General features: G+C 50.3%; 79 protein-coding genes and 1 pseudogene (1 of these 80 running past the window's edge). 40 read left to right on the top strand and 40 right to left on the bottom strand.

Annotation, left to right across the window (positions count from 1 at the left end; translation table 11 throughout):
* From AC1RVX_RS25235 to AC1RVX_RS25210, 6 genes are all read right to left on the bottom strand, one after another.
* Positions 1-1,116, bottom strand: partial view of a glycoside hydrolase family 28 protein gene (locus AC1RVX_RS25235; RefSeq protein ID WP_493219332.1) — the 5' portion only. It extends 771 nt beyond the left edge of the window; 1,116 of the gene's 1,887 nt are visible here — the first part of the coding sequence; the start codon lies at positions 1,114-1,116; its stop codon lies beyond the left edge, outside the window.
* Between the two features lie 58 nt (positions 1,117-1,174).
* The gene (locus AC1RVX_RS25230) at positions 1,175-3,886 is read right to left on the bottom strand and encodes a pectinesterase family protein (RefSeq protein WP_493219331.1); all 2,712 of its coding nucleotides are present in this window, start codon (positions 3,884-3,886) and stop codon (positions 1,175-1,177) included.
* Entirely contained in the window at positions 3,883-4,749 is an 867-nt protein-coding gene (locus AC1RVX_RS25225; protein ID WP_493219330.1) for a rhamnogalacturonan acetylesterase, read from the bottom strand. The genes AC1RVX_RS25230 and AC1RVX_RS25225 overlap by 4 nt, the downstream gene beginning before the upstream one ends.
* Before the next feature lie 66 nt (positions 4,750-4,815).
* A complete protein-coding gene (locus AC1RVX_RS25220) occupies positions 4,816-5,076 on the bottom strand; it encodes a hypothetical protein (protein WP_493219329.1) in 261 nt (86 codons plus the stop codon).
* Positions 5,077-5,118: 42 nt separating this feature from the next.
* Positions 5,119-7,812 (bottom strand): TonB-dependent receptor plug domain-containing protein, encoded by a 2,694-nt coding sequence (locus AC1RVX_RS25215; protein ID WP_493219328.1) that lies wholly within the window; start codon positions 7,810-7,812, stop codon positions 5,119-5,121.
* A 190-nt stretch (positions 7,813-8,002) separates the two neighbouring features.
* On the bottom strand, positions 8,003-8,701 hold the full coding sequence (locus tag AC1RVX_RS25210) for a FadR/GntR family transcriptional regulator (protein ID WP_493219327.1): 699 nt from the start codon (positions 8,699-8,701) through the stop codon (positions 8,003-8,005).
* Between the two features lie 486 nt (positions 8,702-9,187).
* Here AC1RVX_RS25210 and garD point away from each other — a divergent pair, with 486 nt between their 5' ends.
* Together garD and AC1RVX_RS25200 are read left to right on the top strand one after the other, a co-directional pair.
* Entirely contained in the window at positions 9,188-10,750 is a 1,563-nt protein-coding gene (gene garD / locus AC1RVX_RS25205) for a galactarate dehydratase (RefSeq protein WP_493219326.1), read from the top strand.
* A 101-nt stretch (positions 10,751-10,851) separates the two neighbouring features.
* Complete coding sequence (locus AC1RVX_RS25200) at positions 10,852-11,673, top strand: NAD-dependent epimerase/dehydratase family protein (protein ID WP_422984247.1); 822 nt, start codon at positions 10,852-10,854, stop codon at positions 11,671-11,673.
* A gap of 56 nt (positions 11,674-11,729) precedes the next feature.
* On the opposite strand, the gene AC1RVX_RS25195 is transcribed toward AC1RVX_RS25200, so the two are convergent.
* The 5 genes from AC1RVX_RS25195 to AC1RVX_RS25175 form a co-directional block, all read right to left on the bottom strand.
* Complete coding sequence (locus AC1RVX_RS25195) at positions 11,730-12,776, bottom strand: bifunctional nicotinamide-nucleotide adenylyltransferase/Nudix hydroxylase (protein WP_493219325.1); 1,047 nt, start codon at positions 12,774-12,776, stop codon at positions 11,730-11,732.
* A gap of 138 nt (positions 12,777-12,914) precedes the next feature.
* Positions 12,915-14,618: an NAD+ synthase gene (locus AC1RVX_RS25190; RefSeq protein WP_493219324.1), complete on the bottom strand. Its 1,704-nt coding sequence runs from the start codon at positions 14,616-14,618 to the stop codon at positions 12,915-12,917.
* 26 nt (positions 14,619-14,644) lie between these two features.
* Complete coding sequence (pncB, locus tag AC1RVX_RS25185) at positions 14,645-15,835, bottom strand: nicotinate phosphoribosyltransferase (protein ID WP_493219323.1); 1,191 nt, start codon at positions 15,833-15,835, stop codon at positions 14,645-14,647.
* Between the two features lie 69 nt (positions 15,836-15,904).
* Positions 15,905-16,774, bottom strand: coding sequence for a cysteine hydrolase family protein (locus AC1RVX_RS25180; protein WP_493219322.1), 870 nt, complete (start codon positions 16,772-16,774; stop codon positions 15,905-15,907).
* Between the two features lie 193 nt (positions 16,775-16,967).
* Positions 16,968-17,711, bottom strand: coding sequence for an NUDIX hydrolase (locus AC1RVX_RS25175; protein WP_493219321.1), 744 nt, complete (start codon positions 17,709-17,711; stop codon positions 16,968-16,970).
* A gap of 162 nt (positions 17,712-17,873) precedes the next feature.
* On the opposite strand from AC1RVX_RS25175, the gene AC1RVX_RS25170 reads away from it, so the two are divergent.
* The 6 genes from AC1RVX_RS25170 to AC1RVX_RS25145 all read left to right on the top strand — a co-directional run bounded on the left by AC1RVX_RS25170 (position 17,874) and on the right by AC1RVX_RS25145 (position 21,793).
* A complete protein-coding gene (locus tag AC1RVX_RS25170) occupies positions 17,874-18,428 on the top strand; it encodes an RNA 2'-phosphotransferase (protein ID WP_493219320.1) in 555 nt (184 codons plus the stop codon).
* Positions 18,421-18,951, top strand: coding sequence for a protein-tyrosine phosphatase family protein (locus tag AC1RVX_RS25165; RefSeq protein ID WP_493219319.1), 531 nt, complete (start codon positions 18,421-18,423; stop codon positions 18,949-18,951). Before AC1RVX_RS25170 ends, AC1RVX_RS25165 begins: the two co-directional genes overlap by 8 nt.
* A gap of 3 nt (positions 18,952-18,954) precedes the next feature.
* Positions 18,955-19,527, top strand: a complete 573-nt coding sequence (gene ybiA / locus AC1RVX_RS25160) for a riboflavin biosynthesis intermediates N-glycosidase (protein ID WP_493219318.1) — start codon at positions 18,955-18,957, stop codon at positions 19,525-19,527.
* Between the two features lie 59 nt (positions 19,528-19,586).
* The gene (locus AC1RVX_RS25155; protein ID WP_493219317.1) at positions 19,587-20,117 is read left to right on the top strand and encodes a DUF4291 domain-containing protein; all 531 of its coding nucleotides are present in this window, start codon (positions 19,587-19,589) and stop codon (positions 20,115-20,117) included.
* Positions 20,118-20,271: 154 nt separating this feature from the next.
* On the top strand, positions 20,272-21,153 hold the full coding sequence (locus tag AC1RVX_RS25150) for a CmcJ/NvfI family oxidoreductase (protein WP_493219316.1): 882 nt from the start codon (positions 20,272-20,274) through the stop codon (positions 21,151-21,153).
* Positions 21,154-21,163: 10 nt separating this feature from the next.
* Positions 21,164-21,793, top strand: coding sequence for a 2-hydroxychromene-2-carboxylate isomerase (locus AC1RVX_RS25145; protein WP_493219315.1), 630 nt, complete (start codon positions 21,164-21,166; stop codon positions 21,791-21,793).
* Here the strand turns inward: AC1RVX_RS25145 and AC1RVX_RS25140 are convergent.
* Both AC1RVX_RS25140 and AC1RVX_RS25135 read right to left on the bottom strand, forming a co-directional pair.
* Positions 21,790-22,719 (bottom strand): LysR substrate-binding domain-containing protein, encoded by a 930-nt coding sequence (locus AC1RVX_RS25140; RefSeq protein ID WP_493219314.1) that lies wholly within the window; start codon positions 22,717-22,719, stop codon positions 21,790-21,792. The genes AC1RVX_RS25145 and AC1RVX_RS25140 overlap by 4 nt on opposite strands.
* Positions 22,720-22,811: 92 nt before the next feature.
* Positions 22,812-23,678: an alpha/beta hydrolase gene (locus AC1RVX_RS25135; RefSeq protein ID WP_493219313.1), complete on the bottom strand. Its 867-nt coding sequence runs from the start codon at positions 23,676-23,678 to the stop codon at positions 22,812-22,814.
* A gap of 147 nt (positions 23,679-23,825) precedes the next feature.
* Here AC1RVX_RS25135 and AC1RVX_RS25130 point away from each other — a divergent pair, with 147 nt between their 5' ends.
* A complete protein-coding gene (locus AC1RVX_RS25130; RefSeq protein ID WP_493219312.1) occupies positions 23,826-24,401 on the top strand; it encodes a TetR/AcrR family transcriptional regulator in 576 nt (191 codons plus the stop codon).
* Between the two features lie 156 nt (positions 24,402-24,557).
* Here AC1RVX_RS25130 and AC1RVX_RS25125 read toward each other — a convergent pair whose 3' ends face one another.
* The 3 genes from AC1RVX_RS25125 to AC1RVX_RS25115 form a co-directional block, all read right to left on the bottom strand.
* Positions 24,558-27,431 carry a glycoside hydrolase family 31 protein gene (locus AC1RVX_RS25125; protein ID WP_493219311.1) on the bottom strand — a complete coding sequence of 958 codons (2,874 nt, stop codon included), beginning with the start codon at positions 27,429-27,431 and terminating at the stop codon, positions 24,558-24,560.
* A gap of 200 nt (positions 27,432-27,631) precedes the next feature.
* Positions 27,632-29,302, bottom strand: coding sequence for a GH35 family beta-galactosidase (locus tag AC1RVX_RS25120; protein WP_493219310.1), 1,671 nt, complete (start codon positions 29,300-29,302; stop codon positions 27,632-27,634).
* Between the two features lie 164 nt (positions 29,303-29,466).
* Positions 29,467-32,511 (bottom strand): TonB-dependent receptor, encoded by a 3,045-nt coding sequence (locus AC1RVX_RS25115; protein WP_493219309.1) that lies wholly within the window; start codon positions 32,509-32,511, stop codon positions 29,467-29,469.
* Positions 32,512-33,900: 1,389 nt separating this feature from the next.
* Here AC1RVX_RS25115 and AC1RVX_RS25110 point away from each other — a divergent pair.
* The 3 genes from AC1RVX_RS25110 (at position 33,901) to AC1RVX_RS25100 (ending at position 41,188) form a co-directional block, all read left to right on the top strand.
* Positions 33,901-36,054, top strand: a complete 2,154-nt coding sequence (locus tag AC1RVX_RS25110; RefSeq protein WP_493219308.1) for an exo-alpha-sialidase — start codon at positions 33,901-33,903, stop codon at positions 36,052-36,054.
* A 240-nt stretch (positions 36,055-36,294) separates the two neighbouring features.
* Entirely contained in the window at positions 36,295-38,688 is a 2,394-nt protein-coding gene (locus AC1RVX_RS25105) for a glycoside hydrolase family 95 protein (protein WP_493219307.1), read from the top strand.
* A 241-nt stretch (positions 38,689-38,929) separates the two neighbouring features.
* The gene (locus tag AC1RVX_RS25100) at positions 38,930-41,188 is read left to right on the top strand and encodes a beta-glucosidase family protein (protein ID WP_493219306.1); all 2,259 of its coding nucleotides are present in this window, start codon (positions 38,930-38,932) and stop codon (positions 41,186-41,188) included.
* A gap of 74 nt (positions 41,189-41,262) precedes the next feature.
* Here AC1RVX_RS25100 and AC1RVX_RS25095 read toward each other — a convergent pair whose 3' ends face one another.
* From AC1RVX_RS25095 to AC1RVX_RS25065, 7 genes are all read right to left on the bottom strand, one after another.
* Complete coding sequence (locus AC1RVX_RS25095) at positions 41,263-43,113, bottom strand: family 2A encapsulin nanocompartment cargo protein cysteine desulfurase (protein WP_493219305.1); 1,851 nt, start codon at positions 43,111-43,113, stop codon at positions 41,263-41,265.
* On the bottom strand, positions 43,088-44,017 hold the full coding sequence (locus AC1RVX_RS25090) for a family 2A encapsulin nanocompartment shell protein (protein WP_493219304.1): 930 nt from the start codon (positions 44,015-44,017) through the stop codon (positions 43,088-43,090). Before AC1RVX_RS25090 ends, AC1RVX_RS25095 begins: the two co-directional genes overlap by 26 nt.
* 102 nt (positions 44,018-44,119) lie before the next feature.
* Entirely contained in the window at positions 44,120-45,103 is a 984-nt protein-coding gene (gene epsC / locus AC1RVX_RS25085; RefSeq protein ID WP_493219303.1) for a serine O-acetyltransferase EpsC, read from the bottom strand.
* 48 nt (positions 45,104-45,151) lie between these two features.
* Positions 45,152-45,670, bottom strand: coding sequence for a rhodanese-like domain-containing protein (locus AC1RVX_RS25080; RefSeq protein WP_493219302.1), 519 nt, complete (start codon positions 45,668-45,670; stop codon positions 45,152-45,154).
* 389 nt (positions 45,671-46,059) lie between these two features.
* On the bottom strand, positions 46,060-47,331 hold the full coding sequence (locus AC1RVX_RS25075; protein ID WP_493219301.1) for an O-acetylhomoserine aminocarboxypropyltransferase/cysteine synthase family protein: 1,272 nt from the start codon (positions 47,329-47,331) through the stop codon (positions 46,060-46,062).
* Between the two features lie 264 nt (positions 47,332-47,595).
* A complete protein-coding gene (locus AC1RVX_RS25070) occupies positions 47,596-49,101 on the bottom strand; it encodes an SEL1-like repeat protein (protein ID WP_493219300.1) in 1,506 nt (501 codons plus the stop codon).
* A gap of 158 nt (positions 49,102-49,259) precedes the next feature.
* On the bottom strand, positions 49,260-53,054 hold the full coding sequence (locus AC1RVX_RS25065; protein ID WP_493219299.1) for a TonB-dependent receptor: 3,795 nt from the start codon (positions 53,052-53,054) through the stop codon (positions 49,260-49,262).
* 1,156 nt (positions 53,055-54,210) lie between these two features.
* Here AC1RVX_RS25065 and galA point away from each other — a divergent pair.
* Positions 54,211-57,084, top strand: coding sequence for a beta-galactosidase GalA (gene galA, locus AC1RVX_RS25060; protein WP_493219298.1), 2,874 nt, complete (start codon positions 54,211-54,213; stop codon positions 57,082-57,084).
* Between the two features lie 103 nt (positions 57,085-57,187).
* On the opposite strand, the gene AC1RVX_RS25055 is transcribed toward galA, so the two are convergent.
* Entirely contained in the window at positions 57,188-58,549 is a 1,362-nt protein-coding gene (locus tag AC1RVX_RS25055; RefSeq protein WP_493219297.1) for a BNR repeat-containing protein, read from the bottom strand.
* A gap of 408 nt (positions 58,550-58,957) precedes the next feature.
* On the opposite strand from AC1RVX_RS25055, the gene AC1RVX_RS25050 reads away from it, so the two are divergent.
* The 6 genes from AC1RVX_RS25050 (at position 58,958) to AC1RVX_RS25025 (ending at position 64,501) form a co-directional block, all read left to right on the top strand.
* Positions 58,958-59,446, top strand: a complete 489-nt coding sequence (locus AC1RVX_RS25050; RefSeq protein ID WP_493219296.1) for a MerR family transcriptional regulator — start codon at positions 58,958-58,960, stop codon at positions 59,444-59,446.
* Complete coding sequence (locus AC1RVX_RS25045; RefSeq protein ID WP_493219295.1) at positions 59,379-60,410, top strand: aldo/keto reductase; 1,032 nt, start codon at positions 59,379-59,381, stop codon at positions 60,408-60,410. The genes AC1RVX_RS25050 and AC1RVX_RS25045 overlap by 68 nt, the downstream gene beginning before the upstream one ends.
* A gap of 331 nt (positions 60,411-60,741) precedes the next feature.
* A complete protein-coding gene (locus AC1RVX_RS25040; protein ID WP_493219294.1) occupies positions 60,742-61,911 on the top strand; it encodes an FIST signal transduction protein in 1,170 nt (389 codons plus the stop codon).
* Between the two features lie 3 nt (positions 61,912-61,914).
* Positions 61,915-63,741, top strand: a complete 1,827-nt coding sequence (locus AC1RVX_RS25035; RefSeq protein WP_493219293.1) for an EAL domain-containing protein — start codon at positions 61,915-61,917, stop codon at positions 63,739-63,741.
* 5 nt (positions 63,742-63,746) lie between these two features.
* Positions 63,747-63,977, top strand: coding sequence for a response regulator (locus AC1RVX_RS25030; RefSeq protein ID WP_493219292.1), 231 nt, complete (start codon positions 63,747-63,749; stop codon positions 63,975-63,977).
* A gap of 164 nt (positions 63,978-64,141) precedes the next feature.
* The gene (locus AC1RVX_RS25025) at positions 64,142-64,501 is read left to right on the top strand and encodes a cupin domain-containing protein (RefSeq protein ID WP_493219291.1); all 360 of its coding nucleotides are present in this window, start codon (positions 64,142-64,144) and stop codon (positions 64,499-64,501) included.
* 15 nt (positions 64,502-64,516) lie between these two features.
* Here the strand turns inward: AC1RVX_RS25025 and AC1RVX_RS25020 are convergent, their stop codons facing one another.
* The 3 genes from AC1RVX_RS25020 to AC1RVX_RS25010 are packed head-to-tail and all read right to left on the bottom strand — an operon-like array spanning position 64,517 to position 67,600.
* A complete protein-coding gene (locus AC1RVX_RS25020; RefSeq protein WP_493219392.1) occupies positions 64,517-65,149 on the bottom strand; it encodes an ABC transporter ATP-binding protein in 633 nt (210 codons plus the stop codon).
* Entirely contained in the window at positions 65,149-66,549 is a 1,401-nt protein-coding gene (locus AC1RVX_RS25015) for an MFS transporter (RefSeq protein WP_493219290.1), read from the bottom strand. The genes AC1RVX_RS25020 and AC1RVX_RS25015 overlap by 1 nt, the downstream gene beginning before the upstream one ends.
* Positions 66,550-66,565: 16 nt before the next feature.
* The gene (locus AC1RVX_RS25010) at positions 66,566-67,600 is read right to left on the bottom strand and encodes a LacI family DNA-binding transcriptional regulator (protein ID WP_493219289.1); all 1,035 of its coding nucleotides are present in this window, start codon (positions 67,598-67,600) and stop codon (positions 66,566-66,568) included.
* 574 nt (positions 67,601-68,174) lie between these two features.
* Here AC1RVX_RS25010 and AC1RVX_RS25005 point away from each other — a divergent pair.
* The 4 genes from AC1RVX_RS25005 to AC1RVX_RS24990 all read left to right on the top strand — a co-directional run bounded on the left by AC1RVX_RS25005 (position 68,175) and on the right by AC1RVX_RS24990 (position 76,209).
* Positions 68,175-71,045: a TonB-dependent receptor gene (locus AC1RVX_RS25005; RefSeq protein WP_493219288.1), complete on the top strand. Its 2,871-nt coding sequence runs from the start codon at positions 68,175-68,177 to the stop codon at positions 71,043-71,045.
* A gap of 126 nt (positions 71,046-71,171) precedes the next feature.
* Positions 71,172-72,332 carry a glycoside hydrolase family 88/105 protein gene (locus AC1RVX_RS25000; protein WP_493219287.1) on the top strand — a complete coding sequence of 387 codons (1,161 nt, stop codon included), beginning with the start codon at positions 71,172-71,174 and terminating at the stop codon, positions 72,330-72,332.
* 239 nt (positions 72,333-72,571) lie between these two features.
* Positions 72,572-74,887, top strand: a complete 2,316-nt coding sequence (locus AC1RVX_RS24995; protein ID WP_493219286.1) for a beta-galactosidase — start codon at positions 72,572-72,574, stop codon at positions 74,885-74,887.
* A 53-nt stretch (positions 74,888-74,940) separates the two neighbouring features.
* Entirely contained in the window at positions 74,941-76,209 is a 1,269-nt protein-coding gene (locus tag AC1RVX_RS24990; RefSeq protein WP_493219285.1) for a DUF2264 domain-containing protein, read from the top strand.
* An 82-nt stretch (positions 76,210-76,291) separates the two neighbouring features.
* Here AC1RVX_RS24990 and AC1RVX_RS24985 read toward each other — a convergent pair whose 3' ends face one another.
* The 4 genes from AC1RVX_RS24985 to AC1RVX_RS24970 form a co-directional block, all read right to left on the bottom strand.
* The gene (locus AC1RVX_RS24985; protein WP_493219284.1) at positions 76,292-77,794 is read right to left on the bottom strand and encodes an efflux transporter outer membrane subunit; all 1,503 of its coding nucleotides are present in this window, start codon (positions 77,792-77,794) and stop codon (positions 76,292-76,294) included.
* Positions 77,795-77,800: 6 nt separating this feature from the next.
* Positions 77,801-81,004, bottom strand: coding sequence for an efflux RND transporter permease subunit (locus tag AC1RVX_RS24980; protein ID WP_493219283.1), 3,204 nt, complete (start codon positions 81,002-81,004; stop codon positions 77,801-77,803).
* Positions 81,005-81,031: 27 nt separating this feature from the next.
* Positions 81,032-82,282, bottom strand: a complete 1,251-nt coding sequence (locus tag AC1RVX_RS24975) for an efflux RND transporter periplasmic adaptor subunit (RefSeq protein WP_493219282.1) — start codon at positions 82,280-82,282, stop codon at positions 81,032-81,034.
* Positions 82,283-82,347: 65 nt separating this feature from the next.
* Positions 82,348-83,238 (bottom strand): alpha/beta hydrolase, encoded by an 891-nt coding sequence (locus tag AC1RVX_RS24970; RefSeq protein ID WP_493219391.1) that lies wholly within the window; start codon positions 83,236-83,238, stop codon positions 82,348-82,350.
* A 228-nt stretch (positions 83,239-83,466) separates the two neighbouring features.
* On the opposite strand from AC1RVX_RS24970, the gene AC1RVX_RS24965 reads away from it, so the two are divergent.
* The 4 genes from AC1RVX_RS24965 (at position 83,467) to AC1RVX_RS24950 (ending at position 88,565) form a co-directional block, all read left to right on the top strand.
* On the top strand, positions 83,467-84,498 hold the full coding sequence (locus tag AC1RVX_RS24965) for a LysR family transcriptional regulator (RefSeq protein ID WP_493219281.1): 1,032 nt from the start codon (positions 83,467-83,469) through the stop codon (positions 84,496-84,498).
* 426 nt (positions 84,499-84,924) lie between these two features.
* Entirely contained in the window at positions 84,925-86,178 is a 1,254-nt protein-coding gene (locus tag AC1RVX_RS24960) for a glycosyl hydrolase family 28 protein (RefSeq protein ID WP_493219280.1), read from the top strand.
* A 139-nt stretch (positions 86,179-86,317) separates the two neighbouring features.
* On the top strand, positions 86,318-87,367 hold the full coding sequence (locus AC1RVX_RS24955; protein WP_493219279.1) for a pectinesterase family protein: 1,050 nt from the start codon (positions 86,318-86,320) through the stop codon (positions 87,365-87,367).
* 373 nt (positions 87,368-87,740) lie between these two features.
* Positions 87,741-88,565 carry a hypothetical protein gene (locus tag AC1RVX_RS24950; protein ID WP_493219278.1) on the top strand — a complete coding sequence of 275 codons (825 nt, stop codon included), beginning with the start codon at positions 87,741-87,743 and terminating at the stop codon, positions 88,563-88,565.
* Positions 88,566-88,723: 158 nt separating this feature from the next.
* Here AC1RVX_RS24950 and AC1RVX_RS24945 read toward each other — a convergent pair whose 3' ends face one another.
* Entirely contained in the window at positions 88,724-89,209 is a 486-nt protein-coding gene (locus AC1RVX_RS24945; protein ID WP_493219277.1) for a MarR family winged helix-turn-helix transcriptional regulator, read from the bottom strand.
* 179 nt (positions 89,210-89,388) lie between these two features.
* On the opposite strand from AC1RVX_RS24945, the gene AC1RVX_RS24940 reads away from it, so the two are divergent.
* From AC1RVX_RS24940 to AC1RVX_RS24920, 5 genes are all read left to right on the top strand, one after another.
* Positions 89,389-90,447, top strand: coding sequence for an alpha/beta fold hydrolase (locus AC1RVX_RS24940; RefSeq protein WP_493219276.1), 1,059 nt, complete (start codon positions 89,389-89,391; stop codon positions 90,445-90,447).
* 121 nt (positions 90,448-90,568) lie between these two features.
* Entirely contained in the window at positions 90,569-90,985 is a 417-nt protein-coding gene (locus AC1RVX_RS24935; RefSeq protein ID WP_493219275.1) for an organic hydroperoxide resistance protein, read from the top strand.
* A 68-nt stretch (positions 90,986-91,053) separates the two neighbouring features.
* Complete coding sequence (locus tag AC1RVX_RS24930; RefSeq protein WP_493219274.1) at positions 91,054-91,866, top strand: alpha/beta fold hydrolase; 813 nt, start codon at positions 91,054-91,056, stop codon at positions 91,864-91,866.
* 237 nt (positions 91,867-92,103) lie between these two features.
* Complete coding sequence (locus AC1RVX_RS24925; protein ID WP_493219273.1) at positions 92,104-93,135, top strand: thioredoxin family protein; 1,032 nt, start codon at positions 92,104-92,106, stop codon at positions 93,133-93,135.
* Between the two features lie 515 nt (positions 93,136-93,650).
* Positions 93,651-95,234 carry a glycoside hydrolase family 28 protein gene (locus AC1RVX_RS24920; protein WP_493219272.1) on the top strand — a complete coding sequence of 528 codons (1,584 nt, stop codon included), beginning with the start codon at positions 93,651-93,653 and terminating at the stop codon, positions 95,232-95,234.
* 295 nt (positions 95,235-95,529) lie between these two features.
* Here the strand turns inward: AC1RVX_RS24920 and AC1RVX_RS24915 are convergent, their stop codons facing one another.
* From AC1RVX_RS24915 to AC1RVX_RS24895, 5 genes are all read right to left on the bottom strand, one after another.
* Positions 95,530-96,147, bottom strand: coding sequence for a DJ-1/PfpI family protein (locus AC1RVX_RS24915; RefSeq protein WP_493219271.1), 618 nt, complete (start codon positions 96,145-96,147; stop codon positions 95,530-95,532).
* Positions 96,148-96,197: 50 nt separating this feature from the next.
* Positions 96,198-96,641 carry a cyanase gene (cynS, locus tag AC1RVX_RS24910; protein ID WP_493219390.1) on the bottom strand — a complete coding sequence of 148 codons (444 nt, stop codon included), beginning with the start codon at positions 96,639-96,641 and terminating at the stop codon, positions 96,198-96,200.
* Between the two features lie 232 nt (positions 96,642-96,873).
* Positions 96,874-100,053: a di-heme oxidoredictase family protein gene (locus tag AC1RVX_RS24905; protein WP_493219389.1), complete on the bottom strand. Its 3,180-nt coding sequence runs from the start codon at positions 100,051-100,053 to the stop codon at positions 96,874-96,876.
* Between the two features lie 1,292 nt (positions 100,054-101,345).
* On the bottom strand, positions 101,346-103,562 hold the full coding sequence (locus tag AC1RVX_RS24900; RefSeq protein WP_493219270.1) for an OsmC domain/YcaO domain-containing protein: 2,217 nt from the start codon (positions 103,560-103,562) through the stop codon (positions 101,346-101,348).
* A gap of 133 nt (positions 103,563-103,695) precedes the next feature.
* Complete coding sequence (locus AC1RVX_RS24895; RefSeq protein ID WP_493219269.1) at positions 103,696-104,616, bottom strand: LysR family transcriptional regulator; 921 nt, start codon at positions 104,614-104,616, stop codon at positions 103,696-103,698.
* Between the two features lie 114 nt (positions 104,617-104,730).
* On the opposite strand from AC1RVX_RS24895, the gene leuC reads away from it, so the two are divergent.
* From leuC to AC1RVX_RS24860, 7 genes are all read left to right on the top strand, one after another.
* On the top strand, positions 104,731-106,161 hold the full coding sequence (gene leuC, locus AC1RVX_RS24890; RefSeq protein WP_493219268.1) for a 3-isopropylmalate dehydratase large subunit: 1,431 nt from the start codon (positions 104,731-104,733) through the stop codon (positions 106,159-106,161).
* Complete coding sequence (gene leuD, locus AC1RVX_RS24885) at positions 106,158-106,796, top strand: 3-isopropylmalate dehydratase small subunit (protein ID WP_493219267.1); 639 nt, start codon at positions 106,158-106,160, stop codon at positions 106,794-106,796. Before leuC ends, leuD begins: the two co-directional genes overlap by 4 nt.
* Positions 106,797-106,872: 76 nt before the next feature.
* On the top strand, positions 106,873-108,195 hold the full coding sequence (locus AC1RVX_RS24880) for a 2-hydroxycarboxylate transporter family protein (protein WP_493219266.1): 1,323 nt from the start codon (positions 106,873-106,875) through the stop codon (positions 108,193-108,195).
* 29 nt (positions 108,196-108,224) lie between these two features.
* Positions 108,225-109,313, top strand: a complete 1,089-nt coding sequence (locus tag AC1RVX_RS24875; protein WP_493219265.1) for an alpha/beta fold hydrolase — start codon at positions 108,225-108,227, stop codon at positions 109,311-109,313.
* Positions 109,314-109,819: 506 nt separating this feature from the next.
* Complete coding sequence (locus AC1RVX_RS24870; RefSeq protein ID WP_493219264.1) at positions 109,820-110,419, top strand: helix-turn-helix domain-containing protein; 600 nt, start codon at positions 109,820-109,822, stop codon at positions 110,417-110,419.
* A gap of 9 nt (positions 110,420-110,428) precedes the next feature.
* Positions 110,429-110,893 carry a GNAT family N-acetyltransferase gene (locus AC1RVX_RS24865; protein WP_493219263.1) on the top strand — a complete coding sequence of 155 codons (465 nt, stop codon included), beginning with the start codon at positions 110,429-110,431 and terminating at the stop codon, positions 110,891-110,893.
* A gap of 176 nt (positions 110,894-111,069) precedes the next feature.
* Positions 111,070-111,702 (top strand): LysE family translocator, encoded by a 633-nt coding sequence (locus tag AC1RVX_RS24860; RefSeq protein WP_493219262.1) that lies wholly within the window; start codon positions 111,070-111,072, stop codon positions 111,700-111,702.
* Positions 111,703-112,224: 522 nt separating this feature from the next.
* Here AC1RVX_RS24860 and AC1RVX_RS24855 read toward each other — a convergent pair.
* The 3 genes and pseudogenes from AC1RVX_RS24855 to AC1RVX_RS24845 all read right to left on the bottom strand — a co-directional run.
* Entirely contained in the window at positions 112,225-112,662 is a 438-nt protein-coding gene (locus AC1RVX_RS24855; RefSeq protein ID WP_493219261.1) for a GNAT family acetyltransferase, read from the bottom strand.
* 335 nt (positions 112,663-112,997) lie between these two features.
* A complete protein-coding gene (locus tag AC1RVX_RS24850; RefSeq protein WP_493219260.1) occupies positions 112,998-113,696 on the bottom strand; it encodes a hypothetical protein in 699 nt (232 codons plus the stop codon).
* Between the two features lie 417 nt (positions 113,697-114,113).
* Positions 114,114-114,563: pseudogene (locus tag AC1RVX_RS24845) on the bottom strand (OsmC family protein); the annotation flags it as partial.
* Between the two features lie 536 nt (positions 114,564-115,099).
* On the opposite strand from AC1RVX_RS24845, the gene AC1RVX_RS24840 reads away from it, so the two are divergent.
* Positions 115,100-115,343, top strand: a 244-nt coding sequence (locus AC1RVX_RS24840) for a hypothetical protein (protein WP_493219259.1), incomplete at its 3' end; no start/stop codon positions are given.

The following is a 115,343-nucleotide window of genomic DNA, read 5'->3' as shown; positions in this document are numbered from 1 at the left end:
AAAGCCATCACTGTTGGGGCCGTGGCTTTTTGCCATGACATTTCGGATAACCACATTGCGGCAATGCACAGGATGGTGTTGCCAAAACGGCGTATTGTTGACCTGGTAACCCTGCATCAACACATTGGTGCAACCGATGAACTGTATCATCGGTGGCCGCAAATTATGGCCCATGCCAAAAATACGCTTGCCGACAGGTACACCAGCTTCGGACAATGCAGGCAGGAAATTCGAGTCAGCGCGCCATCTATCGCCTTCCCCCTGGATATGTAATCTCTGTTTCTCATCGAGTTGTGGAGCAATTTTTTCCAATGAGGTCGCATTGAGTTCATTGGCTGTATTTTCCGAGCGCTTGCCAGCCTTGTAGTTAGGTGTAGAACTTTGCGCCACTGCATTGATGGTCTTGAGCCGACCTTTCCAGGTCCACCAGCAATCCCCACTATCATCAAACGGGACCCCCCCCTGGCCATCGAGTATGCTGGTCCAGTCGTCGCCAGTCAGTGCGATATGATCTTGTGCATAGGCATACACCATAGGGGAAAAGTTCAGACAGTCGTTGCTTTGCCAGCGTGAAATCGTCAACTTGCCGTTCTGGCCGCAATCAAAATTGCCATATTTGGCATAGTCTTCCGGCCTATTGCTGAAGTAGATATGTGCGCCCGACAGCAAATGCACATTCACATTCGACAACAAAACGATGGGGCCAGCACAAAACCAGTTACCAGCAGGTACAAGGACACGGCCCCCACCAGCCTTATGGCAAGTGGCAATTGCTTCGGTGATGGCAGGGTAAATATCTTTGGCATTTGCGACCGGGGTCGGCAGATTGTCCTGTTCTTCAAATGAGATCCAGGCCTTGACGGTTTTTACGTCACAGGGCACGGCACCAAAATCGGTAATCCGGAAATCTGCCTGGCGAAATTTTAAGGGTACGGACAGACGGTCAACAATCGCCTGGGCTTTCAACCAAGGATCTTCTATCAAGGTCGCAGCCAACGCTTGCTCAACTGGCAAAGCGCTACCAGCGCCAAGCGACAATCCTGTCAACGATATTTTTTTCATAAAATCCCGACGTGGATGCTGGTGATCATGTGTCTGCGAATTGTGTTTTTTCATTATAGTGTCTCAGTTCATTAGGGTGTTTTATTGGTGCGGCCTGCCGGATTCACCAGACTCATTCTTCAGTGTTATTAAATTCCGCAAGAAAAACACGCGTCGGCGTGATCGGTCCGGGGTAGCCCAATTGTTTAACCGGGTCAATCCTGCTGGCCTTCAAATTGGCCCAATAGTCGTCGGATGAATATTGCGCAGGGCGATATGGCAAGGTGCCATATTTATTCCAGTCGGACCAGGGTTGCAGTTTATTGATATGGCTACCGATGACGGAATTCATCACGACCATTTTCCCCACGGTTTCCAGTGTTTTTTTGGTGATCGTACCGGTTGGTGATGCATATACATCGACTTGACCAAGTTGGCAGTCATAACCCGGAACAGGTACTACACCGTAAGGTGTGCAGCGTTCGTTATGGAACCACTGGCGAGCCAGGTGAAATTTACCGGCAAGGGCATTGCTGCTGCCGTCATGGGTAAAACGGCAATGATCAAAGACAAAACCATACTTGCTGTTGATATTGGTGTTGGGTGCTGCCATATAGGCTGTACCACGATCGCCCAAAGCTTTGATTTCGGACTGGTAAAAATACGCGGTTGCGTCACCAAAAATGAAATCGACATCACCTTCCACATAGGCATGATTGAAGAAATACCTGGCCGTCTCTCCTCCCGCACCAGACTTCATATACAAGGTATCCTGGAAACCTAGCATGCGTACGCCATCAAATTGCGTTTTATCGGCACCGTCCAGCATCACTGCCAATGCTTGATGATGCACTATCTGCGTTTGCGCATAGACACCGGCATCTGGACAATGTCCGGAAGGACAGTCAGCTCGCGCATTCCCTGCTTCCTTGTTGTAGGCATTTTCAATAGTCAGATTCTTTGCTTCGAAACCCCGGCTTTTAACCCACAACACGGCGGTACCAAAGGTACCCAACTCTGGCCGGTTTTTCAGGCTTTCATACATGGCCGTGATGCTGGCATGGGTTTTGTTGAACTGGCTTGCAAAGCGTGTCTGATAAACAGCACCAGTCAACGCCGCATCCAGATTAGCGCTGATTTTTGTTTTCTCAGCATCAGTTCCATAAATCGTGACAGGGCTGTCTACCGCGGGAACGTAGACCAGTTCACGATAGATGCCTGGCTTGACCAGGATATAAATGCGCCTGTTCTTATCTGTTTTTTTTTCCGCGTCAGCAACAGCGCGACTTACCGCATCTTGTACACGATTGAATGTGTACACATCGTCAGCTTTGGCACCGGCATCAACGATATAGTCAGGGATCAAGTCAGGGCTGGCAGCAATTGGTGCCGACAAGGGATCCCATGGCGACACCTGTTCGTTACCAGGCGTGCCTGCGTATTTCAATACTTCACTATAAGAAAAATGCTGCGCTGTGCTTGCGTCAAGCTGTGGTCGTTTCTCCGTCACCACATTTTCTGGAAAAGCAGCAAATGCCAGCTCACATTGTTTGGGATTGACTGATTCTGTATTGAAACCAGATTGCGCTGCATCTACCGTATGGTCGCTCAATAACTGTACGTGTTCTCGCTGTATGGTACTGTGGATATCAATCACCACATCCTGCAAGCGCAACATCATGGGATGAGCAGCATCATAGCCTTGCAGGATGATACGTCCGGGTGTCAATACCTGTACATGTTCCAGTTTGATGTCCTTGTACTGGGGTATCTGCGATCCTTTGGCATTTTTTCCGTAATGGGTATCGAAATCTATCGGCGCTTTGACATTGCGAATGCAAACATTGCGATAGCTGACATTCTGCACTAGCCCACCGCGTGAAACATCGCTCTTGATACGCAGGCCAGAAGTCGTGCCATCCATGCTCAGATTATCCACCAGCACGTTGTTGACGCCACCATTGGTCTCACTGCCAATTGACATGCCGTGACCAGAGTAAAAATGACTATTGCGTATTGTGATGTTTTCTGTCGGACCATTATTACCGGCCTTGATAGCGACATTGTCGTCGCCAGTACGGATAAAACTATTGGCGATGGTGATGTTACGCGAAGAAATGGGATCAATACCATCCGTATTTCTTGCGGTAGCAGGCGTATCAATACGCACGCCCCAGGCAGTAAAGCCATTGACCTGATTCAATGTCACATGAAAATTAGGTGAATTTCTGAGAGTGATACGGTGCAGTGTAAAGTTGTCTGACTGGTTAACCTCCAGCAATCGGGGGACATTCTGGCGATTATCTTCTTTCTGGGCGCGCCGGGCAATCTGCCACCAGGACTCTTCCTTGCCTGATATACGTTCCCCACCCTGACCATCAATCACGCCATCACCGTAAATACCGCTACCCTTTGTGTGATCAGCGGTAATGAAAGGTTTGCATCCCCTGCCCTTGTCATCATTGATGCCACAAGTGCCGTTACCCCGGTCAAAATCCTGTGGATTGGTCGACGTAAATAAAGTGACACCTGCATCCAACGACAGGGAAACTCCATTTCTCAGTTGCAAGGCACCAGACAGAAAAGCAGCTTTGCCATTAAGGCTGGTCAGCCTCACCGCCTGACCGGGCAGACAGGCGTCGATAGCTGCCTGCAGGCGACGGGTATCCGGTGCCCTGGCTTCAATAGATTCCGCTTTGCCGGATTCAAGCTGTGCTGGCAGTACGCTGCAAATCGCAGGCGTTTGTGGTTCCCTGACTTGTCTGCTGTCCTGGGCGCTTGCAGGTAACATGTTCAACGCCAGCACAGCAGTCGACACTACTGGCAAGGTGCTTAAGAATTTCATGGACGCTCATCCTTGCTGACTACGGCATCCAGTGCTGGCACCGCCTGCAACAATTCGGATAAAACTATGGCGGAGAAATGCTTTGCACCTTTGCTACCCAAGTGAGTACGGTCAAATGCAGAACGGGCAGCACCTGCACGTTCTGTTTTGGCGAGGTCAGTGCTGGTTGCACCTGGAGATGCTGATGCGGTCGCCTGCGATGCAACCGGCGCAACCGGAACAGATACTGACGGTGGTGGCTCCATTGCCAGGGTGTCAGCCTCGGCTTGCCCCATGGCTTGTACGGAGCGGTAACTGTCTGCATTCAAGTCCAGCAGCGGTACATGCTTGTTGGCTGCAACCGCCATACTGGCCTCTGCCCATGGCCTGAGGTCATTTTGTAATTGTGTGCCTTTGAAACTGCGGCGTGTCAGTGGTGTCACCAGAATGGCTTGCGCACCAGCGGCCTGCAAGTCATCCACATAGTGCGCTATATTCACCGGAAACTCTGTCGCCAGATCGGTAGAACGACCAGGCTTACCGGGTTGGTCATTGTGGCCAAACTGTATCAACACGAACGTCTGGCTGAACTGTTCGTGGTTTTTCAATAAATTCTGCACGACATCCCATGATCCTTCTGCCCGGTAACTGCTGGAACTGCGACCACCTTTGGCAAGATTCAGGCAAGTGACTTCGGGTTTGAAGCGCTTGCAAAAAGCATCGCCATAGCCGCTTTTGGGTGCCATGGTGGAGTCACCGACCAGGATGATACGGGTCGGTTTACCAGCGCTGCCGGCAGCGTCCACAGTTGCGGCAGTACTGCACGCGCCCAATACCAGAGTGCTGATCGCGGTCACAATGATAGAACGGGGAAATAATTTCATGTCATTCTCTATGTCGGTAAAATCAAAAATCGGGGACTGCAAGTATTGCTCGTCATCATTAAGGGATCAGTTGAACGAACGGTAACTGACAATGGCCAGTGTGCTGGGTATCGTTTTCTTAACAAACGGGGTGTGCGAGAATTCGTGCTTGCGGAATCGCAAAGGATGGACAAACGGTTTGCTCAAGCGCAGGTCGAATTTGCTGCTCATTGCTACGGCACTGTAGTCCTGACCATCAACCGTTAATACAGCGAACACAGGCACTGCCGCTAAAACCTGCTTGCGCTTGACATAAAGCATATAGTTCAAAAGGGGGATTTGCATCATCACTCCACACCCCCCACGCGCTAACGTGGGGGGGAACCTTTTTTAGAAGTTATAAGTCATGCGTGCATTGAACGCGCGGCCTATTGGGCTAGCAGCACTGCTCAGATAACCAAAGGTGTAACCGCTATGGTTAGTGATAGGCGGTCTTGCATTGGCCAGATTGGTGATGCCCGCAGACAATACCAGGTTTTTGAAACCACGATAGCTACCTGTCCAGTTCCATACCTGATACGGCTCGATATCACGGAAATACTGCGCTGCCACCAGGTTCTGGTCATGATAACCAGTGTTGTAGTTCTGGGTCAGTTGTGACGCCCAGTTACCTTGGCTCCAGGACATGGTCAAAGTGTGTTTCCAGCGGAAAGTAATGATAGGCAAGCTGCTGGTTGTACCGTTGCTGGCCACACCAAAACGACCTACATTGGAAATGTATTCGCCATCTTTTTCCAATTGGTTATCGAATTGGGTCAGGTAAGTGCCGTTCAGTTCAAACTTGAAATTACCTACAGCTGTTTTAGGAATCGAATAAGCCAGACCTACGTCGATACCCGAAGCTTTTTGCCCACCAAGGTTCATGGTGATGTTTTTGATGTAAGCCAGGGAACCATCTGGATTACGTACAAACAGATCAGCATATTTGGTTGGATTCAGGAAATACACTTGCTCTGGCAAGTTCGCCAGCATGTCTGTCATTTCGATATGCCAGTAATCAGCAGAAACGGTTAAATTTTGTACCGGCTCTGTTACAACACCCAGTGTGAAACCACGGGATTTTTCCGGGATCAGATCAGGGTTGCTACCAGTCTGACGTGGCAAGGCCACATTACACACTGCAGAAGCTACCAGACCTGGCAATGCCTTACCTGTGCCAGCTACGCCGGGCGTGCCGCCAGGACATTGTACTGGGTCATCCCATTTTGCAGCGGTAGTGGCATTGGCTCCCGCTACACGATAGCCATAACGGTCAAACAAGGTCGGTGCACGGAAACCGGTATTGGCAGAACCGCGGAACATCAGTGACTTCATAGGCTGATAGCGGAAGCTGGCCTTAGGATTGATGGTGTTACCAAAATCACTGAAATGATCGTCACGCACCGCTACGTTGAAGTTCAATTCCTTGGTAACTGGCATTTCCATTTCAGCATACGCCGCTGCTACATTACGCGCCCCCTGACCGTGAGAAGGACCAGACGCAGCGTAAGTGACGATAGATGTGATGTCAGTTTTGGTATCTTCTGTCGTATCGCGATGTACATCGGTACCCAGGGCCAGTGTCAGTGGACCACCGGCGAGTGTCATCAATTCTCTCGTGGCAGTCAAGTCCACACCTGTGTAGGTACTGATGGAATGACGATTCAATGCACCGTCAACCGAAATGCTCTTCAGGTATGCTTTACCGGCAGCATCTTGCAAACCGAAAGGATTCAGTGAACCATTGGCAATACCTGTCAACAAACCTGGACCACTGACATAACCGGAATCATAGTAACCGTCACGCTGGCTATTACCGTAGACAAAGCCAAGCTTGTAATCCCAGTTACCAAAGCGACCTTCATCATTGACGCTGACACGCTGATTGACTTGTATGTCTTTGGTAAGGGCTTCGGCCAGATCAGCGACGCTCCAGGTAACAGTCAATGGCTCGCCTTTCAACCCAGCAACTGCAGGTACGCCACCGCTACCACCTGGATACCATTTACTGGTGGACGGCAACAGGGCGTTAACACCGTTGGCAGCCAGGCTGGTTGTTGGGTTTTTTGTACCCAGGATATATTCTTGGCCGCGCATGTAATCAACGGTCAGGAAATGGTCATCATCAAATTTCTTGGTGCCCTTGGCATAGAAAGTAACCTGCTCATTGCCGTAAAGTGCTGTACCGTAAGCAGCAGCATTCAAGATACAAGTATTTTTTGCACCCTGGATGCTATAAGGACCTTGGCAACCACTTGCGTAATAAGGATTGACAGCAGTTTTGTTGGTAGCTGTAGTGAAGTTAGCGGGCATGGCAAAGCCACCGCTACCCAGTGTGGGTGCACGACCTATGCTGGTCAAAATGTCAGTCGTACTGAGATCGGCCCGGTCTGCGGCTAACAAGCGGCTGCGGCGATGGGCATCGATAGTTGCGTACAAATTCCAGCCATCTTTTTGCAGATCACCGACACCGACAGTGGCGCTCACACGTTGCTCATCACCACCGCCACTTTGCTGCGGTTTGACATATTGTGCAGAAACAGAATTGCCAACAACAGAACGCTTGGTGATAAAGTTAACCACGCCACCGATCGCATCAGAACCATAAATGGAAGAGGCACCGTCACGCAAAATCTCTACCCTGGCGATCGCACTCATCGGGATCACGTCCAGGTTGGCGTAACCATCCGCAATCGCTTCATTGGCGAGGCGACGACCATTCAACAGTACCAGCGTACGATTGACACCGAGGCCGCGCAGATTGATATTGGTACCGGAACCTGCATTCGAAGGTGCCAACGAAGCAGATTCTGGCAAAGACATCATCAAATCTGCCAATGTGGTCATACCACGTTTTTCTAATTCTTCCCCGGTCACCATAGTGACAGGCAGGGATGCTTCTGATGCGAGGCGCTTAATGGATGAACCTGTTACTTCCACCCTTTGTACATCTTCTGCCTGCGCCTGGCCAACCATCGTCAACACCGCCATGGCGATAGATGACAAAACAAATACTGGCCTGTGATTTTTCTTTGTGTCTTTCATTATTCAGTCTCCTCCGGATTTTTACATAAAATTCTTGCCCCCACGTCATACGTGGGCTCATACATGGAGCACCTCGCGTGCTCTGTGCCACTGCAACGAAGATGAATGCAAAGCATCATCGAGGTCGCAGCCGGTCAAAAATTTTTCTTACTTTGGTAACAGTCGCAAATGTTGGTCTTTGCTTTAGCTGCTATCCACGCGAGAAAGTTCTTGTCACTCTCTCTAAATGTGCCCGCATCGCCTTTCTGGCCGCTGCAGGATCATGCGAAGCAATTGCTTCCAGAATATTTCTGTGATCTGTCAGCGTTTGCTGGCGTAATTCTTCAGTTTGAAAATGCTCCTTTAATTTGTGCCACAGCCGGCCCCGTTGACTCCACAGGTATTCGATCGTCCCGACCAGCGCACTATTGCCGGTCGCCCTGGCGATGGACAGGTGAAAGTTCCTGTCCGCGTTTTCATTGCTCGAATAGTTGGCGTGGTGCCTTTCCATTTCCAGCACTGCCTTCAAAATATCGTCTATCGCTGCATCTGTTGCGACTCTTGCCGCAATGGCTGCTATTTCGGCTTCGATCAGTCTGCGCGCTGACAGCACTTCAAACGGACCTGGACCTACTTCTGGTAAATCTGGCAGCTCCTCAGGCAACTCACTGACATACACACCTGAGCCGCCACGTACTTCTATTACCCCACCCAGTTCCAGCGCAATCAAAGCTTCACGCAAAGAGGCACGGCTGACACTTAGTTTTGTTGCCAGATCACGCTCGGATGGCAGGCGTTCTCCAGGCAAAATATTTTCCTCGGCAATCAAAACCTGGATCCGGTCCGCCACAACGCGATACAGACGCGGTTCGTGAGATACAGATTCGCCGTGCGAATAATTTTTTTTCATCTCGTGTCTACATCAGGGAAATATGAAAAGCCTGTAAAAAAGCATTTCGGTCAGGCCATTCTAATGTGGTCAGACCAAATATGCAATGTGGACTAGCCAAAATTTTCATTTGGTGGCATACTCGCCACAGTTGCCAGTGTAAGAACTGCACCTGCATCGTATTTCGTCATCTTGATAAAGATTGCATAGCTCCTGCATTTTCATAGGTAAAATGCAGTTTTTAGACGATGCGTAAAGCGATATGGGCTTGCAGGAAACAAAATGAAAAAAAGATCGTGATTGTCGTATTTTGGTTAGACCAAATGTTGCAAAAATGATTTTCGAACAAAGAAGATGTGCATAAATAAGATGGGGCTCAGGTAAAAATTGTCCTGGCAAGGCGCAGCGACGAAGGCAGTACTAATAGTACGAACAAGAATTGCAACGCAGCTGGCGCATTTTCACCTAAGCCCTATAAAGACTAAAAGCAAGTAAGAAGGGAAAAAAATGAGTACTTCCAGCCCCAAGCCACCGCTATATATACGCATGCATGTCAACGATAACGTTGCCATAGTTGCCAATGACGGCGGACTACTTGCCAATACAGTTTTTCCCGATGGTTTAGCGCTCCTTGAAAATGTGCCGCAAGGCCATAAAGTGGCGCTGACAGATATTGCGGAAGGCCAGGCCATCCTGCGTTATAACGTGACGATCGGTTTTGCCGTCAGAGCAATTCCCAAGGGTAGTTGGGTTGAAGAATCACTGATACGGATGCCAGACGCCAGACAGTTGGTGGACCTGCCCATTGCCAACCGTCCGGCCCCCAAAACCGAACCACTGGAAGGTTATACCTTTCTTGGCTACAAAAATGCCGACGGCAGCGTGGGTACACGCAATATTCTGGCAATTACCACGACAGTGCAATGCGTAGCCGGTGTCGTTGAGCATGCTGTCAAACGTATCAAAGAAGAGCTGTTACCCAAATTTCCCAACGTTGATGACGTCGTTGGTCTCGAACATACCTATGGCTGCGGTGTGGCAATTGACGCGCCGAATGCTGCCATTCCCATTCGTACTGTACGCAATATCAGTCTGAACCCGAATTTTGGTGGACAGGCCATGGTGGTCAGCCTGGGTTGCGAAAAATTGCAACCTGGCAGGCTTTTCCCCAAGGGTAGTATCCCTATACAGAGCAACAATAATGGCGGCGAACCTGCGCTGGTCTGCCTGCAGGATCAGGTACATGTAGGTTTTCAGAGCATGATCGCGTCGATCATGACAACTGCGGAAAAGCAACTGACAGAATTGAATCAACGTCGTCGCGAACCCTGCCCTGCTTCCGATTTGGTGGTGGGTGTGCAATGTGGCGGCAGTGACGCATTTTCGGGTGTGACAGCAAATCCAGCGGTAGGGTTTGCGACTGACTTGCTGGTCAGAGCGGGGGCTAGTGTGATGTTTTCTGAAGTCACCGAAGTACGTGATGGTATTGATCAACTGACTTCGCGTGCAGCCAACGCTGACGTGGCAGCAGCCATGATCAGGGAAATGGAATGGTATGACGAATACCTGAAACGTGGTGGCGTCGATCGTAGCGCCAACACCACACCTGGTAATAAAAAAGGCGGTTTGTCGAACATCGTTGAAAAAGCCATGGGTTCCATCGTCAAATCTGGTACCGCCCCCATATCCGGCGTTTTGTCACCTGGCGAAAAGCTCAAGCAAAAAGGCCTGATTTATGCCGCAACACCTGCCAGCGATTTCATTTGCGGCACCTTGCAATTGGCTGCAGGCATGAACCTGCACGTATTCACGACGGGCCGCGGCACACCCTATGGTTTGGCCGCTGTCCCGGTCATCAAGGTAGCCACCCGGGATGATCTGGCACGACGCTGGCATGATCTGATGGACATCAACGCCGGCAAGATTGCCAGCGGCGAAGCCACCATAGAACAGATAGGCTGGGAATTATTTCAAATGATGCTCGATGTTGCCAGTGGCAAAAAAACCTGGGCAGAACACTGGAAACTGCATAATGCGCTAGTCCTGTTTAATCCGGCACCGATTACCTGATTGCACACACATCCCCTGTATACTTAATGAAGTCTCGCAATAGAGATTTGCAACACAGCTTCGCATCACAGATTATTTTTTGAAAATTTGAAGGAAGTTTCATGAATTCTACATCCTCGGAAAAACCATTTAACCGCATCTTGCTGACTGGTGCAGCAGGTGGCCTGGGGCAGGTATTGCGAGACAGGATCAAGGCTTGGGCCAATGTGGTACGTCTTAGCGATATCAGCGACATGGGCGAAGCCAGGGAAGGCGAGGAAATCGTCCGCTGCGACCTGGCAGACAAGGCTGCCGTGCTGGCACTGATGCAGGATGTGGATGTGGTATTGCATTTCGGCGGTATTTCCACTGAAGCCGATTTCGAATCCATCATGCATGCCAATATCCAGGGCACCTACAATATTTACGAAGCCGTGCACAAGTGCAAGGTCAAGCGCGTGATTTTCGCCAGTTCCAATCATGCCGTCGGTTTTTATCGCACCACTGACCATATTGATGCCGACATGCCTACCAGGCCGGATGGCATGTATGGCATCAGCAAATGCTTTGGCGAATCCCTGTCACGTTATTACTATGACCGCTTTGGCATAGAAACTGTCTGCATACGCATAGGTTCATCTTTCCCGGTACCGACCACACGCCGCATGCTGGTGACTTACTTCAGCTACGATGACTTGTTTGAAATGCTGCGCTGCTCAGTATTTGCGCAAAGAGTGGGCCACACCATCAGTTTTGGCGTATCGGATAATCCGGGCAAATGGTGGGACAATAGAAAAGCCGCCCATCTCGGCTATAAAGCCAAAGACAATTCAACCCAGTTCAATCACCTGTTCCCTGAAACTGGTGAATATCCGCCTGCAGATGACATCACTACCATTTACCAGGGTGGTGGATTTTTGCTGACTGGTCCGCAATACAAATAAGCCAGGCATACTGGGCATGCCCGTTAAACAATTCAGGCAGGTTTATCCTGCCTTTTTTATCTGGAACTCGTTTCATCATCCGTCAACAGTAAAAACTGATCCAGAATATGGAAGTGATCATCAAAAAATAATTCTTCCATACTTTCCAGTTTATCAATGGCGACCCAGGCAGCCTGTGCGGCATCGTCGGCAGCGCGGATATCGGGCAGGTGTTCAGTATGCAAATCAAAGAAATGTGCATGCGTAATAGTACGGCCACGCAGACTACGACCAGGGTGATCAAACACTTTGACATCTACCAGAGAATGCTCCAGCGTGGATGCCAGTACAGCCAGATTGGTTTCTTCAAACAATTCCCGTATCGCTCCCTGGAACAGACGTTCATTCTGGTCGAGGAAGCCACCTGGCAAAGCCCACAAACCTTTACCAGGAAAACCGCCACGTTGTACCAGTAAAACATAGTCATCGGCTTTGACAACCGCATCCACGGTGACAAAAATAGGTGCATAAGGAGCTGCTTTCCATGTCGCCTGATACGCCAGTAACTGCGCATACTCTTTCACCAGCACGGCATAGTGTGGCAGGATGCTCCAGGCTTTCAGGTACTGACGTACGCTCAGTGGCAGGTAATGAGCGATCACATCAAGAGAGACGCGCATGTCTTCTGCTTCAAACAAAACACTCCGGATGACAGTGGCATCGATAGCCAGTAACTGCTCCGCCGCAACCAGTTGCCATTGCGGGAAACGATTCAGATAATAACTGGAGGCATCCTTGAAGTGGCCAATCAATGCCACCCGTTTTGCGTAAGGGTAACGCTGCCCCACCTTGCCCCTGACTGCTTCAGCCCAACGCGTATCGTCATAATAGTCGCGCACTGCTATGTACGAGACCCTGTCGCGCTCGGATGGTGACAGGGTGGCAGCGATCATGTCAGCCCTTTCCTGCCAGGTGAAAGGGTTTTTGGTACTGCGCGCATGAAAGGATGAGCCAAGTACGATCACCACTTCTTCTGCGGTTTCCAGCGCCAGTTGCAAGAGTGTGGCATGCCCACTGTGGAATGGTTGAAAGCGTCCTATTAATACCGCAACGTCGATTTGCATGGTTAAGTTCTTCAAATACTGTTCTGGTTGATCTTAGAGGCCGTTGTGAAATTAACCTGGCGTTGTTGCGTCGCCTTGCCGTACTGAAATACTGTCTTCGGCGACGGCGCCCGGCCATCTTAATTTTGCAACAACCTCCTAATTACTATACTTCGCTGCGATAGGCATCTGGCGGCCACTACCAAATGCCCTGGCGCGCACACGTATGATGGGCGGCGCCTGCCTGCGCTTATATTCATTGCGTGCCACCATACCCAGTATGCGGTTCAGGCTCTTAACACCGGCTTCTGTCTTCTGCAATTGTTCTACAAAAGTCCTGGCCCTGGCAAATTCATGTGCAGGCAGACGTTTGCCTTCTATGTGCCATTTCAACATTTCATCCAGTTCTTCGTAGGGTGGCAAGCTATCGGTATCAAGCTGATCGGGTGCCAGTTCGGCTGAAGGTGGCTTTGTCAATACATCCTGTGGAATGATTTCACGCCCTGCTGCCTGATTGATATGCTGCGACAAGGCATACACCTCCGTCTTGTACAAGTCACCGATCAAACCCAGTCCACCATTGGTATCGCCATACAGGGTACAGTAACCGACCGATATCTCACTCTTGTTGCCGGTAGTAAGCAAGAGCGCACCAAAGGCATTGGAATATTCCATCAGTATGGTGCCACGTATGCGTGCCTGCAAATTTTCTTGTGTCAGACCTTTCAATGGCGCAGCAAATGCCTGCTCGAAGCCTTGGGCATATTGTTCGACCAGACTCAGTATCGGATGTGTCAGTAATTTGACTTGCAGGTTGTCGCATAGCTTGACAGAATCAGATACCGAACCCGTGCTTGAATAGGCCGAAGGCATGGTAATGGCAATCACGTTTTCTGCCCCCAATGCCTGCACAGCCAAAGCAATAGTCAGCGCAGAATCGATACCGCCGGATGAACCTACCACGACCTGCTTGAAACCACAGCGACGCGCATAGTCTTGCAGACCCAGGACGATCTGGCGACGTGTGAACTCCGGCACGGACAAGCCAGTACTATCTGGCTTGTCCAGGGCACTGCCATCGATACGGGTGAATTGATTAGTTTCAAATCCCAGCAACTGAAAATCTTCTTCAAAGCGTGCTGCTTCAAAAACCAGTCCCTGTGCCGGGGTAACCGCAAATGAGGCCCCGTCAAATACCAATTGATCTTGTCCGCCTATCTGATTCACATACAGCAAAGGCAGGGCATGATGCGCTGCTGCCTTGGCAAACATCGCATGTCTTTGCTGGCGTTTTCCTATGTCAGACGGGCTGGCATTGATACTGATCACCAGATCGACCCTGGCTGCCGTCAGAGCATTGAAGGGGTTAACCTGGTAATCCTGCTCTTCATCATTCCAACCATCCTCACAGACCATGAAGCCCAGCTTGTGGCCTGCGATATCCAGCGTACAGGCGACTTCCTGCCCCGGTTCAAAATGACGGCGCTCGTCAAAAATGCCGTAAGTGGGCAGCAATTGCTTATAGTATTCCGCAAGAATTTCGCCATTGCGTATCGCCAGCAAGGCATTGTGCAAGGTTTTGCCCTGACCTTTGTTTTTTCGCACTGTGCCTATCACGCTGACCAGGGTGGGATAATCTTTGGAAGCCTGCATAATGCTGGCCAATGCCTGCTCGGCCCTGAGTAAAAAAGCACTGTCTTCCAGCAAGTCGCCCGGGTAATAACCACAAACACAGAGTTCGCTGAATACAGCGACATCGGCATTGCCTGCCGTTGCTTGTTGCATGTGGTTGATGATAGCCCTGGTATTGCCTGAGAAATCGCCCACCGTATAATTCAATTGTGCAATTGCCAGTTTCAACATGATGATAATCCTGAACTTAACTTCGTTCAAATAAGGGGATGATGAAAAACCTGACGCAGATAAGCGAGGAAGGTTTCATCCGTACATAGTGTCTTGCCAGCCGAATCGGATAGCTTGGCGACCGGCTGTCCATTGCAGGACTTCAGCTTCATGACAATATTCAGCGCCTTGATTCCTGTATCATTCGTCAGATTGGTGCCTATACCAAAACCTGTCATGGTGCGGTCTGCGAAGTGTCTGTACAGCTTAAATGCGGTTGCCAGATCCAGTCCGTCGGAAAACACCAGGCGCTTGGTATGCGCGTCGATACGCAATTTTGCATAGTGCGCCAACGCCTTTTCACCCCATACAACCGGATCGCCAGAGTCGTGGCGCAAACCATCAAACAATTTGGCAAAGTACAAGTCAAAATCTGCCAGGAAGGCATCCATACCGACTACGTCCGTCAGGGCGGTACCGAGATCACCACGGTATTCCTGCACCCAGTCTTCCAGCGCAGCTTTCTGGAAGTCACGCAGGCGCACGCCAAAGGATTGATAGGATTGCAGGTATTCATGCGCCATTGTCCCTATCGGTACCAGCTTGTATTTTTTTGCCAGATAAACATTCGATGTGCCTTTAAAAAATTCGGGTACTTCACGCGCCAGCGTCGCTACCACTTCATCATGCCATTCGCCAGAAAAACGTCTGCGCAGGCCAAAATCAAAAAATTCAAAGGGATGGGTCTTAACGGTTTCCTGACCAAAGACGCGCAATTGTTCTATCTTCGCTGTTAGCCTGCTTCTGGCTTCCGTCAGGGTCTGTTCAGTTTGCAAACGACGGAAATACAATTCATTGACAATATGCAGCACATAAATTTCAAAGCCCATGACATGCACTTGCGGACCTGTGGCAATAATTTCCAGCGCATCACCCTGAATGCTGACGCGTATGAATTTTCGCTGGAAATGAAATACCGTCAAAAAGTCTGTGAAATCACTTTTGATGAAACGCAACGAACGCAGATAATCGAGTTCGTCTTCGCTAAAATTCAGCGCACACAAATGATCCAGCTCGCGCTCTACGTCCTGCTTTAATTCTGCCAGCGGATACGCTGGTGTATTGCGACAGACGAAAGCATATTCTGTCTGCGCATTTGGATGGCTATGCAATAAAGCCTGCCACATGGTGAATTTATACAAGTCCGTTTCAAGCAAGCTTTGTACTACGGGTTTCATATTTGTCTCTATCTCAATAACGTCTCTGGCAACGCGGTTGTGTAGCTTGTCAAAGGTAATTCCCGGGAATCATGCAGAGGCATTCGCCAACAGTTCGGGCAATACATCTGCCATTTTAGCGATCTGCACACCTTTGATGGCCATGTCGCGAACAAAACCTTCAAACTGCGCATCAAAACCGCTGACGGCACTCATGCAATCTGTCAGCAAGACCAGTTTATGCAAATCGGCTGCTGCAAAATTTTCTACCAGATGTTCAGTGGTTGCCTTCACACAATGGCTGCCAGCTTCACCAGTGATATACACACGATCGGCCTTGCTCAAGTCACGGATCAGTGTCTGGTTCAATTGCGTATCCGGATCACTGGCATCCGGTACTTCTGCCCTGACGGCTGAGTAATGCTCGGTCCATGGATTGGAGCCCTTGCTGATCTTGTTCACTACCGACAATGTTTTTTCTTCCCAGGCATTATAGGCCGCACGCACATCGGTATGTACGTTCTGCCCCCATGAGCCAATTTCACAGTGTACGGGCCAGATCATCAACTGATAGCGTCCTTCTGCTTCCAGTGCGTCCAGATAGGCAAGTGCGCGTGGCAATGCGGTGGGCTGACGTGGTTGAAATTCAGCAGCGCGTACCGCAGCCGCAGAGATGGAAGTAAATGGAGTCACATCCCCTCCCTGCGCTGTCCTCCAGAACGTAGGGTGTGCAATGTCATACCGATGATGCGCATCCATGGTAATGCTGATACCGGTCAGACCGGCAGCGCCTGCACGTATCAATTCCGCGACGCGCAACATGTCGGCATGGGCGCCAGGTACAGGCAAGGCAGGTACAAGCCTTGCACCGCTTTGTGCATCGGAAGGCAGATAGGCGGGTGGCAAATCACAGAAATCGTTTTGTGGATCAATGATCAAAAGTTGCAAATTGCGTTTCATGATAGATTCCTTTCTTCTGAAACTGAGTTCATTGTAGAACACTTATTTTCATTTTACAACTAAGTAAAATTACCATGGGAAACCCTTGCTGACGTGCATGATATGTCCGGCACAGGATGCCATTAAATACGTTTTTTTGTAAAAAGGAATTCAGCTGAATTCATGAGACTGTGCAGACGGGCGCGTTGTCAGTTCAAACTCTGCTCAAAGGATTAAAACTGGCAGATGCCAGCCCGGCACGTACGGCAAACAGTTGCGCAGGCCGGTTGCTGCCCAGCCTTTGCCGGCCACGCAATTCATCCAGGAAATCACCTTCCTTGATGCGTTTTCTGAAGGAACTTTTATCCAGCGGACGGCCAAGAATGATTTCGTATACTTGTTGCAATTCAGAAAGCGTAAATTCAGCTGGTAGCAGATAGGCTGGAAGGGAAGTATATTCGACCTTACTACGCAGGCGCTGCAAGGCGAGTTCCAGGATGGCCGAGTGATCAAACGCCAGTTTCACTGCAGGTTTCTTGTCGTCCAGCGGATACCAGACCGCCTCGTCCGCACCAGCACCATGACGCAACACGACGGTGTCAGACGAGATCAGGGCAAAATACACAAAGGTGCTGGACCAGCCGCGCGGATCACGGTCTTTGCTGCCAAATCCTTGCAACTGTTCCAGATAAGGTGCTTCTACGCCCGTCTTTTCCCGGAGTTTTCTTAAGGCAGTCGCATCCAGATTGGCATCACGCTGCACATCGATGAAACCACCTGGTAAGGCCCATTTGCCTTTATACGGATGATCACCACGCTTGACCAGCAGCACCTGCAATACATTATCCTTGATCGTAAAAATGACCAGATCCACACTCGTCAAGGGAATGTCGTAATCATGGATATTGTATTGACGAAGGAATTCCTGCTCTTCACTATCTTTTTTTGATGCGGCCATTTTTTTGCCTACTCTGGTGTTATAGGCTTTTATTATAGCTTGGAAAGATTCTTAGTGCATATTTACAACTTTCTTAGTTGCATAATACAACTAAGTGTTTTATAGTGACGGCTATTCAATGACAGTTGGATATACAAATCTAAAACAAGATAGACAATAAAAATGAAAACTACAAAAAAAGATATCAGTAAATTTCTCAGCTTCATTTTGCGCCATCAGCCTGAGACTATAGGTATAGAACTGGACGAACAGGGCTGGACAAGTATCAGCAAACTGATTGAGCAGGCTGGTCTGCATGGAAAGCCCATCAAGCTGGAAGATATACAGGAAGCCGTGAAAACATCGGACAAACAACGCTTTGCCATCAGCGCAGATGGGCTGAAGATTCGTGCAAATCAAGGGCATTCAGTCGAGGTTGATTTGGCCTTGCCTGAAGTGACACCGCCAGAGATTCTATTTCATGGCACCGCCAGTCGCTTTATAGCTTCCATCATGAAAGCTGGTCTGCGCCCGGGTTCAAGGCATCATGTGCATTTGTCGGCGAAGCAGGAAACGGCAAAGGCAGTAGGCGCACGCCATGGTGTGCCAGTCATACTTACAGTAAGAGCAAAAGACATGCATGATGCCGGGCATGCATTTTTCTTGTCAGCTAACGGTGTGTGGCTCTGCGATGCGGTACCGCCACAGTATCTGATCAGGGCCACAGAGCATGCATAATCGACCAAACGGGAATACTTACTGGGTACAAGCTGGACACTTGCTTGCAGGTGAATATCCGGGCGCTGCAGACTCCACGATAAGTGCATGCAAGCTGGAACGTTTCCTGGATTGTGGCATCAGGCACTTCATCGATCTGACAGAACCAGGGGAATTGAACCCTTATCTTGATCAACTGATGGCATTGGCAGATCTACGTGGTTTGGAAGTAACACATGAACGTTTTCCCATTCCAGACAAAAGCATCCCCTCATCACCACAACAGATGTTCACCATATTGCGCGGTCTGAACAAGGTACTGGAAAAACGGGGAGCAGTCTATGTCCATTGCTATGGTGGAATAGGTCGTACCGGCATGGTCATCGCCTGCTATCTTGCACAAGCAATGACAGACACCCGTGCCGCCCTGAAAGAACTGGATTTATTATGGCAACAGATGGAAAAGAAAGACCGCTGGCCAAGAACGCCAGAAACCTCAGAACAACTGGCCTGGGTAATGAACTGGAATACACATCAGGAATAAAAAATGAACATCAATAGCCTGGAAGAATTATTACTACAGCTGAAAGATGGTAAAAAATTTGATTACCTTTATTTTTGGGGGCACAGGAAAAAAGGTGCAAGGCCAGATAAATCCTGTTTTAGCCAATGGTTTCCGGCCAGTTTTCATATAGACGGCATTCAGTATGCGACAGCCGAGCATTACATGATGGCGAGTAAGGCGAGACTGTTCAATGACCACGCCATTCTGGAAAAAATACTGGCCGCAGATGAGCCGGATGTAGCTAAACATCTGGGCAGGAAAATTGCTGCGTATGACGAAGACATCTGGGTGCGACACCGCTTCCAGATTGTTGTGGAGGCAAATTATGCAAAGTTTTCTCAACATCCTGCCCTGGCAAAATTTCTGCTAGGTACTGGCAACAGTATTCTTGTGGAAGCCAGTCCGGTAGACAGTATTTGGGGAATTGGCCTGGCCTATGATCATGCCGACAGCAAAGACCCACACCTGTGGCAAGGACTTAATTTACTGGGCTTTGCTTTGATGGAAGCCAGGCAAAAGCTGCTCATCGAAAAACAAAAAAATATATCTCAATAATGAAATTAAAAAATTACCTTGAACAAATTTCCTCGTGGCCAAACGCAGGCAAACATGTGATGGCACAATTCGATGACGCATCCATCATTGTCTATCAGGCTTACTCGCATGAAATTGCAAACTTCGCAGTTCAACATCAGTACTTTGGCGGTGCATTCAGTTACAACCGTATGAGTTGGATCAAGCCGAATTTTTTATGGATGATGTTTCGTTCTGGCTGGGCACAGAAACCGGGGCAGGAACGCATACTGGCTTTGCGCATCAGACGTGCGTTTTTTGATGAGCTGCTGAAGAATGCGGTCAGTTCAAGCCATGACATGAACACTTACCCTACACAAGCAGCCTGGCAACAAGCCGTACAGGATTCGGACGTGCGCCTGCAGTGGGACCCTGATCATGACCCTGCCGGTTTGTGCGTAGAGCGTCGTGCTGTGCAACTCGGTTTACGGGGCAACGCCCTGCGCAGATATGGCAGCGAAGAAATGCTCGAAATTACAGATATCACTGCCTTTGTTGAACAACAACGGCCGCATGTGCAGCAGCTTGAAAGGCTCGTCATTCCCTATGAGGCGGTTTACACCTCAGTCTGATCACCAATTGTATTTCACATTCCTTGTCCGAATACGTGAGATGCAAAAATGTCGTTTGTGCACACCCCCGGCATGGGATTCAATAGTTACTGAAGAAGTACAACGCCACATCCGGCTTATGTATTTCATTCCTGATCTTACTATTGGAGCTTCCATGCCTATCCCGACAGAACAAGACTTATATCAGTTTCACGGTGAGCGATCATCAGATGATGGTCTGGTCGTCGCCAGCATGAGTTATGTCATGCCTTCTGTGACTCGCCCCTGTAGTTATACCTTCCAGCCACCACCAGGCATCCCGTGGGAAAGTGCTGACTACGATTTACGTCCCATCAGCATCCATGATGCCAGGCAGGCGGATAGCGCACCACAGCTGGAACGCGAAGGTTTTGAGTTATGGGATGCCGCCACTTCTGTGAAGGACTTCATGAATCTCGATGAAATCCGCTCTGTGTATTATCAGGAAGCGCGGGAACTGGCACTAGCGGCGACTGGAGCCAGGAAAGCGTATGTGTTCGACCACCTGCTCCGCAAGCGGGAGGCAACAAACACCCCTCTATCCTTTGGAAAAAGAGCAGCGAATGGCATGGCTGCCGCCAATGGCCGTATTCACAATGACTATACCGAAGCCTCTGGCAAGAAGCGCCTGGGTATGGTGATACAGGATAGGGAAGAGCTGGCGCAGGTGCGACGCTACAGTATCGTCAATATCTGGCGGCCCACGCGCAGCACAGTGCTGGATGCGCCGCTGGCGGTGTGTGATGCCCGGACAATAGAGCAAAAAGACCTGGTGTCCTGTGATGTCCGGTATCCCAACCGCACAGGGGAAATCTATCTGCTCAATTTCGCTGCCCGTCACCGCTGGTCTTATTTCTCGCGTATGGAGCCGCATGAGGCACTGGTCTTCAAACAATATGACTCGCAATTCAGCGGTTGTAGCCGCTTCACCCCGCATGCTGCATTTGACCATCCACATACTCCAACCCATGCCAGACCACGCGAAAGCATAGAGCTGCGCTGCCTGGTCACTTACTGAGAGGTGTGTCATGGATATAGCGATTACCCCTTTGCCTGTCATTGACTTCTGGTTTGAATTTGGTAGCAATTACAGTTACCTGAGCGTCATGCGGATAGAGCAGGAAGCAGCAAAAGCAGGTGTCAGAGTTCGCTGGCGACCCTTTCTGCTTGGCCCTGTATTTCAATCATTTGGCTGGATGACCTCGCCTTTCATATTGCAAAAAACCAAGGGTGAATATGTGTGGCGTGACATGGAAAGGTTATGCCTGAAATACGACTTGCCGTGGAAGAGGCCCGCTAACTTTCCACGTTCAGCTATATTACCTTTGCGTGTAGCTGTGCTGGGTGCAGAAGAACCATGGATAGCAGAGTACTGTCGGCGCATGATGCAAATGAATTTTGTCCGCGACCGTGATATCGATAATACAGAAATGGTGAAGGAGGTACTTGCCGCCATGAAGCTGCCAGCAGTTGATATTCTGAAGCAGGCAGTCTCGGACGAAAACAAACTGAAGTTACGCCGACAGACAGAAACTGCCATGACCAAAGGCATATTCGGTGCACCAACTTTCTTTGTTGGCGATGAGATGTTTTGGGGCAATGACAGGATGGATGACGCCCTGCTGTTCTGTAAGGCGCAACATGGCGAAATCAATTAATCGGCAGGCAATATCCACTCTCGGGTCTTGCTGGCCTCGGCCATTAACCAGTGCATGACCTGTTGGCATTCGTTCGTTGGTGTTTGCTGCGCTTGCAATAACCAATAAGCATGTCCGGCCTGTCCTTGCGTTCTGGCCGGCATCAACTGCACCAGTCTGCCATCATCCAGCAGATTTTGTATCAGTTCCAAGCGGCCCAGCGCAATGCCTTGCCCTGCCAACGCTGCCTGTATCACCTGATCGTATTGATTAAAACGCAGAATGCCATGAGTTTTGGCATTCTGCATCTCATCTCTGTCCAGCCAGTCATTCCAGGATAGCCAGGATTTCTGGCTTTCATCAAATTCCAGCAAAGGCCATTTGACGATCAGCTTACCGGATTTTTTGGGTTTGATTGACAAGGACGGGTGAGCAACCGGGGCAATGGATTCCTCAAACAGACGCACGGCATTGTCTGGCGCCAGTCTAGCATTGGTGTAGCGTATCGCCAGATCAATGCCGTCTTTATTCAGGTCACCTACCCTGTTGCTGGCACTGAGCCGTATATCTATTCCCTGATGCAGTTTTTGAAATGCATTTAACCGGGGTAACAACCACAGTCCGGTCACACCAATACTAGCGCTGATGGTCACGGCTCTGGATTGAGTGCCGTTGCTTATTTCACCCATGATGTCCTGCAACTGACGGATGGCGGCGTCGGCAGTATGGAACAGACGTTCGCCTTCGGCAGTGAAGGCGATGGAACGATGCCCTCGCGTCAACAGCTTCACGCCCAGATGCTGTTCCAGTGTCAATACCTGGCGACTAACCGCCGATTGTGTAAGACACAGGTCGCTTGCTGCATGCGTGATACTCATGCGTCTTCCCACTGCAACAAAGCCTTTTAACTGATCCAGAAAGGCCAGTTGAACCAGAGGTAGTGACATTCCCATCATGCATGCCTGTTTTGGAAGTTGAAACTCATCCAAGCATAGTCAGCCACCGCTGGCTATGCAAGCTATCTGCCAGAAAAATGCAATTACGCCCTGCCTGCACAGTGCCTCACAATGAAACTGCTGGCAGCATCCACAACGGTCTGTGAACGCAAGATGCGTCTGTGCCCAGTTCCCACCACTGGATGTAATTGTGCCTGAGGCCAGGCGGCGGCCAACGCCAGACTTTCTTCATAGGGCATTTCACGGTCTTCAGGGTCATGCAGAATCAACGCCGGGTGTTGAAAGCCAGATTGCAGACGTGACAGGTCCATACTGCTTAACGGTGCACCTATATGCATCGCCATTTGCTGTTCCAGTATCTGCGCCTCTTGCGCATCCAGACCTGCCATGCTGGCAGTACGTTGCACTACCCGGCTTAGCGAAGCCGGACCACATAATTGCACGCTGACGGCTACCTGCAAGCCATTGGCATAGGCGTACAGGCCAGCAGCTGAGCCGGCAGAATGGCCGATGACCGCCGCCAACGGTCCGACCTGAGCCGCCAGAGCCAATACAGCCTTGCCATAATCAACGACATGGGTGAGTTCTCCCTGCGACTCGCCATGTGCCGGAGCATCCAGTGCGATGACACCAAGGCCAGCCTGTAACAATGGGGCGACAAAGCTTGCCATATGACTGGCACGACTTTCCCAACCATGCAGCAACAATACGGCAGGGGCAGCCTCCTGTCCCCAACGCCAGGCCACCAGATCCTGCCCTGCATGGTCAACGTGGAAACGTCTGGCGGACGACAACGCCATTCTGTCATCATCACTGGTAAGCTGCCTGCGTGGCGTGACCAAGGCTTGTAACACTGTCGCCGCAGTCGGCCTGGAGGTGGGTGCTGATAACGGTGCAGACGCAGGCATTGCCAGTAAAACATTGTTTTGTTGCGTTTCCAGCTTATTCATACCGGCCCCCTCAAATTAGATGATAAACATAATCTCATAGATGCTGATTATCATCTAAAATAGAAAGATGTGTCAAATACAGCGAAAACATGCCTGGCCAGGTTTATTCCTGATTCATGGGCTGGATCGCTAAACCGGAATAAAGCCATGAGAACTTCACGTGAACAAGCTGCGCAAACCAGAGAGCGCATCGTCGAGACTGCTGCACGCCTGTATCGCGAACGCGGTATCAACGGCATCGGGGTGGCCGATCTGATGAATGAAGCAGGCCTGACCCACGGTGGCTTTTACAAACATTTTGAATCCAAGGAAGCACTGATCGCCGAAGCCTGCACAGCAGCGCTGGAAGTTACCAAGGCAGAACTGCAACGTAAAATTGCCGCCGCCCCCGACCATGAAGCATTGAGCACTCTGGTACACACCTATTTGAGCAAGGCACACAGCGATAACCCGGGAATGGGCTGTACCATCGCAGCGCTGGGTCCGGAGGCAATGCGTAACGATGGTATAGGTAAGGAAACCATACAGCAAGGCGTCAACAATCTGCTGTCTCTGATCAGTACTCAATTGCAGCGTGAAGGTGTGGATGATGTCGAAGCCAAAGCACATGCGGTGCTGGCATCAATGATAGGCGGCCTGCTATTGTCACGCATGATGGACAGCCCGGCAAAAACCAAAGCTGTATTGCGCGACACCAGCAATTTTATATTGAAAGCGGTGTAGGTCTGTAACTGACTTATTGTATAGCCATGCCTTGTTCCAGATTGGCACCGGAAGTTAAACAAAGAAACCTGCCTGATAAGTCACAAATTGACTTGTCATTTACCTGAAAAAATATCTACGTAGCAGGTTTCAATTGAAAAAACGCGTTACAAAAGTTTATCTCTTTATGGTGATCGCCTTACCTTCGTAGGCCACCATTTTATCAGCATTGTCGAGACTTTCTGAACTGGAGATTCCGGCTTTGATGAAATGTATCTTGAACTGCCGCTTGCTGATCATTCCCTTATATTGCCCGCTACGGTTGCCGATAGTGACTGTGCCACTCTTGTCATCATAACTAAAAGGGATACGACTGAACTCGCCACGTGTATAAGCCTTGGTGACACCGTCATCTTCATACAGGCTGAACTGACCGTTGGCACCCGTATAAATATTCAGTGTTATGGGCGCGTCCGGGTGTTCATCGACATACTGCGTAACCGGCCCCATAGGCAAGATGGCACCAGCCTTAACCAGCAAGGGGATGCGTGTGACAGGTGCCTTGACAGTAACACTGGTGCCGCCTTTATAAATATCACCGGTATAAAAGTCGTACCACGTGGCCCCTGCAGGCATATAGACCTTGCGTTCGCGTGCGCCATATGCATAGACAGGAGCAACCATCAGGTCATGACCAAAGAGGTATTGATCCTTGATGTCCTTGACGCGATCGTCCTTGGGGAAATCCATTACCAGCCCACGCATGACCGTACCAGAACTATAATAAATGTCTGAGGCTGCAGTATAAATATAGGGCATCAAACGATAGCGAAGCTTGTCGTACCAAACCATAGAGTCGCGCATGTCGGAACCTTCTGGCGAAATATTGTAGATTTCGCGCTTGACGACTTCGCCGTGCGAACGGAACAGCGGCGTAAAGGCTCCAAACTGGAACCATCGCAAGTTCAATTCCTGCCACTCTTTGACATCGTCAGCATTGATCTTATTGGTACCTGCGCTGCGATTTTCTTGCGCAGAACCTATATCACCTGCCTGGAAACGGTTTTCCTGTGCATACCCACCAATGTCGTGTGTCCAGTTGGGAATACCTGACATGGAAAAACTCACACCTGCTGAAATTTGATCATAAAGATTATTCCAGCGCGCCACTGTGTCACCACTCCAGACCGCAACAGCGTTGCGCTGGATGCCGGCAAAACCTGAGCGTGAAAGAATGAATTGCCGCGTATCTGGCTGATCACGGTTCAGACCATCAATCAGTGCCTTGGTATGCATCAGACTATAAGAATTAAAAGTGACTTCCCCTGCACCATAAACGGTCGGTCCTATCAATTTCTTAAAATCTTCCGGACGTGTATTGGACAGAACATCAGGTTCACTATTGTCCATCCACCATGCGTCGAACCCCAAATCGACCAGTTTGTTCTTTATCTGGCGATAATATATGTCACGAGCTTCCTTAGTATAAGGGTCATAGTGACTGTTCTTATAGCCTGGTCCAACCCAATCCAGATCACCATTTTCGACGTTCTTGGTCCACATGTATCCTTTGGATTCGAACTCTTTATAGTTATCGGTATTGGAATAAAATTTGCCCCAGATAGAAAGCATGACTCGTGCGTGGTTTTTGTGGATTTCATCAACCATGCCTTTAGGATCAGGGAAACGGGCCTTGTCGAAATCATGTGAGCCCCAGCCATTCTCTGGCCAATAAAACCAGTCTTGAACAATATTGTCCAGCGGCCAGCCGCGCTTGCGGTATTCATGAACCGTGTCTAATATCTGTGCTTGCGTTTCATAACGCTGACGTGATTGCCAGTAACCGTAAGCCCATTTCGGCATCATCGGTGCCTGTCCAGTCAAGTGACGATAACCAGCTATCACATTGTCTATCTTGTCGGCATTGATCACATAGTAGTTGATACTTTGGGCGATCTCGGACGAGAGGGTCAGGGAGTGGCGCTCGGCTTCAGGCAAGGGATCATTGTGTGTAATAGCAACCATGCCGCCAGAAGGTTTCCATTCCAGATGCAGTTTAACTGGCTTACCCTTGGTAAACTTAACTTCAAAATTATGGTACCAGGGATTCCATCCCTGCCGCCAGACATCCAGAACCTGCTTGCCATCGAGACTTAAAGTCGCGTAGTCGGACGCGTACAACTGCATCTTATGAACACCGGATTTTTCAGAAGTCAGACTGGCGTCCCAAACAACCTTGACATCTTTAAGGTCCTTCAGCGAGCCGGCTTCTTTCGGCCAGTTTTCGGCCACGTCTTTGAGGAACTTATAGGCAATGTCATCTTCATGACGGGTCAACACCAACTTGCCTTCGACGTAGTAACGTGCGGTCAGGCCACCGATTTTACCTTCATCGTCCTGCAGTTTCAGATCGCGTGCCATAGGACCGTAAGCCTTGGGATCACCAAAACGGGATATGGAATTATTGTCCCATAAGATGCCATAATTTTTGTCCGACACGACAAAAGGAACAGCCACATCCATATTGTGCTGCGCCAGAAGTACATCTTCACCATTCAGGTTCATCTGCCCGTTCTGGTGTTGCCCAAGGCCATAAAAAGCATCTTTGGTACCGGGATTGAACGCCTCTTTGATGGCCAGAAATGGCTGTCCGCCTACGTTAACAGGGACCAGGCTTTCGGATGACTGATTTAAGAAAATCTCACCTTTCGCATTGTAAAACTGCACCTGCCCTGTTTTGAGTGATACCTTAACCGATATCTTGCCAGCGTCCAATTTGACCGACGGTCCGTCGCTGCCCTGGTCTGATTTGGTAACGGTAAAATTGCAGGAACAAGGTGTAGCCACAGTCATCATTGAAGGCGTAAGTTGTTTACCTGACTGATCAAGCTTAATGACATGAATAATATTGTCGCGCATGACCTCCAGCCTGACTTCTTTCACTGCACCCGGATCCGGCTTTATCACGATGCCAGTGGCATTTCTTTCAAAGCTGCCAGCCATGGCATGACCTGATACTATCAGCGCCACACATGAGGCTAAGGTTGTCATAGGTATAGTTCGCATTGTGTTTTTCTCCTCTTTATTTCTTTTTAGGACTTACGCAAAACCGCCCCAGCTGCGTTGCAGCTCCTGGTCGTACTGTTCGTACTGTCTTCGTCGCTACGCCCTGCTGGAACAATTTTGCGTAAGTCCTACTTTTATGACAGCGCTGATATTCAGAGATGCATGTTATAGGTTTTCATAATGCGCTAATACCTGCCCATTTTGACTTTAAGAACCACTGGTGTGCCCGTCAGATTGAGCCCATAGTCTGTTTGATCACCGTTCCAATTGCGTTCCATGACCCATTTTCCTGATGCGTCATAGTGCCCTTCTTCCACGCGCCCCCACATGGCGCTCTTGCCGTCGCTAGCTCCTGCCCAGTCAATTTTCACCCGTGCATGCTGCCCGACGATGATAAATTCATTGTCACTGATTTGTGCAATTGAAACCCCACCATTGGGTATGTCCGTATTTTCTGGCAGATCCTTTATGCCGGCGAAATTTGCCTTGTCACCAAATTGCCATTCCCGAAAAGAGACCGTGGCTTTCCAATTTTTAAGTGTGATGGTTTGTTCCGTGCGGGCATCAGTTTCTGCAACACCATAGGTGCGCCCTTCAAAAGCCCATTGTGCCCACTGACGTTCCATGGGCCGGAAAGCTGCGTAAATTTTCCCAAACGGCTCGGCCATAGGTTTGCCAGTCATCTTGGAACCCAAAGGGAAGTTACTATAGTCAGTATAGTCGATGCCAAATGGAGAGAATCCCACAGAGCCCCGCCCCAGAACCAGATAGGCGTAACGAACATACTCAGCAGCATTGCCCATTTCCGGCAGCATCAGTGCATTGTCCTGACGCTGGAAGCCATCAAGGGTTGCCTTGAATTTATTTGAATCAGGGCTATAGATATCAGGTGCAGCGATATCAATATGCGGTGCAGCTGCTTTGTAGATGTCGATCACGTCATAGGTCGGGCCACCACTAGCGAAATTACTTTTCCACGGAGCCATGGGCTCCACAGGGTCACGCAAGGCATTGTTGACATACATGGGAAGGTCATACACTGCGCGTCCAGCCTTGGCGATTTCTTCAATATAGCTGGCTATCGCGTAGGTATGAAAATATTGATCGGCATAATCGCCATATACTTCTGACCATGTACCTTTTGCGGCTAACGCAACTGGGGATTTTTTATGATCCAATACCGACTGAGGCACATTTTGATTGAATTTGGCTTGTGCCTGAGGACTGAAATCACGTACCAGGCCATATGTTCCGACTTCATTTTCCACCTGCATCATGATGACCGTATGGTGTACCTGATCAACGGCTTTGATGTGATTCATCAGTGCAACAAAGGCTTTCTTGTCAGCCTTCAGTGTTTCGTCACCAAAAGGTGACAGGCAATAGCTTACTTTGCCATTCTTATCCACCATGCGCGGGAAACGCTGATTGTTAAACTTGACCCATTCAGGAGTATATTGTGGCCCTGTATTTTTCCAGGTTCCAAACCACAATAACACCAAGTGCACTTTGTTTTGACGTGCTTGTTCCAGTAGCGTATCTACATAGCTGAAGTCAAATTTACCTTCTACTGTTTCAATCTGCTCCCAAGCAACGGGAATTTCGACCGTATTTGCATGCATATCCTTAATAGCAGGCCAGACTTTCTTTAGCGCCTCTGGATAATTGCTCGAATTATGTACTTGTGCACCTAACATCACAAAAGGAGCGCCATCAACCATCATGGTGTAGCGTCCGTATTTTTGGATCAACTGAGGTTGAGTTGCAGCACGCACAGTTGGCTCAGCCGCCAGACTGGTGGCAGCCAAGGTCAACATACCAATGAAAGTCAGAAGACGACCCTTAGCCTTATACATGCGCATATCCATTTGTCTTTATAAATTTCGTGTGATATCAATTGACAATGCTTGCTAAAAATTGTGACCTATTTTTAGCAAGCTTGCATGGGAAGAAAAAACCGTACGCCATAGCAGATTTGCCGATCCCAAAAAAGACCGGCAAACCGCCAACCGCCACCTTTTTAGAAGGTGTAACGCATTTGTGCCGTATAGCGCGGACCTGATACGAACCAAGCCCTGCCCTTAGTACCAGAATGCTGATCCATCAACTGCTTGAACTGGGCATCGTTGATGTTCTGCGCTTCCAGCCCAAACGACCATTGCTCATTGATTTTGTAGAAGATGGACGCATCCAGTTGACCATAAGCGTCAGCCCAGGTCGGCAAACCCCAGGTTACGTTATGCTGACCGTAAGTCGGGCTAGCCGGATTGGTATCTGTACCGTCACTACCCTGTGTACCATTGACGTTAACCGCCTGCAGGCTCTTGGAACGCCAGTTGTAGGCCAGGCGAGCTGATATCGGCCCTTTGTCATACATGAGAGCGAGGTTGTAAGACTGACGCGACAAATTGATCAGCGGCAGATTGCCAAAAGTTTGCCCGTTTGTATCACAACCATTGAGATTGAGATTCAGGTTATCCGCTGTGTTACTTCCTGTGCAGTAAGCCTGGCTAACTGGTTTATACAAATCCTGATGGCTGTCTACGTAGGTGAAATTGGCTTGTATCCCGAACCCTGACATCCAGCCAGGCAGCTTATCAAAATACTGCTGATAAGCCACTTCAATACCGCGTGCCGTGCCCTTGGCAGCGTTAATCGGCCCGGTAACGGTAAAGTTCTGCATCGTCCCTGTCACGTCCGGTACCTGGTAGTTATAAAGACTATTGACGACAATGTCTTTAAGACTCTTGTTAAACAAGGCAACAGTCAATGAACCGGCCGGCGCAAAGTACCATTCGCCAGTGAGGTCAATCTGATTGGAAGTCGTAGGTTTCAAGTTAGGATTACCGGATGATGTACCGGTAAAACTAATCTTGTTGACTTTCACGGTGCTGGCGTTTCCTACAGTTGTAGTGGTTGTATCAACACTTTCCGAAAGCGCGGTGTACCCCTGCAATTGACTAAAGTCAGGACGCGACATGGCAGAAGCAGCCGCGAAACGGAACTGCAGCTTGTCGTTAACCTTCAACCGCAGGTTCAGGCTGGGAAGAACATTGCTGTACGAATTAGTGTAGTCTTGACTCTTAGCAAAAACGGGGATGTTTGGTATGGTACTACCTACTACATTGGCACCTGCAGGTATGGTCGGCAAAGTGGATGTAAAGACTGTGTAACCGTGGGCCGTCGCATCCGTACTTACATATCTCACACCAATATTGCCATCGATCGGGAACTTCAGGTCATCAAAGCCAAAGCGAAGCTGGCTGTAAAAAGCTTTAGTCCTTTCACCCTGACTGTTGGTGCCGGAGGGATCGGTGCCAAAGGTTGCTGGTGTCCATGGATCACAACTACCCCAACCCTGCGCCTTGACTTGCTCTGCACACAAAATGTCATGGTACTTGTGCAAGGCGGCATAACTATCCGGGTAGCCCGTAGCCAGTGCCACATTAGGGAAAATCAGTGACGGCACAGAGACATTGCCATTAAAGAAGTTGTCAAAGACATGAAGGTTGGTATTGCCACTGAAGCGCGGATCACCAAGTGAGGCAAGCTTGCTGATATTCCAGCCAAGTTGCCAAGGTTGCGAAATGGGAGACCAGTTAAAACTCGGATTGGAATTCTGCGTCAAAGAATCACGATCAGTGAGTCGGACGCCAAAGCGAAGGTCGCGCAATACCGGGTGATCAAATTCATATTTGGCATCGCCCTTCCATGCCTTCTCATGAGCGACGCTCTTGTCCTGATGCTCCATGGTAAACGCCCAGTAATAATTATTGGGATCCGCCATATAGGCTCTGTCCGCAGCGTCAAACATCAAGTTAGGAATATTGCCAGACAAATCCAGCTTTTCTTTCGGCAGCTGTATACCTGTGGCAACAGTGGAATCGAAACTCTGTGTGGTTGCGCGGATGACTTGGAAATCGGATGTCAATGTCCAGCTATTTGTTGGCCTCCAGCGCAGGTTCCAGGATACATCTTGTGTGTCAGATTGACGATTTGCAGACCTTGTATCGCCACCAAAATTGATACCACCATCTTTAGGATCAGTGATTGTACCGGTGAGCAAATTGCCGGCGGCATCATAGGTCGCATCTTTGCTGACGTTAATGTTATAAGGGCTGGACTGCGCAAAAATCGCATTCTCATTCCACTGCATCTTATAACGCGATTTGAAGAGCGTCAGCGAAGACTGGAGATCACCATTCTTCCATTGCAGCGCACCGTATGCCCCTTCACGTTTGCGATCAAAATCCAGCGTCCGCCACTGGGCTCCCTTTGGAACCCAGACGGTTTTTCCATCCACTACGTCCGTGCGTGGATAATACGGTTCAACTTGGAACGCGTCGGTGCGGGTTGCACTTTCTGAATACGCCAGATCAACCAAAACGCCGATTTGTCCGATGCCGGTATCCCAGCGGTTAGAGAACATGCCTGAAATAGAAGGCGAAGTCTTGCCACCTTTAAGTGTGGAGTAAGTTCCCTGTGTGGAAATTGCCGCCTTCATGCCTTTGTAATCGAACGGCAGTGCAGTACGCAGGTTAACTAAACCGCCGACCGCACCTTCAGTCTGTTCTGCGGAGGGATTTTTATAGATGTCAACACCGGCCATCAGCTCAGGTGGGACATCTTCAAAATTCAAAGAGCGACCACCATTCGCAGAAAATGAATCACGTCCATTCAACTCTGAACGTACGTAGCTCAAACCGCGAATGGAGACGCCAGAACCTTCAACCGAAAAATGCTCGGGGTCACCTTTGTTCATTGTCCGGTCTATCGTTACACCCACAACGCGCTGCAAGACTTCTGTCACTGAGCGGTCAGGCAGTTTGCCAATATCGTCAGCAACGATAGAGTCAACGATTTCGTCAGAATTCTGTTTGATTTTCTGGGCTGAATTCAACGCTGCGCGCTGCCCAGTGACAGTAACAACTGCGGGTTCACTAGTCGCAGGTCCTGTGCCCGCACCAGTTGCTGGTGGAACCGCTTGCGCCATTACTGCACTACTCGACATCAATGCTATCTGTGCCACTGCCAGCGCTATAGCGGTTTTGTTATATTGTTTCATCTTGTCTTCCCCCGTTCACTCGGTTTTCGATTTTTTTATCTATTAGATTTTGTACGCTCTTCACATGCCTCACTTATTACGGATTTAAAATTACCAAATCAATACCTCCCTAATTAGATCGTGCTGGTTGACAAGGTGAAACTGGATGATTCATCTACAAAAAAACTGACTGCATAAATTGGCAACGTTTCCATTTTTTGGCGAAAATTTCTGGATGCGTTATGCGTCCAAAATTTGTACCGCCGTCAGAATTCGCAGCTTTTATCGGCAGGACACACTACGCCGAACATTTTTCAGGCAATACAAGCATTCAATAACAAGGGACAAAAATCGCAGACCCATCCTGCTCAAATGCAGCGCATGGAACGACTGTAGTAGTGGAAAAGATGGCCCAATCGCCGATACCGACGACGGGGCCAAATAACGCGTGCTCTTAATCTTCATTGAATTGTCTCGTTAGTTTTATCGCGTTCCAGCTGATGCTGGCAGCATGGCAGACCACACTACGCATTTCGTTTGTCATAAATTACAAGCTAGGCTACAACGTAGCAATTGTGAAAACCACCAACTCAAGGAATGATATTCGGCAAGGAAAATGATTTGATAAGTAAAACCACGCCTAATTCTCGCAATGTCGCCTCCTCTTTCAGACTGAATTCATACGTGTATCGCAGCGATTTATATTATTCATCAATCGAACTGAATCTTGAACCAGTGAGGCTTTAAATACAGGCGCGAATGTTTAAAAACCACACTAATTTTGTCAAAACTGACATTCGCCTGAAATGGCAAGCATAAAGAATACAGCGCCACATACCATCAGCAATATCTTTGTGTCGTCAGGCGCTTGTCGCTCACACAACGTTTAAAATGCTCAAAGAACAGAAATGCGTCGAAAACAAAACCTGACCTCTGCATTAATCATGCCCTGAATATCATTCGCCCGATTGGTGGTTTTCACAATTGCAGTGAATTAAGGTCAATTTTAAAATTGATCCAAAGCGCTAATACAGCCTACGCGAACTGAAAGGCTGTATAGGTCCAACAATAAATACTGAGACAAAATCATTGAACGTCAAATGCATATACCAGTGTGTGGTGCAGAAATGACAAATTTCTTGGCATGATCAGGGCCAGTTAAACATCCAAAAAATTTCGTTGGCAAGTTGTCTCAAATTATCACACGTGAAAAAGTCATTTCATAAGAGATAAGTGTTGATTACGGACAGCAGCTTTGTACATATGGAAATGCACGTCTCTTGAACGTGAAAATCTATTTATATCTACGGAATTTTTTAAAAATACATCGCGCAATGTCCGATGTATTTTCCTTAAAAATGGCCAATATTTTTTGGCATATTCAGCGAATGAAAATATCAGCGGGTAAGCATGAAAACTGTCTTGGTTTATATCAATTGTTGTATAGGCTTATTGTTTTTTACAGCTACATTTAATCTCGCCTGCGCCGGAGTTTACGACTGGAACAATGTCGCCATTGGCGGCGGTGGATTTGTATCAGGAATTATTACCAGCAAAACTGAGCAGGGATTAATTTATGCACGCACTGACGTTGGAGGTGCTTATCGCTGGGACAAAGCGAGATCAAGCTGGATTCCATTAACCGACTGGGTCACTGACCATGAAACAGGTTTATTGGGTATAGAATCCATTGCGATTGATCCTGCTGCGACCAACAACGTGTACCTGTTGGCTGGCATCAGCTATCTTAACGACGGCAACACTGCCATTTTAAAATCCAGTGACTATGGCCGGACATTTAAAAAAATTAATGTAAGCACGCAGTTCAAGGCAGATGGCAATGGCATGGGACGCAACACCGGTGAAAAACTGCAAGTTGACCCTGCCAACGGCAATATCTTGTATGCCGGTACGCGTGGCAATGGATTGTTTAAAAGTGTCGATGCTGGCCTGTCCTGGGATCATCTCGACAATCTGGATGTAACTACGACATCAAACCGTAATGGCGTTAGTTTTGTCGTACTGGATCCGCATAGTATTTCGGACAAGGCAACGCAAAGGCTATTCCTGGGGGTATCCCGTTACGGCCCTGCCGGCGACAATCTGTACATGTCGGCAGATGCTGGGCACACATTTACTGCCATCACTGGCGGACCAACTACGTTAATGCCACACCGTGCAGTAATTGCTGGCGACGACCTCATCATTACCTATGCCAACGGTGCCGGTCCCTGGGGGAATAGTACCAGCGGCGAAGGCATGGATCAGGGCCAGGTCTGGAAATATAAAATATCTACCGGCAACTGGATCAATATCACACCCAAGCTAAATCGCGCTTATGCAGGCATTTCTGTTGATCCGAATAATAGTAGCCGCATTATTGTCTCCACCATTAATTACTTCCAATCCAGCGGCCACGGTGACAAGATTTTCTTGACGACTGATGGCGGCAAAACCTGGGTTGACATCTACGCCCGCGGATTTGCATTAAAAACCAATGGCATAGAGTGGATAAAAGCAAATTCTATCCATTGGGCTGGCAGCATCGAGTTCGATCCCTTTGACACCAAAACCGTGATGGTGGTCTCTGGCAATGGTGTTTTTAAAACATCAGATATCGACGCCACGCCAGCGATATGGAAATTTAATGTGGCCAACCTTGAAGAAACCGTGCCATTAAATTTGGTCAGTATTCCTGGCGGCCCGGTCATTTCTGCGATTGGGGACTATGACGGTTTCCGTCATAGCGATGTGGCACAGTACGCAACAATCAATTCACCTACAATGGGCACAACAACCGGTTTGGCCTTTGCAATGCAAGCCACAAATGTTATAGCCCGTGCAGGCAGCGCCATGTATATATCAAAGGATATGGGACTTAGCTGGACAAAAACCGCAAGCATGATTGGCAAGAATGGACAGGTCGCCATCAATGCAGATGGAAAAGTTATTTTGCACAGTCCTGAAGGATCAGTGACCAGTTATTACTCAACTGATTCAGGCGCAAGCTGGACAGCCATTGCAGGACTCGATGTCAGCAATGCGCGGCCAATTGCCGACGCCGTCAATGCCAATAAATTCTATGCGTTAAATGGCAACAGTCTTTTGGTCAGCACAAATGCGGGCATCAGTTTCGCTGAAGCGGGAAAATTTTCGTCGGGCAGAAGTTCAAAGTTAATGCGTGCTGCACCTGGGTATGAGGGTGATATATGGGTGCCTTTGTATGATGGTGGCCTGGCACGCTCTACTGATTCAGGAGCAACAATTTCCTACTTGAGCAACGTAAGTTACGCGGCAGCAGTCGGATTTGGCAAAGCTGCGGCGGGATCAAATTATCCAACAGTCTACTTATGGGGTACTGTTGCGGGTGTTCGCGGTTTATTCTGCTCGAAAGATACTGGAACAAACTGGGTACGCATTAACGACGACGCGCATCAATATGGTGGACCAGGAGATGGTCAATTTGTGGTGGGCGACATGAATACATTTGGCGTTGTTTACATGAGTACCGCAGGTCGCGGGATTGTGTATGGCAAACCAGCGAATGGACACGATGCTTGCTAAATTGTTCGAATCGCAGATTTGAGCATTCATTCTGGTCAATTGATTGATTTATCTGTAGGCCGATATTCCCCGAGTAGTCAATTTACTGAATAGAGTCGCAATACCTTGCTATAGTCGTGCCAGATGAGATCAAAAATGCAATGGTACGGTACCCTGATTGCGCATAGTGCGCAATGTCAGCAAACCTTGAGCAGTAACGAATCGGAAGTATTTTGCAATTTTTCGGAGCATTTACCACATATGAAAATCCTGTCGCGCTCTGCCTTGTTGCTCACACTTGTCCTTGTCACCATCATAGCAACGGCGCATGCTACAGCTGCCAACGATCTGACATTGCGCTACCTTGCACCAGCACCCGACACACCACAAGGATGGGAACGCGAGGCGCTTCCCATTGGTAACGGTCGGTTGGGTGCCATGATTTTCGGCCAACTCGCGCGTGAGCGTATTCAGTTCAATGACATTACGCTCTGGACCGGAGACAGTAAGCTCATGGGTGCCTATCAGGCATTTGGCGATGTGTACATTAATCTGCCGGATCATGACAAGGCAAGCAGTAACTATGTGCGTGAACTCAATCTCAAACAGGCGTTGCACAGCGTCACCTACACACACGACGGAGTCAGGTTTCACCGCGAAGCTTTTGCCAGTTATCCGGCACAGGTAATCGTCATGCGGCTCACTGCTGACAAGCCGGGTCAATACACGGGCTCAATAGGCGTCACGGACATGCATGGCGCGCATATTACTGCCTCGGGCAACCGCATCTATGCCACCGGATCGCTCGCTGGCTATGTGCTGCCTCAACGAAGCAACAACAAGCAATCGGCACCGCCACCGTCCAGCAACGTCATGGACTATGCAAGTCAGGTTCAGGTCGTGAATGAAGGTGGCACTATCACCATCAATGACAATCAAATCAACTTCACCAACTGCGATTCGCTCACCCTTATCCTTGGTGCTGGCACAAGTTACGTCATTGATCCGGCAAAGAATTTCCAAGGCGAGCATCCATTGCCGCGCGTGACAGCCCAGGTGAGTATGGCTGCAGCCCGTACGCTACCTGCACTCCGTACCGAGCACCAAAAAGATTTTCATGCGCTGTTTGATCGCGTCAGCATAAATTTTGGTGAAACATCACCATCGCGCCGCGCGCTGCCGACTGACAAACGCATCGAAGCATATACTGCCGAAGGCGCTGATCCCGGACTCGAAGCACAGTTTTTTCAATTTGGCCGCTACCTGCTCATCTCTAGCTCACGCGATTCTCTGCCCGCCAATCTCCAGGGGTTATGGAACAATAGTTTGACTCCGCCATGGAACTCGGATTACCACACCAATATAAATATTCAAATGAATTACTGGCCAGCGGAACCAGCCAACCTGCACGAACTGGCGCAGCCTTTCTTTTCTTTCGTCCAGGGAGTTACTCCCATTTACCGTCAACTTGTCTCAACGACCGCTGCGCAAGCTATTGCTCACCCTGCCGCATCGAAACAAGCTGAAGCCGGTGGAAAATCCCACCCTCCTGAAGAAACATTTCTTACCAAAGACAAAAAACCTGTGCGCGGCTGGGCCGTACGCACAGAGTCAAACCCGTTTGGTGCTACCGGCTACATCTGGAATAAAACTGGCAATGCCTGGTACGCCCAACATTTCTGGGAACACTATGCCTTCACGCAAGACTTAAATTTCCTGCGTACTGTCGCCTACCCCGTGATGAAAGAAGTTTGCACATTCTGGCAAGACCATTTGAAAACCTTGCCAGATGGACGTCTGGTCGCGCCGCTTGGCTGGTCACCAGAACACGGTCCCATCGAAGATGGTGTCACTTACGACCAGGAGATCATCTGGGATCTGTTCACCAACACCATCGAAGCAGCTGATGTACTAGGCGACGACCAGACGTTTCGTAATGAATTGGCAGCCATGCGCGACCGGCTCGCTACGCCACGCATTGGCAGCTGGGGGCAACTCCTGGAATGGTTAAATGAGAAAAAGGACCCGGTGCTCGATACGGCTGCTGATACCCACCGCCATGTTTCCCATTTGTTTGCCTTATTCCCGGGGCGTCAGATTTCTCCCACAAAAACGCCAGAACTTGCCAACGCAGCGCGCAAATCGCTTGAAGGCCGCGGTGATGCCGGCACAGGCTGGTCTATGGCGTGGAAAACTGCTTATTGGGCAAGACTGCTAGATGGTGACCATGCTTATAAGATGTTGCGCGGCCTGCTCGCCAAACCTGGTGCGCGGGCAGCCCAACAAGCAGGAATCGGTAGTGAGGGCAACAATGCAGGCGGTACCTACCCTAATATGTTTGACGCCCATCCCCCCTTTCAGATCGATGGTAATTTCGGTGCTACCGCAGCCATTTGTGAAATGCTGGTACAGTCGCAGACTGGCGAGATCCACCTGCTACCGGCATTGCCATCTTCATGGCCAACCGGTTCAGTCAAGGGCTTACGAGCACGCGGTGGTTTTGAAGTCGACGTTACCTGGGCAAACGGCAAACTCACTGCAGCAACGATACGCTCTGTCGCGGGGCCTGGCGGCGGAAAAATCCGCTATGCCGACAAAGTGATTGATCTGCACCTCAAACCCGGCGAAACGATCAATCTTGGAGGAAATCTTTGATACACACTTTAAAGCAAACTAATACCCTGCCTCCAATATCATTTTCTGGGTTGCTGGCTTTCTCATTTGCTATACCAGGGGCGGGTTGACAATTGATTTCACAAAAATGCACTGCATTATTGGAAAGCTTCCCATTTAAATAATTATTAATTTAGAATAGTTTTCGTTTTACTCGTTGTGTCAGGTACTGGCACGCTATAAACAACTATTTAACGACTATTTCCCAACTTAGGTAGAAACCATGTTTAAGCTGAAAATTTCAGTACTTGCCGTCATCGGTATCTTGTGCACTGCAACCGCATATGCAAATTCTGCAGAACAACACCCAACACCCCCGGTAGTGACATCCATGCCCTGGATGAATACCTCTCTCACTGCCGATCAGCGTGCGGATTTGGTATTGAAAGAAATGACGCAGGATGAAAAATTAAAGCTCGTATTCGGTCATTTCGGGTCAGAACTTGCCTGGAAAAACTTGAAGATGCATCCAGCCGCCATCCCACATTCGGCGGGTTATGTAGAAGGCGTGCCACGCCTGGGAATTCCCGCACAATATGAAACTGATGCCGGGGTCGGTGTGGCGACACAGGCAAGCGGGCCAACAGCACGCGAACGTACGTCATTGCCTTCGGGCATTTCGACTGCCGCAAGCTGGAACCAGAAACTTGCCTTTAAAAGCGGTGCCATGATAGGTGCGGAAGCACGCGCATCCGGTTTTAACGTCATGCTTGCAGGTGGCGTCAATCTGATGCGTGAACCACGCAATGGCCGCAATTTTGAATATGCGGGTGAAGATCCTTTACTTGCCGGAACAATTGTTGCAGCGCAAATCAATGGCATTCAATCCAATCATGTTATTTCCACTTTAAAGCACTATGCCGTCAATAGTCAGGAAACCGGGCGATTTACACTGAATGCAAAGATTGATGACACCAGCGCCCGCATGTCAGACTTATTGGCAATGCAAATCGCAATTGAAAAGTCTGATCCCGGCTCTGTCATGTGTTCCTATAATCGTTTGAACGGTGCTTACGCCTGCGAAAATGATTACTTGCTCAATCAGGTATTAAAAACTGATTGGGGATATCGTGGATATGTCATGTCCGACTGGGGTGCAACCCATAGCACAGTGGCAGCAGCCAACAATGGCCTGGATCAGGAATCAGGTTGGGAATTTGACGTAACCCCCTATTTTTCGGGTGCCTTGAAAGAGGCGGTAACAAGTGGCACGGTGCCACAGGCACGTCTCAACAATATGCTCAAACGCATCCTGCGTACCATGTTTGACAAAGGCTTGTTCGACTACCCGATTTCAAAAGACAACACAATTGATTATGCTGCACACGCATTGATCAGCCAAAACGGCGCAGAAGAAGGTATGGTCTTGTTAAAAAATGACCAGAATTTACTGCCCCTGAGTAAGGACCTGAAAAAGATCGCCATTATTGGCTCTCATGCAGATGTTGGTGTGCTTTCGGGCGGTGGTTCGTCACAGGTATATCCAATTGGCGGCAGCGCAGTGAAAGGCCTGGAGCCGGCTGCCTGGCCGGGACCAGTTGTTTATCACCCCTCGTCGCCATTAAAGGCAATACAGCGTTACATGCCGCATGCGCAAGTCACATATGATGCCGGCACAGACATCAAGGCAGCAACAGCCCTCGCCGCACAATCCGATATCGTTCTTGTCTTTGCGACGCAATGGATAGGTGAAGCCAATGATGCCGTCTCACTTTCACTTCCATCCAATCAAGATGCCTTGATTGCAGCACTTGCCGCTGCCAATAAAAAAACCGTGGTCGTACTGGAGACTGGTGGGCCTGTCACGATGCCATGGGTTAATCAGGTTGCTTCTGTGCTGGAAGCGTGGTATCCCGGAACCGGTGGTGGTGAAGCAATTGCACGCGTACTGGTAGGCGAAGTCAACCCGTCTGGACATCTGCCGGTAAGCTTCGCTGCGTCAGAAAGCCAATTACCCCGGCCAGTTTTAGATGGTGACCCAGCAATAAAAGACCAGCGTTTTGATGTCAACTATCATGAAGGTGCAACGATAGGCTATAAATGGTTTGATGCAAAAGGCCTGAAACCTCTATTCTCGTTTGGTCACGGTTTATCGTACACAAAGTTTGCTTATTCTGGCCTGAGCAGCAAGTACGTCAACAATACTATGCAAGTGAGTTTTACAGTTACCAATACTGGCAAAGTCACTGGCAAGAATGTACCGCAAGTATATGTCGCACCAACGTCCGGCAAGTGGGAGGCGCCAAAACGTCTGGTTGGATGGGATAAAGTTGAATTGCTTCCTGGTGAGAGCAAGTCAGTCAGTTTGACCGTTGATCCACGCTTGCTGGGAATGTACGACAGCAAGACGAAAACCTGGCGCGTCAACGCAGCAGCATATAAAGTGATACTCGCACGTAGCGCTGGTGACGCTGATGCTGTCAGTACGACGGTCAATTTACCTGCCGGTAGCTTAAACGTGTCGGGAAAAAAAATTAAATAACATTTAAACCAAAAAAACGCTGGCATGCCAAGGCTTGTAGACCCGGCATGACCAGCGTGTCAAATTGCCTTGCTTCAATTCCTTTTTTGATTTGCCAGACGGCGTACCACTGCAAGCAGGCGATCAATTTCTTCGCAAGTATTGTAGAACGCAAAAGAAGGCCGTACGGTAGCCTCGACACCAAACCGCCGCAAGATAGGTTGCGCACAGTGATGGCCAGAACGAACGGCAATGCCCTCGTCATTGAGTGCCTTGCCAACTTCCTCGGTCTGATACCCTTCCAGAACAAAGGATGCGACACTGGCCTTTTCATGGGCCGTGCCTATCAGGCGGACGCCGGATATGCTCTTCAGTCCATGTGTTGCATATTCCAGCAAGGCATGTTCATACAGAGCGATATTTTCCAGCCCCAGGCGTTCGACATAATCAATCGCCTCCCCCAACCCCACTGCGTCTGCAATATTGCCGGTACCTGCTTCAAAGCGTGCCGGTGCCGGTTGATATTGAGTACGCTCAAAAGTCACGTCAGCAATCATGTTGCCACCGCCCTGCCATGGCGGCAACTGATCCAGCAAGGCCTTCTTGCCATACACCACACCTATGCCGGTAGGGCCGAATACCTTGTGTCCTGAAAACACGTAAAAATCGGCATCCAGTGCCTGCACGTTCACACGCAGATGCGACACAGCCTGCGCGCCATCGATTAGCACCCGGGCACCAGCACTATGCGCCAGTGCAATAATTTCCTGCACCGGTGTAATCGTACCCAAGGCATTCGAGACCTGAGTCACTGCGACCAGTCGCGTTTTGCTATTGAGCAGCTTGCGATATTCATCCAGAATGATCTGCCCACTGTCATCTACGGGAATGACGCGAATGACTGCACCCTTTTCTGCGGCCAGTTGCTGCCAGGGCACAATATTGGCATGGTGTTCCAGCTGCGACACGATGATTTCATCACCGGCGCCGATAAACTTTTTGCCAAAGGTATTGGCAACCAGATTGATCGCTTCTGTTGCACCGCGCACGAAGATGATTTCATCTACCGATGCCGCTCCCAGAAACTTCGCAACCTTACTTCGTGCACCTTCATAGGCATCGGTAGCCCGTGCTGCCAGTTCATGCGCAGCGCGGTGAATGTTGGAATTTTCATGCGCATAAAAATAGCTGAGTCTGTCAATCACCGACTGCGGTTTCTGGGTTGTCGCTGCATTATCGAACCAGACCAGTTGCTTGCCATTCACCCGTTCCGCCAGGATAGGAAAGTCCCTGCGCACCGCATTGATATCGAACGGTGCTGCCAGTGCAGGGTTGGCCGCCCTCGGTGCTGTATCCCAATAATCCTGCTCGCCTTGCTGAAAATAGTACGCCGGGCGTGCATCTGTCCCTGTACCTGCGTGGGCTGGCTGGGTGTGGGCTGACTGGGTGTTGGCTGGATACAACTCCCCCAACAATCGCTGTAACTGATCTTGCCCCGGCAAACCAAAAGAACGCGCCAGTGTCTGATCCGCCTGCTGACCTGTGCCCTGTGCGGCAAGACTATCCAGACTACCATCGGCTACCGGATAGCCATTGTCTGCACCAATAAAATAATAGGGTGTAGCAAGGGATGCACCACCTGTCTGTGGACGTGACGGTGCAATACTGCTGCCACCATTCTGTGGCACGGCGCTGGCATAAACGGATGGTTGCGTGTGCGCCGTACCAGCATTACTACTGGATTCGCTGACAGAAGATACACGGCCAGGCGCAACGGATGCAGGTGCATTGCCCGTTTCTGAAAAACCCGGCAAGAACTGTGCCGCAGCTTGCGCCGCCCCCGGCACCAGTGCAAAAAACTCTGATGCCATGCGATTCAGCAGCGCTTCATCCGGCAAGCCCGCATTGGCCGCGCCAGTATTACTTGTAGGTGTCAGGATAGTCATGGTACTTACCGATCTCTACGTCATCCAGAACTGCAACCGCATCATCCGTCAATACCGCCAGCGAGCAGTACAGGGAAATCAGATACGACGCAATGGCATTGCGGTTGATACCCATGAAGCGCACTGACAGACCGGGGCTTTGTTCGCCAGCCAGGCCAGGCTGGAACAGGCCAACCACACCCTGACGCTTTTCACCGACGCGCAACAGGATGATCTTGGTCTTGCCATCTTCAATAGGCAATTTGTCGGAAGGCACCAGCGGTACGCCGCGCCAGGTCAGGAATTGGGAACCGAACAAGCTCACCGTTGGCGGTGGTACGCCACGGCGTGTGCATTCACGACCAAAGGCAGCAATCGCCAATGGATGGGCCAGGAAGAAGCCTGGTTCTTTCCAGACTTTGGTCAACAAATCATCCAGATCATCTGGGGTAGGTGCACCGGTCAGTGTGGAAATGCGCTGATCATCAAGTACATTCGCCAACAGGCCGTAATCAGGATTATTGATCAGTTCGCTTTCCTGACGTTCCTTGATGGTTTCCACCGTCAGGCGCAATTGTTCCTTGATCTGGTCATGCGGGCTGCTGTACAGATCAGAAATACGGGTATGTACGTCCAGCACGGTTGCTACCGCATTGAGGAAGTATTCACGCGGCTGTTCATCATAATCCACAAAGGTTTGTGGCAGCTCGGATTCATCACGCTGGGAACAGGCTACACGAACATCTTTAGGGTTTTTGACCTTGTTCAGGCGATAAATACCTGCCTCTACCGGCAGCCATTGCAGCAAATGCACCAGCCAGCGTGGTGAAATGGTGGATAACTGGGGAACGGTTTTTGTTGCATTCGCTAACTGCCTGGCGGCGTTATCACTGAGTGCGAAATTACTGGAAGACACATCGGTCATTGCTTACTCCATAAAAAATTGCGGTGAATCGAAACAAATGAAAATTTCAAGTACATAAAAAAACAGGCAACTGCCTGTAGTAAAAAAACTGTTCACACCTGCCTACAGCGCAGGAGAAGGAAGTACCCCGTGTTCATGGCGCAGATTTGCCTGGCTGACATGGGAACCGGCGGCCACATCATTCGTCACCCAGACATTGCCACCTATGATGGCGCCACGCCCCAGCGTCACCCGCCCCAGTACAGTGGCACCGGCATAAATGACCACGTCATCTTCCACTACCGGATGCCGTGGCAAGCCTTTTTGCAATTTGCCTTCATCATCGGTAGGAAAGCGTTTGGCACCCAGAGTCACGGCTTGATAAATACGTACCCGCTGGCCGATAATGGCGGTTTCACCTATCACCACACCGGTGCCATGGTCGATGAAAAACCCTGCCCCTATGCTGGCCCCCGGGTGAATGTCGATACCAGTTTGTGCATGCGCAATTTCTGCCACGATGCGTGCCAGCAAAGGTACGCCTGACTGGTATAACTGATGGGCGATGCGATGGTGGATCATGGCCAGAATGCCGGGATAGCAGAGCAGCACCTCATCCACGGTGCGTGCAGCCGGGTCGCCCTGGTAAGCCGAGATCACGTCACTATCCAGCAGCGAACGAATCCCGGGCAGTGCACGCGAAAATTCACGCACAATATGCAGGGCGCGGTCTTCGATATGTAAATCTTCCTGTTCGTAATAACGTGAGGTATAACTGAGTTCCAGCCTGACCTGACCCAACAACGAATGCAGCACCGTGTCAAGCGTGTGGCCGACATAAAAATCTTCACTTTCCTGACGCAACTCAGGTGGCCCCAAACGCATGGGGAACAGTGCGCCACGCAGATCTGAAATGATTCTTGCCAATGCATCACGAGATGGCAATTCACGCCCGCCCGGTTCGGATGAACGCTGTTGACGACGGCGCCACGCATGTCTGACGGCTGCCAGTTCACTGACAACCTGCTCTATGCCAAACAGTGACGCGCGCTGGTCTCTGACCGGAGTGACTGGCGATGCTAGTGTCTCTTCTGTAAAGCTGACCATCTGCCTTTACCTTTCTTTTCTTGTAACAACAAAGCGGATGACATCGCTTTAATCCTGTATCCACGGCAATTGGTGAAAGCGCCAGCCGCCAAGCTGGCCACGCTGCTGCGCTGGATTCAAGTCGCCTTCAAAGCCCTCTGCCACATTGAATATATTGCTGAAGCCTGCTTTGGCTGCGGCCTCGGCCGCTGCAGTCGAGCGTTTTCCGCTACGACACAGCAACAGGATGACTTTGGACTTGTCTTTGACTTTGGTTTCCAGTTCTTTGACGAATCTTGGATTACGGGTCAGTGCTGTCCCTGTGGCCCAGGGGACGTGAACGGCGTCGGCAACATAACCAACAAACTTGCGTTCTTCCGCCGTTCGTACATCGACCAGGACGGCCTGGGAATTCTGCACCAGACGCCAGGCATCGACCGGCGCAAGACTGCCAGAAAACACCAGGCCTTCTGCTTGGGCAAGTGATCTGGCATTTATCAGTGCCTGGTCTTCGTGAATCAATGGTTGTGCATCGTCTGACTGGATAGCGTTGAATGAGTCGGCAGATGAAAACGTAAAATCGGTCATGGGATGCTCTGGTTAATAACAAAAACAAATTTGCTTTGGAACAGAGTTTCAATGTACCGAATTTATCTAAGGCGCAAAACGAATAAAAATGTAGTTATTTATCTGAAAAACAGATATCAAATAGGACTTACGCAAAATTGTCCCAACAAGGCTATCGCTTTAGGAAACCGCCCTTGCAAGGGCGGTTCGTTACGTTGGCAGACAACATGTTGTCTGAAACCCCAACTACACCTATCGCTTCAGGAAACCTCCCTTGCAGGGGAGCAGACAACATGTTTGTCTAAAACCCCGACTACACCGTCAGCGACGAAGACAGTACTTTAGTACGCGGCTCCCAGGAGAGGAGCCGCAACGCTTTGGGGCGGTTTTGCGTAAAGTATTCGCGTTACTCAGGCAGCATGTAAAGCCTGCTCCAGATCAGCAATCAGGTCGTCCACATGTTCGATACCGATAGACAGACGAACGGTATCTTCGGTCACCCCTGCCCTGGCTAGTTCTTCTGGATTCAATTGTCTGTGCGTGGTACTGGCGGGATGGCAAGCCAGCGATTTGGCGTCACCAATATTGACCAGACGGGTAAACAATTTCAGCGCATCCTGGAAACGACCGCCAGCTTCACGTCCACCGTCAAGACCAAAGGTCAGGATGCCGGATGGCTTTCCGCCCAGATATTTTTGTGCAAGCGCATGATCCCGATGTTCGGGCAAACCTGCATAGTTGACCCATTTCACTTTGGCGTGCTTATCAAGATAGTGGGCAATCTTCAGCGCGTTGTCAGTGATCCTGTCCAGGCGCAGGGCAAGGGTTTCTATACCTTGCAAAATCAGGAAAGCGTTAAAAGGCGACAGCGCAGCGCCGGTATTGCGCAAGGGCACTACACGGGCACGTCCAATATAAGCTGCCGGACCTAGTGCTTCTGTGTAGACAACACCGTGGTAAGACACATCGGGTTCGTTCAAACGCTTGAAACGTTGCTTATGTTCAGCCCACGGAAACTTGCCAGAATCAACAATGATGCCGCCGAGGGAATTACCATGCCCGCCCAGATATTTGGTCAGGGAATGCACGACGATATCAGCGCCAAACTCGATAGGGCGCAATAGGTAAGGGGATGGAACCGTATTGTCTACGATCAAGGGAACACCATGACGGTGTGCCACCGCGGCGATAGCTTCAATGTCGGTGATATTACCCAGAGGGTTGCCGATGGATTCAACAAATACCGCCTTGGTTTTTTCATCAATCAGACTGGCAAATGATTCCGGATCACGGTAATCAGCAAAACGGGTTTCTATACCAAATTGCGGGAAAGTATGGGCAAACAGATTATAGGTACCGCCATACAGTGTGGAAGCAGAAACGATATTGTCACCCGCTTCGGCTATCGTCTGTATCGCATAAGTAATGGCCGCCTGACCTGATGCCAGCGCCAGACCGGCAATCCCGCCTTCCAGTTCAGCTACTCTCTTCTCCAGCACATCATTGGTGGGATTCATGATGCGCGAATAGATATTTCCCTGTACCTTCAAGTCAAACAAGTCTGCACCGTGCTGAGTGTTATCGAAAGCGTAGGCTACCGTCTGGTAGATGGGTACGGCGACGGCTCGTGTAGTCGGGTCAGGCGTGTAGCCGCCATGAACGGCTATGGTTTCCAGTCTCATCTATCTATCCTTGTTGTGATGGTTCGTGCACTGATCATAAAAACTGCACTGGCAAATCACAAGGAAGTTTTTCAGTTTTAGATAGTTGGAAAATGCGGTATTGCCCGACATCAATCCAGACACGGGCGACTGGAAGACATCCGTATCAATATCAATGAAATACATAAAAAAACGGCTTGTAAATAACAAGCCGTGGATACACGATAAAGAGGGAGGATATCTCCATACCGCATAAAAATCGAGATTCTTTCAAGCAAACAAATATCAGGGTTTCAGAATGCGCCGAGCTTGTGCTTTCTGTCCGTCTGACAAATGCGGCTCCAGCTTGTCAGCCGCTACTGCTGCCGGTGCGTGGCCAAGTTTCGCGGCCAGCTTCAACCAGACATAAGCTTTGACGGTGTCTTCGTCGCTGTTGCGGGCTTTATCCACCGCCGCGCCTTCACCTTTGAGTAACATCGCTGCCAGATTCACCATGGCATCCGGCTGGCTCTGCATGGCGGCACTTTGAAACAGTTTGCGCGCTATCTGCAAATCTTTGTTAACGATCTGGCCAGTATAAAAATAGGTTGCCAGGGAATTTTGTGCACCTGGATGTCCGGCGATGGCGGCTTCCTTGTAAAAGGCCAGAGCTTTAGCCGGATCAGCAGCAACGCCCTGCCCCTGGTCATATATGAGCGCCATTGCATACAGTGCTTGTGGATTCTTGTGTTTGGCGGCTTGCTGATACCAGGCAAATGCTCTCGGCAAATCCTGCTTTACTTCGTCACCATAGTAATAAAGATTGGCGAGGGATAATTGTGCCGGTACGTAGGCATATTCTGCCGCATTGGTGTAGAGCTTCACTGCTTCCTGTATATCTTTGCTGCCACCGTAACCGGTCTGATAAAAACGTGCCAGTACGTAACGGGCAGGGACAAAATTCAAATCAGCCGCAGCCTGATACCAATGTCTGGCCCTGGCTGGATCTTTAGGTACCTCATAAGCCGCCATGTAAATGCGAGCCAGCCGCAACTGGGCCTGTACGCGTAGCGATGCACGTTCCGGGTCTTTCGGATCGAACGGGCTATAGTGAAATGGATTCAGACGCGCATCGGCCAGTTTGTCGTACCAAGTGATGGCCTGTTGTGTATCACGCGGCACACCTTGTCCGTAGAAATACATATTCCCTAGCATCAGAGCTGCTTCGTCATAGCCGATCACAGAATACGAAGTTTTGAAAGCTTCCAGCGCCTTGGCGTAATCGCCAGCATCATATGCTGCAAATGCCTGGTCCAGGGTCTTGTCCTTACGGGCAATGTAATTACGACCGGCAGCAAAGTTTCTGTCCGCCTGGGAACAGCCAGCGCTGGTCTGCGAGCTGTCTTCTGCGGGAGTGATCAGCCGCTCACCACCTGCGGCAGTTCCATATGGGCTACTGTCAAGAAAACCCTCGGTACGGTCCCCCAGACCTGGTGGGGCATCCATCCCCATATTGGTATTGTCGGTGCTGCGGCCCCTGCCTTCAAAATGATCGAGATAATCATCAATGATCTGGTCTTGATAAGACGTAAAACTGAAAGCACAAGAGCCTGCCGAATTACGATCCAGACGCCGCACCGTGGTGCCAGGGCGCTTGGGCAGACTCCCAAATATGGTGACCGCAGTAATCGGGGTGTCTGGAACAAAAGTTGGTTCTGTTTGTTGCGCCTGAACCTGCAATGCAGGTAAACCCAGCAAGCCCAACAAACCAAGTATAGCCGCACTCAAGCACAAGTTGATCTTGATTTTCATATGATCCCGAATGTCCAATCTGACGATCGTGTTTTTTTACAAGTGTTTCAATGAAACTGTGACGTATCACAACTGACGAAATGTGCTACCTCCGTAATGGCTATTGCAAGCCGGCTGACATCTTGCAAAGTGCCAGCCGACCCAAGCATGATACGGAATTAATTTCTCATATTGAGACCCACCATGATTCTGCGCCCCGCATAGGCATAATCATTCAGATTAGGGATACCATTGGCAAATGAGGCATATTGCCCCTGGCTGCTGGTGGTGGTCGCCAGCCCCAGATTACGGGCTTCGGCAAACAATTCCAGGCCGTTCTTGAAACGATACGAGACTTTAGCGTCGATGAATGCGGTGGCATCCTTGAAGTTAGGTGCACCCGGATTATACGGTGTGCGATAAAAACCACCACCATCATTCGGATAAGTATAAGTCGACGCAATATTATTGCCACAGCCTGCGATACAGGTGAAGTAGCTGGCACGTGCCTGGTAGGCAATACGTGCGCTCAAGGCCCCATCGTCATACCAGAGAGACAGATTGGTGGTATAGCTTGATTCCAGCGTGGGCGGTAGTGAATCACCACTGATCAGGTCCCGTACAGTAATCGAATCAGAAGATTTCAGTTTGGAATAATTGAAATCGACACCGGTGTACTTGAAATACCATGGCAAGAAAGTAAAGGCCAGTTTGCCACCTATTTCTATCCCTTTGCGTGTCGTCGCCGGACCATTTTCCCAAGTGGAATAACCAAACTCATAATCAGACAATTTCTTGCCGGTGACAGGATCGACATCGTTGGTGCCGGAGAACAGAGCAACATTTGACTTGCCAACCGCAATCGCAGGACCGACCTTGCCAGTTTGCCTGAAGGTGGCAATACTCAGCATCGTATCCTTGTTGGGATACCATTCTGCACTCAGATTTTGATTGATATTCGATTGTGCCTTCAGATTGGGATTGCCTATAGTGCCGGTACAACCCATGTCTGCCCCCGTACCGTCAGGATCAACTGCGCCTACGCGACGTTCGTCATATGTACAGGTGCCGGATGGTAAAAGACGGGAGATAGGTGGCCGGGCAACTGTTTTTGCATGGTTGTAACGCACAACAAACTTGTTCGGGATAACCCACAGAGACAGGTTGGAAATCGGTAAGATATCCGTGGTGTTGCTATCAAGTGCCGTATTTTTCATCAGGGTACTGCTCTGTATACCCGTCGAAACATTCGGATTAGCGGGATCAAAAGAGGCTGTCTTGGTGATGGATGTAAAGAACATTTGTCCGGTTGCATGAATTTCAGTATTCACATAACGGACACCAAAATTGGCCGCGAATTCCATGCCAAAAGGCAGTTCATCCTTTTCAAAGTCGAGCATGAAGTAACCAGCCTTGGTTTTTTCGCTGTTTTGACTCACAGGCTGTGCATACACCTTGCCGTCGCTGCCCTTACAGGTCTTCATACAATCGAAGTTCAGGTTAGGCACACCAAGAAGGTTGAAAGCCTTGGCGACATCAATCTGGCTCCAGCCATTGATCAGATTAGCTGGCCGGTCTGGTAAGCCCGCCATAAATTGCGAAGACGCCGGCATCATGGACTGGGCAATCACATTCTGGAATTGTGCCTGGGTCAGTGTCGTAGTTCCATACAGAACATTCGACAAATTGGTATTGGGAACATAGCCATAATTACATGGCGCGCCACCTGCACCTAAAGATCCCGGTGTATTTTCACAACCAACAAAACTGCCACGCAGATTATTGGTTGGCAGTACGACAGGCGCCACGTAGCCAGCGGTGCCATAAGTGCCTATTGCAGACTGAATCGTCGCACCACCGCCGCCCCAACTGGAAGCACTGCTGTCACGTCCATTGAAACCTGTCTTGATCTGAGTAAGCCAGGGCAACCAGGAGAATTTGTCGGTCGTGTTATAGGTCAGATCCAGCTTCGCTGTTTTCTCGCCCGTTTCTATCAATTTTGGCGAATACGATATTTGCGGTGCCTGCGTCAGCAAAGGCTGTTGTGCTATTGTGTACGCGGGTATGGCCGGATTATTGATTGACGCTGCCACTGCTGCACGTGCTGAGGTAGCCGCGTTCAGATTGGAATATTGCGCCGGATTAGCCTGATCAAAAGTCGATGTCGCCGGAAAAGCATAAGTCCAAAGGCCGTTCGGAAGAACACTCAGTGTTGCCTCACCATATGGCGTGCTCCAACTGGTGCGCTTGTCTGCGCGGAAAAAATCTGATCTGGCATCCGCGATGAAAAATTCTGCTTTCAGCCGGTCTTTCTTGTAGAGGCCACCTGCCTGCAGGTAGGTAGACTTGGTTTCCATCGAGTTTTGTATCTGATCGGTACCCGCCGATCCATCCGTGATAGTGAATTTTGTCACATGATGATTGGCATCTACAACCACAGAACCAGGTATCACATTCGCCACAGCTCCAGTCGCCGGTGCAAGACCGGCGCGGCTACTGATATTGTCATACACATAGTAACCAGAGCCTGGTACAGCTGTACGAATGCCTGTAGCAGAATCAACAAAGCTGGTGCCTTGATAAGTCGGTGACAGCACACTGGCATTATTGATGTTCAGGCCACCCAAGCCATAAGTCAGAAAATTGTCTTCCACCTTGCGGCTATTACCACTGCCCTTGACATACACTGACAGGTTGTTATCGACCTTGAAATCGAAACGCAGGTCAAAAGATTTCCGTTCTTCTTTCTGACGTTTTTCTATGAAACGGACCAGTGAAGGCGTGTAATCATTCCACTGATTCAGACAGGTTTCCAGTTCGGAACTACGCTGTGAAATAGCGGCGTTTCTTGCCGTTGCACCGTTAACCGCAGCTGACTGTGCACTGGTCAGAGCAGGAAAAGCGGCATAACAATCCGCCTTGGTCTTGGCGGCAGCAGACTTGCTGACCAGACTCATCGGCGTTTCCGAATTGAAAATGCCTCCCCCTGTCAACGGTGACGATACGATGGGAGTGGTAGCCGCCAGATCAGTGGTCGATACCGTACTGGGGTTAAAAGAAAAAGTCTTATTGGGTGAGTTATCAAAATCCAGCGAACGCGCATACCCTGCGATACCCGTCGTAGATATCTGGGAAGAATGTCCATCATTGGTGATTCTTGATCCGGATACATTCAATAATACGCCCAGACGCCCATCCAGATATTTGTCCGCCAACACCAGATTCATATCTGGCGTCCATTCTTTGTTGATGGAACTTTGGGTGCCCGCCAAACGCAGGGAAATATAGGGTTTCTTGAAATCGAGGCCAGTGCGCGTGGTAATGATGATGCCACCACCCAAGGCACCTTCAGTCATGTCTGCGGTTGAACCTTTTACGACATCAACACTCTTGATCAAATCGGATGACAATTGACGAAACTCTACCGCACGGCCAAAGCCACCACCGTTCATGTCTGAACCACCGGCAGACTGTACAGCCTGTCCATCAATTTCCACCCGGGTCAGGTCAGGTCCATTGCCACGCACGGTAACGCTGACACCTTCACCAAAATCACCGCGATCGAGTGAGATGCCGGAGATGCGTGAAATGGCTTCGCCTATATTCCGGTCAGGAAAAGCACCAACATCTTCAGCAACAATGGAATCCTGTGCAGTGGTCGCATGCTTTTTTCTGTCGATGGCAGATTGTTGTGATGCCCGCGTACCCACCACCACGATGGTGGATACTTCATTTTCTGCAGATTTTTCAGCAGACTTGGCTGATGCACCAGGTTCTGCAGCTTTACTGTTCTGGGTTGTTGCAGGCCTGTTGTCCTGTGCTGTCGCAAGATCAGTCGCCATCATCGAAGTCAAAGCAAGCGCGATGGCATAACTCAGACGTTTCAATTTCAAACCTTCATTTGCTGCAGTTCCAATCGCGTCCGACTCACGCGACAAGTCTTGCCCTATACCCTTCTTGTATACGGTTTTCATGCTATCTCCTGGATTATTTTAAATATGCAGTTTGTTAATCGCTGCTTTTTTTGCGCCCGATATTGGGCGCTTGCGATGATGTTATTTGATTTGAAAATTTCACTTCTATAGATTTTCTCGTTTTACGTATGTTGTTTTCATATAGCTTGAATGAAGTCATTTTCATTCAAAAAATTAGATCATTTAAACGAGTAAAAGCAACTCCATTCCCGGCTATTTTCATAGAGGAATCCTGTGCATTTATAACTTGAAATTTTTGATTTTTCGTCTGCTAAGCAACTGTCATTCTATGCATTGTCGTTGCAAAGTCCGTCAGAAATTTTTAACTAAGGAAGATGTTTTATCACCCATGAAAAATTCATTTTGTCTCCTTCATTTTTTATAAAATCGCCGCAAAGTTTTGTTGTTTATTTGTGCGCCTATTTTTTCTTTGTTTTTTATTTCTACTGCATGACTTTATATGAACCGACTTCAACAAACGTGTGGAAGACTTGACAAGCTTCAATCAGCATTGATCGCGTCATATGAACCAATGGTGAACCACATAAAAAAGTCCGGTAAGCCTGCATTTGAAGCGCACGGTCACAGTATTTTCATGACTTCACCTTGTCGAAATATCGCGAATCGCTATAAGCTTTTCCCAGTCGATGAAGTGTGCAGACTCTTGAGCGCGGACCATATTGCTTATACATGCCATCGCCAGAGAACCAGAACTCATTCCATAAAAAGGGATGAGTTCCAATAAGATGCCTTACTATTACGTCAAAATGGTAGCGTCATCATTTAAAAGCGTCAATCTGGCTAAAAACCTCTGTATTTCATTGAATTCGTTTAGCTTCCACTATGAAATTCGCTTTTGTTCTATCGGAAAATATTCCATTTTTCAATCACGCAGAAAAATGATTATTTAGTCAGCATTGCACAAATGCCACGAATGAAAAAATAAATGATATATCTGATATCTGAGATATACACCTGACCTAAGCAGCAAACGATAATGATCATTAATTTGATTGTTTCTCCGCGCAAGTTCAGTTCCAGGTACACCAGCATAAAAGCGACTGTTATCGTTTCATTCCGTAAGAAAGAGCGTCAATCAAAGCACGGCTTCACGACATCACTTCCGTCCAAACCAATAAGCCTCAGAGCAGGAAATATGACATCAATCATCACATCATCCCAAGCAGGATGTAGGCTATTTGCCCTCAGTATCCTGGTCCTGTGTTCATCACTGTTTTCATCCCTTGCGCTTGCCGATTCAGGGCGTGAACGTCTGTCACTGGATAGAGGCTGGCTGTTTCATTTGGGTGATATCCCTGCTCCGGAAATCAAAGGCCATGGCGCAACCTATGGCAATGCCAAGGCAGGCAATGCGCCGGGTGCGGCGGGAACCAACTATAACGATAGTGACTGGCGTAAGTTGAACCTGCCACATGACTGGGCAGTTGAAGGACCATTCGATCCCAACGCCAATATCTCACAAGGTTACCGTCCGCGCGGCATATCGTGGTATCGCCGTTATCTGCGGGTGGATGAAAGTGAACGCGGTCGCTATTTTGAATTGCAGTTTGACGGCATTGCCACTCATGCCAGTATCTGGGTGAATGGCAACATCGTGCACCGCAACTGGTCTGGCTATAACGCCAGCTATATCGATATCACCCCTTATCTGCGGTATGGTGATGCCAGCAATACCATCGCCATTCGTGTCGATGCAGATCAGATGGAGGGCTGGTGGTATGAAGGTGCTGGCATTTACCGCCACGCATGGTTACTGAAATCTAATCCTGTGCATATCATTACCGACGGTGTGCACGCGACACCCAAACAGCTGAATGACAAGCAATGGCAGATCCCGATGGAAGTAACGCTGGATAACAGCGGCAAGCAGGCAGTTGATGCCAGAGTAGAAGTCACTGTCTTTAGTCCGGACAATAAAATCATCGCCAGCAAAACACACACCGTCAGAGTTCCCTTGCTGGGTCAAACTACTGCCAGCCTGCCACTAAGCATCAAACAGCCAGAACGCTGGACTCTGGACAAGCCTGTGTTGTATAGCGTGAAGACAGTTGTGACGCAAGATAACAAGGTGATTGACGAAGTCAATCTGAAGACTGGTTTTCGCAGTATACGCTTCGATGCGCAGCAAGGTTTTTTTCTCAACAACCAGCATGTCAAGTTACAGGGCGTATGCCTGCATCAGGACCATGCTGGCGTGGGGGTGGCTGTACCGGATTCCATCTGGGAATACCGTCTGCGCCGCCTGAAAGAACTGGGCGTCAATGCCATACGCTTTTCCCATAATGCACCAGCGCCTGAGGTTCTGGACATGGTAGATCGCATGGGCTTCCTGGTCATGGATGAAAACCGTAATTTCAATCCATCACCAGACTATATGAAGCAACTGGAATGGATGGTAAGGCGAGACCGTCATCACCCGGGTGTGATCCTATGGTCGGTATTTAATGAAGAACCTGTGCAAGGCACTGAGGTAGGTTATGAAATGGCACGTCGCATGACGGCTGCCGTCAAGTCCCTGGACGATACCCGCCCGGTAACAGCTGCAATGAATGGAGGCTTCTTTAGCCCACTGAATGTGTCACATGCTGTCGATGTACTGGGTGCAAATTACCAGGTGCCTGACTATGATCGCTATCACAAAGCCAATCCCAATAAACCCTTCACCAGTTCAGAAGATACTTCGGCCTTTATGACACGTGGTGAATTCACCACGGATAACAGCAAGAATCTCATCGCCAGTTATGACGATGACTTTGCAAAATGGGGGAACAGTCACCGTGATGCCTGGCAAGCCATAGACAGTCGCCCTTACGTCGCAGGTGGCTTTGTCTGGACCGGCTTTGATTACCGAGGCGAGCCAACACCGAATGAATGGCCATCCGTCAGTTCAGTATTTGGCATCATGGATTTGAACGGTTTTCCCAAGACAGCCTACTACATGCACCAGGTTCAGTGGATCAAAGATCGCCCCCTGATCCACATCGCCCCACACTGGAACTGGCAAGGACAGGAAGGTAAAGAAATCCGCGTCATGGTCATGGCGAATGTGGAACGCATCAAACTCTTGCTGAATGGCCACGAGCTGGGTGAGCAACAGGTTGCCCCTTACCGCATGAATACTTTTAAAGTCGCCTATGAGCCAGGCAAACTGGAAGCATTGGGCTACAGAGGCGACAAAGAAGTCGTACGCACCAGCGTCGAAACCACCGGCAAGGCCGTCGCGCTGGAGCTACTGTCAGACCGCACATCACTGGCAGGTGATGGCCGTGATGCCATGCCAATTACAGTGCGCGCTCTGGATGCACAAGGCCGTGCTGTACCAGTCGACAATAGTCAGGTCAGTTTTGAAGTATCCGGTGCCGGTCAATCCATAGGTCACGGTAACGGTGACCCCAATTCGCATGAAGATGAAAAAGGCAAGACACGCAAGTTGTTTAACGGCCTGGCGCAACTCATCGTGCAAAGTCATTTTGACAGTAGCGGAGAGTTGCTGGTCACAGCGACAGCGCCCGGCTTGCGAGCAGCAAGTGTGCATATTCCCGTACAAAAAACTGCGGGCGTACCATTTGTAGCCGTAAGTGATGCGCCCTTGCTGTATTTGCAAAGCTGGCGCATATCACCCCCCTATACAACAAAGCCTGACCCCAACCAGGCGCTGGCAGATAATGATATGAATACCTGGAACTGGGGTCAACCACCGATGCTGGAAGCAGCAGTCAAAGAAGACAATGGCAAGGGTGCTCACTTCCATCTGTTCCGCAGCAACTTCACCCTGGATAAGAAACTGGGTAGTGGCAAGGCGCGCCTGCTATTTTCACGTATCAGTGGCAAGGCAGAAATCTGGCTGAACGGTAAATTGCTGGGCACCAAAACCTCACTAACTACTGCGGATTTCAGCATTGACTTACCACTGGGTGAGGGTCCAGCTCAACTGACTGTTTTGTTGGAGGCAGAGCCAGGAAAAAAAGCTGGGCTGGAAGGAAATGTTGTAGCAGAGCTAAAAAAATAAGTTTTGCATAAATTTCACCTGAGGTGCCGGCTTCAAAAACAAGCCGGCTACCACATTTGCAAACAACAAAAAACTGTCCCATCAACATCTTGTCCTGTTTTTCTCAAGGTTTTTCGGGATTAAAAACAAATAGCTTCAGATCAGTGGCAGGTGCAATCTCTGCCAACGGCAAGTCACGGTGCGGTGCCTGCACTGTCCACGCCAGCCGGTATATCCAGCCCTTGCTGTCCGTCGTTTCAATCGCATTGACTTGCATGTCATGCGCTGGCTTTAAATACTTACCAAACATTTCGGTGACACCTGGGACAGAGGTTGCTCTTACCCGTTCCAACGTTTTGGAATCCAGAGTAAATTCCAGTCTTTGTCCAAGACGTATCACCGCAACCAGTAGTTGTCCTGATTTTCCAGGGCGAGCGCCTTCAACGAAGATTTCTGAATTCAGCGAACCATTCCCTTTAAAGTCCCAACGGTAATTGTTCCATGCGCTGATTTGCTTCAATTTCCAGCCAACAGCTTCACGACGCGCCAGCCAGATTTGCGTATTTCCGGCAGCATCATATTTATGGTAAGTGATAGTGACCCGTCCATCTTCATCAAAGCCAACTACCGTATTATTATTGATCATGCCACCGCTCACGGGTACTGGATCGACAATCTCTGCCTGACCTAAACGTATCGGTAATGTGAGGGCGCTGCCGTCAGCACGTTCCCAATGCACCAGGTCACGGCTTTTTGCGTAAGACAGGTCATGATTGGTTTCCGCCCTCGGTGATTCGCGCCATACCCAGGCGATATGGAAATAACCGTCGGGTCCCTTGGTCGGCCCCATGAAGTAAGCATTGCGCCGCCCTTCACCATCTGTCAGCGGGCTATCAGTCAAGGCTTTCCAGCTTTGTGATTTATCATCATAGATAGTGTAAATTTCATCGCCACGACCACTGCTGCCATCCCTGTACTTGAAAAGCAATTGTCCCTGGTGGTTTTTCAAGAACACCGGATAAGTCATGGTCTTTTCACGATTGACATCGACCATTTGTGCTACCCGTCGCAAGGTTCTGACATCACCTGTGGCGTCCGAACGAAACATGGTCAAAGGGTCCACATGCATATTGGCTGCGATGTGTACGGCACCAGAGGTATCCAATGCCATTGCGATTAAATTGTGGCTATCCCATCCCAGCCAGGTATCAAGCTTGTGATATACCCAGTGACTGGGTGCATCCAATGGCCGCTGCGCCACTGTCAATTGACGATTGGCATCATAGTAAGCCAGATACAGGTGATCTTTGCTGGTAGTCATGGCAAAGGGCACCGAATGCCCTGACCACACGTGGTCTATGGCTTCTATTGATACTGGGGCTGGCATCGACTCTGAAACTGATACCGGTGTAGACGTATCTGCGATTGCCAGACGACTGGATACCAGTGCCAGCATGAATACCAACGGACGACCGATCTTCAGCATAGGTAATCTCCTTGTTTTTATGAGACAGCAACACAATTTGTTGATCTGACTGTCATAACTCTACTAGGACTTACGCAAAACGGTCCCAGCAAGGCGTAGCGACGAAGACAGTACGAATAGTACGGCTAGGAGCTGCAACGCAGCTGGGGCAGTTTTGCGTAAGTCCTATCTACCAGTCAGATGACTCACGATTATAGGTTTAAGGATGAAGACCCTGGCCATGATCGCAGTATTCAGACGAATATGCGCAAAACTTTGATTGGAATGAAATATTAGATATGCAGGCAACTAGGGGTGGACATATAAGTAGCCAACTATATCGCCAGAAAACCCGCGCACGCAGAAAGTCAAAATAAGTTCTAATATGGCCTTGACTTAGAGCGCACTCTAACTTCTACACTTCCCGCCATGACAACTTCTCTGACCATACAGCAAGCTGCTGCAGCAACCGGCTTAACTGTTCACACTTTGCGTTATTACGAACGCATAGGCTTGCTGGACCCGGTGACGCGGCAGGACAACAAGCACAGACTATATCGCGAGGAAGATATCCTCTGGATACAGTTTTTGCTAAAGCTGCGCACGACCGGCCTGCCTATACGCGACATGTTGCGGTATGCCGAATTGCGCAGGTTGGGTAACACACCAGAAAGTCTGTCAGCACGGAAAGATTTGCTGCAACAGCATACCTGTACCGTGGAAAAGACGCTCGCTGAACTGCAAAGCAATCTGAAGGTCTTGCACCAGAAGCTCATCATGTATGATGCAATGGAAGCAGCCTTGCCAGCGAACGTCGTCACTCAACCATCGTTTTCCGAGGACGTTTCCAATGAGCACAACAAACAAAGTATCAGCCAATATTCCAGCCCAAATGCCAACGCGCCGATTGGGCGCTGACGGTCCGCTGGTTTCTGCCATCGGCCTGGGTTGCATGGGCATGAGCGAATTTTATGCCAATCGCGATGATGCCGAGTCGATAGCCACGATACACCACGCACTTGAACTGGGTATCAACTTCCTGGATACGGCAGACGTGTATGGCCCGTACACCAATGAAGAACTGGTCGGCAAGGCAATCAAGGGCAAACGTGAGCAATGTTTTATCGCCACCAAGTTCGGTATTGTACGCAACCCGGCCAATATCCATGAACGCGGCGTTAGTGGTCGCCCGGACTATATACGGACATGCGTAGAAGCCAGCCTGAAACGCCTGGGGATAGAAACCATAGACCTGTATTACCAGCATCGTATTGACCCGAATACGCCGATAGAAGAAACCGTTGGTGCACTGGCAGAACTGGTGAAGGCGGGCAAGATTCGTTACATAGGCTTGTCCGAGGCGTCACCTGAAACCCTTGAGCGCGCACATAAAGTACATGTAATCACCGCCCTGCAAAGTGAATATTCACTCTGGACCCGCGACCCGGAACAAGGTGTGCTGGCAATGTGCCGCAAGCTGGGCGTGGGTTTTGTGCCTTACAGCCCTTTGGGCCGCGGCTTTCTGACAGGTGCCATTACCCGGCCAGATCAATTTACTGAAGACGACTACCGCCGTCATAGCCCACGCTTCCAGGGAGACAATTTTTATAAAAATCTGCTGCTGGTAGACAAGGTAAAGCATCTCGCCACGCGTTATGCCTGCACACCATCGCAACTGGCCCTGGCGTGGGTGTTGGCGCAAGGGGATGACATTGTTCCTATCCCCGGCACCAAGCGCAGAAGCTACCTGGAGGAAAACAGCATGGCACTGTCGGTCAAGTTGAAGGCAGAAGACCTGAAAGAGCTCAATCTGCTATTTCCTATCGATGCCGCTGCTGGCGCACGCTATACGGAACAAGGGATGAAGACACTGAATGGCTAGGGTCTGACCTGAAAGCTATTCCCTGGTAGCTTTCTTGAGGTTATAACTACACCACCGGATCAGGTCAATACACTGGAATGCCACACATAAATTCCCGGTGTCGACCTGGTCATTTCCATCAAGAATTATGTAATAGACATTTATTTTCTTTATTGCAATATCACCGGCCCATACCAAACCCGGCTAAAAACGCCTGCTTTCATTTATACAATTTGTTAAATATTATCCCATCGTTGCACATAACTCAGGTGCAGCGCTGCTTGATCTTTCAATTTGGCAACTCGTGGAATACAATCCATGATGAAACAAGCGGTATAAAACAAATAGCGCAATGGGGGCAGTCATGCATGTAACGCAAAGCGTTTTCCATAATGGCCAGCTACCGCAATTCCCTCATTCTCCTCTACTGCAGACTAATCAGCTCATTCTACTTTTTGGCAGTACTGCTCTATTGTCTGACCCCGCTCGGTTTTTTGCGGTACGCACTGCATTTCCACAGGCGTTGATTGTCGGCTGTTCCACCGCTGGCGAAATTCATGGCACCAATGTCAGCGACGACACCATCGTTGTAACCGTCATCAATTTTGAACACACACATCTGCACTTATCCAAAGTGCCTGTCAACGACGCCTCACAAAGTTTTAGTGCTGGTCAGGCACTCATTGCGGCCTTGCCAAAAGAAGGTCTCGCACATGTATTGATTTTTTCAGATGGTTTGAAGGTTAACGGCACTGAATTGACACGTGGTTTAAAAGTCAGCCTGCCTTCACAGGTTGAGGTAACAGGCGGTCTGTCTGCAGATGGTGCCAATTTTCAGAAAACGCTGGTCTGTGCCAATGATGTTCCGGCTGACAGCCAAATCGTGGCCATCGGCTTATACGGGCAACGTATCAAGCTTAATTATGGGTCACTGGGCGGTTGGGATACTTTCGGGCCGGACCGGCAAATCACCCGCTCCAAAGGAAATGTCCTGTACGACCTGGACGGCAAACCAGCCCTTGAGCTATATAAAAATTATTTGGGTGAACATGCAGCTGGCTTGCCTGCTACCGCATTGCTGTTTCCCCTGTCGCTAAAAAATGCCTGGCAACATGATCATGAAAACTTCGGCAATAGTGGTGTAGTGCGCACCATACTTGGTGTCAACGAGGCAGATCAAAGCATGACCTTCGCCGGAGACATGCCAGAAGGTGCCTATGCACGCCTGATGAAGGCCAATTTCGAAAGACTGATTGATGGTGCCAGCGGTGCAGCAAAAATATGCATAGAACCTCTGCAAACGAATCCCGCAGAACTTGCTTTGCTGATCAGTTGTGTAGGGCGCAAGCTAGTGCTCAAACAAAGAATAGAAGAAGAGGTGGAAGCCGTACGCGAAGTACTGGGTGAAGAAACCATGTTGTCAGGCTTCTACTCTTACGGTGAAATTTCTCCGCATATGTCTGGTTGCCCCTGCGAATTGCACAACCAGACAATGACCATCACCACTTTCCGAGAGATCTGATCTATGCATAGCCTGCTTAGACGTCAGATAAAGCGTTTTTTGGGAGATGTTGAAGCACTTCCAAGTGAGTGTGTCAAATTGTTCGAGGCCATTGATGCCACCTACAAGCAGGCCGATATCGACAGGGCAATGACTGAACGTTCGCTGGATATCGCCTCGCAAGAAATGCTGATGCAAAATCACGCACTGGCAGAAGAATTAAAAGCCCGTAAAAGCACCGAATCGCAATTGGTGTACTTAACGAATTATGATGAATTGACTGGCCTGGTAAATCGTAACCTTTTGAGCGACCGCCTGAAACATGCACTGATCACAGCAGAAAGACATGCGCACAAAGTAGCCTTGCTCACACTGGGACTGGATCATTTTAAAGTCATTAACGACAGCCTGGGCCCTGCCGTTGGCAACGAATTACTGAAGATTATTGCCGAACGCCTGAATGTCTGTGTGCGCGGCAGCGATACAGTTGCGCGTTTGGGCGGCGACGAGTTTGCTTTGATCCTGACCGAACAAAGTGAAGATGGCACCTACACCGATGCCCAGCATCCCAAGGCTGACGCCGATTTATTCTATCCAAGCCTGACCGAGATATTACAAAGAATATTATTTGCTGTTTCAAGAACGGCAGTATTGGCTGGGCAGGAATTACAAGTCACTTGCAGCATAGGTGTCAGCCAGTATCCTAAGGACGGTGACAACGCCGACCTGCTGTTGATGAATGCCAATGCAGCCCTGAGCAGCGCCAAACAACTGGGTCGCAACAACTATCAATTTTACACATCTGACCTGGGTAGCAGGCTGAGCGAGAAACTGACCATGCAGGGCAAGTTGAGACTGGCACTGGAGCGGGAAGAATTTATTTTGCACTATCAACCGCAAGTCGATTTACGCACTGGCAAAGTAATCGGTATGGAAGCACTGGTGCGCTGGAACCAGCCGCAAACCGGTATGGTGCCACCTGGGAATTTTATCGGCCTGGCAGAAGAAACAGGTCTTATCATTCCTATCGGTGCCTGGGTTATACGTACTGCCTGTGCTCAGTGTAAAGCCTGGCAAAATGAGGGATACGGCACCTACCGCATCGCTGTCAATTTGTCAGTGCGCCAGTTTGCCCAACCCGACCTGCTGGACTTTATTGCTGAAGTATTGGCAGAAACCGGTCTGGCCCCCGAATGCCTGGAAATAGAGCTGACCGAAAGCCTGGTCATGACCGATGTTGAGCGTTCCATCGATATTTTACGTGGGCTGAAAGCATTGGGTGTACAACTGTCAATTGATGATTTTGGTACCGGTTATTCCAGCCTGTCTTATCTGAAGCGCTTCCCTATCGACGTGCTGAAGATAGACCAGTCCTTCGTGCGCGACATAGAAAAATCAGATGACGCAGCCATCGTCAAGGCGATCATTTCCATGGCCCATAGTCTGGGTATGCACGTAATTGCCGAAGGGGTGGAAACTGAAGCACAATGCGATTTTTTGCGCATCAATCTGTGTGACGAAATTCAGGGATTTTTGTTTTCCAAAGGGCTTCCAAAAATTGAAATAGAACTGCTGCTGCAAGAAAACCGGCGACTACCTGACAGGCTTCTGCATTTTTCCAAACATGTTCCTACCCTGCTGCTGGTCGATGACGACGTCAATATCCTGGCAGCACTCAAACGCGTATTGCGCAGTGAACAGTGCATCATCCTGACAGCCACCAGCGGGCCAGCCGGATTGGACATACTTGCCGGGAAAAAGATCGACGTCGTCATTTCTGATCAACGCATGCCTGGCATGACCGGGGTTGAGTTTTTGCATATCGTGAAAAAAAATACCCCGAAACAGTAAGGCTCATGCTGTCAGGCAACGCGGATTTACAGTCAGTGATGGATGCTATCAACGAAGGTGCCATTTACCGGTTCCTGACCAAGCCATGGGATGAACTGCAATTACGTGGACATATCAGCGAGGCTTTCAAACACAAGCAATTGGTAGATGAAAACAAACGGCTCAATCTGGAGATACAAGCCAGCAATCTGGCTATCGCAAAAGAAAAAAGAAAAATGATGGGGAAGCAGCCATAAGGCAATCGCCTGGATCAGCTTGCCTGTTTTATAAAATATACTTTTCGACCTGTATGCTTCGAGCAGGCGACACAGAGGAATAGATGCAAATACCCGCCAGACTAACTTGTTGCCTGCTTTTCGCATGGACAGGATTATGCAGTGCTGCAGACACAGCAAAACCTATGGTGATAGTCAACGAAGAGGATGTAAAACGTGATGAGCCCCCACCCCACGGTGCAATTGGCATGTCAACGGCTTACCGTATCAGTGACGCCGCACCCGCACCGCGCAGTATGGAATTCAGGAAGCGCATACTGCATCCCAGGGCAGAAATCGGCTTGCACCGCATAGACCATGACGAGGTTTATTATGTGCTCTCAGGTGAAGGCAGCGTCAGTTCTGACGGCATGGTCCAAGCACTGAAACCAGGAATGGCCGCTTATTTATACAAGGGTGCCACGGTAGGTATCAAACAAGTAGGTGAGAAGCCACTGAGCATCATCGTCAGTTATCCAAATGTAATCCGTCCTGCTTCCCCTTGAATTGCCTGAGTTTGATCAATCACCCAGATCAATCAAACCTGCCAGAGGCACGTCTTGAGGTACAAGATACATGGCAACGATCCAGGCCTGGCTTGTACGTTGCGCGAACTGATTGAGCATCTTGACTATAAATACAATCGATGCCTTGTCCAGCGCAGCAAAAGGATCATCAAGAAAATTGACAGTAGCCCCTGCAGCAAACGCCGCCGCCAGCCAGACTTTGCGCTTGCTACCCGTTGATAGCATGAATAGCTGTTTGTTGACGTGCGGCGTCAGTCCCAGTCCCTCGATGGCATTCTCTAACAGAGTTTCATCAAACAAAGGAAATTGATTGTGCAATGAAGAAAAATACTCAGGTACAGTCATTTGATCAAAAGCATCCGTATTCGGATCTACCCAAAACACCTGAAGACGATAAGCGTCTGGTTGTTCATGCTGGGAAATACCTTGTATCTGCAATTTCCCGGTCCGTGCAGGCAAGACGCCAGCCAGCAATTGCAGCAGACTGGTCTTGCCACGGCCATCGCCACCACGTATCAGTGTGATACCTGACGTTATTTCACCAGACCAGTTGCTAAACAATGCTTGCCCTGGGTAGGAAAAACTAATGTCTGTCGCTTGTAAAAGGATATTGTTTTTTTTCATCATCATATTATGACTCTTTCTTCATGGAGCCCGGCTTCCGATTTGATCAAATTTGGCTTCCTTGTATGCAAACGTATCAAGCATATTACACACAGCAACGAGAATATCGTGGCGCTCAAGAGCGTCAGGTGATAGTCATGGCCAGACAGGTCCAGCGCCGGGCCCTGGATAGAGCTGCAGAAAATAACAGCAAACGTCACCATAATGTCTTTGGTAGAGTTATACCGTACAAATTGTGACCTTGGGAACAGGGTCATCGGCAGCGACGCTGCTGCCGTGTAGTAAGCACCAGAGACAACAACGTGAGCGACATAAAAAATGTGGAAGCTCTGTTCGCTGTTCAACCACAGGTAACCTGTCGCTGCGACCAGAAAATACAGACTCATCATGATTGCCGAGATCAGGATGGCCCCGTGGCGATCAACCATCCATCCAATTCCAAACGCCAGGAAAATTGATACGCCATAAGAATAGGCTGTCAATGTACCCAGTGTGGCCTTGGAAACTCCCAGTGTACCTGCATAGAATTGACAGAAAGTATGGAAAGGACTAAAAGTAATACTGGCCAGCATAAAGGCAACCACAGCCCACAGATAAGCAGGATGGGAGAAGCATTCCAGGATATGCGCGCGGGGTACGGCAAATGACAGGCACTCGATATCCCTGCTGACGGCTTCTTTTGGATAAGTTCCCTCTTTGACCATCAAGCACATCAACAGGACTGAACCACCAAAGACCAGCCCGACGGTAATCAATATCTCTTGCAAATAACTCTCGGTCAATGCGAATACAAATGTATTGAATGCGATACCTATGCTTAGTCCAACGATACGGAAGCCTGCATAGAACCGGCCAAGAAAGTGGTGTGGCATAACGTCATTCACCAAACCGGTGAACAGAGCAAACGTAGTGATCGCTGCACATTCAAAGATAGTCCAGAATACACAAAAGTAGGCAAGGTTACAGATGCGAATACCAGGTGACATGGATGCGAGCTGCGCATGAGTCCACCTTCCGAGGTCGGATGAGAGTGCCAAACCAGTCACCGCAACAGTACCGATAGGCGCAATGACCATCAGGAACGGACGCCGCCTGCCCCAGCGCGTGCGAAGATGGTCAGAATGATAGCCAATCAGCGGTAACAGGAGCAGGCTCAACAAGGCAGGTATGGTTGATATCAACAGTGATGTTGTCGTGTCAGAGGCGGCATTCAGTCGCAAAAATTCCAGCCCGCTTGGCAGGGCTGAACGCTCGCGCATAGCAATGCCCAATTCACCCACCAGTAACCAAAAGACGACCGCAAACAAACCGATAGTCGTGTAGTGCAGGGTCCCGACGGCATAGCGCGGGACATCTTTAGATCCACGTACATTTGCCGCGGCAAGATTTGCACTTTCACGCATGGAGAGCCTTTGTCACTTATGCCAGGGATTGCACAATTTTTTTCTTTAGCGGCCCGGTTGAATTTCTGATGATGATTTCCATCGGAAATGCAATCTTCGTACCGGTGATTTCCCGCCCCTGGATAATTTCCACGACTTCGCTGACCGCACGATTCGCCATCTCAATGAAGGGTTGGCGCATCGTGGTCAGGGTTGGGAAAACATAGCTTGCGGTGGGAATATCGTCAAAGCCAATCACCGATACATCATCTGGAACCTTCAAACCTTTGCTGTTGATCGCGTCAATGGCACCAAATGCCATTTCATCATTTGCGCAAAATATGGCTGTTGGAGGGAGCGGGAGCGACAACAAAGTTTCAGTTGCAGAGTAGCCGCCTGACTGCATGAACTGACCTTGAACGATTAGTGCAGGATCGACAGCCAAGTTTGCTGCCAGCAAGGCATCGACATAACCTTTCTGCCGTTCTGCGCTTTGGCCAGTACCGGCTGTTCCGGCGACAAAACCTATGCGCCTGTGTCCCAGTGCCAGCAGATGCTCGACAGCCATGCGTGCACCATTGCGGTTCTCTGCCACGACGATGGGCATATTCATTTCTTTGGCATCAAAATTGACCAGCACACATGGGTAAGCTTGCCTGGCAATGACGTCCAGGTATCCATCACTGGCATTTGGCAGCAACAGCAAAAGGCCGTCACACAATTGGCTCAGCATATTGCTGGTTTCAATACGGCCAGGGCGATCAAATCTTTCCGCATTAAAAACAATCAGGTCGAAACCCATGCGGCGTGCTTCCTGGGTGATGGCCTTGATGATTTCATGCAGTACCAAAGAACCATAATTATTCACAAACACGCCGATCAGATTGCTTTTGTCTCCACGCATGCGACGAGCCAGCATGTCCGGCGTGTAATTAAGCTGGGCTGCGGCTTCCATGATGCGTGTGCGGGCATCTTCTGACACATAACCGACACCACGAATGGCACGCGAGGCTGTAATTGGCGAAACTCCGGCGATCTTGGCCACTTCACTTAACTTGCTTACTTTGCGCATTTATCTTCCAAAAATTGTAGAACTCAATATTCATGGTCCGGACATTGCTGATATCACATCTGCTTAAGTTGCAACTTGAGTGCAGACAAGAAGCAGATGAAAAGCCGACGAGAAGCAGAATTGTCCTGCAGGCGGCAAAACACGGCCAGTATTTTCGCGCACCACGCAACGGAAAAAGCTTGTCTTCAAGAAAAATAAACCACTGAATATAGTGCATGTCCGGCAATAATCAAATAATTGATTATTTCTGGTTTAATTTTCCGCATGTGGTAACGATACCACATCATTTCACCTTATTTTCAATATTTTTTCATGTTTAAAATCAATGACTTAACATGTTCCTTCATTCACCCATATAGCGGACTTTGTGCATTCCGATTTCATGTGGTAACGTAACCATGTCACTCAATCAGGATGAAATACCGCCCCCGTTGAAGTGATGAATAAGCGATTACTGAAACACATTACTGAAAACTTAAAGCAGTGCGGAATACAAGTCGCCAGATTGAGCGTCCCCGTACTGTATTTACATCATGCAGCCTTCAAGACTGTCTGTAATTCAACGGAGACCATAGTGAAAAAGAAAATTTTAGCCACCGTGCTGCCACTCGCCCTGGCGGCATTTTATGGAGCTGATACCATTGCGCAGGAAGCGCCCGCTGCCGACACCAAGGCAAATCAGGCCAAAACTGATGCGCCAACTCTGCCGGCGGAAGCTGAAACCGTAGTCGTCACCGGATTTCGCTCCAGTCTGCAAAAGGCACTCAGCCTGAAGGCGAAAGCAATAGGCACGCGTGACTCCATCGTGGCAGAAGACATTGGTAAGTTCCCGGAAGCGAACGTGGCTGAATCACTGCAACGTGTTCCCGGCGTTATCCTGAACCGCGACGAAAGTTCAGGCGAAGGTCAGCGTATCTCGATTCGCGGCTTGCCGACTGAATATTCAGTCACCACGCTCAATGGCGCACCTGTCAACACTACGTCGACCAGCACTATCGGCACAGCCGCGCGCGGTTTCAACTACGACGTGTTTGCGTCTGAACTGTTCGGACGTGTCGATTTCTACAAATCGCCGCTGGCAGAACTGACCGAAGGTGGTCTTGGTGGCGTGGTCGATTTGCAGACACCACGTCCATTTGATAGCCCGAAACAGACGATGCGTTACAGCGTGTCGGGCTCGTATAACACCATGTCCAAGCATATTGACCCGACTGGCTTTGGTCTGTATTCCAATACATGGGATAACTGGGGCTTCCTGATTGGCGGCTCACATTCGGGTGCAGTCAATAACCGTTCCGGCTTCGAAGCAACCGGCGGTTACAACAGCTCATTCTATGGTAGCCAATCACCAACCAAGGGCTTCTTCGCCATGGCGCTCGACTATGACGACCCTCGTGCCAATCTCAGCGGCTATTCACGTTCTGATGTCGACAATGCCTATCTGCCGCGTATCTATCGCTTCTATGGTTCCCGTAACGAGCGCTCACGCGACGGCCTGGTTTCCTCTCTACAATTCAAAAGTGGCGGCCTGAACCTGAGCCTGGATACCATGTATTCAAAGCTGAAAAACCAGCGCGATGAAATCACATTCGGCCTGCTGATACGCAACAGTCTTACCAATAACCGTGCAGCCGCCGCTGGCCAGACCGGCCACACTGGTCTGGTGCCGATGGACATCAGGATTGACCCTGCAACCAACCTGATGACAGGTACCTTTGGCAACACGGTACTCAGTAACGGCGTTACCTATAGCGATGATGAAACCAGCTTTGGCTATACCGCATTGAATGGTTCATGGGAAGCCAGCAAAGCCCTGGTGTTTAGCGGGCAGCTCAGTTTCAACGAAAGCAAGGCCCTTAGCTATCAGGATACCCTGAGCGGGAATATGTACGGTATCACCTCGACGATCGGTTATGGGTCTGACCATGTCTATCCATCAATGTCTTCAACCAGCAGTTATACCGATCCAAATAATTATTCCGGCTTTGGTATTGGTACCAGTCTGACCCGCGAGACCGACAAGGGCAGGCAGGCACGCGTCGCAGCGGATTGGGACTATGGTCTGCCTGCTGACTGGAAAGGCCATCTCAAGGCTGGCCTGACTTACGTTGAAACGACAAAAGGTGTCAACAAGCGCAATGGTACTGCAGCTGCCACCACCCAGTTGAACACGCTGGGTACAGCCGGTCTGCGCAGCGGCATGATCTCTAACCTGCCGGTAGACAATCTCGATATCGGTGCGGGTTGGCCACAAGCCTGGTCCAGCTTCACCCGTGCTTACACCTATGGGAACTTCAATCCGCTGACCTATAACTCGGAAGCCAGCTTCACCCCGGCACAAAGCTTCACGGCACAGGAAAAAGTGTCGACAGCCTATGTTCAATCAGACTTCAAGGGCCAGGTCATGGACCATGATCTGCGCATCAATGCGGGTGTACGTTATTCAACCACCGATACCAACATCGACAATTTCAAGAAGACCGGTGCCGGTGGTGCGTATCTGCCAAATACTGAAAACGGTTCCTACAGCAATGTCCTGCCAGCTGTCAGCGCTGCTTTGGATTTGACCGACAGTCTGATGTGGCGTGCGTCCTATGGCAAAACGATCAGCCGTGCATCGCTATCCATTATTGCCGCCCAGACTGTCATTCCAAACCCTTTTGACAATACGGCAACCGCTGGTAACCCCAACCTGCTGCCGCAAAAATCGAATAACCTCGACACCAGCCTGGAATGGTATTTCCGCCCGGGCAGCCTGTTGTCGCTGGCCCTGTTCAAAAAAGACTTGTCTGACGCAACCGTTGCCAGCACGACCAACACCACCTTTGGCGCGCTGGGTCTGCCTGACACTGCTCTTGGCGCGATTTTCCAGAACTCTCAAGGTAAAGTCGATCCCAACTTGCCAATGGTGTTGCGGAGCTATACCAACGCCGGCAAGCAGACACTCAAGGGCTTCGAAATTGCTTACCAGCAGGCATTCGACTTCCTGCCTGATCCCTACAAGGGCTTTGGTGCATTGGCCAGCTATACCCACATCAATCCGTTCAACAGCGCCAAGTGGATTACCAATGCCGGCAAGGAAATTGAGGTCAACTCCGTTCCCAAATATGCTTATAGCCTTACTGGTTATTACGAGAGAGGGCCACTGGCGTTGCGGCTGTCCTACAACTACAAAGACAAGTCGCTGCACAGTGACAATCCTACCAACACGGGCAATGACCTGATCCGCTGGCACGCCGCCCGTGGCTATATGGATGCCAACATCAGCTACAAACTGAGCGAATCGTTTGAGCTGCGAATAGATGCGCTCAATCTGTCCAACACGCTGGCTTATGATTACTTCGAAGACGCCACCGGTCGCTATGGTGATGGACAGAAAACGAGGATGGATTATGCCAAGTACGATGGCAGAACCATCAAGATAGGGATACGCGGAAAAATATAAACATCCTGGTTCCTGGCTGAATCCCTCACCTGCTTCAGCGAAATGTGGCACAAGGCGGACAGGCTTGATTCCTGTCCGCTGCCACTTGCCAGCTTCACCAAAGATCACGACGAAAGATCACCACCTATGACGAGACGTCAATATTTGCAGGCTGCCATAATAGCTCTGGCTGTTATGGCAGCCGGTTGCAGCATGCAGATAATCAGCCAGCCAGTCATGCCGCTTGACACCAGCAGGGCGGAGGTTTTGAATGCCCTTGATCGGGCCAACAACTACTGGCAACGTACTAATCTACCTGAGCAATCGGCCTTCTGGGATATAGCAACCTACCACACCGGCAACATGGAAGCCTATGCATTGACAGGCAACCCCGCTTACCGTGATTATTCAATCGCCTGGGCCGAGCATAACCACTGGCGTTCTGCCAATTCAGATGTCAAGGCCAGCTGGAAATACAGCTATGGCGAAACCGATGAACATGTGATGTTTGGCGACTGGCAAGTCAGTTACCAGACTTATATAGACCTTTACAATCTGGATGCCAACAAAGACCCGCGCAAGATAGCACGTGCGCGCGAAGTCATGGAATACCAGATGAGTACGCCAAACAATGATTACTGGTGGTGGGCCGACGGCCTGTACATGGTCATGCCGGTCATGACCAAGCTGTATAAGGTCACTGGCAACCAGCGTTACCTGGACAAGCTTCAGGAATATTTTCTATTTGCCGATCAATTGATGTTCGACAAGGAAAGCAATTTGTATTACCGAGATGCCAAATATCTCTATCCCAAACACAAGAGCACAAATGGCGGCAAGGATTTTTGGGCACGCGGCGACGGCTGGGTATTTGCCAGCCTGGCCAAAGTACTGGCCGACCTGCCTGCCAGCCATCCCAGCCATGCCTTGTTCGTGCAACGTTTCCAGGGCATGGCCAAAGCCCTGAAATCCGTGCAGCAGGAAGAAGGTTACTGGACCCGCAGCCTGCTGGACCCGGCACAGGCACCGGGCCGGGAAACCAGTGGCACTGCATTTTTTACGTACGGATACTTGTGGGGCATGAACCATGGTTATCTTGATAAAGCTGAATATACGCCAGTGGTCAGGAAAAGCTGGAATTACCTGAGTAAAATCGCTCTGCAACCGAGTGGCAAGATTGGTTACGTGCAGCCTATCGGCGAACGGGCCATACCGGGACAAACCATAGATCAGAATTCATCCACATCCTTCGGGGTTGGTGCCTTCTTGATGGCGGCTGCGGAAATGCTCAGGTTTATTGATCATTAGCGCTGGTGATTATCACTGCGGCCCCCATTGACATGCCGTAGTGGTATCGTTTATGTCGTCCAGGTTTGTATCTCCTGCCCTGGACGTTTCACCAAAGGTGCCGTGATGGCTGCCTTTGTTTTTATCCAGAGATGATTGCGTACCGATGCTCATCGTCTCAACGTAACTTTATTCACATCATGACCACACACCATCCGCGCAGACGTCTCATCCAGGGTGCAGCAGCAGCCGTTGGCAGTATGCTTTTTCCACTTGCAGGCAAGGTGCAGGCCGCAGAGTCACCGCGCTTCCAGATAGGCCAGACCGATTTTTTACTCGATGGCAAGCGCCTGCAAATCCGTTGCGGCGAACTGCATTTTGCGCGAGTTCCGCGTGAATACTGGCGACACCGCCTGCAGGCCATTAAGGCCATGGGTCTGAACACTGTGTGCGCCTACCTGTTCTGGAATTATCATGAATGGCGCGAAGGCCAATACGACTGGAGCGGCCAGCGCGACGCCGCCGAATTCTGTCGCATCGCCCAGCAGGAAGGTTTGTGGGTCATCCTGCGACCCGGCCCCTATGCCTGTGCCGAATGGGAAATGGGTGGCTTGCCGTGGTGGCTGCTGAAACATCCCAAAGACAATTTCCTGCGTACGCGTGACGATGCTTACGTACAACCGGCACGCCGCTGGATGCATGAGGTTGGGCGCATGCTGGCACCGATGCAGGTTACCCGGGGTGGCCCGATTTTGATGGTGCAGGTAGAAAACGAATATGGCTTCTTTGGCGAAGACCTGGAATACATGCGAGTAATGCGCCAGGCTTTGCTGGATGCCAAATTCGACGTGCCACTGTTTCAATGCAACCCGACCAATGCGGTCGTCAAGTCACATATCCCGGAACTGTTTTCCGTTGCCAACTTTGGCAGTGAACCGATGGCTGGCTTCAAGGCACTGGCATCCGTCCAGCAAGGTCCGCTGATGTGTGGGGAATTTTATTCCGGCTGGTTTGATACCTGGGGCTCGCCACACCGCCGTGGTGATGCCAGCAAGGCGGTTGCCGATATCCAGACCATGCTGAAAGCCAATGGTTCGTTCAGCCTGTATATGGCGCATGGCGGCACCACCTTTGGTTTATGGGGTGGTTGCGACCGCCCTTTCCGGCCTGATACCAGCAGCTATGACTACGATGCGCCTATTGGTGAAGCAGGATGGACAGGCGACAAATTCAAGGCTTATCGCGACGGCATCCAGCCCTTTCTGGCAGAAGGTGAAACCTTGCCACCAATACCGCCACGCATGCCGGTGATCGAGATCGCCTCCTTTGCGCTGAAAGAATCAGCAACCGTATTTGCCAACCTGCCCCCACGCGTCATCAAAACAGCGTCACCACAAGCTATAGAACACTATGACATCAGCCGTGGTCTGGTGGCCTACCGCGTGAAGCTACCCGCTGGCCCGGCAGGGATACTGGAAGCGGCCAAGGTGCGTGACCTGGCCTGGGTGTATGTGGATGGCAAGCAGGTCGGCACCTTGGATACCCGTCATAACCGTTTTCGGGTTGAACTGGCGGCGCGCAGCAAACCTGTTACGGTGGACATTCTGTTGTACACCATCGCCCGTGTGAATTTCGGAGTAGAAATCCACGACAGGAAAGGCTTGCATGGCCCGGTCGTTTTCAAACCCAAAATTGGCGCAGATGGCGCAACACAGACACTGGAAAACTGGGAAATCCGTGCTATCGATTTTGATGCCGACGGCAAGCTGCCGCCGCTGAAATGGAAGCCTGGGCATGCACAGGGGCCGGCATTCTGGCACGGTAGTTTTGATGTCAGTTCCAGTGGCGACACCTTCCTCGACATGTCGACCTGGGGTCAGGGCGTGGTGTGGATCAATGGCCGTTGCCTGGGCCGCTACTGGAGCATAGGCCCAACCCAGACCATGTACCTGCCCGGCCCCTGGATCAAACCTGGCCGCAACGACATCGTGGTGCTGGACCTGACTGGGCCACAAACTGCACGCATAGCAGGGCTCAGCACACCTATACTTGATCAATTGCATCCGGAACGCGATCTGCCACGTCCACCCAATACTGCAAAGCCCAAACTGGATGGCCTGACACCAGCACTTGAAGGACAATTCCAACCCGGCAGCGCTACGCAGGATGTGCGTTTCGACAAACCGGTACGCGGACGCCAGTTGTGTCTGGAATCACTGGATGCCTTCGATGGCAAGCAGTTTGCATCGGTGGCGGAACTGGCCTTGTTGGGTACAGATGGCAAAACACTCAATCAATCAGGCTGGACCATCGCCTATGTCAGCAGTGAAGAAGCAAACAAGGAAGACGGCTCGGCCTTGAATGCCATCAACGGACAGATCACCGATCACTGGCACACCGCCTACAGTGGCAAACCACCATTCGTCACTCACCCGCACAGGCTGATTCTGGACCTTGGTAAACAGGTTGAGGTGGCGGGAATACGCTATACGCCGCGCCAAGGCGCTAATAATGTCACTGGCCGCATCCGGCATTATCGTGTGTATGTCGCTGATACGCTGGTTGTTCAGGAATAAGTGGAACAATAAGTTAAAAAAATAAATACGCAAAACCTTAACAAGAGGAAGACATGGAACGACGACATTTTATGCGTGCAGTGGTAGCTGGCTCCGCCGTGAGCGGCTTGCTGGCCAGCAGCACGCAAGTTCAGGCAAGCCCTACCCCCTTAGCCGACAACGGAAACGACCGTGCCTACATGGTCGGCCTATTGCAGAAAATGGCCGAGCCGGTATTGTCGGCCATGGCAAAAGGCGAATTGCAAAAGAAGTTCCAGCTGGAGCTTAGTCCGACCTGGGATGGCCGCGACAAGCAGGTCGCTTATATGGAATGCTTTGGTCGCCTGATCGCAGGCGCGGCCCCGTGGCTGGCTCTGCCGGAAGACAATACGCCAGAAGGCCGCACACGCAAACGCCTGCAACAGATGGCCTTGCAAAGCTATACGCATTCGGTAGACCCAAAGAGCCCGGATTATCTGTTATGGAAAGGCCATGGCCAGGCACTGGTCGATTCAGCCTATTTTACCAACGCCCTGATGCGTGCACCCAAGGCATTGTGGGAACCGCTGGACAGCATCACCAAACAGCGCATCATCAGTGAGATCAAAGGCTTGCGCAGAATAGAGCCGCCTTATATCAACTGGATGCTGTTTGCCGCGATGAACGAAGCCTGGCTGATGTCGATAGGTGAAGAATACGACCCCATGCGCATGAACGTTGCTATCCGTAAAATCAATGAATGGTATATAGGCGATGGCTGGATCAAGGATGGCGAAGCCTTCCACTTTGATTATTACAATTCATTTGTAATGTACCCCATGCTGTACGAAGTGCTGGAAGTCTTGGTCAAGTTCAAAGGCCCGTTCTGGAACGCCAAACCAGCAGACTTGCAGGCACAAGCCCTGAAGCGCATGCAGCGCTATAGCGAACATCTGGAACGCTTCATCTCACCTGAAGGAAGTTACCCGCCCATTGGTCGCTCGCTGACCTACAGGACAGCCGCATTCCAGCCGTTGGGCTTATTAGCCTGGCGCAAGCAATTGCCGGCCAGCCTGCCAGAAGGTCAGGTGCGCGCTGCCATGCAGGCAGTCCACAAAGCGATCTGGACCGAACCTAGCAATTTCACCAGCGAGGGTTTTCTGACCATAGGCTTCGTCGGCCATCAGCCTGAACTGGGCGACTGGTATTCCAACAACGGCAGCATGTATCTGGCATCCGAAGGTTTTCTTGCTCTCGGCCTGCCAGAAACTGATACCTACTGGACCAGCCCGCCGCTGGACTGGACGCAAAAGAAAGCCTTTGGTGGACGCAAGTTTCCCAAGGATTATCCGGTGAATTATTAAAGCCAATCAACAGATAAAAAAGCAGCGCACTCATACATAAGTGCGCTGCAAAAACCAGAATACGTTCTGGCTGAAGGGAACTTTACTCAGCTTTCGCTATATGGGTTTTCGTGCCGGAATCACTGGCCGCCGTGTCTGAGGCATGACGACCGTCCCAGCCCCCGCCTATGGCACGTATCAAACTGACTGCAGATTTGGCACGTGCACCATCGAGTTGTGCAGCGATGCGCTGTTGCTGCAATACCGTACGGTCGGCATCAATGACGTTCAGATAGCTGACTGAACCTTCACGGTATTGCACATGCGATAGCTTGGCTGCGCGCTCTGCCGCCTGCACTGCATTGTCTTGCGCCTGGGTCTGGTCACGCAGGATGCGCAAGTCAGCCAGATTATCTTCCACCTCTTTGAAAGCAATCAGCACCGTCTGGCGATAGTTGGCGACATCTTCTTCATAGGCTGCCCCTGCCCTGTCCACATTTGCCTGACGGCGACCACCGTCAAACAAGGGCATGGACAACAAAGGACCAAGCAGGAAAGTGCGGCTGCTCCAGTTCAGCAAATCACCCAGGCTGGCAGATTCATAACCGGCTGATCCCGTGATATCCAGCCGAGGGAAGAAGGCAGAACGGGCTACACCTATCCTCGCATTTGACGCTGCCATACTGCGTTCGGCTGCAGCAATATCTGGCCTGCGTTCCAGCAAGGCAGATGGCAAACCTGCCGGGATGTTGACAGTAATACGCGACAAAGGGCGCGGCAGAAAATTGAATTCTGCCGGTGTCTTGCCCAGCAACACGGCCAGGGCATGCTCGGCCACGGCACGGCTGCGCGCCAGGCCCAGCGATTCAGACTGTGCCGACGCCAGCTCAGCTCTGGCGCGTGCCAGGTCCAGTTCACTGATATCGCCTTCATCAAAACGGGTTTGTACCAGCTTCAATGTTTTTGAGCGCAATTCCACGGTTGCGGCATACAGTGCCTGTTCAGCATCCAGTTCCCGCAGCAGGAAATAGGCTTGTGCCACATCGGCCTGCAAGGCCAGTTGCACAGACTGGAACAAGGCTTCATTCTTTTGCGTATCCGCCGTTGCGGCATCAACACTGGAAGCGACGCGACCAAACAAGTCCAGCTCATACGAAGCACCGAATTGTGCATTGTAGGTAGTGGCAGTCGGCATCCTGGTGTTATCTGGCAAACCCTGGGACGCCGGTGCAGCGCGCCCCCTGTTCGCGCCAAGGCCGGCATTCACTTGCGGGAACAGGCCAGCACGCGCATCCTGTCGCAAGGCGCGCGATTGTTTCAAACGCGCGGCAGCGGCTTTCAGGTTCTGATTGGCCGCCATGGCCTGGGTTTCCATTTCATTCAGGCTGTCGTCTGCAAAAATTTTCCACCATTCGCCACGTGCCACATCTTCGGAAGGTTGCGCTTCTTTCCAGTTACTATTGGTAGCTAATGCCTCCTTGTATGCAGTAGGTGTGGCGACTTCTGCCTTTTCATAAGTTGGTGCGACTGAACAGCCAGCCAGCACCAGTAACAACATCAGCAGAGACGAAGCCGACTTCAGGGGTTTGATTGTATTCATCATCATGCTCTCTCAAACTTTAACTATTGCCTGGTCATGACCATGGGCGACGGCTGGCGCTTCATGCACGACCGCCGAATGCAATTTGCGACCACCAGCGAAACTACGCAGCAATACATAAAACACCGGTGTCAGGAACAGGCCAAACAGGGTCACACCCAACATGCCAAAGAACACCGCTACACCCATGGCATGACGCATCTCGGAACCAGGGCCGCTGGAAATCACCAGTGGCACCACACCCATGATGAAGGCGATGGAGGTCATCAGAATAGGACGCAGACGCAAGCGGCTGGCATCTATCGCGGCCTGCAGTGGCGTGCTGCCCTGTAATTCCAACTCCCTTGCAAATTCCACGATCAGGATTGCATTCTTGGCCGATAGGCCCACCAGCACCATCAAACCTATCTGGGTGAAGATATTGTTATCGCCACCCGTCAACCAAACGCCCGTCAAGGCTGCCAGCAAACTCATGGGCACGATCATAATGACTGCCAATGGCAAGATCAGGCTTTCATACTGTGCCGCCAATACCAGAAACACCAACAAGACACTGATAGGGAATACCCAGACACCGGCATTGCCCGCCAAAATTTGCTGATAAGTCAGGTCAGTCCATTCAAACTTGATACCGGCAGGCAATGTCTTTGCAGCGATACGTTCTGCCGCAGCCTGCGCCTGGTTGGATGAATAACCGGGTGCCGGGCCACCATTGATATCGGCAGCGGTATAGCCGTTATAACGCACCACCATTTCAGGACCAAAGCTCGGTGTGACCTTGACCAGTGAAGACAATGGCACCATTTCACCAGCGAGATTGCGGGTTTTCAGTTGCAGAATATCTTCTGGCTTGGCGCGGTAAGGCGCGTCGGCCTGGGCACGCACCTGATACACGCGGCCAAAGCGGTTGAAGTCATTTACATACAAAGAACCAAGATAGATCTGCATGGTGTCAAACACATCGGTCACCGGCACGCCCAATTGCTTGGCCTTGACGCGGTCGAGGTTCACATCCAGTTGCGGCACATTGATCTGGTAGCTTGAAAACATTGGCCCCAGTTCTGGTGCTGTCCTGGCAGCAGCAATAAAGGCTTGCGCTGCCGCATCCAGTGCAGCATAACCCAATGCACCCTTGTCTTCGATCTGCATCTTGAAGCCGCCAACGGTGCCAAGGCCCATCACAGGTGGCGGTGGAAAGACAGCGATAAAAGCATCCTTGATGCCGAAATACTTTTGGTTCAGCTTGCCTGCAATCGCATTGGCAGAAAGCTCGCTGCCACGTCGTTCTTCAAACGGTTTCAAGGTGACGAAAACAATACCGGCGCTGGAACTATTGGTGAAACCATTGATGGACAGGCCGGGGAAGGCAACTGCGCTCTCCACTCCCGGTTCTTTCAGGGCGATGGCCGACATGTCACGGATGACTTTTTCAGTACGGTCCAGCGTTGCGCCATTTGGCAATTGCGTGAAGCTGATCAGGTATTGCTTGTCTTGTCCCGGTACAAAGCCACCTGGCACGACATACGAAACTCCCACGGCTGCCGCCAGCAATACCACATACACCACCATGCTGGATGCCTTCCGGGATATAACACCAGCCACACCTTTGGAATACTTTTCAGATCCGCGATTGAACATGCGGTTAAAGGCATTGAAGAAACGACCAAACAAGCGGTTCATTACTTTCGTCAGCCAATCCGGTTTTTCATCATGGCCTTTGAGTAGAATAGCGGCCAGTGCTGGCGATAGGGTCAATGAATTGAAAGCAGAAATCACAGTCGATATCGCAATCGTCATCGCAAACTGTTTGTAAAACTGTCCGGTCAGACCGGTCATGAAGGCCAGTGGTACAAATACGGCTACCAGTGTCAACGCAATCGCGATAATCGGCCCGCTAACTTCACGCATGGCGCGGTAGGTAGCTTCTTTCGGCGACAAACCAGCCGAGATATTTCTTTCCACGTTTTCCACAACTACAATCGCATCATCGACCACAATACCGATGGCCAACACCATGCCAAAGAGTGACAAGGCATTGATGGAATACCCAAAACCCAGCATCAGAGAGAAAGTACCAACGATGGAGACCGGTACCGCCAGCAGAGGGATCAGCGAAGCACGCCAGGTTTGCAGGAAGACGATCACCACCAGCACCACCAGTGCAATCGCTTCCAGCAAGGTTTCCACTACCGCATGGATACTGGACCGTACGAATTGCGTAGGGTCATACACGATCTTGTATTGCACCGAGCTGGGGAAGTCGGCAGACAATTCTTTCATTGCAGCACGCACCTGATCAGATACGTCCAGTGCATTTGCACCAGGTGCCTGGAAGATGGGTATCGCTACGGCCGGTTTATTGTCAAGCAAGGAACGCAAACCATATTCAGAGGCATCCAGTTCTATGCGTGCCACATCTGCCAGGCGGGTAACTGCACCGTCGGCAGAAGTCTTGAGTATGATCTCGGCGAATTCTGCTTCTGATTTTAAACGGCCTTGCGCATTCACATTGAATTGCAAAGGCGTGCCCGGTACATTAGGTGATGCGCCGATAACACCAGCCGCAACCTGCACGTTTTGTTCACGAATGGCATTCACCACATCAGATGCGGTCAGGCCACGCTGTGCCACTTTTTGTGGATCCAGCCAGACACGCATTGCATAATTGCCTGAGCCGAACAGACCCACCTCACCCACACCCTTGATACGCGCCAGACGGTCTTTCACATTCAGCACCGCATAGTTGCGCAGGTAAGTCATGTCATAGCGGTCATCTGGTGAAATCAGATGCACTACCATGGTCAGCGCAGGCGAGCTTTTGATGGTCGTCACACCCAGGCGTTGCACATCAGCAGGCAGACGTGGCAAGGCTTGCGAGACACGGTTTTGCACCAGTTGTTGCGCCTTGTCAGGATCAACACCCAGCTTGAAGTTGACAGTGACCGTCAAGTTGCCGTCACTATTCGCCTGTGACTGCATGTACAGCATGTTTTCCACACCGTTGATGGATTCTTCGAGTGGCGAAGCAACCGTCTCGGCAATCACCTTGGGATTGGCACCGGGATACTGCGCCCGCACCACGACAGAAGGCGGCACCACCTCGGGATATTCCGAGATAGGTAGCTGGAACATGGCCAGCGCACCGGCCAGCAGGATAATTACCGATAACACCCCGGCGAAGATGGGGCGATCGATAAAGAATTTTGAGATATTCATGATTTTTTCTATCTAAGTCCGTGACGATTAAGACTTGTTAGCGGTAGCAGCTTTGCCTGTTTCAGTGCCTGCAACGGGACTGGCAGATGCGGGAGCCTCTTTGCTCATAGCCACCATATTCGGCGTGATGGTGTCGCCGGGACGTGTGCGTTGCAGGCCGTTGACGACAATGCGTTCACCAGCTTTCAAACCGGATTCCACAATCAGCAAATCTTCCTGTCTGGTGCCCAGACGCACTTCGCGATAAGCTGTGTGATTGTCCTTGTCCACTGCCAGCACAAAGCGCTTGCTTTGATCCGTGCCTACGGCTTTTTCATCGATCATCAAAGCTGCGTGTGGTGCACCGCCCCCCAGGCGGATGCGGGCATACAGGCCAGGCAGGAGCAAGCCATCCTGGTTATCAAACACTGCGCGCACGCGTATGGTTCCGGAAGAAGTATCGACGCGGTTATCGATGGATGTCACCTTGCCCTGGCGGGAATAGCCTTCTTCATTGGCCAGGCCAAGGAAGACTGGCACCTGGGTATTTTTCGCTTGCGCAGGATTGACGTATTTCAGGAAACTTTGTTCATCCACATCAAAAGACGCATATACCTGTGACACAGAAACCAGCGTACTCAAAGGTGGTGAGCTGGCACCGACTGCGATGACATTGCCCACAGTGACTTCGGCACGCGAGATGCGGCCAGCGACTGGCGCAGTGATTTGCGTATATTCAAGATTCAGTTTTGCTGTCTTTAAGGCTGCCTGTGCTGCCAGTACATTGGCTGCCGCTTCGCGTGATGCATTTTGCTTTTCTTCAAAGTCACGGCGGGCGATGGCGTTTTCGCCCAGCAGTCTTTCGCCGCGGGCGACATCAGAAGCTGTATACGCTGCACGTGCCTCGGCGGCTGCCAGTTGTGCCTGGAACCTGGCGACTTCAGCAGCATACGGGCGTGGGTCTATGGTGAATAGCAAATCACCTTTCCTGACCAGGCTGCCATCCTTGAAATGTACTGCTGTCAGTGTGCCACCGACCAGCGGGCGTATCTCTACACGGTCTACCGCTTCCAGTTTGCCGGAATAGTTTTGCCAGTCAACGATATTGCGAGTGACAACTTCAGCGACATCGACGGTAGTTGCCGGTGGTGCGCCTTTCGCGTCGGTATTGCTGGCCTGAACCCGGATAGCGCCAACGGTGCCAGCCGCGGCGATCAGAAGAACAATGGCAGTGCTGATGGCGATGGACAGAGAGCTGCGTTTGGCAGATGAAGTGATTGTATTGGCTGGATTAGGCATGATATTCCTCGTGGATAGTAGGTAGTGGATGCGGATGGCTGTGTTCTATAAATTCTGCTGCGCTGTCAGGCATGGTCTTGCTCTTCTGTGGATTCAAAAACAGGTTGTTTCAATTCAGAGGGAGCCGCCAGGCGGCGGCGCAGAAATTCGGCCACTTCCACCAGCGCGGGCGCATGTTCACGCAGTGAGGCATGCTTGACGCCAGCAAAGCGCGCCACCTGGGTGGGCACGCCAACAGCGATCAGTGCGGTCGCATATTTTTCTGCTTCTACATGCAAGACATCATGTTCAGCCGTGGCGATGAAGGCTGGGGACAAACCGCCCAGGCGACGCGATTCCAGCGGTGCTGCATACGGATGCAGCCTTTGCAGGGATCTGGGCAGGTACTGGCGATAACAATTCTCACATTCCTGCGGCGTCATGTCGGATTCCAGTTGTTTTGCATCACCCAGGCGCGTCATGCTAGGGTCCAGCATGGGGCCGATCAGGGCTTGTGCCAGTATGGGCGGGGCATTGCGGTCACGGGCAATCAAGGTCAGGCAGGTAGCCAGGTTGCCACCGGCATCATCACCAGCCACGGCCAGGCGGCTGGCGTCGGCATGAATGCTGGCGGCATTCTTGCCTACCCAGACCATGGCCGCATAAGCGTCTTCTGGCGCAGCGGGAAAAGGTTTGGCCGGCGCCAAAGCATAATCAACCGACAAAACCAGGGCGTTGCTGTTTCTGGCAATAAAGCGTGCAGGTACATCTGCATCATGCAGCGACCCACTGATGAAGCCACCACCGTGGAAATACAGCACCACGGGCAAAATGGTATTCCCTTGCGGCCGGTACAGGCGCACGGGGATGGAACCCAGCGGACCAGGGATCAGAAAATTGCTGATATGCAAAGACGGTTCAGCCGTTCTGGTAATCTTGCTTCTTGTTTTTCGGGCAATGGTACTTGTTGCGTTCATCATGTCGTTGCGGATATCCGCTCCATGGATTGAGGATTGGAACGAATAGTAGGCGCTACACGTTTCGGGATAAACACCGATAATCCAACATCACTATTCCACCAGGTCGACTAATCAAACCCAAAAATGCATTTATACTGACTACACTTGAGAATCACTCAACACGCCAGCACTCGCTAACAAGTGTTAACCGATGTGTCATCTCAGGCGTCATGAAGGGAATCAATAATGGACCGCTTTCAAGCAATGCAGGTATTCACCCGTGTGGTGGATTCAAACAGCTTCACCAGGGCAGCCGACAGCCTGGGCTTGCCACGCACGACCGTGACTACGACCATCCAGAATCTGGAGAGTCTGTTGCAAGTGCGCCTGCTGAACCGGACCACCCGCCGCCTGAGCCTGACGCCCGATGGTGCCGCCTACTATGAGCGCTGCGTGCGTATCCTGGCCGATGTGGATGAGACCGAAGCATCGTTCCAGAATGTTGCCCGTGGCCCCAAGGGTCAGTTGCGCATTGATGTACCTACATCAATAGGCAAACTGATACTGCTGCCGCAAGTCTGCGAATTTTATTCACGTTACCCCGACATCAAACTGGTCATGGGTATGGGCGACCGTATGGTGGACATGGTGCAGGAAGCGGTTGACTGCGTGATAAGGGTAGGCGAGCTACAGGATTCCAGCATGATCGCCAGACGCATAGGCACCTTCCAGAGCATCACCTGCGCCGCACCAGATTATCTGGATACCCATGGCGAACCGCAGACCATAGAAGATTTACGGCACCATCAGGCTGTGCATTATTTTTCCAGCCGTACTGGCCGTAATCTTGATTGGGATTTCATCGTCGATGGCAAGACCATAGACGTTACCGTCAATGGCAAGATTTCTGTCAATGACTCGGAAGCCTATATCGATTGCGCCATCAAGGGCTTCGGGCTGATACAGGCACCACGCTTCATGTTGATGCCACATCTGCAATCCGGTGCGCTGCGTGAGGTATTGCCGCAATGGACGCCTGCGCCCATGCCTATCTCTGTCGTCTATCTGGCCAACCGGCATTTGTCACCCAAGGTGCGTGCCTTTGTTGACTGGGTGGCAGAACTGTTCCCACGTTGCCCGTTGTTCAGCGGGCGCGATGCAGAACTGCTGAACGGCCTGACTGAATGTGCCTTCGCCGGTAAACCAGATCAACGCCCTGCAGGTAATACCCTGCGCGCCGTGCTGGAGCAACAAAATATTGCTGAAACGGTGTTTTAAGCTGCGATCGCCGCTGATCATTTCATTGGCAAAAAATGGTGGGGAAAAATGGTGGATAGCTGTCTCGCTATTCACCATTTTTTTTGCTTGAATTATCAAAATTTTTTTCAACGCAGATTAGGCTTGAAACTGATTTACTCAACAGAAAAAAGACAAAGCCGAAATCTGGCTTTGTTTTTTTTGCTCCAAATAAATATTTTGGTTTAGCTGTTGCCCAGCGCTTTGCATCTCACCTTTGCATCTCATCTTCGTATCTCATCTTTGTATCTCACTTCCAACAGCAGCAACATTCTTCTCCTTGACAAAGGAAGCAGATATATCTATAACGTGATCTAGCATTGGTTGGACCAATTTAAATTTGGCCCAACCAATGTTAATGTTTTAAACATAAATTACATAATTACAATGCTTAAATAGGAGACTTTTATGACTGCAATTAATGCAATTCGCAAGCATGCTTTAATCACGACATTACTCGTATTGTCCGCATCTGCGGGCGCACAAACGCTGGCAACTGGGGACAGCCGCACAGTAACCGAGCCGACCTACCCTGGCGTTTGCAAAACACTTACCGCTACCTTTACCAGCTCGCAACGTGCCTCCCCACCGTCTACAGACGACACGAGTCGTTTGCAAGCTGCGTTAGACAGTTGCGCAGGAACAGGGAAAAGCGTTGTACTCGCTGCGTCAGGTTCCAATAATGCTTTCTATAGCAACAGCTTGAATGTTAACGGTGCAGCCCTGGTGATTAATTCCGGTGTAACCCTGTACGGGAATAATAGCTACGCAAGCAATGCGCAGTTCATCCTGTTCAATGGCACCAATGCTTCCTTGATGGGCCCGGGTGCCGTTGATGGTCGCGGTGATATTCTCAGCGGCAGTTCTCGCCTGGTACAAGCAAAAAACATCACCAATTTTACTGTCTACAACGTTACCATCAAGGAATCGGTTTTCCCGAATCTGTACGTCGAGGGGGGCAATGGCTTCACCGCGTGGAAGCTAATCATACGCACCCCATCTACCCGCAGCAATGCTGATGGTATTGACATTGACAGCCTCACCAACGCTACGGTAGCGAACTCTTCCATTGAAGCTGGTGACGACGGTATTGCTGTCAAAACCAATTCTGGAAATGCCTCAAACATCACGGTAAGAAATAGCCAGCTTTACGGCACGCATGGTCTTTCGATCGGTAGTATTTACAAAAATACCGTATCAAATATCCTGTTCAAAAATAACTATGTCTACGGCGCTGATCTTTCCGGAACCACATCTGCCAACGCCAATGCGATCAACATCAAAACTGGCCCTTGTGCCTTGACAGTCAGCAAGGTTAGCTACGTCAATACCTGTATTACTGGCGCAAAACATTTGATCGTCATGGACACCAATTATCACGCATGCCCTGTCTCTGGCGGCACACCGACGGTGTCAGACATTGTCGTCAACGGTGCCTATGCAACTTCGTCCGTATCAGGAGCCTATACCCGGATAGACGGTCGCAATGCCAGCTTTCCTGTCAATGCCTACCTGGCACACGTCAAACTGGACGCAACTGCACAAAGCGGCGACCAATATGCCAATGTCGGCCTCACTGACTCAAATGACGTTCCGTCCGGAACTGGCGTGACTACAAGCAGCTTTACTATGAGTGGCGCAGTCCCCACCTGCACATTCTGAGTTTTTACTCGTTTAACGCAACCATGCGGGTTAACAAAAAAGTAGCCCCATAAATAGTCAAATAATCAGACAAAGCAGTGACTTGAGATCACTGCAATAGCCGGGGCATGCTCACCGTGTCCCGGCATAAGGAGACAACATGAGAGAAAAGAATAGTGCATGGAAAATTGCACTTACCGTCGCTTTGTTTTTGAGCAGTGCGGCAAGCCATGCCATCACGAAAGTGACAGTTGGTGGTACGGGAACAGGCCATTACGCCACCATACAGGCCGCCGTCAACGCGTTGCCGTCAAATGGTGGTGAGATTGACGTCACGCCAGGCACCTACACTGAACAGGTGACCATCACCAAACCCAATGTTCGCTTGATAGGCCAGGGTGCACATGCCACCTCCACCGTCGTTACCCAAAGTTACTGGGCACAAAAATCCGACGGTAACGGCGGAACAGTCGGTGATAAAGGCTCATCAACTGTCATCGTCACAGGCGCAGGATTTTTTGCAAACAACATCACCATTCAAAATACTTATACCCAGGACGGGCACGCTGAAACACAGGCACTTGCACTGTTTCTTGCGTCTGACAAATCCGTACTTCGCAATGTACATCTGATTGGCCGACAAGATACCTTGTATGTCGGCAGCCTGGGTTGCTCTTCCACTACCTGTACTCCGGCCCGTTCCTACTTTTATGGTGTAACCATCGAAGGTAATGTCGATTTCATCTTTGGTGATGGAGCTGCTGTATTTGACAATTGCGTTATTGTTGCTGACCAGCATGGAAGCCTGAGCGGAGAAGTCACTATTACCGCGCAAAACAGGCGCTTCACGAACTATCTCAGTGGCTACGTTTTCTATAACAGCACAATTTCCAGCAATCCACAAACAGGTTTGACCGCCGCCTACCTGGGACGGCCATGGGGCGCATTAGCTGCCAATATATTCATCAACAGCAATATACAGGCACCAATTAACACAGCGGGCATGATTGAATTTACCCCGGGCACCACCAACAATTTGCCGACATCGTATTTTGCTGAATATGGTTCTTCCGGACCAGGTGCAGCAGGTTTCACAGCAAAAACCAGGGAAAAATACACTGTTTATCTGACGTCTTCGCAAACCACACAGTACCAGCCTAACAATTTCCTCGCTGGCTCTGATGGCTGGGTTCCAACGTCTGTCTTCTAAAGCAATGCCGCCTCTTTTTTTGCACAAGACTTTAGTATAAGACTTTTCCAAGGCATGAATAGGGTACCGGAGCCGGAATCCATTTCATGCCAAGGTTCATTGTGCAGGTGTTTATTTATTTTTATTTGTATGGCCTGATGCATACACGAAAACGCAATTAACGTAACTGACGATAGTTTGGCACGCCATTAAACCGGCAATTTATAAACAAATTCCCATGTCAATTTCACTCAAAGCCAATCCAAAGAAACACTATGGCCGACATGCCCCTGTCGCGATCATGCTGGTCATTGTCCTGTTATTGATACAATATTTTTGGCACCAGGAGCAGGAAGACCTTACGCCAATACGTGCCAAGGCAAACCTGTCGACCATGGTATTTGGCCCTGGTCAGATGACCCCAACAGCCAAGGTTGAAGAAGTATCATTTTCACCGATTGACAGCCGCTTGCTACCTACAGGGCTGGCAACTGAAAATCAGCAACTCGTCGTCAACAGCGCTTTGCTCGATGTCATTCATTTTTTCCTGCTGGAGCATGTTTCAGCTGACCGGGCAGGCGCATTGCGCAGTCACCTCAAAAGTACATTGTCACCACCCGCCTATGACGAAGCAATGCTCATTGTCGAACATTATCAGGCCTACATGAAAGCGCATGATGAGTTACTTGCAGCCCATCATTTTGGTGCAACCGGTAAGGACATAACACTACAAGATGTCCGGCGCATCAGCACCTGGCGTGACCAGCGCGACCGCACGCGACTCGGGTTCCTGGGTGAGACGGTCGTGCATGCGTGGTACCAAAATGACGACGCACAGTTAACCCAGATATTAGATGAGTTAACGCAACTGAAAGACAATACAATTCAAGATCAAAACACAAACACGCTCTCAAATGACGAGCAACCAGTCCCTCCCCGACCACCAACCTGGTCTAACAAAAGCGACGAATTGCGTCATGATCGTCACGTGCAGTGGGTGCTCAATAAGGCTATCCGTAGTTTTAGTAGCTGGGCTAATACGGGGCCGCAACTGGCAAGTCAGCTGACAGGCTATCTGAATACGGCTGAGCAGATCAATCAAAATCACCAACTCAATTTTTCTGAACGCACGATTCAAATTCAGGAACTTTTGATCAAATCTTTTCCTGTTGAAGCAGAACGGCAACGCGCACGAGAATTAATGTACGCATCGCATTGAAGATTTTTTGATGATCTCATATTGTTTCCATTCAAGAGAATGTTGCGAGCGTAAAGCGATCGCGCTGATGAACAATCAAACGAGCTGGAACTCATCTTATAAATAAAGTGAGGCGAGTTCCCGGGTCTCAATAAACATCTGCAGGACAAGAATAAAGCTTATTGCTCGCCACCTCCGGCAGCGTTCTGGCTGGATGCATTCATCAGGTTGGTACGCAAGTTGACAATAGCTTTTTGCAGCACCCGGAATTCCTCCGGCTCCAGGCCGGATGCCTTGGCCGTCACCGTGCGGAAGGCAAATGCCTTTTCCCTCAATTCCCGCCCTGTGTCAGTGAGCGACACGAGCACGCTACGCTCATCCTCGCTGTCGCGCTCGCGGCGTACATAGCCCATCGTTTCCAAACGTTTTAGCATGGGCGTCATCGTGCTCGGTTCCAGAAACAATTTCTCACTCAGCCCCTTGACAGTCTGCTTGTCCTTTTCCCATAGGCAAATGATGGTGACGTATTGCGTGTAAGTAAGTCCTAACTGCTCCAGCACTGGTTTATATACGCGCGAATAAGCGAGGTTGGTCGAGTAAACGGCAAAGCACATGAAGTCACCCAGCTTAGCCACGTCCTGGTTGGTGTTTAACATATTACTCATTTGACATCTCCGCAAAATTAATTATCGAAATAATGATTATCGTACTTGAAAAGTGTCAGGAATTTATATATATTTATCTTAATAATGATTATCGCGATAATTAAATTATCAAAAATAAACTGTCGGCCCCGATTGCAACTGAAATCTGAAAACCAAGCCACTATCACTGGAGAAAACAAATGCACCAATACATTAACAACGTCACCAACCGTCACCGCCTCGTCCTTACCGCTGCCGCACTCGCCCTTGCCGGCGCGCAATTCGCACTGTCGGAAACAGCCCAGGCACAATCGATAAACACTGTATCGGGCCAGACTGCAACAGCAAACCAGAGGGTGGCCAGTTTCACGTCCATCAAGCAGATTAACGCCGGTGACCTCAACGTCGGTTATGTTGAAGAAGGTCCGGCCGACGGCCCGGTAGTGATCCTGCTGCACGGCTGGCCGTATGACATCAACAGCTTCATCGACGTCGTGCCCATGCTGACAAAGAACGGCTATCGCGTGATCGTGCCACATCTGCGCGGCTACGGTACGACACGTTTCCTCGATGCGAATGCCGTGCGCAATGGCGAACCAGCTGCGCTTGCTTCAGATGTCGTGGCATTAATGGATGCGCTGAAGATAGACAAGGCCATTCTCGCCGGTTATGACTGGGGTGCCCGTACAGCTGGTATCGTTGCAGCACTGTGGCCACAGCGCGTCAAAGGTATGGTTTCTGTCAGCGGTTACCTGATCGGTAGCCAGGAGGCTGGCAAACAAGCCTTGCCACCCAAGGCTGAACTGCAATGGTGGTACCAGTTTTACTTCGCCACCGAGCGCGGTCGCGTTGGCTATGAAAAGAACCGGCACGATTTCGCAAAACTCATCTGGCAAACGGCATCACCCCAATGGCACTTTGACGACGCCACTTTCGACCGTAGCGCTGTGGCCCTTGAAAATCCTGACCATGTCGCCATCACCGTCCACAACTATCGCTGGCGGCTCGGCCTGGCAAATGGTGAAGCAAAATACTATGACCTGGAAACGCGGTTAGCGAACTTCCCATCTATTACGGTACCGACCATCACCATGGAAGGCGATGCCAACGGTGCGCCGCATCCCGATCCGGCTGCGTATGCCAAACGTTTCACCGGCAAGTACAAGCATGAATTGATCACTGGTGGTATCGGCCACAACTTACCACAGGAAGCACCACGCGCCTTTGCTGATGCAGTGATCGAAGTCGACCATTTTTGATGATGGCTAGCACCTGAATTTTCAGGCGAACGTGACCACTCATTGTCAATCATTCTTATGTCAGCAACGCCTTATTGCACTTTTATATTCTTCTAGCACCGATAAACTTAAAGGTAACATCATGAACAAGATCGAAACCGTTCTCTATACCGGTAAAACACACACCACCGGCGGCCGCGACGGTATTGCACAAAGCGACGATGGCCGTCTCGATATCAAATTGTCTCCTCCTGGTAGTCATGGCACGGGGACCAACCCGGAACAGCTGTTTGCTGCAGGTTGGTCGGCCTGTTTCATCGGTGCCATGGGGCGGGCTGCCAAGGAAAAGAATTTGTCTCTGCCAGTTGGCACCGCCGTCGATGCCGAAGTCGATCTCGGCACCGGAAGCAGCGGCTTCCTCTTACAGGCGCGCCTCAAGGTAAGTCTGCCAGGTCTGCCACACAATGTGGGGCAAGACCTGATAGCTGCTGCACATCAGATCTGCCCCTATTCGAAGATGAGTCGCGGCAACATAGAAGTAAGCGTCACCCTGGCCTGATTCAACGCAGAAAGAGTTCAGCATTACCCTGCTCCACCATTTCAACCTGATCCAATAAAGAGTCCGTCATGAATACGAAGAAACTACTGATCTCCATTGCCACTTCCGTAGCGTTTACTAGCATCGTGCCGCTGGCGCATGCCGAAGCGCCCATTCCCCTGATCCAGGGTACGATCTCCAAACCCACCGTCGTACTAATCCACGGAGCCTTCGCTGATTCCAGCAGTTGGGACGGCGTGGCAAAGAGGCTGACTACCAAAGGTTACCCTGTGCTTAGCGTCGCCAACCCATTGCGCGGCATCGCAAGTGACGCGCAATATGCCGCAAGCGTCGTCGCTGCCATCAAGGGCCCGCTGGTTCTGGTCGGTCACTCTTACGGCGGCATGGTCATTTCCAAAGCTGCCGAAGGTAACCCCGAAGTGAAGGCACTGGTCTATGTAGCCGCCTTTGCACCTGAACAGGGTGAAACCGTCGCCGGTCTGGCAGGTAAATTTCCCGGTGGAACGCTAGGCGATGCGCTTGCCGATCCTGTCACGTTAGCCGACGGTAACAAGGAGCTCTACATCCGCCAGGACAAGTTCGCCCAGCAATTTGCTGCCGATGTGCCACGACAACAAGCTGCACTGATGGCCGCTGGCCAGCGGCCGGTGACTGTCGCTGCCCTCAACGAAGCGTCAACTGGTACTAGTTGGAAACAGTTGCCCGCTTATTTCGTGTATGGCACTGCCGACAAAAACATTCCGGTCGAAGGTCTGCGCTTTATGGCCAAACGCGCGAATGCGAAGGATGTCATCGAAGTAAAAGGGGCCTCTCACGTAGTCATGGTTTCCCAGCCGGAAATAGTGGCGAAGGTGATTGAAAAAGCCGCAGATAATAGGTAGATCCATCACAATAATCCTGTTTTACCTGTGTCACCCGACTTTGTCTGGCAGTCAGACAAAGTCAGAGACGTCCAGTCTTGAGCTATCCCGGGAATCAGAAGCCATCGTTGTAACATGAATGAAAAAGGAATTCTCATGCTGCTTTTTTTTACCTCTCTATTTCGCAAACACTTACATCGCTGGTTCGCTAGCAGTACTCTCATCGCAGTTGGTCTCGGTGTTGCGATGCTCACCAACATGTCCGCGGCCGACGAGGCAAACAACAACGCGATGAAATCGCATGGTGCCATCCCCACCAATAATTTGCCGGTCCTTGGACAGCTCCCTTCTCTCGGCGGCGCATCGGCGTGGCTGAATTCGCCACCGCTCGATTCACCACAATTACGCGGCAAGGTCGTGTTGGTCGATTTCTGGACTTATTCCTGCATAAACTGCATCCGCACGCTGCCACACGTACGCGCCTGGGCAGAGAAATACCGTAATCAGGGTCTGGTCGTGATCGGCGTGCACACACCAGAATTTGACTTCGAAAAAGACACGGCAAATATCAGGAAAGCGATTACGCGCTTCAAGATCGATTACCCAATTGCTGTCGACAGCGAACATCACATCTGGAACGCTTTCCGTAACAACGCGTGGCCAGTCTTCTACTTCGTCGATGCGCAGGGTCGAATCAGGGCGCGTCTTGCTGGTGAAGGCAACTACGACAAGGCTGAAACCGTCATCCAGTCCTTATTGGCCGAAGCCGGCAGGTCCAATGCTGCGGTCGCACTGACAATACCGCAGGCCAGCGCCGAACAGGCGGTGCCGGATATCGCACATCTTCGTTCCGGCGAAACTTACGTCGGTTATGAGCAAGCATCGAATTTCACTTCAACCAGCGGCCTGAAAAAAGATGTCGCCTACGATTACGTGATGAATGTGCCACATTTGAATGAATGGAGCCTGGCGGGCAACTGGACTGTTGGTGCAGAACGTGCAAACCTTAACCGGGCGGATGGCAGTATTGTGTATCGCTTCAACGCGCGTGATTTGCATCTGGTTCTTGGGCCAGGTGCGGACGGCATGCCGGTACATTTTCAAGTCAGGATCGATGGTCATGCACCTGGCGCAGATCACGGTTCGGATACCGATGCAGAAGGCAACGGCATCGTTACCGAAGCGCGTCTTTATCAGCTCGTGCGCCAATCCGGCAAGGTCAAAGAGTGCACGTTCGAAATTCGTTTTCTTGGCGCAGGCGTCGGTGCATTTGCATTCACATTTGGCTGAACACGGGAATATTTTTATCTGGACAATAATTATTGTTTTCCTGTGCTTTCAATTACGTGAAATTTAAAAGCCTGAAAAGTCGATTTTTGACATGATTATGCTTCTGAGCGCAACAAGCTTACGCTTTCATTGACGCGTCACAACTACATCCTTCAAGATATTGTTGCTTTTTGTGGACCGAACAGTTTGTAGGCAATCGCGAAGTCGGGTATTGCGGAATTTTTTTAAAGCATTAAGCAACACGACCAACACTTTTCAGCAAGTTGGCGCATTGGTGATTTTTGATAATTCACTTGTGTATACTATCTTTTTTTGAATCCATAGCGCGTGCAGTCGGAAGTGCGCGAACAAAGGAATTCAGATTAATCAAAATAGCAACTGGATTCAGTCATTTTCACAATTTTTGTCTTCAGGTAAATGCGTGATTATTTGCGTGGGTAACATTTATTAATTTTTGTGAATAATTTTGTGAATATTTACTGGCGCATTCAAATCAGCAATATTTGGAGACAAACATGAAAAAAATCAGAAATAGGCAGCTCCCTGCTATCGGCATTATTTGCTCGGCATTGATGCATATTTTCCCAATGACCGCACAAGCATCTTCCGCCACTTCCGTGACGACGCAGTGGGGCACGGTATTTGAACCGGCGCTACCTGCAACAGTGTGTAAAACATTGACGGCGACCTTGACACCGGTAGCTGGTTCGTTGGATGCTGCTGACGCTAATCCTGCGAATTCCAAACCAGACGCCATTCGTATTCAGGCCGCTATCAACAGTTGTGCTGCGGGACAGGCCGTGAAGCTTACGAAAGGCTCTGCCGGACAATCGGCATTTTTGAGCGGTCCGTTGACGATAAAGTCGGGCGTGAGCTTATGGATCGATTCCGGCGTAACCTTGTTTGGCTCGCGTAACCCAGCCGATTATGACAATGGCATTGGCACATGCGGTACCGCAACAGTGGCCAATACAAAATCATGCAATCCATTGATTTCAGTCAGTGGCACCAGCAATAGCAGCATCGTGGGTGACGGTATTATCGACGGGCGCGGCGGTAGTCTGCTTACCAATGGTCCCAATGCCAAACAGCGCTCATGGTGGGATGTGGCTTACCAAAACAAGACAGCTGGTCTGTATCAGCAAAATCCTAAAATTTTGCAAGTGACCGGCGGCAGCAACTTCACGATGTACAACACCACTTTTCAAAATTCACCCAATTTTCACATCGTCACTTCCGGCGTGACTGGCGTCACTGCCTGGGGCATCAAGATATTATCCCCCAGCATCGTGTATTCCAAAGCCAATTATGCTTGTCCCACTGGCGCAACACCCGATGTATTGACGCCAGCAACCTGCTTTACACCAGGCACGGTAAAAAATACAGATGGCTTTGATCCTGGCCAGTCAAGCAATGTGTTATTGGCGTATTCGTATATCAGCACAGGTGATGACGACGTGGCGATCAAGGCGCATAACGGTGCACTGAGCCAGAATCACACCTATGCTCATAATCATTTCTACTACGGACACGGGATGTCGATGGGCAGTGAGACCGACTCAGGCATTAGTAATGTGGTCGTGAACTACCTGACAATAGACGGACAGAATGCATCCAATAGCTCGGGCCTGCACATCAAGTCATATGCTGGCGCAGGTGGCGTGGTAGATAACGTGACCTACAACCACGTGTGTATGCGCAATATGCAGACGCCGATTGTGTTTGACCCTTTTTATAAGACCTCAAACACCGGGCCATTTCCTAGTTTTACCAATATCAAACTCAAATCCGTCCATAGCTTGGGAAGTACGAAATACGCAGGCGGCACGGTGCTCTTTAATGGCTACGAGGTCAATGGGCAAAATAATCCATTGACAGTGAGCCTCGATAACGTCGTATTCGATGGTGCACAACCGACCGTAACAGCAGACTCGGCCCACTTCACTTTCGGCCCAGGAGCAGTAAGCTTCTCCAACAGTATCGTACCATCCACCACAAAAGATGTGACCGTATCCGGTGTACCTGGAACGAGCACGCCATTTGATTGCAGTACTGCTTTCGTCAAACTGAACACTGTGATGCCAACTTCGCCGTTTTGATTCTTGTAGGGCAGGTGAAATTCGCGCCGGACGGCCATTTACTTCATTGATCATGCATCGCCATGATAGTGATGATTAATGTGGTCGTACGGTACAGGTCTCACCCGCCCTGCTCCGGATATGTCATGAGCAAATGTAGACAATCATGTTGAGCATCTTAGCCAACAGAGACTATCTGCGCCGTACAACGTAGAACGCCAAGCCGCTGGAATGCAACAGCGTCAGATATCGTCAGATCAGTTAATTACTGGCATGCTGCGGCCAGGAATATACTAATTTTTTTAAACTGTTTTACTCAAACGCTTACCAACTGCTCTTTCAGGTAGGGCAAGATATTTCGCATCGCGCGCGACACGTAATCCTCTTTTTCACCTACTGGAGCGACATAATGCAGTGCACTTTCTGCTGCTTCGATACCTTCCATACGTGCAATAATCCAGGCGGCAAGATAAGGTGACGCCATGCATCCTCCAGCGGTAGCGACGTTGCCTCTGGCAAAAAAAGGTTGGTTCAGCACGTCAATGCCAGCTTCCTGGACCCACGGTTTGGTGGTCAGATCGGTACATGCTGGCACCCTGTCGAGCAGGCCGAGCTTGGCCAGGATGAGCGTGCCGGAACATTGTGCGGCCAGCAATTGTCTGGTCGGATCAAGCCGTAACTGCGCCATCAACGATGCGTTGGCGACGACTTCACGTGTTTGCATGCCGCTGCCCACAATAACTGCATCGGCAGCACTTGCCTCATCAAGAGAGACATGTGATTCGATGACGACACCATTCATCGACCTGACGCGTGCCGCAGGACTGGCAATCGACACGCGCCAGTCTGGCTTCTTGACACGATTGAGGACACCAAGGGCAATCAGGGAATCGAGTTCGTTGAAACCTTCAAAGGTGAGAATAGCGATATGCATGATTTCGTCTTTCTGTGTTCCTGTGTTCCTGTGTAACTAAGCTTGAGAAATCAGTACTGTTTGTAAGGGAGGAACTTGCCACTCATGACGATGCGTACACGGTCACCATTTGGGTCGTTTTCGCGCTGCAAATCCATCTTGAAGTCAATGGCGCTCATGATGCCGTCGCCAAACTCTTCGTGAATGAGGGCTTTGAACGTGGTTCCATAAACATTGACCATCTCGTAGAAGCGATAGATGAGCGGGTCAGTTGGGACCGTGGTGGGTAAAGAACCCTTGTACGGTGTAACGGTCAGCCACTTGGTTTCTTCCTCAGTCAGGCCGAATATGCTTGCGATAACGTCTGCTTGCTCCTTACTCAAGGTCATTTGCCCCAGACAGGCAGCAGTGACCCATTCCTTGCTAAGTCCGACTTTGGCAGCGACATCCGACCACTGAATACCAAGGGATACTTTAGCGGCGATAATTTTTTCTGTAACCATGAGTCTGTTCATCATAAATTCCTTTGAGAAATGTCAGGATGGAGATTAGTACTGGTCAAAACAATGCTGTCTGCCTGAATAAACCGGGTTGTGACGAGATATCATATGGCCTACTGTCAATACAATCAAATAATTGTATGGATACAGTCATCAACATTGGGCCAGCCTTGGCCACATAAATCAATGATAACCACTGCTGAGCAGACAAACTGCTCAGCAGTCAACATCATGAAAAACTACCCAATCAAAGCGACTTCAAGAAGGCCAGCAAGGCTTCCCTGTCTGTCGCGGACAAGCTCTGGAAACGTTGACGTGCACGATCTGCCTCACCACCATGCCACATTATCGCTTCAGTCAGGTTACGGGCACGACCATCATGCAGGTAACCAACTTTACTGCTGTTGCCCATGACTTTGTCGGTATAGCCTATTCCCCACAAGGGTGAAGTGCGCCACATATTGCCCAGTGCCTGGCCTTCGACCAGTTTGTCGGCCAGACCTGTGCCCATGTCATGCAGCAGCAAATCTGTGTAAGGCCGTATGGTCTGGTTGCGCAATTCTGCTAAAAGATGACCCGATCCTGTCTTCATCTCAACCGTATGGCAAGCCGCGCAACGCATACCCTGAAACAGCTTGGCACCGGCACTGACCTGTTGCGCATCAATGCGGTGTTCATCCAGCGGCGCTACACCTTTAGGGAAACCACTGGCAATACTGCGTTGTGCTGGTACAGCAATCAGCGCAAGATAACGCGAGATCGATTGCAGATCAGCTTCCGAGATACCTTGCTGAGGTGTTGCAGCAGCGCATCCGGCAGGATCAGTCGTACAGCTACGGTTAGGGTAAGGCGCGGAAGTCACACCCATGTCCGCCAACAGTGCAGCCGCCGCCTGGTGACGCAGGGTTGCCTTGGATGCCTTCCAGCCAAAACGACCCAGGCGAACAGCACCGGTTTCAGGTTCAAAGACAAAGTTGGCCACACCCAAGACACCATCTGCATCCGGCGCAGTACGGGCACGGGCCAGGATGTCGGCTTCTGGTATCGCTTCGAGCAAGCCCATGCCTATCATCGGTTGGGCAGCACGCAGCGAATAGACAGCCGGCACTGCACCTTCGAACGCCAGTGTTGGCTTGCGTAATTCAACCACAGTGCCATCTGCCAGCTTGCTTGTATTGGTTTCAAATCCGGCCACGTTAACATTGGTACCCCAATTTTGCGGCACGCCGGTCGTCGAAAAGGCGTTCATCTGAACCGCGCTGCCATACTGCGGGTGCGGCAACTGCTGCCCCGCTGCATTCACCGTCGCCACACGCACGGACATACTGTCCAGACGCTGGTTGACGGCCGTTGGTGCCACACTGCGGCCATTGTTCACATGGCAGGCTATACAGGCAGACTGGTTGAAACGTGGCCCCTGTAAGCCTACAGCCGCAAGATAGCGATCATTGCCTGGCTCATTATGCTCACCTGTGGTGAAGTTGGTGTGTACCAGGCGGCGGCCTTCAACAAAGCGCTGGATGTTTTGCATACCCGTATTGTTATGCGGTTGCTGGAACATGAACAGAGCATTGTCCGAATAATTGTAGGATACCGAACCCTGGCCACCCGACAAAGTCTCATCCGGCAGCGGTACTGAATTCAAACGTGGCTGCACACCATACCAGGGTTTCAGGCCCGTCCCTACCACATAAATCCACTCGGATGAGTAATAGCGCACACCACCACTATCACCTTTCGCAGCCATGCCATCCGGTGTCGAAAACATCGACGGTGATACTTCAATCACATCCCCCGCAACCAGCGGACGCGCCGGAATATTATTACCATTCGGGAAGCCATTTGCATCCAGATCACCATGCCCTGGATATTCCTTGACGCGCAAGGTACAGGCACCATTGACACCATCAACGCTCGCCAGTTTGCCATTGGCCGGGTAAGGAACCGGCTTGCAGATAGCGACACTGCGATCGACCAGTTCACCCGGGTTCATCCAGCCATAACCAGTCACACCGACGCGATCAAAACCGCGGAAGAAGGCAACACCACCGGGTAAAAAGTCTACGGTATTATATTGATTGACGGTGAGCGTCGGTTTGGTCACACCCGCCACGCGGCTATTGTCTAATATCTCAAAACCCCAGGTGCGATTTTTAAAATATTGAGGAACGAAAGTCAGATAATTACCGGGCCCTTTATCAACCGGCAAGCCCGTCACCGGATCGACAGTCTCATTCGGGCCATAACCAATTTCATTCCATTCTTCACCACGTTCGCGACCATGGCGGGCCAGACCGCGCGCACCAAAGCGCGTCACCAGCGTGCCATCGGGCAGGGTGAACTGCAGCGTTTCCAGCGGCTCGGCGGCAGCAGGCAATTGTGCCAGGCCACTGCCACTGGCCGGGAATTTCAGTGCCGATGTCGTAGCATTGGCTAGTGTGTTGTCGCTCCCCGGTGTCTTGAATTCCACTTCAAAAAGTGAGTACCCATATTGTGTAGCGCGTGCCACGCCTTGCAGACGGATGTAACGGGCATTGGCACCGAGATTAAAGAATTCTTCCGTGCCCCCTTTGCCGCCGCTGACATAGCGCAGTTGCGACCAGGTCTGACCATCATCCGACACACGCAACGCGTATTCTTTGCCGTAGGCGTTTTCCCAAACCAGCTTCATGTAGCCGACCGGCGTCTTGGCACCGAAGTCAAACTGTATCCAGGCCCCATCTTCAGATGTGCTGCTCCAGCGCGTATTCAGTTTGCCATCGATCGCCATTGCTGCCGACATGGCCTGGTTCTCCACTGCAGACGAGGTCGCCGCAATGGGTGTGACCGCAACGCCCGGTTTAGTCAGATCAACCTGTACCGGTTGCTGTGGATCTGTGCCCGGTTGCGACACAACTGGCGCACCCGAAAACGCCTGGATTTCGATAATGGAATAACCGTATTGCGTAGCACGCTTGATACCCTTCATGCGCAAATAACGCCCCTGCCCGCTGAGCCCGGTCAAGTCTTCTGTACCCCCCTGGCTATTGTCCACGGTCTTGATCGTGGTCCAATCCGCATTGTTGTCAGAGACTTGCAACAAATATTGTGTAGCGTGAGCGTTTTCCCATTCTATGTGCACGCGGTTGATGGTTACCGAGTTGCCGAAATCCAGTGTCAGGTACTGATCATCAGTAAATCCGCTACTCCAGCGCGTGGTTTCATTGTGATCAATCGCCGCAGCAGCAGACAGGTCACCACGCTCCATCGAACTGGCACTGGCGCTCACCGGCGTCAGCGCGGTTTCTGTCGCGGGTGCAGCTTGCGGTGGCGCTGCCGTGGGCGTATTGCTTGCGCCATTCTGGGTGGCAGAATTAGCGGTGCTGGAACCACCGCAGCCTGCCAGTTGTAAACAGAGTAGAGACGACGCCAGACAGATGGTCGTCATGCGTGCGGATATTATTTTCACGTAGAACTCCTGGTTGGTACCTTAATCAATCTTGATGGTGCATTTTTGTGCGACATCTTTAGAACTGACAAAAAACTGCTCCAGAGGCGTTGCAGCGACTAGCCGTACTAAAGTCGTTACTTTTTCCTGGACAATTTTTCGTAAGCCCTGCTTCTTGATCCTGTGACGCATGCTTGTGGATGCACACGAATACTGAGCCGCGTGTAATGCGACGAATTCAAAAAATTGAAGTAAGGTTAGGTATCTTTGTTTATCGAAGCGCCACAGTACCCAGTCGCCACACGGCTTGCAAGCCTGTAAAAGCAGACGTGCAACGTACCAGAAGTGAATTAAAGTCGCCCTGAAATGAGGCGTGGCTCATCTCAATTTTTGTCAATGAACTGACAGATTTGGTCAGTTCCAGCATCATTCAATGACGACGCCGAACGCAAAGTGATGACGTGAAATGGAATCTTTTCCATTTCTTAGACTTAATTTTTCAATGATGAATAGCCATTGAAGTACCAGGACGCAGGCTTCTTTTTCGTTCAATGCGACAACCGGGATGGGGACATATTTCTGACAGAAATTCATTTGCCATCATGGCAACCATGAAGGGGGTGAGCAGTGGGGATTGCCCGCAAATAAAATGGAGAAATAAAAGAGCTAATGTATTACAGGTGATACAAATACGACGTTAGTGATGATGCGCCATTGCCGCTAGCAATACCCATCATATCTGGTGACAAAAAATGGCCGCAAGATGTACACGTCGATCCTGGATCAGACAAAATTTTGCACAAAAAAGTAAGTGGTATTAGCGCTCCGGCTATTTATGACAAATCTGTCAGAAACAAATTGATTTTTTTGTTACACAAAACTTACAAATGATGACACTCACAAAGTAGCGCGAGGAAAAGCGTGTATTTTTCTTCGCCGATATAATTATCTTCACTTCGTTTCGTCGACAGACAACATGCTTTCTGAAACCCTGCCCCCCCGGCGCTAACATAACAACAAAAACGCTACGAATAGTACGACCAGGTGCTACAACACAGCCAGAGATTTTGCGCAAATCCTGTTCAATAACAATTGCAATCCAGTCATAACTCATCAGCTTTACTGAATCTGGTGAACGGTAACAGTTGAAAGCAGCGTACCTTTCTCATACGCGTCGACTACGGCTGCGTTGCAAATGCTTGCGATAGCCCCGCTATCGCAAGCATCAGCATTGACCTTGCCATATCTTGCCCTGGTTCACCGGCCAGATGCCCTACACTTCCGCAACAAAGTTACGGCCCACTTACTGCCACCTTCGACCGCGCCATATGCAATTTTTTGTAGCTGTCGATCAAGCGCTGGTGCCTGTCTAGCCCCTCCAGTTTCATGCTCGCTGGCGTCAGGCCATAGAAGCGCACGCTGCCATCCACTGATCCGATTACCGCATCCATGCGCGGGTTGCCAAACATGCGGCGGAAATTGACCACATAATCATCCAGTTCCAACTCGTCATCCAGTGTCACTTCCAGCACTACATTCAGTGCCTGATAAAACAAGCCGCGCTCAACCGTGTTGTCGTTGTATTGCAGGAAGGTTTCGACCAGCTCTTTCGCCTCTTCAAACTGCTGCAAGGCGAGATTGATCAGCAGCTTCAATTCCACGACGGTGAGCTGGCCCCAGACCGTGTTCTCGTCAAATTCTATGCCTATCAGAGTGGCGATGTCGCTGTACTCGTCGAGTTCATTATTCTCCAGTCTATCGAGCAGGTCTTCCAGTTGCCCATCATCCAGCGTATGCAAATTCAAGATATCAGTGCGGAACAACAAGGCCTTGTTGGTGTTATCCCAGATCAAATCTTCAACCGGATAAACTTCAGAATAACCCGGCACCAGAATACGGCAAGCCGTTGCACCTAACTGGTCATACACCGCTACGTAGACTTCGTTACCCATTTCCTTGAGTATGCCGAACAAAGTTGCGGCTTCATCCACATTGGAGTTTTCACCCTGGCCTGAGAAATCCCATTCAACAAAATCAAAATCTGATTTGGCACTGAAAAAGCGCCATGACACCACACCGCTGGAATCGATGAAATGTTCAACAAAGTTATTTGGCTCAGTCACCGCATTACTGACAAAGGTTGGCTGAGGCAAATCATTCAGTCCTTCAAAACTGCGGCCTTGCAGCAATTCCGTCAGGCTACGTTCCAGCGCCACCTCTAAACTGGGATGCGCGCCGAAAGAGGCAAACACACCGCCTGTGCGCGGGTTCATCAAGGTGACGCACATCACTGGGTAAACACCGCCCAGCGACGCATCTTTCACCAGCACCGGGAAGCCCTGCTCTTCCAGCACCTGTATGCCGGCCAGAATGCCAGGGTATTTCGCCAGCACTTCTTGCGGCACATCCGGCAAGGCCATTTCACCTTCCAGAATTTCGCGTTTGACGGCACGTTCAAAAATTTCGGACAGACATTGCACCTGCGCTTCGGCCAGTGTATTACCGGCACTCATGCCATTGCTGGCGAACAGGTTTTCGATCAGGTTGGATGGAAAATACACGACCTCGCCATCTGACTGCCGTACATAAGGCAGCGAACAAATGCCGCGCTCTGCATTGCCAGAATTGGTATCGACCAAGTGAGAGCCGCGCAGCTCGCCATCGGGGTCATAAATCTCCAGACAATACTCATCCAATATGCCCTTAGGCAGCGCATCTTTTTTGCCAGGCTTGAACCAGCGCTCTTCCGGGTAATGCACAAACGCCGCATTGGCAATATCTTCGCCCCAGAACGAACCCGCATAAAAATGGTTGCAACTCAGGCGCTCGATATACTCACCCAGGGCAGACGCCAACGCGCTTTCCTTGGTTGCGCCCTTGCCGTTGGTAAAACACATGGGCGAGTGCGCATCGCGGATATGCAGCGACCACACATTCGGAATCAGATTACGCCACGAAGCAATTTCAATCTTGATACCCAGACCCGCCAGCAAGCCGGACATATTGGCGATGGTTTGCTCCAAGGGCAAATCCTTGCCCAGGATGTAGGTAGATGTAGAGGTCGCCGCATCCGCGGTCGGGTTCAAGGTCAACAAGGCCTGCGCATCGGCATCCAGATTCTCGACCTCTTCAATCACAAATTCCGGCCCGGCCTGCACGACTTTTTTGACCGTGCAGCGGTCGATGGAACGCAAAATACCTTCGCGGTCTTTGGCAGAAATATCCGCAGGCAACTCGACCTGTATCTTGAAAATTTGCGCGTAACGGTTTTCCGGATCAACAATATTATTCTGCGACAGCCGGATATGCTCAGTAGGGATATTGCGGGTATTGCAATACAACTTCACAAAATAAGCCGCACACAAGGCCGACGAAGCCAAAAAGTAATCAAAAGGACCAGGTGCCGAACCATCCCCCTTATAACGGATAGGCTGGTCAGCCACCACCGTAAAATCATCGAACTTGGCTTCAAGACGAAGCTTATCGAGAAAGTTAACCTTAATTTCCATGGGGGGAGTTCCAAAATAGTGTTCAAAATCGCGTAGGCGGTATTATCCGTCTTTTCTGGCGTGGGCGGGCAGCAAAGCTTGTTGAGCGGCGCGTTCGTGGTGCAGTTGATATCACCCGCCCATTCGACCTCCTCTACCATGCAGTATTGACGCCGTCCTGCGAGCGATATTGCCTGAAATATTTTTCCAGGTGGCTCACAAATGCCAGCACCTTGGCAGAAAGGTTGTTCTTCATTGGATAAACAGCGTGAATGTCCGCATTGGGGAGTTTCCAGTCGCTTAACACTTCACGAAGCCGCCCAGATTGCAAATAGGGGGCAACATTCCAGTCTGAGCGCAGCAATATGCCCTGCCCCTGCAATGCCCAACTAACTGCTGATTCGCCGTCATTGGTCGACACCGTACCACGAACCTTTACCGTTGCCTGTGTACTCGCATTATGCAGATGCCAGGTGCCATAAGTCTCATCACTTTCCCGAATGATGATACAGCGGTGGCGTTGCAGATCAGTCGGCGTCAGCGGTATGCCGTGGCGTTCAAGATAGATGGGTGACGCACACAAGAGGCGTCGGTTACTGGCGATTTTTTTTGAGGTGATCCTGGCGTCAGGGACTTCACCAAATCGTATGCAGACATCAAAGCCATCATCGGACAGATTGACGGGTCTGTCTGTCAACTGCATTTGCACCTCAACATCCGGGTAGACTTCCACGAAACCTGCTATTGCGGGTGCAATGAATTGCCTGCCAAAACCAAAGCTGGCATTAACGCGCAGCAGCCCTTTAGGGACAGCCTTGCTGCTTGAAAGGCGTAGCTCCAGCTCTTCAAGTGCCGCCAGGATTTTTTGGCCCTCAGCCAGATATAACTCGCCCTCGGGCGTCACAACAGCCCGTCTGGTGGTCCGGTTCAGCAAGCGTATGCTGAGGCGCGCTTCCAGATTAGCCAGTCGCCTGCTCACGGCGGCAGTGGATACGCCAAGTTCCTGCGCGGCACCCGAGAGCGTCCCGGCTTTCACAATTTCCATGAAGAAAGCGACATCAGATACAGAGCTCATTTTTGCGTTTAAGTTAAAGACAGTTTAATTTTCAAGCCATTGTAAATCAATTCGCAATAAATTAACTTATCCCCCAGAAGAGTTACATCCGCATTCAACTTACTGGAGACTTGAATGACTGAATTGCCAACGACAGCAAAAACCCTATATCAAAAGCTGGCGGAAACCCATACGGTGGCCCGCCTTGACGAACAGAACGTGCTGCTCTATGCGGATCTGCACATTATGAATGAATACACCAGTCCCCAGGCATTTGCAGGGCTAGCCCATGCAGGCAGAAAAGCTGCCCAGCCTGGCCAAAATGTTGCTGTGGTCGATCACATTATTCCCACCCATCCGCTGGCAATTCGAACAATTAATGAGCCAAATTCTGCATTGCAGGCGTCAAACCTGAAGCGCAATTGCGATTTCCATGGCATCCCCTTGTTTGATACCAATGACCGCTTCCAGGGTATCGAGCATGTCATCACCCCCGAACTTGGTATGGTCAGACCCGGCATGGTGATACTTTGTGGCGATAGCCATACCACCACCTATGGTGCCTTTGGCGCTCTGGGCTTTGGGATTGGTACTTCTGAAGTAGAACATGTCCTGGCCACACAAACACTGGTCTATCGCCTTGCACAAGACATGCGCATACATGTCGCAGGCCGCTTGCCCGCAGGCACGACGGCGAAAGACCTGATCTTGCTGATCATTGGGCAAATTGGCGCGCAGGGCGCACGGGGTTATGTTGTTGAATTCTATGGAGAAGCGATAACGTCGCTGTCAATGGAAGCGCGCATGACCCTTTGCAATATGGCTGTCGAAGCTGGTGCCCGCGGCGCACTCATCGCACCTGATGCCACGACCATTGAGTATGTGAAGGCACATTGCCCTGACATGGTGGGCGATATGCTGGCCATGGCACAAGCGGACTGGGCCGATTTATATAGCGACGAGGATGCCTGCTTCGACCTTGAGCTGCATTTTGATGCGAACGAAGTAGAGCCCTATGTCACCTGGGGTACCAGCCCGGACCAGGCAATTCCAATCACAGCTCGCATCCCGGAAATGCCGACGGACACCAGCAACACCCTGCATCACAGCATGGAACGTGCGCTTCATTACACCGGTTTGCGTGCTGGCGAAAGCGTGGAAGGCTTGCCAGTGGACTTTGTCTTTATTGGATCTTGTACCAATGCGCGCATCGAAGACTTGCGTGCTGTCGCCGAGGTTATCAAAGGACGCTATGTTGCCCCTTCCGTTCGCGCCATGATCGTGCCAGGGTCTGGCGAAGTCCGCCGGCAGGCAGAAGCTGAAGGTCTTGCCAGGCTTTTCATTGATGCCGGGTTTGAATGGCGCCAGCCAGGTTGCTCCATGTGCCTGGCCATGAATGACGATGTATTGAGTCCGGGTCAACGCTGTGCGTCTACCACCAACCGTAATTTTGAAGGCCGCCAGGGTCGTGGTGCCATTACCCACCTCATGAGCCCGGCAATGGCCGCGGCGGCCGCTGTGACCGGCCACATTACTGATGTACGCAAATTAGGAGTTCAAGCATGATTGTTCAAACCCGAATCGAAGGTGTTGCCGCACCCTTGCCGGTCGCCAACCTGGACACTGATCAAATCATGCCCAAGCAATTCCTGCTGAGAATCGACAAGGCAGGTTTGGCCAAAGGGCTGCTCTACGATATGCGCTTTGACCTGAATGGAAATATTCGCCCTGAATGTGTACTTAACCGGGCTGAATACGCTGGCACAAGAATATTGGTAGGCGGCCCCAATTTCGGTTGTGGTTCCAGCCGCGAACATGCGGTCTGGGGCCTGCAACAGTATGGAATCGAAGCAGTCATTGCCCCCAGCTTTGGAGAAATATTCTATTCCAACGCGATGAACAACAAGCTCATGCTGGTGGCACTTGCACAGACTGATATTGACTTGCTTCTTACTGATGTCACCAGCCCTTCAGACAAGCATGTCCAGATCGATGTCGAGACCATGACGGTACACAGTAAAAGCCTGACAGCTTCATTCTCACTATCTGAGCGTCATCGTCGCATGTTCCTCGAAGGTCTGGATATGGTGGGCGCAACACTGACCATGCAAGAACAAATTCAGGACTTTGCAACCAGCCATTGGCAGCAACGCCCATGGCTAAAAAATCTGGCAAACAAGACCAGAAACAGCCTGACGTAAAAAACGTAAATAGCCCCAGGCAGACGACATGACCAGATAGTCATCCGGCGCGATATTAAAAATAATGGAGACAAAAATGCATATAGAAACAGCTTTTCCTGGTGAACCAGTGGTATCAGGCTTTTGGAACAAGTCGATGGCGATCCGTATCGGGCCACTACCGCTGCCGGTGTATATCGTATTGGCGGCAATCACTATCGCCGCCGCCATCAATCACCGTTTACCGAATGACTTGATAGGTGGTTTGGCAGTCATGATGTTATCGGGCTTCTTGCTCGGCGACCTGGGCAACAGAATTCCGGTAATTAAACACATAGGTGGATCAGCCATCCTCTGCCTGTTCGTGCCTTCAGCACTGCTTGGCTACAATCTGTTTGACCAGGATATGCACAAGGCGCTCGCGACAGCAATGAAGACAGCAAACCTTCAATATCTTTACATTGCCTGCCTGGTCGTCGGCAGCATACTTGGCATGAGCCACAAGGTACTGATTCAGGGTTTCATGCGCATGTTCATTCCGCTGCTGGTCGGTACCGTTGCCGCAGTCGGTGCAGGTTTGGTCGTCGGCATGTTGTTGGGTTATGAAATGAAACATGTCTTCTTCTACATCATCATTCCCATTCTTGGCGGCGGAATTGGTGAAGGCATTCTTCCCTTATCCATTGCTTATTCAGAAATCACGGTAACACCACAAGCACAAATTGTCGCCACCCTTATCCCAGCTGCGCTGATCGGCAACGTGGTGGCAATTTTATTGGCCGGTGCCCTGAGCTGGTTTGGCAAGAAGCGTCCGCAATTGAGCGGTAATGGCATCCTGGTACGGGGCGGCAATGACCAGGAATTACTCGCCAGACAGAACGAAGCGCCACTCAACATCAGCCTGATGGGGGCTGGCCTGTTGCTGACCTGCGCATTCTTTATTTTGGGTTCGTTACTGGCACCAGTGACCGGCATCCCTGGTCCTGTCCTGATGATCATCGCTGCTGCCCTGGTCAAGCTCAGCAAGATCATGCCAGCGAATATGGAACTTGGCGCTTACCAGATGTACCGGTTCATGACGAGCAATCTGACATTTGCGATATTGGTGGGGCTGGGGACATTATTTGTTCCGTGGAACCAGATGGTCAATGCCCTCAGCTTTTCATATTTCGTGGTCTGCGCTTCCATCGTTTTGGCGATGGTCGCAAGTGGGTTTGGCATTGGCTTTCTGATGAAAATGTATCCGGTTGAATCAGCAATCGTCACTGCATGCCATAGTGGGCTTGGCGGAACGGGTGACGTGGCTATCCTGTCTGCCTCCAATCGCATGGAGATGATGCCTTTTGCGCAAATTTCCACCCGCATCGGCGGTGCATCAATGATCGTCATGGCGACGATATTGATGAAAATTTTTAATTAAAGCAAATGAGAAAAATCCAGGAGACTGCCATGTCAGAACTTGAAAACACAATACAACCGACCGCCGTAAAAGCAAAGCCTGAAGCGAGTAAAATCGATAACCGCAGAAGAAGTCTGCTGGTCGGTGCAGTATCGGCAGCAACGCTTTCATTACCCAGTAAAGGATACCCGGTGGAAAAAACATCCAGCTTATACCCTGCGAATGCATCAGTATCTTCACAAGAATCAGCAACAGCCATGATGTTCCCTGGCTTCAAGAGCTGCACGCTTAAAACAAGCGGTACCACTATCCAAGCACTTGTGGGTGGCCAAGGCCCTGCACTTCTGCTGCTCCACGGTCATCCACAAACACTGGCCTGCTGGCACAAAATCGCGCCGGCATTGGCGCAGCATTTTACGGTGGTACTTACCGACCTGCGCGGATATGGTGATTCTGGCAAACCAGAAGGCGGTGAAAATCACATAGGGTATTCGAAGCGGCTCATGGCGCTTGACCAGGTTGAAGTCATGCAGCAGTTGGGTTTTTCAAGCTTCCAGGTAGCTGGTCACGACCGTGGCGGGCGTGTTGTCCACCGTATGTTGCTTGATCATCCAGACGTGATAGAACGCGCTGCCCTCCTGGATATCGCCCCTACTGCCACCATGTATGCATCCACCAACATGGCATTTGCAAGCCGTTACGTCTGGTGGTTCTTCCTGATTCAACCGGCACCCTTACCAGAAAAACTGATAGGCTCCAATCTGGAATTTTATCTGGAACACCACATAAGCAAGCAAAACAAGACGCCGGGCGCAATCACGCCCCAAGCCTATGCGGAATATCGTCGCTGCTACACTGTCGAAACCCTGCATGCAGTCTGCGAAGATTATCGGGCCGCAGCATCCATTGACCTGGAACATGATGCCGCCGATGCGGACAGGAAAATCCGGTCACCCTTGCTTGTCTTGTGGGGCAACAAGGGTGTCGTTGGCAACACCTATGATGTGCTGAAGACCTGGCGAGAAAAATCCGTCGATGGCGCAGTCAGCGGTGGTGCACTGCCATGTGGACACTATTTGCCAGAAGAAGCGCCTGAACAGACACTGAATGCGTTTATGCAATTCTTCCGTAAAAACTGAAGGAAAATTTTTGCGTCACTTTGATCACAGAGAAGAAAGTTGGTCGGGCCTACATCGCTAAATGCTTGATTTGAATGTACAGCAACACGCTTTCGCTATACGTGCGGCCCACTCGATGGCCTCCTTGCTGGTAGGAAGCTCTAGTACAGTGAATCCACCATTGAGTGGAGGTCCCCATGAGTAGCCTCCCTCAGCGACGGCACCATTGTGCCGACGCCAGAACGGGCGCTACAGTTTCATCAATACCGCCGGCGAAAATGTAGACGCCCGCTTCCTTCGCCTCGCGTATCACGTCATGGGCGCCTCGCCCCACTACCTCCGTCTCACTGTCGGGTAGTGCTTGGTAATGTTTCAGACACAACAATCAATCAAATCCGGTATGTGCGTCAAACAGCATCTCATGACTTTGTGTGGGATATTTTTTGATTAAGGACCTTGACGACGGTCGGTCACACGCTACAACGTCGCTTGACACCACATCCAACATATTGGAAAATACATCCAGTATGAAAGAAACCACATCTCCCCATCAGCAGTTAGACATTAACCAGCGCATCGCGGACCGGATTACATCCTTGCGCGCCGAACGCGGGCTGTCGCTGGACGCGCTGGCAAAAAAGAGTGATGTCAGCCGCTCCATGATTTCGCTGATAGAACGCTGCGAAACCAGTCCCACTGCCGTGGTACTAGACAAATTGGCATTTGGGCTGGGTGTCACGCTGGCGTCCTTGTTTGAAGCGCCGCAGCCAAACGCCAGCCCAGTAGTGCGGCAGGCCGAGCAGTTGCAGTGGACCGATCCGCAGTCCGGTTACACACGGCGCAATATTTCGCCGCCCCACTTCCGTTCGCCCCTGCAGATTGTCCAGATCGATTTTCCGGCTGGTGCCACAGTGGCCTATGAGGCGGGACTGCGCGAGGTCGGCATCCACCAGCAAGTATGGGTTCTGGAGGGCTGTATGGAATTCGTTGTTGATGGCAACCGCCATGTCTTGCAAGCGGGCGATTGTCTGGCAATGCAAGAGAATCAACGCATTGTTTTTCAGAACCCCAGCAAGCAGCCTGCGCGCTATGTCGTGGTTATCAATACCGGATTACTCACTTCCTGAAGGTGCACCATGCATATTTCTTTTGAATCACCCAACCAAGCCGATGCCATCGCTCTGATCACCGAGCTGGATGCCTACCAAAGCGCGCTCTATCCGCCCGAAAGCCACCATGCACTGGACCTGACATCGGTTGCAGAGCAGGGACTTTTGTTTGTGGTGGCACGGGACGAGGCGAAGCAGGCCGTCGGATGTGGTGCCGTGGTTTTGTCCGCAGAATACGGAGAACTCAAGCGCATGTATGTCCGCCCCCAGCAACGTGGATATGGACTGGCGAAAAAAATACTGCACACCTTGGAGGCAGCGGCTATTGCATCCGGTTGCAGCATGATGAAATTGGAAAGCGGACCATACCAGCTTGAAGCACTTGGCCTGTACGCGAACTGTGGCTATGAGCGTTGCAGCCGCTTTGGTGGATATGCCGATGATCCCCTCAGCGTATTCATGCAAAAGAAACTCGTGAAACCTCATGATTGAAACCTGGAAACTTGGCGTACTGCTTAGAAGATTGGCCAGCATGGTTGCAAACCGTACTGTGCCGATGACGCTGTTCAGACGCTCGCTCCAGCGATGCCACTATTTAAAGGTGGCAGCTAAGATTTCGACGACATTCACGTCACATCTCATTTAATTCGTCAACAAGGAGTCAGACCATGCAACATCTCCCCGAACTGATTGGCATAGCCACGACAATGACCATAGGTATCGTCAGTCCAGGGCCCAGCTTTGTCATGGTTGCCCGCACAGCAGCAAGCGTGGGGCGACTCAATGGCCTTTTGGCAGCACTTGGGATGGGTGTGGGAGGGATGGTTTTTTCGGTCGCATCTTTACTCGGGCTACATGGCGTCTTGCTTGCAGTACCGTCGTTGTACTTGCTGTTAAAAGTCGGAGGTGGTCTATATCTGATCTATCTTGGGATACGTATCTGGCTCGGTGCCCGCACTATACAGGTCGCTGAAATCCAGGCAAGTTCACTTGCCCCAGTATCATCTCGATTTCTGCTCTTGGGCCTTACCACGCAACTTAGTAATCCCAAAACAGCAATTGTTTCTGCCAGCGTATTTGCTGCTTTTTTGCCATCGGATGCTTCTTTCGTTTTTAAGATCATCATTGTGTCTCTGGTCTTTCTGATAGAGGCAGGTTGGTACACACTTGTAGCGCTGGTTTTGTCCTCGACCGGCCCCCGAAATGTGTATCTGTGCTGGAAGGCATGGATAGACCGGACTGCCGGTGGTGTCATGGCTGCCCTTGGTATCAAATTGGTGACTTCATACGAAAGCCTTTGAATCCCAAAACTGATTGACTCATGGCCGTAGCCACAGCTTGCGGAAATCCATCCAGCCGCTACCCAGTGCATTGTTGAATTTATAGGCTAGATCAGTTCAATACATGCAGGTGGCGGCTTTATATGAGAAACCGTGACTACTTTGAAATGAGAAAAAGCGGTTTTAGCCCACGGGTACTGACGGAGGATAATCATTGCAGCACTGGGGAATGAAATGAGATACTTTGCCATGATCTTTTTTCTTCAAGGATTTTGTGCTTAGCGATAAGGGCAATGTACCGTGACTGGACACAGTAAAGTTGGTCGGACTTGGCTTCACCATGCAAGCAGTTGAAAGCTCAAGAACAAAGTTGGTCGCGTAGCGCAGGACCGCAATCGACTCATTGCAGACGTTCGCTCCAATTAATACCTGCCGTTCAAGGTTTGACTTAAGCGGCCTGCCGAAGGCAGGTCCGCTTGAAGGAAGGGTTAGGCGTCGGGTTGCTGGCGCGCCGAGGTGCACGAAAGATTTTGCGTGACACTGCTACGTACCGGTGATATTTTCAGGGATGCGCTTCCCCATGCTGACACGCTTCTCGACCGTGTAGCCCAGTGACTCGTAGAACCCGCCCACACTCTCATTGTCGCTCATGATCTGAAGATTGATCTTCATGCAACCCCGCATGGTCAACGCCTGTTCTGCATGGCGGACCAGCGCTGAGCCGAGGCCTCTTTGTCGATGTGAAGGATGCACAGCCACCGAGTATAGCCAGCCGCGATGCCCGTCGTATCCGGCGAGGATGGTGCCGACGATCTCTCCTTCAAGAAGGGCGATGAAGAACAGATCGTCATTGGCTTCCAACTTCTTGTCGATAGCAAGGCTCGGCGTGTTGTGCGCCGTTTCGTAGCCGAAGACCGTTTCCCAGAGATCAACGACTTGGCGCCTGTGAACTTCGTTCGAGTATGAAGTGATTGAGTGCATAAAGATATGAGGAGAGAGACGCCTAAGGTAATGTAATCCGCAAGGATAAAACAGCGACTGCGGGATACATTTCTCATAAAAAATTCTCGGAAGCGGCTTGCCTGCTCGTTTTGCGGCGTACGTACTGAATATTTTTACAGATATAAAAAAATCGTGAAACACCGCAGAAGCTTTACAACTTATTCTAGGCTAATCGGTTAATGAATGACTGTCAATCAAGTTACATTTTCCGACAAGGTATCGATCAAAATGTGAATGTCTGCATTGGAGCACTGGGGAATGAAATGAGATAGTTTTCCATGATCTTTTTTCTCCAAGGATTTTGTGCTTAGTGATCAACTGTATGGTACTAAAATCGCCTCTACCTTGCCGACAGTCAAATCAATCAATTTGCTCTCACCGTTTTCAAATCGTATCCAGGCACATGAGATTTTTATTCCTTCATGATAGGCAAATATTTCACCAATGCCAAAACGCTCATGGCGCACTCGCTGACCGATATTAAAAGGCACCTGGCTATTGTCCCGATTCTGCTTCAGTAGCTGGGTTTGATAGTAATGCCAGATATTCTCTTCTGGCCCGTTCTTGATGCGCTTGTATGCTCGCATCCAGGGCCACAGGAAATTATTGCTGCCGTCGCATTGCAGGCCGGGCATATCTTCACCTTGCCAGCTAATCACACCCCAGGTCGCCCCATGATTGCGACGGTAGACTTCACCAACATAGCTGCCGAACATTCTTGCAAATGTCTGTACCTTGTCATCATCCGGCAACATATTCGGTAAAGCTGCGTGGTACTGCGCCAGCATGGTTTCAATATGGACGATACTGGCATCGGTCCAATCCAGTTCATGCTGATACATCTCCCTCGAAAAGCGCAAAGCTTCTTGCGCTTGAAGTTTTGCATTTTCTTGGACCTTGAGGTCAGCAGTAAATATCGGCGCAGCAGCCTGAGTAGCTGTCATTGTTGGTTGAACTACCTCCGCCTCTTTGCTGGAATCCTTGCCGCCTAAGAGTTTCTTTAGCCAGTTCATTTGGTTTCGTTCAGTTTGGACGAGTAGTGTTCTAAATAAGATTACTGGATGCGGTTTGACCAGGCATACAAATAAGTAGATATTTATTCTTGTTATATATTCCGCTGCGGTACTGTCTGCTGCAATGCTGGATTACTTTGGCGTAGTGGAATGGGAATTTTAGCAGACGACGACTTCCTTTTCTTTATCGGACAGGTAACTAAAGGATGAGCAGGCTTTGCGACACGGTCAGGTAGTAGCAGGCCTGAAATCGCATGAGGAGGTGCTGGCAGAGATGCGGGTAACTTTTATGCTGCCTTGGGGAGTCAGTACAGGAGGCTTAAACTTATCTTGCTGGTCGCTGTGCTTGGGGATATTTCAGACACAACAATCAAATCCAAAATGTCGTAATGATAGACCTGACCCCGGCTTTGTAGAGGTCGCCGCATCTGCAGTCGGGTTCAAGGTCAACAGAGTCTGTGCATCAGCATCCAGGTTCTCGACCTCTTCAATCACAAATTCCGGCCCGGCCTGCACGACTTTTTTGACCGTGCAGCGGTCGATGGAACGCAAAATACCTTCGCGGTCTTTGGCAGAAATATCCGCAGGCAATTCGACCTGTATCTTGAAAATCTGCTGGTAACGGTTTTCCGGATCAACAATATTATTCTGCGACAGCCGGATATGTTCAGTAGGGATATTGCGGGTATTGCAATATAACTTCACAAAATAAGCCGCACACAAGGCAGATGAAGCCAAAAAATAATCAAAAGGACCAAGCGCAGAACCATCCCCCTTATAACGGATAGGCTGATCAGCCACCACCGTAAAATCATCGAACTTGGCTTCAAGACGAAGCTTATCGAGAAAGTTAACCTTAATTTCCATGGGGGAGTTCAAAAATAGTGTTCAAAATCGTGTAGGCGGTATTATCCGTCTTTTCTTGGGCGGGCAGGAAGGCTTGTTGGGCAGCCTCTTGATTTGCCCTGGACTTTGATTCGCTTTACTGGATAAATTGCGTTGATTGCGACCCACGCTTGGCAAGCTATCTGTGATCTATGTGCTTTGCCCGGCTGGTAGTGATTAAAAATCAAGAAATAAGGTTGACGGCATGATGCCAAGAATAGATACTTTTGCAAAGTCAGTGTCAAATGGCAGAAGGATTTGTACCGACGATTTCAATTATCTGGAGGGGGAGAAAATGGGGGAACGCTCTGAAATCGTAAAGGAAGCCAGTGTTCCAATTCGGGCGCCTTGCTCGCACTCATCCCTATTGATGAAATAAGTTCTAGAAGTGTTATGAGCTATTTTTTACCCTTATTTCGACTCAACCCCATAAACACTTACTCTTAAAAAAGCATTACTTGTAGCAAAATTGAATTTTGTGGTTCGTACAAAAAAATATTCATTCTTGAAAAATCGACATGAAAATTAGACATTATGTATTTGCCGCGGGTTTGACACTGGCACTTTTTGCATGTGGTGGTAGACAGGACACAACATTAGCTCCAGTGCCAGTACAGATATCAGTACAACCACCCGCTATCGATCCGGTCACGCCGATATTGGCTGGTCCTCGTGCAAACTACACAATCACCCAGACATCAACGGGGTATACGGTCACAGATACGGCAGGGGCAACGGGGATACAGACATTCGGCAGCAATA

It is taken from the genome of Undibacterium sp. GW821-FHT11B02, assembly GCF_058808955.1.
The sequence above is the reverse complement of the archived record's forward strand: the minus strand, read 5'-3'. Positions and strand labels throughout refer to the sequence as shown.

What these genes read in the sequence shown, in the direction of transcription:
- AC1RVX_RS25230 (WP_493219331.1), bottom strand. Translation starts at nt 3,886, where the DNA reads ATGAAATTCTTAAGCACCTTGCCAGTAGTGTCGACTGCTGTGCTGGCG.
- AC1RVX_RS25225 (WP_493219330.1), bottom strand. Translation starts at nt 4,749, where the DNA reads ATGAAATTATTTCCCCGTTCTATCATTGTGACCGCGATCAGCACTCTG.
- AC1RVX_RS25220 (WP_493219329.1), bottom strand. Translation starts at nt 5,076, where the DNA reads ATGATGCAAATCCCCCTTTTGAACTATATGCTTTATGTCAAGCGCAAG.
- AC1RVX_RS25215 (WP_493219328.1), bottom strand. Translation starts at nt 7,812, where the DNA reads ATGAAAGACACAAAGAAAAATCACAGGCCAGTATTTGTTTTGTCATCT.
- AC1RVX_RS25210 (WP_493219327.1), bottom strand. Translation starts at nt 8,701, where the DNA reads ATGAAAAAAAATTATTCGCACGGCGAATCTGTATCTCACGAACCGCGT.
- garD (WP_493219326.1), top strand. Translation starts at nt 9,188, where the DNA reads ATGAGTACTTCCAGCCCCAAGCCACCGCTATATATACGCATGCATGTC.
- AC1RVX_RS25200 (WP_422984247.1), top strand. Translation starts at nt 10,852, where the DNA reads ATGAATTCTACATCCTCGGAAAAACCATTTAACCGCATCTTGCTGACT.
- AC1RVX_RS25195 (WP_493219325.1), bottom strand. Translation starts at nt 12,776, where the DNA reads ATGCAAATCGACGTTGCGGTATTAATAGGACGCTTTCAACCATTCCAC.
- AC1RVX_RS25190 (WP_493219324.1), bottom strand. Translation starts at nt 14,618, where the DNA reads ATGTTGAAACTGGCAATTGCACAATTGAATTATACGGTGGGCGATTTC.
- pncB (WP_493219323.1), bottom strand. Translation starts at nt 15,835, where the DNA reads ATGAAACCCGTAGTACAAAGCTTGCTTGAAACGGACTTGTATAAATTC.
- AC1RVX_RS25180 (WP_493219322.1), bottom strand. Translation starts at nt 16,774, where the DNA reads ATGAAACGCAATTTGCAACTTTTGATCATTGATCCACAAAACGATTTC.
- AC1RVX_RS25175 (WP_493219321.1), bottom strand. Translation starts at nt 17,711, where the DNA reads ATGGCCGCATCAAAAAAAGATAGTGAAGAGCAGGAATTCCTTCGTCAA.
- AC1RVX_RS25170 (WP_493219320.1), top strand. Translation starts at nt 17,874, where the DNA reads ATGAAAACTACAAAAAAAGATATCAGTAAATTTCTCAGCTTCATTTTG.
- AC1RVX_RS25165 (WP_493219319.1), top strand. Translation starts at nt 18,421, where the DNA reads ATGCATAATCGACCAAACGGGAATACTTACTGGGTACAAGCTGGACAC.
- ybiA (WP_493219318.1), top strand. Translation starts at nt 18,955, where the DNA reads ATGAACATCAATAGCCTGGAAGAATTATTACTACAGCTGAAAGATGGT.
- AC1RVX_RS25155 (WP_493219317.1), top strand. Translation starts at nt 19,587, where the DNA reads ATGGCACAATTCGATGACGCATCCATCATTGTCTATCAGGCTTACTCG.
- AC1RVX_RS25150 (WP_493219316.1), top strand. Translation starts at nt 20,272, where the DNA reads ATGCCTATCCCGACAGAACAAGACTTATATCAGTTTCACGGTGAGCGA.
- AC1RVX_RS25145 (WP_493219315.1), top strand. Translation starts at nt 21,164, where the DNA reads ATGGATATAGCGATTACCCCTTTGCCTGTCATTGACTTCTGGTTTGAA.
- AC1RVX_RS25140 (WP_493219314.1), bottom strand. Translation starts at nt 22,719, where the DNA reads ATGTCACTACCTCTGGTTCAACTGGCCTTTCTGGATCAGTTAAAAGGC.
- AC1RVX_RS25135 (WP_493219313.1), bottom strand. Translation starts at nt 23,678, where the DNA reads ATGAATAAGCTGGAAACGCAACAAAACAATGTTTTACTGGCAATGCCT.
- AC1RVX_RS25130 (WP_493219312.1), top strand. Translation starts at nt 23,826, where the DNA reads ATGAGAACTTCACGTGAACAAGCTGCGCAAACCAGAGAGCGCATCGTC.
- AC1RVX_RS25125 (WP_493219311.1), bottom strand. Translation starts at nt 27,431, where the DNA reads ATGACAACCTTAGCCTCATGTGTGGCGCTGATAGTATCAGGTCATGCC.
- AC1RVX_RS25120 (WP_493219310.1), bottom strand. Translation starts at nt 29,302, where the DNA reads ATGTATAAGGCTAAGGGTCGTCTTCTGACTTTCATTGGTATGTTGACC.
- AC1RVX_RS25115 (WP_493219309.1), bottom strand. Translation starts at nt 32,511, where the DNA reads ATGAAACAATATAACAAAACCGCTATAGCGCTGGCAGTGGCACAGATA.
- AC1RVX_RS25110 (WP_493219308.1), top strand. Translation starts at nt 33,901, where the DNA reads ATGAAAACTGTCTTGGTTTATATCAATTGTTGTATAGGCTTATTGTTT.
- AC1RVX_RS25105 (WP_493219307.1), top strand. Translation starts at nt 36,295, where the DNA reads ATGAAAATCCTGTCGCGCTCTGCCTTGTTGCTCACACTTGTCCTTGTC.
- AC1RVX_RS25100 (WP_493219306.1), top strand. Translation starts at nt 38,930, where the DNA reads ATGTTTAAGCTGAAAATTTCAGTACTTGCCGTCATCGGTATCTTGTGC.
- AC1RVX_RS25095 (WP_493219305.1), bottom strand. Translation starts at nt 43,113, where the DNA reads ATGACTATCCTGACACCTACAAGTAATACTGGCGCGGCCAATGCGGGC.
- AC1RVX_RS25090 (WP_493219304.1), bottom strand. Translation starts at nt 44,017, where the DNA reads ATGACCGATGTGTCTTCCAGTAATTTCGCACTCAGTGATAACGCCGCC.
- epsC (WP_493219303.1), bottom strand. Translation starts at nt 45,103, where the DNA reads ATGGTCAGCTTTACAGAAGAGACACTAGCATCGCCAGTCACTCCGGTC.
- AC1RVX_RS25080 (WP_493219302.1), bottom strand. Translation starts at nt 45,670, where the DNA reads ATGACCGATTTTACGTTTTCATCTGCCGACTCATTCAACGCTATCCAG.
- AC1RVX_RS25075 (WP_493219301.1), bottom strand. Translation starts at nt 47,331, where the DNA reads ATGAGACTGGAAACCATAGCCGTTCATGGCGGCTACACGCCTGACCCG.
- AC1RVX_RS25070 (WP_493219300.1), bottom strand. Translation starts at nt 49,101, where the DNA reads ATGAAAATCAAGATCAACTTGTGCTTGAGTGCGGCTATACTTGGTTTG.
- AC1RVX_RS25065 (WP_493219299.1), bottom strand. Translation starts at nt 53,054, where the DNA reads ATGAAAACCGTATACAAGAAGGGTATAGGGCAAGACTTGTCGCGTGAG.
- galA (WP_493219298.1), top strand. Translation starts at nt 54,211, where the DNA reads ATGACATCAATCATCACATCATCCCAAGCAGGATGTAGGCTATTTGCC.
- AC1RVX_RS25055 (WP_493219297.1), bottom strand. Translation starts at nt 58,549, where the DNA reads ATGCTGAAGATCGGTCGTCCGTTGGTATTCATGCTGGCACTGGTATCC.
- AC1RVX_RS25050 (WP_493219296.1), top strand. Translation starts at nt 58,958, where the DNA reads ATGACAACTTCTCTGACCATACAGCAAGCTGCTGCAGCAACCGGCTTA.
- AC1RVX_RS25045 (WP_493219295.1), top strand. Translation starts at nt 59,379, where the DNA reads ATGAGCACAACAAACAAAGTATCAGCCAATATTCCAGCCCAAATGCCA.
- AC1RVX_RS25040 (WP_493219294.1), top strand. Translation starts at nt 60,742, where the DNA reads ATGGGGGCAGTCATGCATGTAACGCAAAGCGTTTTCCATAATGGCCAG.
- AC1RVX_RS25035 (WP_493219293.1), top strand. Translation starts at nt 61,915, where the DNA reads ATGCATAGCCTGCTTAGACGTCAGATAAAGCGTTTTTTGGGAGATGTT.
- AC1RVX_RS25030 (WP_493219292.1), top strand. Translation starts at nt 63,747, where the DNA reads ATGCTGTCAGGCAACGCGGATTTACAGTCAGTGATGGATGCTATCAAC.
- AC1RVX_RS25025 (WP_493219291.1), top strand. Translation starts at nt 64,142, where the DNA reads ATGGTGATAGTCAACGAAGAGGATGTAAAACGTGATGAGCCCCCACCC.
- AC1RVX_RS25020 (WP_493219392.1), bottom strand. Translation starts at nt 65,149, where the DNA reads ATGATGAAAAAAAACAATATCCTTTTACAAGCGACAGACATTAGTTTT.
- AC1RVX_RS25015 (WP_493219290.1), bottom strand. Translation starts at nt 66,549, where the DNA reads ATGCGTGAAAGTGCAAATCTTGCCGCGGCAAATGTACGTGGATCTAAA.
- AC1RVX_RS25010 (WP_493219289.1), bottom strand. Translation starts at nt 67,600, where the DNA reads ATGCGCAAAGTAAGCAAGTTAAGTGAAGTGGCCAAGATCGCCGGAGTT.
- AC1RVX_RS25000 (WP_493219287.1), top strand. Translation starts at nt 71,172, where the DNA reads ATGACGAGACGTCAATATTTGCAGGCTGCCATAATAGCTCTGGCTGTT.
- AC1RVX_RS24995 (WP_493219286.1), top strand. Translation starts at nt 72,572, where the DNA reads ATGCTTTTTCCACTTGCAGGCAAGGTGCAGGCCGCAGAGTCACCGCGC.
- AC1RVX_RS24990 (WP_493219285.1), top strand. Translation starts at nt 74,941, where the DNA reads ATGGAACGACGACATTTTATGCGTGCAGTGGTAGCTGGCTCCGCCGTG.
- AC1RVX_RS24985 (WP_493219284.1), bottom strand. Translation starts at nt 77,794, where the DNA reads ATGATGATGAATACAATCAAACCCCTGAAGTCGGCTTCGTCTCTGCTG.
- AC1RVX_RS24980 (WP_493219283.1), bottom strand. Translation starts at nt 81,004, where the DNA reads ATGAATATCTCAAAATTCTTTATCGATCGCCCCATCTTCGCCGGGGTG.
- AC1RVX_RS24975 (WP_493219282.1), bottom strand. Translation starts at nt 82,282, where the DNA reads ATGCCTAATCCAGCCAATACAATCACTTCATCTGCCAAACGCAGCTCT.
- AC1RVX_RS24970 (WP_493219391.1), bottom strand. Translation starts at nt 83,238, where the DNA reads ATGAACGCAACAAGTACCATTGCCCGAAAAACAAGAAGCAAGATTACC.
- AC1RVX_RS24965 (WP_493219281.1), top strand. Translation starts at nt 83,467, where the DNA reads ATGGACCGCTTTCAAGCAATGCAGGTATTCACCCGTGTGGTGGATTCA.
- AC1RVX_RS24960 (WP_493219280.1), top strand. Translation starts at nt 84,925, where the DNA reads ATGACTGCAATTAATGCAATTCGCAAGCATGCTTTAATCACGACATTA.
- AC1RVX_RS24955 (WP_493219279.1), top strand. Translation starts at nt 86,318, where the DNA reads ATGAGAGAAAAGAATAGTGCATGGAAAATTGCACTTACCGTCGCTTTG.
- AC1RVX_RS24950 (WP_493219278.1), top strand. Translation starts at nt 87,741, where the DNA reads ATGGTATTTGGCCCTGGTCAGATGACCCCAACAGCCAAGGTTGAAGAA.
- AC1RVX_RS24945 (WP_493219277.1), bottom strand. Translation starts at nt 89,209, where the DNA reads ATGAGTAATATGTTAAACACCAACCAGGACGTGGCTAAGCTGGGTGAC.
- AC1RVX_RS24940 (WP_493219276.1), top strand. Translation starts at nt 89,389, where the DNA reads ATGCACCAATACATTAACAACGTCACCAACCGTCACCGCCTCGTCCTT.
- AC1RVX_RS24935 (WP_493219275.1), top strand. Translation starts at nt 90,569, where the DNA reads ATGAACAAGATCGAAACCGTTCTCTATACCGGTAAAACACACACCACC.
- AC1RVX_RS24930 (WP_493219274.1), top strand. Translation starts at nt 91,054, where the DNA reads ATGAATACGAAGAAACTACTGATCTCCATTGCCACTTCCGTAGCGTTT.
- AC1RVX_RS24925 (WP_493219273.1), top strand. Translation starts at nt 92,104, where the DNA reads ATGTCCGCGGCCGACGAGGCAAACAACAACGCGATGAAATCGCATGGT.
- AC1RVX_RS24920 (WP_493219272.1), top strand. Translation starts at nt 93,651, where the DNA reads ATGAAAAAAATCAGAAATAGGCAGCTCCCTGCTATCGGCATTATTTGC.
- AC1RVX_RS24915 (WP_493219271.1), bottom strand. Translation starts at nt 96,147, where the DNA reads ATGCATATCGCTATTCTCACCTTTGAAGGTTTCAACGAACTCGATTCC.
- cynS (WP_493219390.1), bottom strand. Translation starts at nt 96,641, where the DNA reads ATGAACAGACTCATGGTTACAGAAAAAATTATCGCCGCTAAAGTATCC.
- AC1RVX_RS24905 (WP_493219389.1), bottom strand. Translation starts at nt 100,053, where the DNA reads ATGACGACCATCTGTCTGGCGTCGTCTCTACTCTGTTTACAACTGGCA.
- AC1RVX_RS24900 (WP_493219270.1), bottom strand. Translation starts at nt 103,562, where the DNA reads ATGGAAATTAAGGTTAACTTTCTCGATAAGCTTCGTCTTGAAGCCAAG.
- AC1RVX_RS24895 (WP_493219269.1), bottom strand. Translation starts at nt 104,616, where the DNA reads ATGAGCTCTGTATCTGATGTCGCTTTCTTCATGGAAATTGTGAAAGCC.
- leuC (WP_493219268.1), top strand. Translation starts at nt 104,731, where the DNA reads ATGACTGAATTGCCAACGACAGCAAAAACCCTATATCAAAAGCTGGCG.
- leuD (WP_493219267.1), top strand. Translation starts at nt 106,158, where the DNA reads ATGATTGTTCAAACCCGAATCGAAGGTGTTGCCGCACCCTTGCCGGTC.
- AC1RVX_RS24880 (WP_493219266.1), top strand. Translation starts at nt 106,873, where the DNA reads ATGCATATAGAAACAGCTTTTCCTGGTGAACCAGTGGTATCAGGCTTT.
- AC1RVX_RS24875 (WP_493219265.1), top strand. Translation starts at nt 108,225, where the DNA reads ATGTCAGAACTTGAAAACACAATACAACCGACCGCCGTAAAAGCAAAG.
- AC1RVX_RS24870 (WP_493219264.1), top strand. Translation starts at nt 109,820, where the DNA reads ATGAAAGAAACCACATCTCCCCATCAGCAGTTAGACATTAACCAGCGC.
- AC1RVX_RS24865 (WP_493219263.1), top strand. Translation starts at nt 110,429, where the DNA reads ATGCATATTTCTTTTGAATCACCCAACCAAGCCGATGCCATCGCTCTG.
- AC1RVX_RS24860 (WP_493219262.1), top strand. Translation starts at nt 111,070, where the DNA reads ATGCAACATCTCCCCGAACTGATTGGCATAGCCACGACAATGACCATA.
- AC1RVX_RS24855 (WP_493219261.1), bottom strand. Translation starts at nt 112,662, where the DNA reads ATGCACTCAATCACTTCATACTCGAACGAAGTTCACAGGCGCCAAGTC.
- AC1RVX_RS24850 (WP_493219260.1), bottom strand. Translation starts at nt 113,696, where the DNA reads ATGAACTGGCTAAAGAAACTCTTAGGCGGCAAGGATTCCAGCAAAGAG.